A 112,829-nucleotide genomic window follows, 5' to 3' on the forward strand; every position below is an offset into this window, starting at 1 on the left:
GGGGGGGGCCCCGGCCGGTCCTGATGGCGGGCAGCAGGCGGAAGCGGATGTGCGCGGCCAGCGGCACCAGCGCGGCCACCAGCGCGGTCTTGGCCACGACCAGCAGGCCGTAGTGGCTGGTCACGATCGCGTCCGGCAGCGTCACGCCCGGCGTCAGCGCCATCGTGCCGAGCCCGGTCACCAGGCCCGACAGGCCGACCAGCAGCAGGCACAACGTCGCCAGCCGGGAGAATTTGGGCAGTGTCACCGCCAGCAGGTCGCGGTGCGGGCCCACGAAGGCGACGGTCGCGATCAGGCCGCCGGTCCAGGCGGCCGAGCCCATCACGTGGATCTCCATCGAGACCATGATCGGGTCGTGCCAGACCGAGTCGACGGCGTGACCGGTCACCGGGATGGGCAGCAGGCCGAACAGCGCCACGATCACCCGCAGCTCGGCGGGCACCTTCTCGCCGAACCGCACCGCCATCAGGCCGATCCCGGCGGCGGCGAGCGCGCACGCGGCGCTGAACAGCAGGCCCTGGCCCGTCCCGACATCCCCGACATAGTCGGCGATCATCCCGAACGTCGGCACGCTGCCCGGGTTCAGCTCCGCCGTCTGGAACACGATCGTCAGCAGGGCGCAGATCGCCCACGCCCAGGCCCCGACCACGGCCAGCGGACGCACCCGCAGCAGGATCGGCTCGGTGCGGTCGGGGGCGTCGAAGCCGAGCAGCTTCGGCAGCAGGCTCAGGCCGACCACGGCGACGGCGGCGAGGTCGAGCAGGACCCGTACGACGGGCAGGCCCACCTCGACGACCGGGCCGGGCATCGGGATGCCGGGGACGGCCTCCTGCGCGGTGAACGTGCTCGCCGCCACGGCCGCGACCACGGCGCACACACCGAACGCCCCGGCCAGCAGCTTCCCGCCGGTCCGGGGACGGGCAAGGGCAGGAGCCGCGACACTCACGACCGCACCCCCTCACCAGGGTCGGTGGTGGAGGGGGCGGCGGGCCCCGTCGGAGCTGAGGCAGCGGGTGCCGTCGGGTCCGGAGCAGCGGGTGCCGCTGGGGCCGAGGGCGGGGTGCCTGGTGTGGCGGGGGCCGGGGGTGGGGTGCGGCGGAGGGCGACGACGGTGCCGGCGGCGAGCAGCACCAGCGCCCCGACGATCCAGACGACCGCCATCCCGGCCCCGCCGTTCGCCGCCGCCTCAGCCGCCGCCCCCGAGGCCCCTGCGGCGTCCGAGGCCGCCACAGCCTCCGAGGTCGCCGCGGCGTCCGGGGTGGCCTTCGCGGGCGCCGGGGCGGCGGGGCCGGCCGAGGCCACAGTGAAGGTGAGCTTGCCGGTTACCGGGTGCCCGTCGGCCGACAGGATGCGATAGCCCACCACATACGCCCCGCCCCCCGGCAGCGCCTTGAGCTTCACCGACACCCGTTCCGCGGCCACCACCGCGTCCCCGTCGGCCCAGGAGGAGCCGTCCGCCCCGGTGACCCCGATCTGCGCGTACCCCTGCCGCACCGCCTGGTCGAAGACCAGCGTCACCCGCCCGGGCGCGGCCGTCAGCGTCGCCCCGTCCCGGGGGTCGCTGCCGACCAGCACGTTGTGCGCCTGAGCCGCGTACGGAGGTACGACCACCGCCGCGACACAGGCGAGCAGCAGGACCGTGAGTAGCCGCCTCAAAGCCGAAAGCCTTCCATCGAACACGTCAAGAACCCGTATATGGTCCCACCCAATGGGAGGAAGCCCGTTCAGCGGCGCGGCGCCGTACTACGCCCGCCACCGGCTGGATCACGGCGAGGAGGCCATCGCCCACGTGGCCGCCGTCCTGGGCAGGGACGCGACGGTGCTCGACCTCGGCTGCGGCCCCGGCACGGTGGCGATCCCGCTGGCCCCGCACGTACGCGAGGTCCTGGCCGTGGACCCGGACCCGGAGATGCTGGCGGAGGGCCGCCGCCGGGGCGCGCACCTGCCGAACGTCCGCTGGCTGTCCGGCGACTCCACCGGACTGGCCGCGCTGCCGCCGTTCGGCCACGTGGTGATGGGCCGTTCGTTCCACTGGATGGATCGCCGCGCGGTGCTGGCCGAGCTCGACCGGCTGCTCCCGCCGGACGGCGTGGTCGTGCTGCTGGGGCCGTCCCGGCAGCCGCCGGAGGAGCCGTGGGAGCCGGCGATGCGGCGGGTGCGCGCCCGCTTCGGCGTGGGGAAGCAGCCGGCCTCCGGCACCTACCAGGCGAGCGGCCTGCACCACCACGACGTCCTGGCCGCCTCGCCCTTCTCCGACCTCACCACGGCCTGCTGGGAGCGGCCCGTGACGAGCGGCCTCGACACCGTGCTCGGCCTGCAGTTCTCCTACTCCTACAGCACGCCCACCCATCTCGGCGAGCGGCTGGAGGCGTTCGTCGAGGACGCGCGGAGAGAGCTGCTCGCCGACAACCCCTCAGGCGAGTGGGAGCACGTCAGGCAGACCGAGGTGGTCGTGGCGCGCCGTCCTCCCGGCCGTCCTCCCCGCGGTTGACCAGCCGGGACGCCAGCCCGGCGACCCGCACCGCGCCGCCGGGCCACAGCCGCGCCAGCCGCCAGGCGATCCGCGCCGACGCGGGCGCCGCGATGACGGCCTTGCCGCGGGCCATGCCGCGCAGGACGTCCGCGGCGAGCGCGTCGGCGGAGTAGAGCCGTCCTGGGCCGATCGCCTGACGCGCGGCCGCGCCGATCCTGGTGGCGGGCAGCCCGGGGTTGGCGTTGTCGAGCAGCGGCGTGTCCACGAAGCCGGGGCAGACCACGCACACGCGTACGCCGTGCTCGGCCGCCTCGGCCCGCAGCGCCAGCGACAGCCCGACGACGGCGTGCTTGGTGGCGGTGTACGGGAGCATCAGCGGCGCCGGCACCAGCCCCGCCATCGACGCGGTGTTGACGATGTTCCCGTGCCCCTGCCGCACCATGATCGGGTAGGCCGCCAGCACCCCGTACACGACCCCGCGCAGGTTGACGTCGATCGTCCGGTCCCAGTGCGCCCGCGTCATCTCCAGCGCGGTGCCGCCGACCGCGATGCCGGCGTTGTTGACCATGAAGTCCAGCCGCCCGCGCTCGCCGGCGACCCGCTCGACGAGCGCGGCCACGGCCTCGGCGTCGGTGACGTCCACGCGCGCGTACTCCAGCTCGCCCTTGCCCCAGCCGGCGAGGTCGGCGGGCTCGTTCAGGTCGGCGACCGTGACGGCGACGCCGCGCGCGGCGAGCGCCCGCGCCAGCGCCCGCCCGATCCCGGACGCCCCTCCGGTGACGATCGCGGTCCTCACCGGCCCGCCGCCCCTGGCTCCGCCCAGATGCCCATGGCCCGCCAGAGCCGCCGGGTGAACCGGTTGACCAGCCCCAGCTCGGCGCAGAGCTCCCGGGTCTTGCCCACCGAGTCGCGGATCTCGCGCCGCGCCTCGGGGTTGCGCAGGTAGACCTCGGCGACGACGTTCGGGGGGATGCGGAAGTGCCGGATCATCGCGCCGGGCGGCGCGAGCATGATGCGGGCCATCACGCCGAGGATCAGCGGCGCGGCGACGCCCAGCATGAACCGCCGGTACGCGGGCATGCGCGGCACCCGGTTGCGCAGGTAGTGCCGGGCGAAGGAGATGTGCCTGGCCTCCTCCGCGATGTGGATGCGCATGATCGTCTCCTCGAGCGGGTGGTGCGGCCGGTCGTCCTTGAGCACCTTGCGCTGCACGTGGTCGATGGGATCCTCCCCGCCGAGCACGAACACGAAGAACAGCTCGGTCGAGATCAGCGGGATCAACGGCGCGACCTGCGCGACTAACGACAGCGGCCGCGGCATGCCCCGGATCGGCATCCCGGTACGGTTCACGAACTCCTGGAACATCATCCCGTGATGTCCCTCTTCAATGGTCTCGTGGTAGACGTACCGGAACTCCGGCGACCCGTTCGGCAGCCGGTAGGCGTAGTTGAGCAGCCCGCGCTTGAGCAGGTTCTCGAACTGCAGGCCGATCTTCATGGCGGTGGCCACCCGCCACAGCCCGATCGCGGCGCGCGTCTCCGGGGTCCTGGCGCGGTACCAGGGGTGCCCGCCCAGCTTGTCCACCCCGGGCAGCTCCCACCGGGGGTCGGCGGGGTCCACCCGGTACTCGGGGTCGTCCCAGGGGATGTCGCGGTAGGGCTCCCAGTGCTTGTCCACCGACGCCTTGGACAGGCGGTCGATGACCGCCCGGTAGGCGGCGCGGCCGGCCACCTGCTCGTCGGCTTCCCTGGCGGTGATAGAGCTCGGTGCGCGTGTCATCGCATGCACTCCTCTCCTCGCCAAGTAATTGTACGAACTGTCCAATAACTCGGGAAGAGGGGTGTTTCACAGCTTTTCTAGGGATACGCCGAGTTCGTTCGCCGCCGTCGTACGGATCAGCGTGTTGATCCGCCGCCGCGAGAGCACCTTGGGATGCACGTTGATCTGGATGGCCAGCCCGTCGATGAGCCCGAAGATCCGCCAGGACGCCCCGTCGGGGTCGGGACAGGTGAACTCGCCCGCCGCGGCGCCGTCCTCGATGATCGCGCGCAGCAGCAGGCGGCCGTGCGTGTCGATGCGGCGGGAGATCTGCTCCAGCTCCGCGTTGCGCATCGCCTCCGCCCACGCGTCGATCCACAGGCGCCAGCCCTCCGGCTGCATGGTGGGGGCGCACACGCGCAGCAGCCGGCGCAACCGGTCGAGCGGCGCGGCCTTGGACTGCTCGATGTCCTCCAGCGTGGTCAGGTGCTGCCGGGCGGCGTACATGAAAGCCTGGGCGAACAGCCGTTCCTTGCTCTCGAAGTGGTAGAAGAGCAGGGCCTGGCTGACCCCCGCCGCGCGGGCGATGTCGACGGTCCTGGTGTGGCCGAAGCCCTGTTCCGCGATCACCTCGCAGGCGGTCTTCAGGAGATCCTCACGCCGTAATCGGCTGAAACCAGATGTCACAACGGGTAACTCTTTTCAATGCTGACTATCTTCATGATCATGGTATCGGCCGGTCCTCGCCCGTAGTCGATCAGGGCCGGAAACCATCCCTTACCCGCTCGCCTGGGCCTTCACCCCCAGGTACGCCGCGTCGGCAGAGCAATGCTCTATGCGTCCCGCGTTCGCCTGATTAGAGTAAGTGAGCACTGATACCGAGGAGTCGAAGTGAACCTTGCTGACTACCGGCGTGCAGCCAGGGCCTGGCTGGAGGAGAACGCTCCGCACGGCGATCCGCCCGGGACGGACGCCATCTCCAGGGCCAAGGAGTTCATGGCCAAGCTCTACGACGCCGGCTACTCCGGCATCACCTGGCCCGCGCAATGGGGCGGCCAGGGGTTGACGCAGGCGGAGGAGCGCGCCTTCGCCGCCGAGGCCCGCGACTACACCCTGCCCACCTACGTCTTCTCGATCGGCCTCGGGATGACCGGCCCGACCCTCGTCGACCGGGGCACCGACGCCCAGCGCGAACGGTTCGTCCGCCCGCTCCTGCGCGGCGAGGAGATCTGGTGCCAGCTCTTCTCCGAGCCGGGCGCGGGCAGCGACGTCGCCAGCCTGCAGACCAAGGCCGAGCGCGACGGCGACCACTGGGTGGTCAACGGCCAGAAGGTGTGGACCTCGGTGGCCCACCACGCCGACTGGGGGCTGCTGCTGGCCCGCACCGACGTGGAGGTGCCCAAGCACAAGGGCCTCACCATGTTCGTGGTGGACATGCACCACCCGGGCGTGACCGTACGCCCGCTGAAGGACATGTCCGGCCGGTCCAACTTCAACGAGATCTACTTCGACAACGTGATCATCCCCGACGAGCACCGCGTCGGCGAGGTCAACGACGGCTGGAGCGTGGCCGTCACGACGCTGCTGCACGAGCGGCTGTCGATCTCCGCGGGCGTCGGCATGGGCGGCTCGAAGGACCACCCGGCCTCCGTGGAGGCGCTGCGCAAGGTCCTCGACACGAGCGACCCGCTGGTCCGCGACCAGCTCGTCGAGCTGCACATCCGCAGCCGCGCGCTGGCCCTGTTCAACCAGCGCCTGTCCCAGGAGACCAAGGCCGGCATCTTCCCCGGCGCGCGGGGGAGCGGCGCCAAGCTGCTGCTGGCCGAGCTCACGATGTTCCAGGCGGACCTCGCCACCCAGCTCGTCGGGCCGGAGACGGCGCTGGCCGACCACCCGCTCGCCCAGGCCCTGTCCATCGCGCCCGGCATGGCGCTCGGCGGCGGCACCAACGAGATCATGCGCAACATCGTGGGCGACCGCGTGCTCGGGCTGCCGCCGGAGCCGCGGGTGGACAAGAACGTGCCGTTCAAGGACCTGAAGGTGGGGACGCAGGCGTGAAGCTCGTACTCGGCGAAGAGCAGCGGCAGCTCCAGGAGTCCGTCAGGTCCTTCCTGGGGTCGGCCGCGCCGCTGCGCAAGGCCCGCGAGGGCTACGACCCGCAGGTCTACGCCCGGCTGAACGGCGAGCTGGGCCTGTCCGGCCTGATCATCCCCGAGGAGTACGGCGGCGCCGGCGCCGGCCTCACCGAGCTGTCGGTCGCGCTGGAGGAGACCGGCGCCGCGCTGCTGCCGGGACCGTTCCTCGCCACCGCGTTCGCCGCGATCGCCCTGACCGCGACGCCCGACAAGGAGCTGCTGTCCGGCATCGCCGACGGCCGCCTCGCCGCCACCCTGGGCCTGCCCGCCGGCGACGCGCTCACCTGCGACGGCACGTCCGTCAGCGGGCGGCTCGCGCAGGTGCTGAGCGGCATAGAGGCCGACGTGCTGGTCACGCCCGCGACCGCGGCCGACGGCGGCGCGGTCATGGTCGCCGTCGAGCTGACCGCCCCCGGAGTCACCAGGACCGCCCTCGACGCCCTCGACCTCACGCGCGGCCAGGCCGAGATCGTCCTCGACGGTGCGCCCTGCCGGGTGCTCGGCCCCCGCAGGGACGACGGCGTCATGGACCGGGTGTGCGTCGCGCTCGCCGCCGAGCAGCTCGGCGTCATGCGGGCCGCGCTCGACGCCATCGTCGCCTACGCCAAGATCCGCGTCGCCTTCGGCCGCTACATCGGCTCCTACCAGGGGGTCAAGCACAAGCTCGCCGACATGCACAACAAGCTCGAACAGGCCGAGTCCATCGTCAGGTACGCCGCCTGGGCCGCCGACGAGGCCCCGGACGAGCTGCCGGAGGCCGCCGCGCTCGCCCAGGCGTACATCGGCCGCGCCTGCTTCGAGGTCGCCCGCGACCACCTGTTGCTGCACGGCGGAATCGGATACACCTGGGAGCACGACGCTCACCTGTTCTACAAGCGGGCCAAGACCGACGAGGTGCTGCTCGGCCCGCCCCGGATCCACCGTGCCCGACTCGCGGAGCTCCTGGAGCTGTGATGGACTTCGACAAGACTCCCGGTTTCTACGCCATCGCCGCCGCACACCCCGACCGCCTGGCCATCATCGACACCGACGGCGCCCGCACCACCTACGGCGAGCTGCTCACCCGCGTCAACCAGGTCTCGCACGGCCTGCGCGCCCGCGGGCTCGGCGTCGGCGACGTGGTGGCGGGCGTGCTGCCCAACGGCATCGACGCGGTCGTCATGCTCATGGCCACCGGCCAGCTCGGCCTCTACTACGTGCCGATCAACTGGCACCTGACCGAGGCCGAGGTGGCGTACATCCTGCGCGACTGCGACGCCAAGGTCGTCGTCACCGGCCCCGACCACCAGGTGCCCGGCGCCGAGGTCGGCACGGCCGGGCTCGCCGCGGGGCAGCCGGGCGACGCGCCCGCCGACCGGACCAGCGGTGCGGTCATGTGGTACACCTCCGGCACCACCGGCTTCCCGAAGGGCGTCCAGCGGTCGCTGCCGGGCGCCGAGCCGGAGGCGATCGTGCCGCTGTACGCGTGGTTCTTCGGCGAGGTCGTGGACCTCAGGCCGGGCGACGAGACCCACCTCGTGACCTCGCCGATGTACCACTCCGCGCCGTGCGCGCACACCCAGTTCGCGCTGCACTTCGGGCACACCGTGGTGATCACCCCGCGGTTCGACCCGGAGAACATCCTGGAGCTGGTCCAGCGATACCGGGTGACCAACGCGATGATGGTGCCGACGATGTTCCACCGGATGCTCCAGCTCCCGGAGGACGTACGCGCCAAGTACGACGTCTCCAGCCTGCGCCAGGTCATCCACACCGCGGCGGCCTGCCCGGTCGCGGTCAAGCAGCAGATCATGGACTGGTGGGGGCCGGTGCTCTACGAGTACTACGGCTCCACCGAGTCCACGATCGCCTTCGCCGTCAAGCCGCACGACTGGCTGGCGCGGCCCGGGACGGTGGGCCGGCCGGCGCCCACGTTCGAGGCGAAGATCCTCGACGAGGACGGCGAGGAGCTGCCGCCCGGCGAGCCCGGCATGATCTACGTGAAGTCCACGATGGGCCGCTTCGAGTACCGCAAGGACCCGGCGAAGACCGCCGCCAGCATGCGCGGCGAGTGGTACACACCGGGCGACATCGGCTATCTCGACGAGGACGGCTTCCTGTTCCTGTGCGACCGGCGCACCGACCTCATCGTCTCCGGCGGGGTGAACATCTACCCGGCCGAGATCGAGGCCGCGCTCCTGGAGCACCCGGCCGTGGCGGACGTGGCCGTCATCGGCGTGCCCGACGAGGAGTGGGGGCACAACGTGGTCGCGCTCGTCCAGCCGGCCGAGGGCGTCGAGGCGGGTCCCGAGCTGACCGCCGAGCTGCTGGAGCACTGCGGGCCGCGCATCGCCAGGTTCAAGCACCCGAAGGTCGTCGAGTACCGCGAGCTGCTGCCGCGCACCCCCACGGGCAAGCTGTCGCGTTCGAAGGTGCGTGCCGAGTACCTGGACGGAACGGCATAGGCACTACTCCGGGCCCGGCCGCCCGCCGGGCCCGGACCGGCCGCCGGCCGCGCGGCGGTAGCGCTCCGCCAGCCGCCCCACGGCCTCGGCCAGCTCCGGCGGGTCGAGCACCTCGAAGTCCTCGCGGATGAACCCGACCCAGACCGCCAGCCCTTCGAGGTCGTCGCCGCCGACCTCCACCAGGCAGCTCGCCTCGTCGCGCGGGCGCGCCTCCATGCCCAGCCTCGCGAGGTAGCCGAGCCGCCCGGCCGGGGCGTGCACGAGCAGCGTCGCCCGGTGGCGCACCATCGCCGTGGTGACGCCGTGCTCCACGTAGGCCGCCACGTCGCCGTCCGCCGGCAGCTCGCGCGGGACGAACCGGGGGCCGCCGGGGGTGCGCGGCCGGATCCGGTCCACCCGGAACGTACGCCAGTCGCGCCGCTCGACGTCGTACGCCACCAGGTACCAGCGGCCCCGCCGGTGCACCAGCCGATGCGGCTCGACGTCACGCACGGTGTCGTCGCCGTCGTGACCGGTGTAGTCGAAGCGCAGGCGCTCGTGGTCGCGGGCCGCGTTCGCGATCGTGGTCAGCAGCTCGGGCGGCACGGCGGGCGCGCCGGGAATCCGGTACGCGGCCTGCACGGTGTAGGAGTTGAGCGCCTGCACCCGGCGGCGCAGCCGCGCCGGCAGCACCTGCTCCAGCTTGGCCAGCGCGCGCACCGACGTCTCCTCGATGCCCTCGACGCCGCCGCCCGCCGCCCGGCCGAGCCCGACGGCCACCGCCACGGCCTCCTCGTCGTCGAGCAGCAGCGGCGGCAGCGCGGCGCCCGCGCCGAGCCGGTAGCCGCCCGCGACGCCCGGCGTGGCGTGCACCGGGTAGCCGAGCGCGCGCAGCCGCTCCACGTCGTTGCGGATGGTCCGGGTCGAGACCCCGAGCCGGGAGGCCAGCTCGGGGCCGGACCACTCGCGGTGCGCCTGGAGGAGCGAGAGCAGCTTGAGCAGGCGGGCGGAGGTTTCCAGCATGACGCCCAGTCTGCCCGCTCTCGCGGAAGGAACCGTTCCTTGTTCAGAACAGCTTCTGCGCCTGCTGCACGACGGTCAGCACGGTCAGCGTGCCGAAGAACGCGACCGACCAGACCAGCGCCCCCAGCCGGTACGACCGCACCCTGATCTCCCTGGGCAGGGCCCGCCGGTTGAGCACGATCAGCAGGATCGAGTACACGAACATCATCACGGCCGCGAAGCTCGCCGAGAACACCAGCAGGATCAGCGGCTGGTCGAAGCCCAGCAGCAGGATCACGACGCCGACCAGCACCAGCGCCCACACGGTCAGGAAGTAGACCCGGTTGACCGACACCGGCCGGTCGCGCAGGTAGACGGTCTTGATCGTGTCGGAGGCGAGCCGCGAGGTGTAGTCGACGATGCCCATCGCCGAGGCGAACAGCGCCAGCGCGCCGATCACCCAGAACAGCACGCCGAACCACGCGCCGACGGCCTCCTGCAGCGCCCGGCCCTCCACCTCCAGGAAACCGATGCTGTTCTGCAGCCCCTCCCGGCCGAAGACGGTCGAGTACGCCAGCATCGACATCAGGGCGATCGTCACGAACGACACCAGGGCGAACGTCCACGCCTGCTCGACGTTGGCGAAGCGCCACCACCGCCGCCAGCGGGCCAGGTTGCCCTCGGTCGGGGCGAACTGGTAGCCCGTCGTGGGCGCCGCCTCCTCCTGGCCGGTGACCGGGCTGACCAGGCGGGGGACGTACAGGCCCATGCCGAAGCCCTTGTCGCGGATCCAGTTGCTCTGGCACAGGTTCTGGCCGCCGCCCGCGCCCGCGTACGCGATGGCGCCCATGAGCACCGCGAACTCCAGCTCGGGCACCGGGAACCCGGCGTTCACGGTCATGCCCTTGCCCAGCTCGACCCAGCTGTCGGCGGTGATGGCGAACAGCACCGCCACCACGATCAGCGTCACGACCAGGGCGATCTTGAGGAAGATCACCCGTTCGAGCAGCGTGTAGATCACCGGTGCCAGGGTCAGGCCGAGCGCGATCAGCAGCAGCATGCCGATCGCGATCCACCGGACGCTGCCCGCACCCGTCCCGGTGAGGTACGTGACCATGGTGGCCGAGCTGGTCACCCAGCCCGGCCACAGGTTGGAGCAGAGCGTCATGAGGACGAAGACCAGGCCCCAGTGCCGCCACATGCGGCTGAAGCCGGTGAGCGCGGTCTCGCCGGTGGCGAGCGTGTAGCGCTCGATCTCCATGTTGATGAACCACTGCGTGATGATGCCGATCGCCGCGCCCCAGACGAAGATCAATCCGACTTGGGAGGCGATGTACGGCCAGAGGATGAACTCGCCCGACGCCAGGCCGACGCCCGCGCCCACCAGGCCGGGGCCGATGACGCGCCAGGTGGATCGGGGAGGTTCGGGCAGGTCGCGGACGGTGACGGGGGGTAGGACTCGCGCAGGAACGGTGGGGGTGAATTCCGCCATGCGGATCTCCTTGCTCGGCGTGCCTCACCGATCACCTTACAAAGACCGCCAACGGGGGTGAAGTGGTCAGTGAACCCACACTTCGTACTCGCCCCGATCGGTGAACCCGATGACCTCGCCGCCCGCGCCCATGAGCCCGCCGAGCGCCGTGCGCACCGCCGCACGCCACTCCGCGGCCGTGCCGGGGTCGGTGCGGCGCAGCTCCTCGACGTCGGGCGGGGTGCTGACGAGCACCACCTCGCCGCCCGCGAGGTGGAAGACCGGGCGGCCGTCCTCGCAGGCCAGGAGCGCGCGCGGCGGCTCGTCCACGGCGGGCGCGTCCGCCGCGGCCCGGCGGTCCTGGTCCACCTGCCACACCGCGAGCAGCCGGTCGGAGGCGTCGCCCTCGTTGATCGCGTCGGCCATCGTCCCGTAGAAGTCCTCCAGGTACTCCTCCGGGCGGGCGCCCAGCTTGACCAGGTTGAAGCGGGCGTTGCGGCGGACCAGCGGGTCGAAGGTCCAGGTGATCCGCCGCAGCCCGCGCTTCCTGCACCAGTCGCGCTGGTGGAGCTTCAGCGCGTAGCCGACGCCGCGGCCCGCCGCCGCGCCCGTGACGTGCGAGTGCAGCGTGCGGTCGGCCGCCAGGAACCCGACGGACGCGCCGACCAGCGTGCCGCCCTCGTAGGCCCCCGCCACGTAGCCGCCGCCGTGCGCGAAGCCGATCATCAGCTCCAGCGGGACGGGCACGTTGCGCGGCTCAGGATGCCAGATGTCGTCGAACAGCCGGTTGACCTGCTGGAACTCGTCGATCTCCGACAGCTCCCTGATCACGACGCCGGCCCTGGCCGCCGCCTGCTCGCTCGCGGGTGTCATGTTCTCAGCTCAGCAGTTCGCCGAAGAGCCGGTGCACGTTGCCGCCGATGATCTTCTCGACGTCCTTCTCCGGCAGGCCGCGGGCGAGCAGCCCTTCGGTGACCAGCGGCAGGCCCTCGGGTCCCGCCAGGCCGGGGACCGTCGCCTTCGGGTCCACGCCGCGGTCGTTCTCGCCCTCGCAGAACGGCGGCAGCAGGTCGTCGTAGACCTCCTTGACGAAGTCGGGGCCGAGGCCGACGTGGTCGACGCCGGCCACCCCGGCGATGTGCTCGATGTGGTCGAGCAGGCGGTCGAGCGTGTAGCCGGCCGGCTGCTCGGCCAGGAAGGGGGCGAAGAAGTTGACGCAGATCACGCCCCCGGTCGCGGCCACCCCGCGCAGTTGCTCGTCGGTGAGGTTGCGGTGGTGGTCGCGCAGCGCGCGGGCCGCGGAGTGGGTGGCCATGACCGGCCTGGTGGCCAGCTCCAGGACGTGCGCGACGCCCGAGGCGCCGAGGTGGGAGACGTCGAAGATGATGCCGAGCCGCTCCATCTCCGCGAGGACGGCGACGCCGTGCGAGGTCAGGCCGCTGCCGGTGGCGTCCTCGGCGCTGCCGTCGGCCAGCGGAGTGCGGCCGAAGTGCGCGATGGACGCCACCCGTACGCCCAGCCGGTGCATCGTCGGGATCAGCTCGACGCTGGCGTCCAGGCCCGGCATGCTCTCCAGCGCCAGCACCAGCGCGATCCTGCCCGACTCCAGCGCCGCGTCGATCTCGCGGGCGTCGCGGCAGAGCGCGACCCGGTCGGCATTGCCCTCGGCGATCACGTGGGCGCACTCGATCATCCGCAGGGTCTGCCGCAAGGCGCCCTCGGGGCGGTACTGGTCGTCGATGAAGACCGGCAGGACCTGGAGGTCGACGCCGCCCGCCGTGAGCTGCGGCAGCCAGCGCTCGCGGAAGAACGACGACCACACGTGCGGCGGGCGGGCGGAGACGGCCATCAGGAGGTCGTTGTGCGTGTCGGCGACGACGGCGCGCTGGTGCAAGGGGTGAAGCGTCATGCTCGGACGTTACCGTGCCGGGACCGGCCGGTAGGCGCGGCCCGGCGCCTTGCCCGTGAGCCTGCGGTAGAGCGTCGTCGGGCCCGGCCAGTTGTTGGTGACGCGGCCTTCGGTCGTTTTGTACCAGCTCTGGCAGCCGCCGCCCCACACCATGCGGTCCATGGCGGCGTCGAGCTGCCGGGTCCAGGCCGCCATCACCTCGGGGCGCACCTCGATCGGGCCCTGCTCGGCCAGCCGGGGCAGGCAGGCCATGATGTGGGCGACCTGGCATTCGAGCATGAAGATGATCGAGTTGTGGCCGAGGTTGGTGTTGGGGCCGTACAGCAGGAACATGTTGGGGAACTCCGGCACCGAGATGCCGAGATAGGCCTCCGCACCGTTGGCCCACCGCTCGCTCAGTGAGCGGCCGGAACGGCCGGTGATCTCCATCGGGGTCAGGAACTCCGTGCTCCTGAACCCGGTCGCGTAGACGATCGTGTCGACCTCGCGCAGCCCCTCGGTGGTCTCGACGCCGCGCGGGCCGATGCGGACGATCTTGTCGGTGATCACGTCCACGTTGTCCCTGGTGAGGGCGGGGTAGAAGCGGCTGTCGATGACCACGCGCTTGCAGCCGGGCGGGTAGTCGGGGATGAGCTTGGCGCGCAGCTCCGGCTCCGGCACCTGCTCGTACAGGTGGCCGAGCGCCCGCTTGCGCAGCAGGCCGGTGCTCCAGCCCTGGGCCAGCGCGGGGTAGAGGGTGGCCTCGGCGTACCGGTAGATCCACTCGCGGTAGGCCCGCTGCAGGCCGGGGACGTAGTGGAGGGCGAGCTTGGTCAGCGGGCCGAACGTGGCGTCCGGCTTCGGGATCACCCAGTTGGGGGTGCGCTGGAAGACGTGCAGCCGCGCGGCCCGCTCGGCGACGGGCGGGATGAGCTGGGCCGCCGACGAGCCGGTGCCGATCACGGCGACCTGCCTGCCGGTGAGGTCGTGGTCGTGGTTCCAGCGGGCGGAGTGGAAGGAGACGCCCGCGAAGTCCGACACTCCGGGGATGTCGGGGAGGTGGGGGCGGTTGAGCTGGCCGACGCTCACCACCATGACGTCGAACGCCTCCGTCCGCTCGTCCCCGTCCGGCCCGGCGGCGGTGATCTGCCACTGACGGCCGTCGAACGCCGCGCTCCTGACCTCGTTGCGGAACCTGATTTTTCGCCGTACGTCGTATTTGTCGGCGCAGTGCTGCAGATATCCGAGGATTTCCGGCTGGTCCGGGTAACGACGGGTCCAGCTCGCGTACTTCTCGAAGGAGTAGGAATACAGGTGGGACGGGATGTCGCAGCCCGCCCCCGGATAACTGTTGTCGCGCCAGGTCCCGCCGAGGTCGTCCGCCTTCTCGAAGATCGTGTACGCGCGGATGCCGGCCCTTTCCAGCCGGATCGCCATGCACAGTCCGCCGAAGCCGGCTCCGATGATCGCGACGCTTGGTGCCATGCCACCCTCCGCCTGTCAGTGTCCACTTACATTACGCCGAACGTCGTTTCGCCGCGACCCTCCCGGAGGCCGATAGTCTTCGCAGGTGGCTGCTGTGACGTTGACGGACGTGATCGGAGTGCTCGAGGCGGCCTACCCGCCCGCCCGGGCCGAGTCGTGGGACGCCGTGGGGCTGGTGTGCGGCGACCCCGATCAGGAGGTGCGGCGGGTGCTGCTCGCCGTCGACCCCGTCGCGGCCGTGGCCGAGGAGGCCCTGGAGTGGGGCGCCGACCTCATCGTCGTCCACCACCCCCTCTACCTGCGCGGCACCACGAGCGTGGCCGCCACCACGCCCAAGGGTCGGCTGATCCACACCCTGATCAGACGCGGCGTCGCCCTCTACACCGCCCACACCAACGCCGACGTCGCCAACCCCGGCGTCTCCGACGCGCTGGCCCGCGCCGTCGGCCTGACCGGCGACCTGGTGCCGCTGCGGCCCTTCCCCGACGACCCGTGGCGCGGCCTCGGCCGCATCGGCGAGCTGTCCGAGCCGACGACGCTGGGCGAGTTCGCGGCGCGGGCGGCCCAGGGGCTGCCCCGCACGGCCTGGGGCATCAGGGTGGCGGGCGAGCTCTCCCGGCCGGTGCGCCGGGTCGCGGTCAGCGGGGGAGCGGGCGACTCCCTGCTCGGCGCCGCCGCCGAGGCCGGCGTCGACGTGTTCCTGACCGCCGACCTGCGCCACCATCCGGCCAGCGAGTTCGTCGAGTCGGGCGGCCCCGCGCTCATCGACGCCGCGCACTGGGCGACCGAGTGGCCGTGGCTGGACAGCGCGGCGTCCATCCTGCACGCCAGTGGCGTTACCGTTGAGACGCGTGTCTCCGCCACGGTCACCGATGCTTGGACAAGAGGATATTGATCATGAAAGCTGCGCCTGACGCCCAGAAGAGATTGCTCGACCTGGCAGAGCTCGACTCCGTGGCGGACCGGCTGGCCCATCGCCGCCGCACCCTGCCCGAGCTGGCCGAGATCGACGAGAGCTCCAAGCAGTACGCCCGGCTCGCCACCCAGGTCATCGAGGCCGAGACCGAGGCCGGCGACCTCGCCCGCGAGCAGACCAAGGCAGAGAGCGACGTCGACGCCGTACGCACTCGCGCCGACCGCGACCAGAAGCGCCTCGACTCCGGTGCCGTGACCTCCCCGCGCGACCTGGCGAGCCTGCAGTCCGAGATCGCCTCGCTGCACAGGCGGCAGGGCGACCTGGAGGAGGTCGTGCTGGAGATCATGGAGCGGCGCGAGGCCGCCGACAGCAAGGTGCGCGACCTGGTGGCCAAGCGCGACGAGACCGCCGCCGCGCGGTCGGCCGCCGAGGACCGCCGCGACGCCGCGCTGAAAGAGATCGACAAGGAGGCGGCCGACGTCCAGGGCCGCCGCACCGGCGTCGCCGCCGAGATCCCCGCCGACCTGCTCAAGCTCTACGAGAAGCTCAGGGAGCAGTACGGCGTCGGCGCGGCCATGCTCCGCCACGGGCGCTGCCAGGGCTGCAAGGTCGCCCTGTCCATCGCCGAGATGAACCGCATCAAGGCCGCACCCCACGACGAGGTGCTCCGGTGCGAGGAGTGCCGGCGGATCCTCGTCCGCACCCCAGAGTCCGGCCTGTGAGTCACTACGTCATCGAGGCCGACGGCGGCTCGCGCGGCAACCCCGGCCCGGCCGGCTACGGCGCGGTCGTCAAGGACGCGGCGAGCGGCCAGGTGCTCGCCGAAGCCGCCGAGGCGATCGGCGTCACCACCAACAACGTGGCCGAATACCGCGGGCTCATCGCCGGGCTCCAGGCCGTGCTGCGGGTGGGCGGCGAGGGCGCGGCCGTCGCCGTCAGGATGGACTCCAAGCTGGTCGTCGAGCAGATGGCCGGCCGCTGGAAGATCAAGAACGAAGGGCTGCGGCCGCTCGCCTCCGAGGCGGGGGCGCTGGTGCGGCGGCTGCGGGTCACGGAGTGGACCTGGATCCCGCGCGAGCGCAACAAGCACGCCGACCGCCTGGCCAACGAGGCCATGGACGCCGCCGCCCAGGGGCTGCGCTGGAAGGCCGGCGGCACAAGCGACAGCGACGAACCGGGATTGCCCCCTTCGCCTTCGCCTTCGCCTTCGCAAACCGATCTCCTGGACGTCAGCAGCATCTCCGCCCCAGCCCGCGGCTCGTCGGACCTCTCCGCGCCTACCGCCTCCGTGGCCGCCGCCCAGCAGCGCACCCGGGCCGCCGGGAAGAAGGTGGAGACGGGCACTGGATGGCGTCCCCCCACCCGCGTCGCCACATCCCTGCTCCTCCTCCGCCACGGCGAGACCGAGCTCTCCCTCGAACGCCGCTTCTCCGGCCTCGGCGACCCCGAGCTCACGCCCAACGGCCTGGCCCAGGCGGAGGCCGCCGCCGTACGCCTGTCGCGGGAGCCGTACCGGCCCGACGTGATCGTCTCCTCCCCGCTGAAGCGCGCCCGCCAGACCGCCGCCGCCGTCGCCGCCCGCACCGGCCTCGACGTCGAGGTGGACGACGAGCTGAGGGAGGCCGACTTCGGCGAGTGGGAGGGACACACCTTCACGGAAATCCAGCGCCGCTGGCCCATCGAGCTGACCGCCTGGCTCGCCGACCCGGAGGCCGCCCCGCCCGGCGGCGAGAGCTTCGCCGTGGCCGCGCGCCGCGTGCAGGCGGCGGGGGAACGCCTGGTGGAGCGGTACGAGGGCAAGACCGTCCTCGCCGTCTCCCACGTCACCCCCATCAAGATGCTCCTGCGCCTGGCACTCATGGCCCCGCTGGAGTCTCTCTACCGCATGCACCTCGACCTGGCCTGCCTGAGCCTGATCGAGTACTACGCCGACGGCCCCGCCGTCGTGAAGTCCTTCAACGACACCGCCCACCTGCGCTGACCTGACGCTCACGCGGAGCTGCGCCGGAGCTGGGGCGGAGCTGTGGCCGTGCCGGGGTCCGCCAAGGCCCCGGCACGGCCGCCTGCGCATCGCCCCCCTCAGGCGATGACCTGCCCATTCCATCGGAGCGATCTTGCGGCTGAGTTGAGAACGGCTTGAAACTGATAGCCTTTGCGAGACGAGTCGGCCGGGCGACCGCGTCGGGCTCCCAGCGGGCCCGCCGAGGAAGGTCCGGGCTCCACAGGGCAGGGTGGTCGGTAACACCGACCCGGGGTGACCCGCGGGACAGTGCCACAGAAAGCAAACCGCCTCCCGCACGCCGGGAGGTAAGGGTGAAAGGGTGGTGTAAGAGACCACCAGCGCCCACGGCGACGTGGGCGGCTAGGTAAACCCCACCCGGAGCAAGGTCAAGAAGGAACGCTTCTCGGAGCGTTCCGCGCGCGACGTTCGAGGGCTGCCCGCCCGAGCCGCGCGGGTAGACCGCTCGAGGCCGCCGGCAACGACGGCCCTAGATGGATGGTCGCCCCTTCAAGTGAAGGACAGAACCCGGCCTACAGGCCGACTCGTCACCCTCCGCCCCTGTGACCAGGGGCGACCGTAACGCCAGACGATGTCGGTCGGGATGGTTAGGGTGCCCGGCATGACGATCGAGAACCCGCCGTACCGGCTCCTCCTCGCCCCTGCCGAGAAGCCGATCCGCGAGCACGTGACCAAGCTCGGCGGTGCGCCGGTGTGGGTGAACGAGCCCCAGTGGCCGCTTTCCCGGCGCCTGGAGCGGCCGATGATGTTCATCGGCCAGTTTCGTCTCCCGGGCCCGGAGCTGCGGATGGCATACCTGTTCATGACCGACGACGACATCGACTGTACGTACGAGAGCGAGGCGGGGGAGAACGCGCTGATCGTGCAGCCCGGCCGGGTGCCACCGTTCGTCGAGGTGCGCGCTGATGCTTACGGCTCGGCCATCTGCGAATACGCTGCCGAGGTCGATGTCGCCAACCCCGGCGAGCTCCACGACGTCTACGACAGCCGCATCGGCGGGCTCCCGACGTGGCTGCAGTTCGAGGAACACCCTCCCGGCGCGTGGGACTTCCTGTTCCAACTCGACTCGGTCGGTCCCCTGCGCAACGACGTCAATTTCGGCGACGCAGGGGTGGGCTACGGCTTCCTCAGCCCGGACGAGCAGGAAGGCCGCTTCTTATGGCAGTGCTGCTAGTGCTGTGGCCGGAAACGATCACCGGGTTGGCGCGTAGGACGCTCCTGCCAGTTGGATGGTGCTGATCACGTTCGATCGGCACTCGGGGGGCCCGGTGACGCAACCCGTCAAGGTCCGCAGGCTGCACAACTGCAGGACGTCCATCACGGCAATGAGATGTCTGGATCTCGCCTCTACATTCTGCCCGCTTGGTCATTCCGGAGTGGGGAGATCGGCTTGTGGGCCGAGCGGGGGGTCGTTGGCCAGGTCGAATGCGGCGGCGAGGATGGTGAGGACCTGAATCATGGCCTGAGGTGCCAACTCGTACGCGCCGCGCCGCCGCTGCGTAATCAGTTTGGCGCTCTGCAGCGCGCGCAGGTGGTGATAGAGCTGGCCACTCGTGGTCTGCTCACCGTCTCCGCCGAGGGACCCTTGGAGGTCGGTGGTGGTGCACCGGCCCTGTCGTACGAGCGCGGCGAGCAGCGCCAGCCGAGGCTGGCTGCCCAGGGACTCCAGGATGTCGGCCACCGGTGCCCAATCCGCCGACAACAACTCGGCGAGAGAATGCTGCCTGTCCCAGAGACTCTCGCCGCCGGCCAGCCGTGCGGCTCCGACGTAGCCCACCGTCCCGAGTTTGTCTTCCTCCTTCGCCTGGCGAAGCATGCTTGTGGCTGCAGTGGTGAGGGGCGGCGACTCCAGAGGGCGTCGCGGCGGGTCAAGGGTGTCGACCCGGCCCTCCAGCTGAGCGATCCGGCGCTCGAGTTCGGCGAATTTGTCCTCGCTCATCACACTCTCCTACGCTTCTCCGTATTTACGAGATAGCGTAGATAGCTCACGTGGGCATGGCAAGGCCTTGGCGAGAAGGTGCTCCGGTCCGTTGCTCATATGCCGGATCAAGCCGCCAGGCTCAGCTAGTGCTGTGACCGGAAACGATCACTGGGTTAGGTAACAGGTTTCAGGCTGCGGGAGCCAGGGGGCGGCCGCCCCAGCGGATGCCTTTCTCGCTTCGGACGCGGGCGCGTTCGCGGCGCGCCGACAGGTTGTCCAGGACCACGTAGGTCAGAGCGCCCTCAGAGCGGGCGCACGGATGTGGCTTCAGGGCGGCCCGGGTGCGACCGATGCCCTATTCGGCGATGGTTGATGCCCCACAGCAGGTCATCGCCGACGAGGCCGGCCCAATCTCGTTGAAGCGGTGAAGCGCATTGCGCACGGTGTCTTCATCGGCCTGCACCAGGCGCGCGATGACCGGGACTGTGTTGCCGCCGGCCGAGGCCGGCAGGATCATCGCACGCCGATGGCGCACCGTGCTCATCGTGCCGCGCCGCACGATGCGCTGCAGCTTTTGGCCTTCTTGGTCAGTGAGCCCGCGGACCTTGACCGGTTGCGTCACCTTCCGAGTGCCGATCGAACCCGGTGATCGTTTCCGGTCACAGCACTAGCGCTCACCCGGACCTGGCCTGGCATCCCGCTGTCACCGCTCTGACCAGGTCCGTTCTCTACTACGGTGGAACACCGTGGAGATGAACCGGGTCGCCGTCGTCGGATCCGGCGGAAGCGGCAAATCCTATGTCGCCCGCGAACTCGGCTCTCTGCTCGATGCGCCGGTCACGCACCTTGACGTGGTCTATTACGACGATGAGTGGAACCCGCTGCCGCCCGAGAAGTTCGAGGCGGTCCAGCGGGAGCTGGTCGCGGCACCGCGCTGGGTGATCGACAGCAACTACAACTCCTCGCTGCACGTCCGGCTGGAAGTGTGCGACACCGTGGTGATGATGGACGTGCCCACCCGGGTCGCCCTGTGGGGGATTCTCTTCCGCCAGCTCCAGCATGGCGCCGGCCAGCACACCTCCGGCGTCTACAACCGCATCCACTGGGGCGTGATCACCTACGTGGCCACCTACCGGCGACGCATGCGTCCCAAGGTGCTGGCGAAGATCCACGAACTCGCCGCAGGCAAGCCGGTGGTGTTCCTGACCAGCCGCGCCGAGACACGCCGCTGGCTGGAGCAGGTGGCTGCAGACCGCCCTGAGAGGAGTAGGTGACGGTAGAGCCGGGCGGCTTCTGCGCGCCAGGAAGGGACCATTCTCTCCACGCGGGGGCGTCAGCTTCACACCTCTACCTGGACGCCCGCCCCTGTGGGCCGTCGTACGGCCTGGCGAGAGCTTGACGCCAATCTTCGCGGATCTCCTCCGCGCGCCGCCGAGCTTGCTCGGGCGAGCGAAATTCCTCAACCGGGTACGGCACACCTTCCGCCTTATGGAGGCGAGGGGAGAGAGTGTACCGGTTGAGGTAGTAATGGATCGAGAAAGCCTTAACGCTTCCCATCATCCCGTATTCGAGTCCAGTGGCGTTGCCCGGACACCAGACTATGGCGGGAACGACCACTCGCATGCTGGACCTCTTGTTCTGCGATTTGGCTACACCGACAGCAGAATCCGATGCTATTTCCCAATGATCGCCGCGCTTGGCTTGCAGATCTTCGATGGTCCCGTGGGGGCGGGATTGCGTCATCATTCGCCGGTGCACCCTGCGTGCTGTGCGATCACTAGCGCTGCCTGATCGGGGAGGTACGCGGGGACGACCGCGATCCAGTCACGGGGTATGTCTGCGGCTGGCGCCGCCATGCGCGCCAGCTCGACCAGGTAACTACCGGAGCGCTCTCCAATGGAGACCGTCGCGACTCTTCGCCCGGCGTCCGCGTAGACGAGCAGCGCTGGCGGATACCGGCGTTTCTCGGCGCTCGATTCAGGTTGCCTTTCGCAGTCGATAGCAATCCGGGTAATCAGCTCAGCATGCAGATCGACTGTTTTCGCCAGGTGCTTCAGAACGCCGTCCAGCGCGGCACGTTGCCGGTCGGCTTCCGCCTCTGTGACGGGCTCGCCTAGTTCTAGTCCTTCGAGCTGTGCGGATGGGTTTCGAGAGTGCATGACCACAAGGTAGAAAGGCCGAGGTAAAGCTGTCTGTGGCACTTTCGGCGGGCCGCGCCGTGAAGTGCCACACGCCTAGGGTTCCAGACCCACCGCGTCCGCCAATTTCCGCATTTCCGGTGTCAGCGTGCGACGGCGGCCGACGATGGTCCGGAGCATGTCCTGGGCGTAACGCTGATTCGGCAGCCATGTGGGCGCTTCGCCTGCAAGCTGCGACAGGATATCTAGGGCTTTGTCGTACTCGCGTAGCATGATATGAGCGTTGGCCACGTCCAAAAAATGCCGGTTTCGGTTGTCGCTGGTGGGTCTCAACTCTGGAGGTACCTCGCGTGCGAGCCGTAGGGCCCGCTCTGGCTGATGCTCGATAATGGCGTTCTCCACCCGCTTCATCTGAACCGTGGCGGGTCCGAACGTCGTGAAGTATTCGTGGTAAGAGCTGTGTTCCCGTCCCATGCGAACCGCGCCCGACAGGGCCAACCGCATCATGTCGTCCGCCTCGTCCGGCCGGTTGTCTCGAATGGCTGCCGCACTGCCGCGCAGCAGCAGCCATCCCCAGGCGGAGAGTTCCGTGCTGGTCGCTCGTGACATGCGCGGCTCGATCTCGTCCGCCCAGTCAACGGCGCGCGAACGCGCTTCATCAAGGCGGCGCTGGCGCAGGAGGAGCCAGCACAAGGTGATGACGGCGGACGCGGCCTCTATGCGGTCGCCAGTCTCGATCGCGTCCGCTACGGCGCCTTCCAGGGCGAGCTCGGCCACGTCGAACACTCGGGTCTGGGTAGCCAGGGAGCCGACCAGTTGCAGGACCCTGGCGCGGATGGCCAGGGTTTCCGGCCCGCCGTGCTCTACGAGGGTTCGTGCTTCCTTGACCAGGACGGGCAGGATCGTGGTCAGCTCGGCGTATGCGTCGTCGTGGTAGAGCCGTACGGCGCTTGCGATGGCGGACCGCAAGCCGTCTGGGGTCGGCACGTCTTCCACGTCAGCCAGGGCCGCGCCCTGTAGCGCTTGCCGTAGCGGCGCGAGGCGATCCCCATCCCCGCTCTGCTGTTCGGTCTCCGACACGGGGCCGAGTAGCGCAGTAGTGGTGACGTCCAGCGCTGTGGCCCAGGCTCGAATGGTCTCGATGCGTACGCCCTTGCGTTCGCCTTGCTCCACCTTCCGGATCAGGGACAGGGCGACACCGGACCGCGCGGCCAGCTCGCGCTGGCTGAGGCCGCGCAGCTTCCGGTAGGACTGCAAGCGCTCTCCGAGCATGTTTCCATCTTGAGGCCAAACCGCTGCCCCTGCCGTAGGTACGGCCGTACGGCTGAACGTGAACAGCCCGGCGGGCGCCACCGTCTGCGGCCTGGCCGCCCGCATAATTGGCTCGCCGCATCAGCGGGAATGCCGATGTAATCCTGTCATGCGCATTGCCTCGGAAACCGTCGCTGACGGCATACGCGAACAACTCTTCACTGTCGGAGACATCCCTGGGGTGCTTTGGACGCCCGCCGAGGGCTCCGGTCCCCGTCCGCTGGTCTTGATCGGGCACGGCGGCGGCCAGCACAAAAAGGGATGGGAGGTCGTTTCCCGGGCCTTCCCCTACGTCACCTCCTGCGGCTTCGCTGTCGCCGCGATCGATGCTCCAGGCACCGGCGACAGGCCGGAGCACCCGCAGATCCAGCGGCTCGTCGCGCTCATACAGGAACAAGAGGCCGCGGGCGAGCCCTTCAGGTCCGGCCCGGAGTGGCCCGCCCTCAACGAAGCCGTGGCGGCGCAGCTCATCCCTGACTGGCAGATCACCCTGGACGCGCTCCAGAAACTGGACTCCGTCGGCGACAACCAGCCCGTCGGGTACTACGGCCTGTCCCAGGCCGGTGAGATGGGCATTCGCCTGGTCGCGGCCGAACCTCGGATCACCGCTGCCGTCCTCGGCCTCATCGGAAGCGATTGGCTCACCGACACCGCGGCGCGGATCACGATCCCGGTCGAGTTCGTGCTGCAGTGGGACGACGAAGGCAATCCGCGCGACTCGGTGATGAAGCTGTTCGACGCGCTCGGCTCCGCCGAGAAGACCCTGCACGCCAACCCCGGCAGCCACTTTCGAGTCCCGTCCTTCGAAATCGACAGCTCGATCCGATTCTTCGCTCGGCACCTGGGTAGCCCTGGGACCGCGAGCAGTTCCTGACACCATCGAGGCGCCAAGCCGACTTGTGGTCCGTCGACAGTGCCATGTGCACTTCCGCCACCAGCCGCAGTCACGCCTAAGGCGGACCCGATCACGCCCACCCGATGATCGAGTTCCGGTCACAGCACTAGATTGCTCTGCATGGTCGCCGAGGGATCTTCGGAAGCCGCTTCCGCGCGGGTCCGGCTCATGGAGCGGATCCAGGCGATCACGCCCTGGGATCGGATGGAGGAGGAGCAGGCGGCCGGCGCGCTGGCCTGGATCGCCGGCGGGGCGCCGCTGTATCGGACCAGGAAGCCCGATGTTCCCGATCCGCACCTGGTGAGCTACTTCGTGGCGCTCAATCCGAACGAGGAGTTGCTGCTGGTGGCGCACCGGAAGGCCGGGCTGTGGTTGCCCAGCGGCGGGCATGTGGAGCCGGAGGAGGATCCCTGGGCCACCGTCGTCCGGGAGTGCCAGGAGGAGTTGCACACGGCGGCGGTTCCGAGTGCTGTCAGTGGTGATCGGCCGTTCTTCGTCAGCTCGGCGCGGACGCGGGGTGAGGGGGCGCACACTGACGTCTCGCTCTGGTACGTCCTCGACGTCGACACCGTCACCACCTACGACCGGCGGGAGTTCTCCGCGATCAGGTGGGTAACGCCGCGGCGGCTGCTCGACGAGCCCGGCGAGCACCTTGATCCCCACATGCACCGGTTCGCCGGGAAACTCATGGAACGGCTGGGCCGATGACGACCAGGAACTCTCATTGCTCCTTCTGCGGTGCGGCTTTCGCGGGCGGGCAGCCGTGGCCGCGCACCTGTGCCGCGTGTGGGAACACCAGTTATCTCAATCCGCTGCCCGTCGCCGTGCTGGTGCTGCCGGTGGAGGGCGGGCGGGTGCTGGTGGTGCGGCGGGCGGTCGAGCCGCGGCGCGGGGAGCTGGCGCTGCCGGGTGGCTTCATCGACCTGGGGGAGTCGTGGCAGGAGGCGGCCGTGCGGGAGCTGCGCGAGGAGACCGGGGTGGTCGTGGATGCGGGGGAGGTGCGGCTGTTCGACGTGATCAGTGCGCCCGACGGGACGCTGCTGGTGTTCGGGGTCGGGCCGCGGGTGGCCGCCGACGCGCTTCCGCCGGTGGTGGCGACCGAGGAGACGTCGGAGTGGCTGCTGATCGACGGGCCGCGGGAGCTGGCGTTCTCGCTGCACACGCGGGTGGTGGCGGCGTACTTCAGCGGGGAGGGCGCCGCCTCCAGCGGCAGCGGCGAGGGCGCCGCCTCCAGCCGCGGGGCGGGCGCCCCCACCAGTAGCGGGGAGGGCGCCGCCTCCAGCAGCTGAGAGGGCGCCGCCTTCGACCGAGAGGGCGCCCGGCGCCCGCGGCCCTGAGTCGAGCAGCCGGCAGGGGGTTCAGGCGCGGCGGGGCAGCCGGTACGTCAGGTGCGTGACGAGGGCCGTGCCCCACGGCTCGCCGGCCGGTTCGAGGTCGAGGTTCTCCATCCCGGCGAGCAGCCGTTCGCCCCGCCCCAGGAAGACGGGCGCGACGTGCAGGCGCAGCTCGTCGATCAGCCCCGCCGCCAGATACTGGTTGACCGTGTGCGCCCCGCCCGCGATGGCGACCGAGCGCCCACCCGCCGCCTCCCGCGCCCGCTCCAGAGCCGCCTCGATGCCGTCGGTGACGAAGAAGAACGTCGTCCCGCCCTTCATCGTCAGCGGCTCGCGCGGGTGGTGGGTGAGGACGAAGACCGGCGCGTGGTACGGAGGCTCCTCACCCCACCAGCCGGTCCAGCCGAGGTCCCACGCCCCGCGCCCGGGGCTGAACATGTTGCGGCCCATGATGAACGCCCCCGCGTCCGTGATGCTCGCCATGACCTCGGCGTGCGCCTCCGGCTCGTCGACCATCCAGCGGGTCAGCCGCCCGTCCTCGCCCTCGCCGAACGGGTTGCGCAGGCTCTGGTTCGGGCCGGCCGTGAAGCCGTCCAGTGACATCGCCATGTCGCAGGTGACCTTGCTCATCTCGCATTCTCCTTCGTGGTGGGGTGGTTCTCACGAAGGAGTCGGAGCAGGGAGCGGGTTCTCTACATGCCGGCCGAGAAAAATTTCAGGCGTGCGAGGGGCGGAGACGCCGCAGGTCTCCGCCCCTCCGGCCCCTGGGAGTGAGGACCGGCTCCACAAGCGGGACACTAGCCCGCCGGACGCTCCCGGTCTGTGGAGGATTACGCAGAACGGGCCGCCCAGGCGGCGAGGATCGCCTCCTCCTTCTCCGGCGCGATGCCGTGCGTGCTCCTCTTGCCGAAGTTGCGCTCCTGCTCCGGGATCTCCCGCAGCCACGCCCACGTGTCGCGTACGGTCTCGGCCACCGGGCGGATCCGCAGCCCCGCGGCCTGAGCCCGGTCGGTCGGGACGGTCCAGAAATGCGTGTTCTCGGGCGACGGCGGGCCGGGCCAGAGCGGCAGCTCCACGAACGCCCCGGCGCCCTGCTCGATCAGGAACTCGCTGTCCACCCACACGAACTCGGCGTCGGACCCGGTGGCGTCCTTGCACGCCTGCAGCCACTCCCCGTAGGTGGTCTGGCCCACCGGCCCGGTCACCACGAACCGGCCGTTGCCGCCGCGCTCGGCCTGGTCGAGCGTGAAGATCGCCAGGTCGCGGGCGTCCACGAACTGCAGCGGCTCGTCCGGCTCGCCCGGCGCCAGCACCTTGCCGCCGCGCGCGATCCTGGTGAGCCACCACGGCAGCCGGGCGACGTCTTCGTACGGCCCCAGGATGATGCCCGGCTGCACGATCAGCACGTCGCCGTCGAAGCCCTGCTCGACCGCCCGCTCGCAGCCCGCCTTCAGCACGCCGTAGTTGCCGTCCTCGGGGCCGGCGTCGGGCGCGCACGGCCAGAGCTCGGCGTCGTCGCCGGCGGGCTCGGCGGGGAACCCGGCGAGCGCCGAGATCGTCGAGATGAACGCGTAGGTGCCCGCGTGCCCGGTCAGCGCCCGCGCCGACGCGCCCACCACGCGGGGGACATAGCCGGAGGTATCGACCACGTAGTCCCACTTGCGGCCTTCGGCCAGCCGCTCCAGGTCGGCCGGCGACTCGCGGTCGCCGCGCACGGCCTCCACCCCGGGCACGTCGGCGCCGCTGCGCCCCCTGTTGAACGTCGTGACCTCATGGCCCCGGGCCAGCGCCTCCTCCACGACGGCACGCCCCAGGAACCCCGAACCACCTATGACAAGAACCTTCATGCGCCCCATTCTTCGCCCGCGAGCACCCCGCCATCGGACATCTTCACCGAGGGCGTAGCCCGCAGCGGCGGCACCAGGTGCACCCGGGCCATCGCGATGTCGAAGAACAACCCCACCAGCTCCAGCTTCCCGGCCCTGACCTGCTCGTCGACCTTCCGGTACGTCCGCAGGTTCTCCAGCTGCTGCTGCACGTTGACCCGGCACAGCACGTCCAGCGCCCCGGAGTGCAGCCGGTCGCCCTCCGTCTCGATGAACCTGGCCAGACTGTGATGGCCGTGCCGCAGCCAGCGCCGCAGCCCCGGCAGACTGCCCGCCCGTACGCCCGCGCTCAGCACCCCGGCCATCGCGCCGCACCCCGAGTGGCCGCACACGGTGATCGTGTGCACGCCCAGCACCTGGGTCGCGTACTCGATGGCGGCCACCACCGAGTCGTCGGGCGGCTCGGCGCCGCGGCGCGGCACCAGGTTGCCGATGTTGCGTACGGTGAACAGGTCGCCGGGGCCGCTCGCGGTGATCAGGCTGGGCACGATCCGGGAGTCGGCGCACGTGATGAACAGGTGCGACGGCTGCTGCCTGCGGGCCAGCTCGGTGAAGAGCGGGCGCACCAGCGGGGCCGTGCGCCGGTGGTACTCGTGCGCCCCCGCCGTGAGCTGGCAGTCCACCTGGACGGATCCGCCGTTCGAGACCACGGTGCGCCTGCCGGGGCCGCGGCGCCGCTGGTCCCACGGGAGCCACCAGCGGTCCGGCGCCACCGGCAGCGACTTCTTCGTCGGGCGGCTCCGTGCGCCGCTCGCCGTCAGCGCGTACCACTCGTCGTGCAGCTCGTCGATGTCGACCGTGCCGCCCGTCCGCTCGTGGTCCAGCCGCCAGGAGTGCAACGCCTCGAAGGCGGCGTTGTCCATGAAGTCGATGTTGAGGTCGAGGTCGACCGGCGTGCCCGAGGCGATCGTCCGCAGCTCGCGGGTCAGCCGCGGCACCCCGAGGAACGTCAGTGACCCCGACACCGTCACGTGCAGCCGGCCGTCCCTGCCGTCGCGCTTGAGCACCGTCACCCAGGTCAGCCGGCGCAGCGCGAGCAGCGCGGCCAGCCCGAGCCCGGCCAGTACGCCCTCGGCCAGGCCCAGCAGGATCACGGTGACCATGGTCACGACGTATACGGGGACCTCGCCGTGGCCGTGCACCTTCCTGATGTGGCCGAGGTTCACCATCTGCACGCCGATGAACACCAGCAGCGCCGCCAGCGCCTCCATCGGGATCAGCGCGATCGACCAGCCGAACCCGAGCGCGAACACCAGCACCCACACCCCGTGCAGGATGGTCGAGCAGCGGGTACGCGCCCCCGCCACCACGTTCGCGGTGCTGCGCACGATCACCCCGGCCACCGGCAGGCCGCCGAGCGCGCCCGACACCATGTTGGCGACGCCCTGCCCGGTCAGCTCCTGGTCGAGATCGGCGCGCCGGCCGCCGTGCCGGCCGTCCACGGCCACGCAGCACAGCAGCGACTCGCAGCCGGCCAGCAGCGCCACCAGCAGCACCGCGGCCACCACCAGGTGCCAGTCGCCCTGCGGCAGCACGGGGAAGGCCCACTCGACGCCGCTGCCGGACAGGTCGACGCGGGTGACGTTCCAGTCGAACATCCACGCCGTCGCCGCCGCGGCCAGCAGCGCGGCCAGCGGCGCGGGGACGGCCCTGACCCGCCTGGGCAGCCGCGTCCACAGCGCGAGCACCCCGATCGTCACCAGGCCCACCATGACCTTGTGGCCGTGCACGTCGGCGAGCTGGCCGGGAAGCTGGATCAGGTTCGCCACCGCCGACTGCTGCGGCGAGCCGCCCAGCACCACGTGGAGCTGGGACAGCGCGATGATCACCCCCACCGCCGCCAGCATGCCGTGGATGACGGCCGGCGAGACCGCGAGCGCCGCCCTGGCCGCCTTGAGCATGCCCAGCACGAGCTGCACCGCGCCGGCCAGCAGCGTGATCATGCAGGTGGCGCGCCAGCCGTACGTCTGCACCAGGTCCACGACCACCAGCGACAGTCCCGCCGCCGGCCCGCTCACCTGCACCGACGAGCCGCCCAGCGCGCCCGCGACCACGCCGCCCACCACGGCGGCGATCAGTCCGGACGCGAGCGGGGCCCCCGAGGCCAGCGCGATGCCGAGGGAGAGGGGCACCGCCACGAGGGAGACCACCAGCGAGGCAGGCACGTCATGACGGAGGGTGTTCAGCAGGCGACCCTGCGTGTCGCGGAACATGCAGGAAACCCTAGTCCGCGGGCTTCCGCGCTTTGGCTGCGCTTCGCGTGGGTTTTACCGAGTAATGAGGACGGCCGGCGGCCCGGTGAGATGCGCCGCGCGAGGGCGGCGCTCAACAAATGTGTCCTTCAGCGGGATGCCGGCCGGTGTCTCAGCGGTAGTAGTCGTGCGGGTAGTCCTGCTCGCGGCGCCTGCGGCCGCCGGGGGTGGCGTCGGCGGCGTTGGGGGCCGCCTGAGGGGCGGCCGGCTGCGGCTGGGCGCCGTAGCCGGGCCACGGGGCCTGTGCGCCGCCCGCGGCGGGCGGCTCGGGCCAGGCGGTGGCGGGCAGGCTGGTGATGTCGCCGGTCTCGTACGCGGGGTACGCGGACGGCGGCGAGGCCGGCGTCGGGGTCGACAGCACGTCCGGGTAGGAGCCGGACGCCGAGACCGCGCGGTTCGGCACCGTCGGGGTGCCCGCGGCGGGGGTCGGCCCGGTCACCGGGTCGGAGTCGTCGGCCACCGCCCAGCCGGGACGCACCTCGTAGGAGGCGGGGTAGGACGAGCGGGACGCGGGCTGCTCGAACGCCGGCCAGGAGCTCGCCGGGCCGGGGTAGGAGGCGGCGGCCGGAGCCGCGTCGTCGAGGATGTCGGCCACCGGCCCCGCGGGCCAGGAGCCGGACGAGGTCGGCGCGGGCGTCGTCCACGTGGTGTCGAGGGCGTCGGCCGGGGCGCCGGTGTAGGCGGCGGGGAACGGGTCGCTCGTCGGCGCGCCGTGGATGGGCGCCGGGTGCGCGATCGGGAACGAACCGCTGGAGGTGGGCGAGGCGGCAGGGAACGAGCCGCTGGTGGTGGGCGTGGCGGCCGGGAACGAGCCGCTGGTGGTGGCGCTGTTGGAGGAGATGGCCGGGTAGGAGCCGCTGCTCGTGGCGGCGGGACCGGCGGTGGCCGGGGTCGCGGCAGGGGTCGCGGCAGGGGCCGGGGCGGCCGGGCTCGCGGCGGCGGGGCTCGCCGCGGCGCGGGAGCGGGAGCGGGAGGAGCGCGAGGAGCGGGGCGCCGGGGACGGCTCGGGCCGGGCGGCGGGCACCGGCTGCGCGCCCGCGCCGAGGATGCTCATCACGTCGGGCGTCGGGGCGGCGAAGGTCACGGTGCGCTGCTCGGCGAGCTCGGCCTGGGAGGGAGTGCGCCGGCCGGGCTCGACGAGATCGGCGAGGTTGGCGGCAGCGGCGGCCGGGGCCGGGCGCTGCGGCAGAGGGGCCTGGATGGTGGTCGCGTCGGGGTCGACGCTCGCGGCCACGGGGCGCGGCTTGGCCTTGCGCTCGGCGCGCCGCTCGCTAGGACGGTCGCCGGGACGTTCCGTGGAGCGGTCCTGGCGGCCGGGGCGCTCGGCGGCGCGCTGCGGCTGCCGCTCGGCGGGACGCTCACCGGGGCGTTCGGCGGGCCGCTCGGCGGGACGCTCGGAGGCGGGCTCGCCGGGGCGGCTGGCGGCCTTCCTGGCCGCCACGGTGCCGCCCGCGCCGAAGCCGCCCTGCTCGGCGTCGCTGCGGATGTTGGCCCAGAACTCCTCGTCGTCCTCGTCGTTGACGGGGTTGCCCCACTCGTCCACGCCGCGTTTGCCGCGCTGGCCCGTACGGACCGGCTTGGGCTGCTTGGGCGCGTCTATGGGGCTGAAGTCGGGGCTGAAGTTCGCCATCCGCGGCTCGTGGGACGCGAACTCGTCCGTGGAGCGCGCATGGGTCTTCTCCTCCTTCTCGGCCATCTCCTTCAGCCGTTCAGGAGGCAACGAGCTCTCTCGCCGACTCATCGAACGCATGCCCAGTGCCACGACGACGAGCACGAGGAGCACGATAGCGACCAAGCTCACGACGACCGCTGTCATTGCACCACCCTCAAAGCCATGGCCTCCCTCTGGCATCGGTGAGATCGCGCGGCCATCGACGCGATCTGCCCCCTTTGATCACCAATGCCTAACGATTGGATCTGATTGTGTCGGACCACTATGAGCGTTGTCACACCCTACGTGAAGAATTGGTACACCCTATTACCAGGGGTGTTCGCCCTATCACTCGATGTCGACCGCCGTCAGTCTGCCGCGGGCGATGGTCTGGTCCGCAATGCTCTTGAGAATCTCGGGGAGGGTGCTCCCCGCTGCCGGATCGACCTTGCCGTTCAGCGTGTAGACCGTGAAGCGGTAGCTCCCCGGGGTCCTGCATGGGGGGTCGTAACCCGTTTTCCCGCTGGTCACCTTCGCCTGACCGCTGCCCTCCGGCGGGTCTTCGGCGGCGTTGGGGCCCAGCTCGGTCGTGGTCGCCGGGATGTTGTAGAGCACCCAGTGCACGGCCGCGTCCGAGGAGGTGTGCGAGTCGACCACGATCGCGATCGACTTGGCCTCCGACAGCGGCTGACTCGACCAGCGCAGCGGCGGGCTGCCCTGACCGCCCTGGCAGGAGTATTCGCGCGGCAGCGGTTTGCCGTCGCGCAGCTCCGGGCTAGAGACGTTGATCTCCGCGATGTCCTTGGCCTGTGATCTGCCGATGAGACTGCCGCAACCCGTCAGCGCGAACGCAGCGGCCACAGCCGTCACAGTGACGGTGATGCGTCGCAGACGCGTTGCCGTGTTACACAGCCCCATGCCGGACGATGCTACGCGGCTCTCGGCGATGCGCAGACCGTTTCTCGATGGTCCGCGCCCGGTAAAGGAACCGAAACCAGCCGGAATCGCGGGATCCGCGTAGTGAAGTTCGCCACACCCGCCCCACTGGTCGCAACCCCCTGCCGGTATCGCGACATGGCCGCAAGCGGCCGGCGGCCGGCGGGTGAAGGGCAGAGGGCCGGCGGGTGAAGGGTCGGGGGACGGCGGCTGCCACGTTGCGTGGGGGCGATCGCGCTCCGGGTGCGGCCTGGCGCTGGCCCTGGGCCTGGCTGGCACGAACGTGGCGCCGCCGACGTGGCCAGGCACGACAGCCTGCGGCCGGGCCGCCATCGAGCATGGCACCGGCGGCGCGGACCGGCAGGCGGACACGCCGCGCGGAACGTCGATCTTTACCGGCCCGGCGGCGTGCCTCGCCTTCCGTCCTAAGCTGGCCTTGTGACCTCTCAAGGCCCGCTACGCGACCCCGCCAACCGCGTCTCGCCCAAGGCCGTACGCCTGTGGCTGCTGCAGTCACTGGTGGCGTTCGTCCTCATGCTGGGAGGCTCGCTGCTGGTGGCGCGGCTGGTCGGCGGATGGGGGTGGCTGCCCGACTGGCTCTCCGAGCACTCCTGGCTGCTGCCCGTCGCGGTCGTGGCGCTGGGGCTGCCGTTCCTGGCGGCCGAGCCGTTCGTACGCTACGCCGTGCACCGCTGGGAGCTCTCAGGCGACGTCGTCTACGCCAGGTCGGGGTTCCTGACCCGGGAGTGGGTCTTCGTGCCCGTGAGCCGCATCCAGACCGTCGACAAGGGGCAGGGGTGGTTCGAGCGGATGCTCGGGCTGGCCACTTTGGAGATCCGCACCGCGTCGCACGCCGGGTCGTCCACGATCCAGGGGCTGGAGTACGGGGTGGCGGCGGGGCTGGCGGAACAGCTCGCGCGGCGGGCCGAGGTGCTGAGGGACGACGCGACATGACCGAACCCCGTCCTTATCAGAGCGAGTTCGGGCCGGGGGAGCCGGGTCCGCCAGGTCCGCCTCCCGGTGGTCATCCGGTTGCGCCGCCGCCTCAAGGACCGTACCCACCGGCTCAGGGGCCGTACCCGCCGCCGATGCCTGTCTCCGTGCCGTTGCGGTTGAGCCCGAAGGTGCTGCTCATCGACCCGGTGCGGATGCTGCCCTCCCTTCTCCTTCCCCTGGTGGGCGTGCTGTTCGTGGGAGGGTTCTCGCCCAGGTCGTACATCTGGGCCGCCCTCGGCGTCGTCGGTACGGTGGTCTTCGCGGTCATCCGGTGGGCGACGTTCACGTACGAGCTCGTGGGCGACCGCCTGGAGACCAAGCGCGCGCTCATCAGCCGGTCGGTCCGTACGATCCCGCTGGAGCGGATCCGCGGCGTCGACGTCTCCACGCCTCCCATGCACCGGCTGCTGGGCCTGGCCGTTCTCAAGATCGACACCGGGGCGAGCGGCAGGAACGAGGAGGCCGGGCTCGACGGGGTGACGCTCACCGAGGCCGAACGCCTCAAGACCGTCCTGCTGCGCCGCACCGCGCCCGCACAACCCGCGCCTGCCGGCCCTGTGGTCCCCGCGCACGCCGTCGCCGGGCGCACCGAGCGGGAGATCGTCAGGGTGCCGAAGCGGTGGCTGCTGTACGGTCCGCTGTCCGGGGCCTACCTGCTCACGCCGTTCGCGTTCGCGGGCGGCGCGATCGGGCTGGCGTTCCAGTGGGGCGACGACCTGGGCGTGGGCCGCGACGTCGCCTGGCACGCGGGGGAGTGGCTGTGGGAGCGCCCCTACCTGCTGCTGGCCGTGGCGGTGCTGCTCGTCCTGCTGATGCCGGTGCTCGGCGGGGTCATGTACGCCGTTTTCAACTGGGACTTCGTGCTCAAGCGGCGCGACGGCTACCTGGTGGCCGAGCGCGGGCTGGTCAACCGGCGGAGCGTGTCGCTGGAGTCCGAACGGGTGCGCGGCTACGAGATCGTGGACGGGCTGGCCGAGCGGTGGGCGGGCGTCGTACGCGCCTGGGCCATCGTGACCGGCCTCGGCGACTCGCGGACGCGCGGCCAGCTGCTCCCCGACGTGCCACGGCCGGTCGCGTACGCGGTCACCGGCGAGGCCGTCGGGCCGTACGACGCCGCCCTGCGCGCCCACCCGCCGGTGGCCCGCAACCGCCGCCTCTTCCGCGCGATCTTCCCTTGGGCGGTCCTGGCCCTGCTGAGCGCCGTGGCGGCGGCGGCCACCGGGATCACGCTGGGGTGGATCGTGGCCGTGGTCGCGCTGCTGCTCGCCGGCGCGGGCATCCCCCTGGGGCTCGACCGGTACGCGTCACTGGGGCACGGCTACGACGGGGCGCGGCTCAGCGTACGGTCGGGGTCGCTGCGCCGGTCCCAGGCCGTGATCGAACGGCGGGCCGTGGTGGGGTGGCGGCTGCGGCAGACCTGGTTCCAGCGGCGCGCCGGGGTGCTCACCCTGATCGCCGGGGTGGGGGCCGGCACGGGCGGCTACGAGGCGATCGACGTCTCGGAGGCGCAGGGGGTGGCTTTTCCGGCGGAGGTGACGCCGGAATGGCTCACTCCGTTCCTCGGCGGCGCTGAGCACTCCTGACGCGCTCCCCGGCCTGGAGGGGCCGGGGAGTCGACCAGCGCCGTGCTGGGGCGCTGTCCTGGTGTTCCTTCGCCGGTCAGTCCTGGCGGCGGGCGCCGAACATGATCTCGTCCCAGGTCGGGACGGAGGCGCGGCGGCCCCGGGAGCCCTTGCGCGCCTGCCGGGCGGCGGGCGCGGGCGGCGGGGACGGAACCGGCACCGGCGGCTCCTCCTTGGCGTCCTTGCCCCCCGGCCGGGCGGCCGGGACCTTGGGCTCGGCGCCGGGGGCGGGCTTCGGCTTGGGCGCCGGAGGCTTGGCCTCTTCCTTGACCGCCTCCTCCTTGACCGCCTCCTGCTCGGCCTCGGGCTGCTGAGGCTTCGACTGCTCGTCCGCCTTCGGCTGCTCGGGCTTGGGCTGCTCGGCTGCGGGGGCGGCGTCCTCCACGACCGGCTGCTCGACAGCGGGAGCCTCGGCGTTGGGAGCGGGCCGTGTGGTGGCCTGCTGCTCTGCGGCTGCGGGCTCGGCAGTGGCGGGCTCGGCGGCTGCGGACTCCGCGACGGCGGGCTCGGCAGTGGCGGACTCAGCGACGGCGGACTCAGCGACGGCGGGCTCGGCGGTAGCGGGCTCGGCAGTGGCGGACTCAGCGACGGCGGACTCAGCGACGGCGGGCTCGGCGGTAGCGGGCTCGGCAGTGGTGGGCTCAGCCACGGCGGCCTCTGCGTGGGCAGGTCCTACGGTGGCGGGCTCGGCGGTGTCGGACTGCTGGGCGGGTCCTGCGGTGGCAGTAGCGGCTGCCGTACCAGCGGTGGGCTCGGTGGTTGAAGGCTCCGTGGCGGCGGGCTCGGTAACGGCAGGTGAATCGGCGACGGCGGTTTCGGCAGCCGCGGCCGGCTCGGCGGTGGCGGGCTTGTCGGGCTCCGCGTTCTCCGTGCTCGGCTCTGTCTCCGCAGCCGGGGCTTCCGGCGCGACGGGCGCGGCCTGGCTCGGCGCGTCCTCGGGCTTGCTGGCGTCGCTGGTCGTCGGCTGAACGGGCGCAGCGGCGGCGCCGGTGCTCGCCTCGACGGCAGGCGAGGTCGTCGCGGACGTGGTGCCGGCGTCGGTGGGCGAGGTTTCGGCGGCCGGCGTCGCCGCGTCGACGGTGGCCGTCCCACTGGTGGCCTCGACGGCGGGAGCGGTCGGCTCGACGGTGGCAGCGGCGTCCGACGATGGCTCGGCGGAGGAGTCCGCTGTGACGCTCGCGTCGGTGGCCGGCTGCGCTTGGGCGGCCGTATCCGCAGAGGCGGGCCCTTGCGCGGTGGTGGGCGCCTCCGCAGTGGCGGCGGCATCGGTGGTGGTGGAGGGCTCGTCGGACGGGGCCACCTGAGCCGCAGGGGTCACCTGCGCGGACGCTGCCGGGGCGGCGGGCGTGGACTCCTCGCTCGGCTGGGCCGCCTCGCTCGACGCCGCGTCACCGGGCGTCGCCACGCTGGCAGACGTCGGCTCGGTGGCTGACGGCTGCTCGGTGGTGGACCGTCCCTCGCCGGCGGAAGGTTCTGTGGTGGCGGAAGGGGTCGGGTCGGCGCCTGGAGCCGTGGGGGCAGACGGAGACGCCTGCCAGGTCGGCTCGGCGGGTGCGGCCTCCTGGACCGGCGACGGGGTCACCTGACCAGGTGTGACGCTCTCGGCGAAGGGCGGCGTCGGCTGCGGGGTGGTGCCGGTCTCGGCGGCCGGAGGCTCGTGGGTGGCCGGGGCGTCCGGCGTGGAGGCGCGGGCGGAGGGGGCGTAGATGGTGTCGTTGTCGCGGTCGGCTGGGCGGCCCGAGCTGAAGTCGGGCAGCCACGGCGAAGTCCCGCCACGGCGGGACGAGGTGTCGCCGGGGCGGGCGTGGCCGTGCTCGCGGGACGGCGAGTCGGGCCGCAGCGGGTCGCGGGCCGCCGGGGACTGGTCGCGGGTGGCGTCGTCGGTCGGCTGACGGAAGGCGGACTCGCGAGAAGGGGAGTCAGCGCGGTAGGCCGATTCGCGGGACGGCCGGTCAGCGGGGTAGGCGGACTCGCGGGAGGGCGGGTCTGCGAGGTAGGCCGACTCGCGAGAAGACGAGTCACCGCGGTAAGCAGACTCGCGGGACGGTGGGTCAGCAGGGTAGGCCGACTCGTGAGAAGACGAGTCACCGCGGTAAGCAGACTCGCGGGACGGCGGATCAGCACGGTAGGCCGACTCGCGGGAAGGCGGGTCAGCGCGGTAGGCCGACTCGCGGGAGGAGGTCCCGGTGTCGGCGGGGCGGGAGAGGCCGGGGTCGGTGGAGCGCGGGGGCGGGTTGTAGCCGACGGCGGGCTCCTCCGGCTCGCGCCGCACCACCGAAGGGAACGGCAGCGCGTCGGAGGCGAGCGGCGGCACCGGCTGCAGCTTGGCCACGCGCGGCGCGAACGGCGTCACCGTGGTGTCCTCCACCACGGCCGGCTCCGGGTCGAAGTCGGCCGACGACAGCCGGACGGCCTCGTCGTCGTGCGGCGTCACGTGGCGCTTGCGCGGGTCGAACAGCCACTCGGCGTGGCGCGTGTGACCGTTCCAGACGTAGCCGAGCTTGACCCGCCACAGGCCGTCGTCGCGCTTGGCGGAGTCCCAGTCGATCTCGTCCGTGGGGACGCCGCGCCTGGTCAGCCGCTCGGCGACCAGGTCGCCGAGCGTGGGGCCCGGGGCGGACTCGCCCGGCATGCGTACGGCGACGCGCTGCGCCTGCTGGGCCACGTATTCCCGCTCCTGCAGGACGGGCCCCTCGAACCAGCGCACCCGCTCGACGGGGATCCCGGCGGTCGCCGCGATCTCCTCGGCGGTCTCCCCGGCGCGGATGCGAGCCTGGATCTCCTTGGGACGCAACGGACTCTCCACTTCGATCTCGTACTGGCCGAGACGGGAGAAATTGCCGCGGACGGCAGCACGGAGCCGGTCGTCCACGGGAAGAGTGAAGCGGGTTCCCCGTCCGGCCGTGGCCAGTACGAGATAGGTGCCGTCCTCACTCACCGCGACGAGTCGGAGCTCCTGCATGCGAGTCCCTTCGTCAGCGTCGCCATTCTTCCCCCGGACCCTTGAGTCTCTCGCGTGTGCCGGTTGCCTGCCAGCACCGTACCCGGCATGTCCGAACATCGCCTTCCTGGGATAGCCAAGGGGCGATGTGACGCCGGTCACATTCGTCGAATCCATCCCTCTAGAGCCTGCCGCTATGCATGAGGAGGTTAAGGGCCCTCGACGGGTTCTGGCGAATCGCGTCTCGGGCAAAGGCGCAGTTGAGCAGAGACGCGAGGATCGCCGGGTTCGCGTCGGGAGTGCGTTCCAGGAGCCGCGCGGCGGCCGCCGCGAGGTGCGGCACGGCCCCCGTGTACGCGGCCCCGCCCGGCCCGATCCGGCACCCGTCGGCGTCGGCGGCCCCCACGACGAACACGCCGGCGCCCACCAGGGAGCGCACGGCCTCGCCGAGAGCGGGTGAGCCCGCGCCGTCCACGGGCAGCGCGGCGACGGACGGTCCCCGGGCGTGTCTGCGGATCCACTCCAGCCCTGCCAGCACGTCGGCCAGCGAGCCGGGCCCGCCGCAGCCGAGCGCCCTGATCGAGGTGATGCCGGCCCCCGGCGCGGCGGCGTGCGTCCGGCCGGCGACCTGGGTGCCGTGGCCGGTGCAGTCGCGGCCGGTGCCCCCGGTGGCGTCGTAGGCCCGCCACGCCCGGTCGCCGAACTCGGCGCGTCCGGTGTCGACACCGCTGTCCACCAGGTAGATCGTGGTTCCGGCCCCGGTCGCGGGCCCGGTGAGAGGGTGGGCGGGACGCCGTACGGGCATAGGGTGGATCTGCCGGTCGGGCTCGACGGCGCGCACTCGGGGGTCGGAGCGCAGCGACGCCAGCTCGGCGGCGGTGAGATACGTGGCGAAGCCGGGCAGCGCCGCCGTGTAGTAGCGCCGCACCCGCCAGCGCACCTCGCCCACGAGGTCGCGGGCGGCGGCCCGGCCGCGCGCGACGACGATGTAGGGCCGGGTGGGCTCGGTGACGGCGGGGCGCGCGGTGAGGCCGGAGGCGGGCGTCATGGCCAGGGGTACGGCGGTCGCGGCGGCCGTCGCCGCGGCCGCGGCCAGATACACGGAGGGCAGGCCGTATCGTCGGGGCACGAGCCACGAGGGTGCCTGTCACCCATGTCACAGCAACATCGGGACACGCCGTCTCGTCTATTCACGGGACAGGTCTTTACCGAGCGCATGATGAGAGAGGACTGATCCGGGGGATGGGCGGCGGACAGCGGAACTTCGAGCTGAGTGTGCCGCAGATCCTGGGGAGCGCCCTGGCGGCGGTGACGGCCGCCGTGGCCGCCTCCTTCCTGGGCGTGGCCGGCACGGTGATCGGCGCGGCGGTCATGAGCATCGGGAGCACCGTGGGCACCGCCGTCTACACGCACTACCTGAAGCGGACGGGGGAGCGGGTGCGGCTGCGGGCCGGTTCTCCAGGCCGCGAGGAGGAGGCGTCAGGTTCCGGCGCGGGCGGGGACACGCTGGTGATGCCCGTCGTCGAGGCCGGGGAGCCGCCGAGGAGGCTGCCGTGGGGACGGGTGGCGCTGGCCGCGGGGCTGGTGTTCGCGGTCAGCATGGGCGGCATCCTCGTCTACCAGGCGGCCGCCCATCAGACGGTGCACGAGCAGGTCACCGGCGGGACGACGCGGCACAAGCCTGCGACCTCCGACCGCCGGACGCCGTCGGGGCCCGCCGTGCGGGCGAGCGTTCCCGCCGTGCCCGTCGCCACGCCGGAGGCCGATGTCACGCGCACGCCGGCCCCGACGCCGAGCGCCACGCCGACCGTGACGACCACGGTCACCGCCACGCCCACGGCCCCGCCCGCTCCCACCGCCACCGCCGGCCAGGAGCCGGCCGAGCCGCAGCAGAGCGCCACCGCTCCGCCCGAGCCGGAGCCCACCGCGGTCGACGAGGCTCCCGAGCCGGACCACCCGGAGGCCGAGGCTCAGCCGAGCACCTGGTCCAGGTAGGCGTTGCCGAACAGGCGGCCGGGGTCGAGCCGGTCGCGCAGCGCGGTGAAGTCGGCGAAACGGGGATAGACCTTGGCGAGGTAGGCCGCGTCGCGCGTGTGCAGCTTGCCCCAGTGCGGCCGGCCGTCCAGCCGCGTCATGATCTCCTCGACGCCCTCGAAGTACGCCGGGTTCGGGGTGGGCCGGTAGATGTGGCAGGCGATGTACGCCGACGCCCGCCCGTACGCCGTGGACAGCCAGGCGTCGCTCGGCGGCGTCACCCGCACCTCCACCGGGAACGTGATCTTCCAGTCCATGCGCTCGACCAGGTCGCGGGTCTCGCGCAGCGCCTGCGCCAGCCGCTCGCGCGGCACCGCGTACTCCATCTCCAGGAAGCGCACGTCGCGCCGGGCCGTGAAGACCCTGTACGAGGCGTCCACCGACTCGGAGTGCCCGAGGGCCGCCGCGCTGACGGCGTTGATGCGCGGGATCAGCCCGGGGACGCGGGCGCCGAGCGCGCAGGCGGCCCCGAACACGGTGTTCTCCAGCAGGACGTCGTCCATCCAGTGCCGCGCGGCGCTGCGCGGCCGGGCCGGTCCGGGATGCCGGTTGTTGGTCTTGACCAGGCAGGCGTCGGTGTGCGGCAGCCAGAAGAAGTCGAGGTGCTCGTTGCCGGCGGTCAGCTCGTCGAGCGAGGCGAGGATGTCGCTGAGCGCCATTTTGCGCCGCCGGTTGTGCAGCAGGAACGCGGGCTCCACCCGGAGGGTGACCGAGGTCAGCACGCCGAGCGCGCCGAGCCCCACCCTGGCCGCGTCGAACAGCTCGTCCCCGGGGGCGGCGCTCGCCACCGTGCCGTCGGCGAGCACCAGCTCCAGCCCGGCCACCTGGTCGGCGAGGCCGCCGCTGTCGCGGCCGGTCCCGTGCGTGCCGGTCTGGATGGCGCCGGCGACGGTCTGCTCGGTGATGTCGCCCATGTTGGCGAGGGCGAGGCCGCGCCGGTGGAGCAGCTCGTTGAGCTCGCGCAGCGGGGTGCCGGCGAGGACGGTGACGCGGTCCTCGTCCCAGGAGACGACGCCGGTCAGCGCGTGGGGCCGCAGCATGACGCCGTCGGTGAGCGCCACGCCGGTGAAGGAGTGCCCGGTGCCGACCATGCGGACGCGCCGCCCGGAGGCGGCGGCGTCGCGCACGGCCCGTACGACGTCCGCGACGGAGGCCGGTGCCCGGACCTCGGCGGGCTCGCCGGTCTGGTTCCCCGCCCAGTTCGTGAAGACCATTGAGCAGCACCTCCGCGAGCGGGCAGGAGCCCGGGCACCTCCGACGTCAAACGTGAACGATACTCAGTTCTCCCAGCCCGCGGGAAGCGGGAAGACGTCGCCCGCCTCCAGGCCCTCGTTCTTGATGACGTCGGAGACCGTCACCAGGTGGTAGCCCTTGGCCTGCAGGCTCTTGACGATGGACGGCATGGCGTCGACGGTCTGCTTCACCCAGTCGTGCATGAGGATGATGCCGTTGGGCTTGGCAACCTCAAGGGTCTTCTTCTTGATCGCCTCGACGTTCTTGCTGGCCCAGTCCTCCGAACCCGCGGTCCAGAGGATGATCGGCATGCCGTACTCGTCCGCGATGTCGGAGACCTGAAGGTCCGCCAGCCCGTACGGGGGCCGCAGCAGCTTCGGCTCCACGCCCGCCGCCTTCTTGACGGCGTCCTGGGTCTTCTGGATCTCGTTCCTGATGGCCCCAGGTTCGAGCTTGGTGAAGTCAGGGTGGCTGTAGCTGTGGTTGCCGAGCTCGTGCCCCTCGGCGACCATGCGCTTGACGTACTGGGGGCGGCTCTTGGCGTACTGGCCCTCAAGGAAGAACGTCGCCTTGGCGTCGTACTTCTTCAGCGTGTCCAGCAGCGTGCCCGCGTACTTCCCTGGGCCGTCGTCGAAGGTCAGCGCGATGCACTTGACCTTCGCGCAGTCCACCGGAGCGGACTTCTCGGCCGGTTTGGCGGCGGCCTGCGCGGGCGCAGAGGCCACGGTGACGCAGACCGCCGCGATGGTCAGAAGTGAGGTGAGTTGTCGGGACATCAGAAAAGCTTCCATTTGTGATGGATGTTGCGAGGGATGTCCCGACGGTAGCGGATCAGCCTTCGGCGGGTGAAGCTGCCTCGGGAAGTCTCAGCAAACCCGAACCTCCGATCCCGACGACGAGCGCGAGCACGGCGGCGCCCGGCGCGACGACGTACGCGGCGGACGCGCCGGCGGCCTCGGTGAGGTGCCCGCCCGCCCAGGCCCCGATCGCCACGCCGATGCCGAGCGCCGTGGAGATCCACGCCATGCCCTCGGTGAGCAGCGCCGGCGGCGCCAGCCGTTCGACCAGCGAGAAGCCGGTGATGAGGGTCGGCGAGATGGCGAAGCCGGCCAGGAAGAGCGCGGCGGCCATGACCCACGCGTTCCCGATGAACGAGATCGGCAGCAGCCCCAGCGCGAACACCATCAGCGCCCGCACGAACCGCCCCCGCAGCGAGATCTTCCAGTGCCGTGACCCGAACCACAGCCCCGAGACCATCGACCCGCCCGCGAACGAGGCCAGCAGCAGCCCCGCGGCCCCCTTGACCCCCTGCTCCTCGGCGAAGGCCACCGTGATCAGGTCCACGGAGCCGAACACCGCGCCCATCGCCACGTAGACGCACGACAGCAGCGCGATGCCGGGGATCAGGATGGGCGTGCCGCCCGCCGCGCGGACCTCGGACACCGGAGGCTGGGTGCGCCGCTGCGCGGCCAGCGTCAGGCAGCCGGACAGCATGAAGACCAGCGCGACCACCAGCCCCATGTACGGGTTGAACCGCGTGGCCAGCAGCGTGACCAGCGCGGGCCCGGTGACGAAGACCACCTCGTCCACGACGGACTCGAAGGCGAAGGCCGTGTGCAGCCGCGGCGAGCCGCCGTGGATGGCCGACCAGCGGGCCCGTACGAGCGAGCCCACCGACAGCGAGGTGCCGCCGACGACCAGACCGGACAGGTACAGGGTCCACTCGGGCAGCCCGAGGAACGCGCAGACCATGAGCGTGGTCAGCGCGAGCGCGTTGAGCACGGCGAACGGCGGGATGACGCGGCTCTGGCCGAACCGGTCCATCAGCCGTCCCGACATGGGCGCGCCGATGGCGAAGGCGAGGTTGCTGGCGGCGGCGACGCCGCCCGCGGTGGCGTACGAGCCGGTGACGCCGGAGATGAGTAAGACGACGCCGATCCCCAGCATGGACATCGGCATCCGGCCGGCGAACCCGGCCAGCACGAACGCCTTGATGCCAGGCCCGTCGAACAGCCCCCGGTAAGGCCCGACCACCCCGTTTCCCCCTTACTTGCGCCCGCCAACCTTTGCGCACCCGATGTCCGGATTGCAAATGATTTCCCCGTCGGCTGGGCTAACGTGTCCCGCGTGTCCGGTCTTCCCTCCTTCCGTGCGGTCATGCTCATGGTCATCGCGGTGGTCGTGGCCACCGTGGCGACCGGCGGCGTCATCGTCCTGCTGGACGGTGACCTGGTCAGCGGCACGCGGAAGCCATCCGCCGAGCCCGCCCGCTCACCCACGGCGGCGCCCCGCCTCGACCAGCTCGTGCCGACCACCGAGCCCGCGGGGGAGCGGCGGGAGTTCGGCGAGGGCGGACCCGGCGTGACCGTCACCCCGCCGCGGGTGCTCGCCGTCGCCGGGTCGGAGGTGCCCAAGGAGACCAGGCTCAGGCTGGGCGCGCTGAAGAACGTGGAGAAGGTGGTCGTCGTGGACGCGGGCCGCGTCAAGCTCACCGGCACGCCGCTCAACCTGCTGGCCGTGGACCCGGCCCACTTCCGCTCCTGGACGCCGCAGGCCGTCGCCGACCAGCCCGCCGTGTGGAGCGCCCTGACCAGGGGCGAGCTGGTCGCGGAGTCGGACGCGGCCCGCAGGTACGGCATGGTGCCCGGCGCGTACTACCAGGTGGACGGCGGACCCAAGCTGCGCCTGGCGGCCTCGGCGCCGCTCGGGCTCACCGGCGTGGACGGCCTGGTCGGCGTGGACCTCGGCCGCTCGCTGGGCTTCGCGCCCGGCGTGGCGGTGCTGCTGCACGGCAAGCCCGGCAGGATCAGCGCGGCCGGGGTGCGCAAGCTGCTCGGCAAGGGCGTCCAGGTCGCCCTGCTGGACGCCGCCGCCCGCGTGCGGAAGCAGCGGCCGACGGCGGCCGCCCAGCAGACCCCGCAGAACGTCAGCGTCGGCCGTCCCGGCAGCTACCTGGAGCTCTACCGGCTCGCCGCGACCCGCTGCCCCGGCCTGTCATGGACGGTGCTGGCCGCGATCGGGCAGGTCGAGAGCGGGCACGGCCGCAACAACGGCCCGTCGAGCGCGGGCGCGCTCGGGCCGATGCAGTTCATGCCCGCGACGTGGAAGCACTACGGCGTGGACGGCGACGGCGACGGCAAGGCCGACATCTGGAGCCCGTACGACGCCGTGCCGAGCGCGGCCGGCTACCTGTGCGCCAACGGCGCGGGCAAGGGCGGCGAGAAGCTGCGCAAGGCGATCTGGTTCTACAACCACTCGTGGGACTACGTGAACAAGGTCATGGGGATCGCCGAGGCGTACGCCAGGACCTATGCCTAGGACCGGTGCCGGCGGGGCGCCGGGCAGCAGGTGAGCGGGCAGGGCACCGGCTCGGGCTCGGCCATCAGCTCGCGCACCATCCCCACGAAGCGCGGGTGCGTGCCCACGGTGGCCGCCCGCTCCAGCGGCAGGCCGCGCTCGGTGGCGACGTCCCTGGCCTCGGTGTCGAGGTCGTAGACGACCTCCATGTGGTCGGAGACGAACCCGATCGGCACCAGCACGACCGCCGGAGCGTCCGTCTTGTGCAGGAAGTCGCAGACGTCCGGCTCCAGCCACGGCACCTGCGGCGGGCCGCTGCGCGACTGCCACACGAGGTCCCACGGCTGGTCGCGGCCGAGCGCCTGGTTGACCAGCTCGGCGCTGCGGCGGATCTGGGCCTCGTACAGGCCGCCGTTCGGACCGGCGGTCTCGGCCATGGAGACCGGGATGCTGTGGGCGGTGAACACCAGGCGGGCGTCGTCGCGGCCGAGCCGCTCCAGCGCCTCGCGGGTGTGGTCGGCCATGGCGGCCACGAAGCCGGGGTGGTCGCCGAAGTGCCGCATCTTGATCAGCTCGGGGCCGCCCTCGATCGAGATGCGGCTGATGTCCTCGTAGTACTGGCGGCAGCTGGAGTAGCCGGCGAAGGCGGAGGTGGCGAGGACGGCCGCCTTGCGCACGCCGTCGTCCTTCATCTGCCGGACGGTGTCCTCGCCGAACGGGTGCCAGTTGCGGTTGCCCCAGTAGACGGGCACGTCGAGGACCGGGCGCAGCGCCTCCAGGAGCTCGCGGTTCTGCCGGTTGATCGGGCTGACCCCGCCGAAGCCCTGGTAGTGCTCGGCGACCTCCAGCAGCCGTTCGCGCGGCACGCCGCGCCCTCGGACCACGTTCTCCAGGAACGGCATCACGTCGTCGGGGCCCTCCGGGCCGCCGAACGACAGGAGCAGCAGAGCGTCGTAATCAGCCACGTGAACCAGCCTATTCGCGAGCGCCGGTGGTCCTCTCGCGAGGTAGGTTCGGTCGAGTGAGCGCATTTACTGACATACGCGACTATGTGGCCATCCCCCGGGTTCTCTCGGTCCAGCTCTCGCCCGACGGCTCCCGGCTCGTCTCCACCGTCCAGTCACTCAACCCCGACGGGAAGTCGTACGGCACCGCGCTCTGGGAGATCCCCCTGGACGGCCGGGGCGAGCCCTTCCGCCTGACCCGCTCGGCCAAGGGCGAGTCGGCCGCCGTGTTCACCGACGCCGGCGACGTCCTGTTCACCTCCGCCCGCCCCGACCCCACCGTGAAGGACGCCGGTGAGGAGGTCCCGGCGCTGTGGCTGCTGCCGCGCGCGGGCGGCGAGGCCCGCCAGGTCGCCACCAGGCCGGGCGGGATCGGCGGGGTGCGCACCGCCGGCGACGTGGTCGTCTTCGTCTCCGACGTGCTGGACGGCGAGGAGGCCGGCGACGAGGAGCGGCGCAGGGCCCGCAAGGACGCGGGGATCAGCGCGATCCTGCACGAGAGCGCGGCGGTCCGCTACTGGGACCACGACCTCGGCCCCGGCCGCCCCCGGCTGTTCGCCGCCAGGCTCGGCGCCGACCGGCTGGAGGACGTGCGCGAGCTCACCCCCGACGCGGGGAACGCGCTGCGCAACGCCGCCTTCGAGCTGACGCCCGACGGCACGCGCGTGGTCACCACCTGGCGGGTGGAGCTGCCGCGCGGCGAGGTCCGTACGGACCTGGTGGTCATCGACGTGGCCACCGGCGAGCGGCGCACGCTGCTCACCGAGGAGGGCCAGGACTTCGAGGGCCCGCTCGCGATCTCCCCTGACGGCGCCCGCGTCGCCTGCTCGCGCGGCCGGTTCACCTCCATGGACGTCTCGGCCAGGAGCGAGCTGTGGATCGCCGACCTCGCCACCGGCGAGGGCCGGGCGTACGCGCCCGACCTGTTCCCCTCCGGCGTCGCCTGGGGGCCCGACTCCGCCTCCGTCTACGTCGTGGCCGACCACCAGGGCCGCCGCCCGGTCTTCCACGTGCCGCTCGACGGCGAGGTCCGCAGGGTCACCGGTGACGACGCCGCGTACGCGCAGCCGGACGTCACCGCCGACGGCCGTTTCCTGTACGTCCTGCGCAGCGCCGTCAACCTGGCCCCCGGCCCGGCCAGGATCGAGCTCGCCACCGGCGAGATCACCGACCTGCCCTCGCCCGCGCCCCGCCCCGAGGTGCGCGGCACGCTCACCGAGATCACCGCCACCGCCGACGACGGCGAGACCATCCGCGGCTGGCTCGTGCTGCCCGAGGGCGCCTCCGCCGACGACCCCGCGCCGTTCCTGCTGTGGATCCACGGCGGCCCGCTGGGGTCCTGGAACGACTGGCAGTGGCGCTGGCAGTCCTGGATCATGGCCGAGCACGGTTACGCCGTGTTGCTCCCCGACCCGTGCATGTCCACGGGTTACGGTCAGCACATGATCGATCGAGGCTGGGGCAACTGGGGCCCGCGCACCCAGGCCGACCTCGACGCGATCGTGGACGTCGCCCTGGCCAGGGACGACATCGACAGCGAGCGCATCGCCGCCATGGGCGGCTCGTTCGGCGGCTACATGGCCAACTGGCTGGCCGGGCACACCGACCGCTACCGCGCCATCGTCACCCACGCCTCGCTGTGGAACCTCGACCAGTTCGCCGGCACCACCGACGCCGCCCACTACTGGCAGCGCGAGTTCGGCGCGCCCGGCTCCGAGCGCTACGACCTGCTGTCGCCGCACCTCTCGCTCGACAAGATCACCACCCCGATGCTCGTCATCCACGGCGACAAGGACTACCGGGTGCCGATCGGCGAGGGGCTGCGCCTGTGGTGGGACCTGCGCCGCAGCGAGGTCGACGCCAAGTTCCTGTACTTCCCCGACGAGAACCACTGGATTCTCAAGCCGGGCAACACCGTCGCCTGGTACGAGACCGTCCTCGCCTTCCTCGCCCAGCACGTGCTCGGCGAGGAGTGGAAGCGCCCGGAGTCGGTGGCCTGATGACCGACTTCCTGACGCTCGCCGAGGACATCGCCCGCGAGGCCGGCGACATGCTGCTGGCCAAGCGGCCCACGATGTCCGCGGAGATCGAGACCAAGTCCAGCCCCACCGACGTGGTCACCGCCCTGGACAAGGCGTCGGAGCTGCTCATCCGCGAGCGCATCGAGGCCGCCCGCCCGGGTGACCGCATCCTCGGCGAGGAGGGCGGAGAGGCGCCGGGCGAGTCGGACGTGCGCTGGATCGTCGACCCGATCGACGGCACCGTCAACTTCCTGTACGGCCTGCCCGACTGGGCGGTGTCGATCGCCGTCGAGGTCGGCGGCCGGGTGGTGGCCGGCGTGGTCAACGTGCCGACGCGCGGAGAGGTCTTCACGGCCGCGCTGGGCGAGGGCGCCTGGCTCGGCGGCGCGCGGCTGCGCTGCAACACCGGGGTGCCGCTGCCGCAGGCGCTGGTCGCGACCGGGTTCGGCTACTCCCAGGCCGGCCGGGCCGTGCAGGGCGAGGTGGTGGCGAAGGTGCTGCCGCGGGTGCGCGACATCAGGCGGGGCGGCTCGTGCGCCATCGACCTGTGCTCGCTCGCCGCGGGCCGGGTGGACGCCTACTACGAGCGGGGCATCAACCCCTGGGACTACGGCGCCGCCGGTCTGGTGGCGACCGAGTCGGGCGCGCGGCTCGCCGGGCTCAACGGCCGGCCGGTGAGCCCGGACTTCGCGATCTGCGCGGCTCCCGGGCTGTTCGAGGAGCTGCACGACCTGCTCGCGCCGCTGGACCCCGAGCGCGGCGCCTGACCTGCGGAAACAGCTGAACGCGCGGACGGCCGGAGCCGAAGCTCCGGCCGTCCGTCTACGGTCTGTCAGCCGGGCAGGGCGATGCCGTGGTCGTCCGCCAGCCGGCGGAGGTCCTCGATCTCGGCGGTGAGCGTGTCGGCGAGGTATTCGTCGCCGGCGCTGCGGGCCTCCCGGAGGCCCCTGTAAGCCTGGTCGAGGCGGTGTTCGATCGTGGTGGTGAACTCGCCCATCTCACCTACTCTCTAGGGGTTCGTGCCGCGTAGGGCGATGTACGCCCATTGCAGGTCGATGTCCTGGCAAAGGGTGTCCCGCAGGCATACCCCGCGGCGTCCCCCTCCGAAACATGAATTTCTCGGCGGTCCGCCTCACCTGTGGGTGGCCAACGCCTGAACATGCCTTACCGTGCGCTTATCGCCCCTGAGGGGACAATGAGGGGCCGGAGACGGAGAGAGGTGTTCCAGCGTGCGAGTGCTGGTGGTGGAGGACGAGCGGGTGCTCGCCGACGCGATCGCGACGGGCCTGCGCCGCGAGGCCATGGCCGTCGACGTCGCCTACGACGGCGGCGGCGCCCTCGAACGGACCTCCTACATCGACTACGACGTGATCGTCCTGGACCGGGACCTCCCGGTGGTGCACGGCGACGAGGTGTGCCGCCGGCTCGTGGAGCAGCGCTCCGCCTCGCGCATCCTCATGCTGACCGCCTCGGGCGACGTCGACGACAAGGTGGAGGGGCTCGGCCTCGGCGCCGACGACTACCTCGCCAAGCCGTTCGTCTTCATCGAGCTGGTCGCGCGGGTGCGCGCGCTCGGCCGCCGCTCCGCGCCCGCCCTGCCGCCCGTGCTGGAGCGGTCCGGGATCCGGCTCGACCCGGGCAAGCGCCTGGTGGAGCGCGACGGCAGGGAGGTCGTGCTGACCAAGAAGGAGTTCGCGGTCCTTGAGGAGCTGATGCGCGCCGAGGGCGCCGTCGTCAGCCAGGAGGACCTGCTGGACAAGGCATGGGACGAGAACATCGATCCCTTCACCAACGTGGTCCGGGTGACCATGATGACGCTGCGGAAGAAGCTGGGCGAGCCTCAGGTGATCGAGACTGTGCCCGGGGTTGGGTACAAACTGTGACTGAAGGGCCGAAGCACCAGGCGGAGCCGACGCATCCCATGATCAGCCCGCACTCGGCACACAAGGCGACGCGGGTCCAGGAGGCCCCGCCGCCGCCGAGCGGCCCGCCGGCCTGGGACGGCCCGCCCCCTCCTGAATACCCTCCCGTCCAGCGCACGACGATGGAGTGGATGCGGGCGCTCCCCGGCAAGGTGAGCATCCGCTGGCGGCTGACGCTCACCTACGGCGCGCTCGTCTTCGTGGCCTCGGCGGTGCTGCTGTTCTCGGTCTACTCGATCGTCGCGCGCGCCATCGACACGAACTGGCCCGCGCTGAGCTGGTGGAACGCCCGCGACGAGCTGATCTGGCGCCAGTCCAGGCAGGACGCGGTCGCGGCGGCACAGGACGCCCTGCTGCGCAGCAGCGTGATGGCGCTGGTCGGGGTGGGCATCCTGTCGCTCATCATCGGCTACTTCGTGGCCGACCGGGCGCTGCGGCCGGTGGCCAGGATGACGGCCACCGCCCGCCGGCTCTCCGAGAGCACGCTGGCCCACCAGCGCATCGCCCTGGAGGGCCCCAACGACGAGCTGAAGGAGCTGGCCGACACCTTCGACGCCATGCTCGCCCGGCTCAATGTGGCCTTCGACACCCAGCGCAGATTCGTGGCGAACGCCTCTCACGAATTGCGCACTCCTCTCACCATCAACCGGACGGTCCTGGAGATCGCCCTGTCGGATCCCGAGGCTTCGGAAGACCTCAAAGCGCTCGGGCGCACGCTTCTGGAAGTGAACGCGCGTAACGAGAAGCTCATCGAGGGACTGCTGTTGCTGGCGCGCAGCGAACGCGAACTCGCGGTGCGCAAACCGCTCGACGTACGGGACATCGCCGAGACCGCCGTGGAACAGCTCACGCCCTTCGCCGAGGAACACGGCGTAACCGTGAGCACCGAACTGGTCAGCGCGCCTACCGTCGGCGATCCCGTGCTCCTGGAGCGTTGCGTGAGCAACCTGGTGGAGAACGCGGTGAAGTACAACATTCCCCAAAACGGAAAAGTATGGGTCCGGGCGGGAATGGTGGACGACGCCGTCGTTGTTCAGGTGGCCAACACGGGACAACACGTCCCGGCGTACGAGGTGAACAGCCTGTTCGAGCCGTTCAGGAGGCTCCACGCCGACCGCGTGGACTCGGCCAAGGGAGCGGGTCTCGGGCTGTCCATCGTCCGTGCGGTGATGCAGGCTCACGGCGGAAATGTGGCCGCCGTGCCGCGAGACGGCGGAGGGCTCGTGGTGACCATTCGACTGCCGAAGGGCTGACGTGTGATGCTCCGGGACGTTCGTCCGCGTGTTGATGCACGGGGGGCGTCTCGTTCGCGCCGCACATGTGGTTGGATGTGCCGTCGAACACGGTGGAGCATGACGCCAAGGCTGTGGGTTTCGCCATATTTGGCTAACCATTGCCGTCGGCAGCACGCCCTGGCGTGTCGGGAGGTTCGTGGTCCGTTCCCCCGGGGTACCGATGGGAAATCTCCCCGGCGGAACGGGCACAAGACGGGCCTCCCGGACGTTAGAAGACGCGCGACCGAGCGCGCCGACATATTGATGAGGGGGATGGAGTAAGCACAATGGCTACCGACTACGACAGCCCGCGCAAGACAGACGACGACCTGGGGGAGGACAGCCTCCAAGAGCTCCAGGCGCGGCGCACCGACAAGTCGTCCGGCAGCATCGACATCGACGAGACCGACCTCGCCGAGTCGCTGGAGCTGCCCGGCGCCGACCTGTCGAACGAAGAACTCTCCCTGCGGGTCATCCCTCGCCAGGCCGACGAGTTCACCTGCTCGCGGTGCTTCCTGGTGCATCACCGCAGCCAGCTGGCCTCGGAGAAGAACGGTCAGCAGGTCTGCCGGGAGTGCGCCGCCTGATCGCCGTGCCTCAGGGTACGAGAGCGGGACATCGAGCCGACGAACCCTGAAGGTCACGACCATGAGGACGGAGGCATCGCGTGGCCGTACCAGAGAAAGACCGTCGAGCAGGAGACGAGATCGCCGACCCCGAGAAGGAGGTCGGCGAGCTCGTGGGCCAGCTCACCGAGCCCGGTGAGCTGGAGCCGGCCGAGCGGCGCAGGCTGCTCGGCCGACTCGCCAAGGCGTTGTCCGCGGGCGCCAAGAAGGCCAAGGAGTCCGGCGCGGGGCGCGGGCGCTGGCTGGCCGACGTGTTCCTCAACGTCGCGCCGCGCATCCCCATCCGCGACCTGCACACCCTCTCCGAGCACCACCACGGCCTGACCGGCGAGCAACTGGCCGACGACCTGATCCGCACCGCCCAGAAGGCCACGATGACGGTCGGCGCCATCGGCGGAGCGCTCGCCGCGGCCCAGTTCGCCGCACCGCCCCTCCTTCTGTCCGCGCCCGCGCAGCTCGTCGCCGAGACGATCGTCGTGGCCGCCATCGAGGTCAAACTGCTGGCCGAGCTGCACGAGGTCTACGGCGTGCGGGTGCACGGCACCGGCGCCCAGCGCGCGATCGCCTTCACGGCCGCCTGGGCCAAACAACGCGGGATCGACCCCCTCGCCCCCGCGTCCGTGTCGCTCGCCCTCGGCGCCGCCACCAAGACCGCCCTGCGCAACCGCCTCATGCGGACGCTGGGCCGGCACCTCACGACGTTCGGCCCGTTCCTCACCGGGGCCGTCGCGGGCGGCGCGCTCAACCGGATCGCGACGAAGAAGCTGGGCGAGGCCATCCGCGAGGACCTGCGCGGCAAGCTGCCGAGCGGCCCGAGCCGGGGCGAGCTGCCCACCTGACCCCCTTCCATCCCCCTTTCAGGCCCTCCTCAGGCCCTCGAACGTCATCCTCACCAGCGCGTCGGCCACGTCCGCGGCCGGCGCGTCGCGCTCGGGGCGGTGCCACTCGGCGATCGAGCCCACCGCCCCGAACAGCAGCCGCGTCACCAGCGCCGGGTCCAGGCCGGGGCGGATGGCGCCCTCCGCCGCCGCCTCCTCCACCAGGCGGCCGGCGAACGCCTCCAGCTCCGCGCGCCGCGCCAGCGCCGCCCGCTCGGTGGCGCTGTTGCCGCGCACCCGCAGCAGCAGCGTCACGTACGGCAGCCGCTCGGTCAGCACGCGCACGCTCTGCCTGACCACCCACTCCAGCCGGTCGACGGCCGGGCCACGGGTCGCGCGCTCGTCGGCGGCCAGCTCGGACAGCCCGTCGAGGGCCCGGTCGAGCGCCCGCGCGAGAAGCTGCTCCTTGCCGGGGACGTGGTGATAGATCGCCGACTTGGTGACGCCGAGCGCCCGCGCGAGGTCCTCCATGCTGGTGCCGTCGTAGCCGCGCTCGTTGAAGACGGCCACGGCGGCCGACAGGACGGACTCGGGGTCGTGCCCGCGCCGGCGGGGCCGGGCGGACCTGTCTGAAGAAGGGGAGACGTCCAAGGCCACGGAGGGGTCTTCCTTGTTTAACTGACCGAATGTTCGGTAAACACTTCACCGTCCGGCGGATTTCTGTCAAGAGGGTGAGCAAACATGTACGAACAGCACCGTGACACCCTGGAGCAGGCGCGGGCCGCCATCGCCGGGCGCGGCCACTGGAGCGCCTACCCCGAGTCGCCGAGCCCCCGCGTCCATGGCGAGGGGGCGGCCGAGCGGGGCAGGGCGGCGTTCGAGTCCTACCTGGGCAAGCCGTTCCCGCTGGAGCAGGCGGGCGGCACCGGGTCGTGGATCGGCGCGGAGCGCTCGCCGTACGGGATCGACCTCGGGGTCACCTACCCCGAGCCCATCGCCGAGGAGCTGATCGCGGCGGCCTCGGCCGCCCTGCCCGCCTGGCGCGACGCCGGACCGGAGGCCCGCGCCCTCGTCTGCGCCGAGATCATCCAGCGGCTCCACCGGCGCAGCTTCGAGATCGCGCACGCGGTGCAGCACACCAGCGGGCAGCCGTTCGTCATGGCGTTCCAGGCCGGCGGGCCGCACGCGCAGGACCGCGCGCTGGAGGCGGTCGCCTACGGGCTGGAGGCCATGACCTCCTCGGCGGCGAGCGCCCGCTGGGAGAAACCGGCCAAGGGCGAGCCGCTGGTCATGACCAAGCGCTTCACCGTCGTGCCCCGGGGCGTGGCCGTGGTGATCGGCTGCAACACCTTCCCCACCTGGAACGCCTACCCGGCGCTGTTCGCCTCGCTCGTCACCGGCAACCCGGTGATCGTCAAGCCGCATCCCCGGGCGATCCTGCCGCTCGCGATCACCGTGCTGGTGGCGCGCGAGGTGCTGGCCGAGGCCGGGTTCGACCCCGCGCTGGTGTCGCTGGCCGCCGAGGAGGGGCAGGGGCTGGCCACCACCCTCGCCACCCACCCCCGCGTGCGGATCGTGGACTTCACCGGCTCCACCGAGTTCGGAGACTGGCTGGAGCGCAACGCCCGCCAGGCGCTCGTGCACACCGAGAAGGCCGGGGTCAACGCCGTCGTCGTGGACTCGACCGACTCGTGGCGCGGGATGCTCGCCAACCTCGCGTTCTCGCTGTCGCTCTACAGCGGGCAGATGTGCACCGCGCCGCAGAACCTCTTCGTCCCGGCCGCCGGCGTCGAGACCGACGAGGGGCACAAGAGCTTCGAGGAGGTCGCGGAAGGGCTGGCCGCCGCCGTCGGCCGGCTGCTGGGCGACGACGCGCGGGCGGTCGAGCTGACCGGCGCGATCGTCAACCCCGACGTGCTCGCCCGCGTCGAGGGGGCGGCCGAGCTGGGCGAGGTGGTGCTGGAGCCGCGGGCGATCCGGCATCCGACGTTCCCCGACGCGGTGGTGCGCACGCCCGCGATCGTCCGGGTGCACGCCTCGGCCGACGACGTCTACGGGCGCGAGCACTTCGGGCCCGTGTCGTTCCTCATCCCCACCGGCTCCACGGGGGAGAGCCTCGACCTGCTGCGGCGCACGGTGAAGGCCCGGGGCGCGCTCACCGCCTCCGTCTACTCCACCTCGCCGCGCGTGCTCGACGACGCCGAGCGGGCCGCGCTGGACGCGGGGGTCAACCTGTCGTGCAACCTGACGGACGGCGTGTACGTCAACCAGTCGGCCGCCTTCAGCGACTACCACGGCACCGGCGCCAACCCGGCCGCCACCGCCTCGCTCACCGACCCCGGCTACGTCGCGAGCCGCTTCCACGTCGTCCAGTCCCGCCACCCCGTACGCGAGGTCTGAGACGGGCTCCGGTCATGGGCGACGACGCGCAGGTCATCGTGGTCGGGGCCGGGCCCGTGGGGCTGACGGCGGCGCTGCTGCTGGCCCGGTGGGGCATCGGCGCACTGGTGCTGGACCGGCGGCCGGGGCGGGAGGCGGCCGGGTCGCGCTCGATCTGCCAGCAGCGCGACGTGCTCGACATCTGGGCCGCCGCCGGTGCGGGGCGGATCGCCGAGGAGGGCGTGACCTGGACGACGGCCCGCACCTACTACCGCGACCGCGAGCTGCTGTCGTGCTCGTTCGACCGGGACGGGCCGCTGCCGCCGTTCGTGAACCTCTCGCAGGCCCGCACCGAGCAGATCCTGGACGAGGCCGCCGCCGCGCAGCCGCTCGTCGAGGTGCGCTGGAACCACGAGGTCACCGGGTTGACGCAGGACTCCTGCGGCGTCACCGTGCACTGCGGGCAGCGGCGGCTGCGGGCGCCGTACGCGCTGCTGTGCGCCGGGGGGCGGGCCGAGCCGCTGCGGCGGGCGCTCGGCGTGCGCTTCCGCGGCGAGACGTTCGGCGACCAGTTCCTGATCTGCGACGTCAGGACCGACCTGCCGGGCTGGGAGGACGAGCGGCGCTTCTACTTCGACCCCGTCTGGAACCCCGGCCGGCAGGTGCTCATCCATCCGTGCCCCGGCGGGACGTTCAGGATCGACTGGCAGATCGCGCCCGACCACGTCCCGACGCGGGAGGACATCGCGCGGAAGATCCGGTGGATCGTCGGCGAGCGGCCGTACGAGCTGCTGTGGCACAGCACCTACCGCTTCCACCACCGGCTGGCCGACCGCATGCGCGCCGGGCGGGTGCTGCTGGCGGGCGACTGCGCGCATCTGCTGGCCCCGTTCGGGGCGCGCGGCCTCAACTCCGGCGTCCCGGACGCCGAGAACGCGGCCTGGAAGCTGGCGTTCGCGCTCAACGGGTGGGCCGGGCCGGAGCTGCTGGAGTCGTACCACGCCGAGCGGCGCGCGGCGGCGCGCGAGAACCTGGAGGTGACCGGCGCCACCATGCGCTTCCTCGCGCCGAGGAGCGTCGAGGAGCGGGTGCGCAGGCGGGCGGTGCTGGAGGGCGGGCCGGTGGACCAGGTGGACTCCGGCCGCTTCGCCGAGCCCTTCTGGTACGTCGACTCGCCCCTCACCACCCCGGAGCCGTCCCGCCCGTTCGCGGGCCGTCCGCCGAGGGGCATGGCCTGCCCGCCGGCGCCGGGCGTGATCCTGCCGGACGCGGTTCTGCCGGGCGGGCGATTGCGTGAGAGCTGCCGGGATGGTTTCCTCGTACTGCTGGGTGAAATGTGTGATTCGAGTTTGTTTGCGCAGGTCTTGGGCAAGGTCACTACGGCGCCGCTCGCCGTACGCGGGCTCGCGGAGATGGACGGAACCGGCTCGCTCGCTGAGAGGCTCGGCGCAGGGCCGGATGAGGCATGGCTCATCAGGCCGGATGCGCACATCGCCGCCATCATCCCTCATGCGGGTCCGGAGTCGGTGGCGGTCGCCGTGAGCCGCGCTCTCGGCGGTTCTACCGAAACTTGACCCCACAAGAGGAGGGACTGCGTGACTGGCCGGAGTTCGTTTCTGATCGTCGCCAACCGGTTGCCGGTGGACAGGACGATCGATCCCGACGGAACGGCCTCGTGGCGCAGGAGCCCCGGCGGGCTCGTCACCGCGATCGCGCCGGTGATGCAGCGCCGTCACGGAGCCTGGGCCGGGTGGCACGGGGCACCGGACGAGAAACTGGAGCCGTTCGAGCAGGACGGCATGAACCTGATCCCCGTGGCCCTGTCGGCGGAGGAGGTGGAGCTCTACTACGAGGGCTTCTCCAACGCCACCCTGTGGCCGCTCTACCACGACGCCGTCGCGCCGCCGGTGTACCACCGCTCGATGTGGGACGCCTACCGGGCGGTCAACGAGCGGTTCGCGGTCGCCGCCGCCGAGATCGCCGAGGAGGGCGCGGTCGTCTGGGTGCAGGACTACCAGCTCCAGCTCGTGCCCTCCATGCTGCGCAAGCTCCGGCCCGACCTGCGGATCGGGTTCTTCCTGCACATCCCGTTCCCGCCGGTCGAGCTGTTCTGGCGGCTGCCGTGGCGCAAGGACCTCGTGGAGGGGCTGCTCGGCGCCGACCTGGTCGGCTTCCAGCTCCCCGGCGGGGCCTCCAACTTCCGGCGGCTGTGCCGCAGGCTGCTCGGGCTGCCGTACAAGGGGAACGAGATCTTCCTCGACGACCGCGTCGTGCGCACCCAGGCGTTCCCGATCTCGGTGGACTTCGGGCAGCTCGACTCGCTGGTGCGCGAGCCGCACATCGTGGCGCGGGCCAAGGAGATCAGGTCCGAGCTGGGCGAGCCCGAGCACGTGCTGCTCGGCGTGGACCGGCTCGACTACACCAAGGGCATCGGCCAGCGCCTGGAGGGCTTCGGCGAGCTGCTGAAGGACGGGCGGCTGCGCACCGGCGAGGCGGTGTTCGTGCAGATCGCCACCCCGAGCCGCGAACGGGTGGACGAATACCGCCGGCTGCGCGACGACATCGAGCTGCAGGTCGGGCGGATCAACGGCGAGCACGCCACGCTCGGCTACCAGCCGGTGTGGTATTTCCACCAGTCGTACAACCAGGAGGAGCTCGCCGCGCTCTACCTGGCCGCCGACGTCATGGTGGTCACCCCGCTGCGCGACGGCATGAACCTGGTGGCCAAGGAGTACATCTCCTGCCACCACGACCTCAACGGGGCGCTCGTGCTGAGCGAGTTCGCCGGGGCCGCCGACGAGCTGCGCCAGGCCTATCTGGTCAATCCGTACGACGTGGAGGACGTCAAGCGTCAGATGCTGGCCGCGATGCGGGCCACGCCGCACGAGCTGGCCCGGCGGATGCGTACGATGCGCCGCCGGGTCGCCACCTACGACGTGGACCGCTGGGCGAGTGAGTTCCTCACTGCCCTGGAGTCACCTGCCTCAGAGCCCGCCACGCGTCATAGCGCTTCCTGGCGGTCCGGTTGACCACGATCTGCGCCACGGACATGCCGACGCCCATGAGGACCGCGTAGCCGATCGCCTCGGCCAGAGTGACCTCCGGCGCATCGGTGTCGACGGGCGGCTCCTTGCCGGTCGCCTTCACCCACACGAAGGTGAGCAGCTTGCGGGCCGCCCAACCCGTGGCGAGCCCCACCAGGCCGCCGATGATCCGCCAGGCAACGTCCGGCTTGTCATCCGCCATGCCGATCTCCTTCCCCATATGTAACGAACACTAGTCTGTACCGCTCGCGGTGGCCGCGAAGCCGTACCATAAGGTGGCATGACTGAACAGCGGCTACGCCATGCCTCCATGCCCGAGAAACCCTCTCTCGACGGCCTGGAGCAGGTATGGGTAGCCCGCTGGGAGGCCGACGGCACCTACCGCTTCGACCGGTCCAAGCCGCGCGAGCAGGTCTACTCCATCGACACGCCGCCGCCGACCGTGTCCGGCTCCCTGCACGTCGGTCACGTCTTCTCCTTCACCCACACCGACATCATGGCCCGCTACCAGCGGATGACCGGCAAAGAGGTCTTCTACCCGATCGGCTGGGACGACAACGGCCTGCCCACGGAGCGGCGGGTCCAGCACGTCTACGGCGTGCGCTGCGACCCTTCGCTGCCCTACGACCCGGAGTTCGTTCCACCGGAGAAGCCGGGCAAACGTGAGATCCCGATCTCCCGGCGCAACTTCGTGGAGCTGTGCCACGAGCTGACCGCCGTCGACGAGCGGGCGTTCGAGGAGGTGTGGCGGCGGGTCGGCCTGTCGGTCGACTGGTCGCTGCTCTACACGACGATCAGCGACGAGGCGCGGGCGGTCTCGCAGCGGGCGTTCCTGCGCAACCTGCGGCGCGGTGAGGCCTACCTCGCCGAGGCGCCGACGCTCTGGGACGTCACCTTCCGCACCGCCGTGGCCCAGGCCGAGCTGGAGGACCGCGAGCACCCCGGCGCGTTCCACCGCGTCTCCTTCTACGGCGAGCAGGGGCCGGTCTGGATCGAGACGACCAGGCCGGAGCTGATCCCGGCGTGCGTGGCGCTGGTCGCCCACCCCGACGACGAGCGCTACCGCGCGCTGGTCGGCACCACCGTGCTGACGCCGCTGTTCGGGGTCGAGGTGCCGGTGCTCGCCCACCACCTGGCCGAGCCGGACAAGGGCTCGGGCATCGCGATGATCTGCACCTTCGGCGACATCACCGACGTCACCTGGTGGCGGGAGCTGCGCCTGCCCACCCGGCCGATCATCGGCTGGGACGGGCGGCTGCTGCCCGAGCCGCCCGAGGGCGTGGACGCGGAGCCGTACAAAGAGCTGGCCGGCAAGACCGTGCACAGCGCCCGCGAGCGCATCGTGGAGCTGCTGCGCGCCTCCGGCGACCTCGACGGCGAGCCCCGGCCGGTCAGCCGCACGGTGAAGTTCTACGAGCGCGGCGACAAGCCGCTGGAGATCGTCACCACCCGCCAGTGGTACATCCGCAACGGCGGCCGTGACGAGGAGCTGCGTGAGCGGCTGCTGCGGCGCGGCGGCGAGCTGCGCTGGCACCCGCCGCACATGAAGGTGCGCTACGACAACTGGGTCGAAGGGCTCACCGGCGACTGGCTGATCTCCCGCCAGCGCTTCTTCGGCGTGCCCTTCCCGGTCTGGTACCCACTCGACGAGGCCGGGCAGCCGGTCCACGACGCGCCCATCCTGCCCGCCGAGGACACCCTGCCGGTCGACCCGTCCAGCGACGTGCCGCCCGGTTACAGCGAGGAGCAGCGCGGCGTGCCCGGCGGGTTCATGGCCGACCCCGACGTCATGGACACCTGGGCGACCTCGTCGCTGACGCCGCAGATCGCCGGGCGCTGGGAGCGCGACGACGACCTGTTCCGGCGGGTCTACCCGGCCGACCTGCGGCCCCAGTCGCACGAGATCATCCGCACCTGGCTGTTCTCGACGGTGGCCCGCTCCCACCTGGAGTCCGACCGGCTGCCGTGGAGCGACGTCGCGATCTCGGGGTGGATCCTCGACCCCGACCGCAAGAAGATGTCGAAGTCCAAGGGCAACGTGGTCACCCCGCTCGACCTGCTGGAGCAGCACGGCTCCGACGCGGTGCGCTACTGGGCGGCCGGCGGGCGCTACGGCGTCGACTTCGCCTTCGAGCCGGGGCAGCTCAAGATCGGCCGGCGGCTCGCCATCAAGATCCTCAACGCCTCCCGGTTCGTGCTCGGCCTGGCCGGCGACGGCGGCGGCGAAGCGAGCGAGCCGCTCGACCGGTCCATGCTGGCGGCGCTGGCGGGCGTGGTGCGCGAGGCCACCGAGGCGTTCGACGCCTACGAGCACAGCCGGGCGCTGGAAACCGTGGAGCGCTTCTTCTGGGCGTTCTGCGACGACTACCTGGAGCTGGTCAAGGCCCGCGCGTACGAGGAGGGCGGGCCGGGCGCGGCCTCGGCGCACGCGGCGCTGCGGCAGGCGCTCGACGTGCTGCTGCGGCTGTTCGCGCCGTTCCTGCCGTTCGTGACCGAGGAGGTCTGGTCGTGGTGGCGGGAGGGCTCGGTGCACCGCGCGCCGTGGCCCGTCCCCGAGCCCGGCGACGGCAACCCGGCGGTGCTGGCCGTGGCCTCCGAGGTGCTCGGGCGGGTGCGCAAGGCCAAGTCCGAGGCCAAGCTGTCGATGCGGGCCGAGGTGGCGCGGCTCACCGTGACCGGGCCCGAGGCGGAGCTGGTGCGGCAGGCGCAGGACGACCTGTGCGCGGCAGGCAACGTCGAGGAGTTCGTGCTCGGCTCCGGTGAGGAGCTCGCCGTCGAGGTCCACCTGGGCTGACTTCCGCTCGTGGCAGGGGGCTTCCGCCTCCTGCCACGACCGGTCAGTAGTCGCACACCCCCGTGGGGAAGATCTGCTCCAGCCGCGCCCGCTCCTGCGGCGTGGGCCGCCACGAGCCGTACACCCCGCGGGCGATCGCCCGGCCGACCGGCTGGAGGCGGCACTTGTAGACGCCGCCCGCGAGCGGGCCGCCCGCCACCGTGCGGGAGGTCCCGTAGAGCGGGAAGAGCCGGGTGCACGCGCCCGGCGGGCGGCGGTCCAGCACGCCGTCCCACACGTGCGGGCCGGCCGCGAGCTGGGTGCCGTCGGTGGCGAAGCAGCGGTCCACGGCGAGCGGCGGCCGGTTGCCCGCGACGCCGCGCCCCGGCCGCGCCCGGAGGTTGGCCATCCACTCGTCCATCACCCGCAGCGCCTCGGGCGTCTGGTCGAACTTGGGGCCGTCGGGGCGCGCGTCGGTGAACCAGATGACCTGGTTGCCTGCGCTGCCGTCGTGGTCGAGCATGCGCCGGCGCGAGGCGAACGACTGGTGCGCGTTGTGCATGTCGAGCTGGTCCTCCAGGTACGGCCGCCAGTCGATGACCGGGATGTCGATGTCGCCGCGGAAGACCAGGCCGCTGCGCTCGACGTTCCTGATCGCGACCGGGTCGCCGGTGCGCCGGGGGGCCGGGTCGCCGAGGTTCATGTTGCGGGCGCTCCACGGGTCGAGGTCGCCGGGGCAGGCGGTCCGTACGAACGGGCAGCCCTCCTGCACCATGTCGTCCGCCTCCTTCCACGAGCCGGCCTTGGCGTTGACGTCCAGGAACTCCGCCGGGGTGACGACGCCGTCCACCAGCGCCTTCAGCCCGTACTGGACGCCGACGTTGTCCCAGGTGGAGCGGGCGTGGCCGCGCTCGTCCACGCCGTAGACCTCGCGCAGGTCGTCCCAGTGCGTCCACCTGACGGTGTCCTTGACGCCCGGCGGGTCCATCAGCGCCCATTCCGGGTCGTTGTTGGACGTCCACAGCGGGTTCATGGTGAGCGGGGTGAGGCCGCGCCAGCCGTTGACGCACTCGTCCGAGCCCGGCCTGCCGGTGTACGGGTTGGCCACCGTGTCACTGGCGTTCATGCCGATGAGCGCCGTGCGGTCGTCCCAGCGGGCCCAGCGCGGGTTGTGGTCCATGTAGCGTTCGAGCAGCTCGCAGTCGCCCACGTGGATGGTCTGGGTGACCATGTCCGGATAGGAATACTGCGGGATCGCGGCGTCGATCACCCGGTTGCCGTAGTTCTGGCCGTAGATGTACTGCTGGATCGCCCCGCCCGAGCCGCCGACGCCGACCGTGTAGAGCGGCGGTCCGTGGCGCTCGATGAAGCGCTCCTTGACCATGAGGGCCGTCTCGCCGCCCAGGATCAGGTTGTAGTGGGTCGAGGTGCGGGTGCCCGAGGAGTGGAGGATCGCATAGCCCTTGCCGAGCCCGTACGGGTCCAGCGCGCCGCCGCCGAGCGTGCCCTGGTCGTGGCCGATCGCCACGCCGCCGTCGAAGCGGTAGATCGCCCGGCCGTTCCAGCCGTCCTCCAGCATCGCGATCGAGTAGAGGAAGCGGTTGATGACGCCGCGCTCGCGCCGTACCACGAAGTCGACCGTGCGGCCGTCCAGCAGGGTGGTCGTCGCCAGGTCGGCGGGCCGCTCGGCGGGCATCGGCTTGTACGTGCCGTCCGTCGAGCGGTAGAGCCGGTCCGTCACGACCGGCGCGAAGCAGTCCCTGCTCCAGCCGCCCGTGGTCCGCATGCCCTGGCCGTCCTGGTTGTCGGCGACCGGCGGGCCGAGGCCGGCGCGCTCGGTCTTGCACAGGAACGGGTACTGGTGCGGGCCCGAGAAGATCGGGCCGCCGATCGGGTGGTCGCGGACCGTCAGCGTACGGCGGAGCGGCCCGGCCACGGCCGTGACGGTGTTCCGGCCGACGGCCAGGCCAGTCACCAGGCCGGTCAGTCCGTCGCGGGTCTCGGTGAACGCGCCGGTCACGTCCTCGCCGTTGCGGAGGACCCTGACCTTGGCGCCCTTCGGGTGGCGCACCCTGACCAGGGCGTCACCGCCGCTCACCTGGTCGGGACGGCTGGAGAGCACCTCCAGCTCCAGTGCGCCGTGCGCGGCGGCCCGCGCGGGCGCGGGCGCGACGGCGAGGGGCGCGAGCAGAGCCAGGGTGAGAATCGCCACGGCCTTCATGCCCATGACGGTGACACGCGCCCCGGCGGTTGCCCAGGCCCGATCTTTGCGATCCGCCCGCGCGGCCGATCCGGAGGCGCATGGGGCGCGCACTCGCCGCCCGGACGTGACAGTCTTGAACACGTGCTTCCCGACCGCCCCACCAAGCTCGTGCCGCCCACGCTGGCCAAGATGGCCGCCTGGTGCGTGTGCCTGATCCTCGTCGGCGTGGTCGTCTACTTCTTCGCGTTGATCATCGCCAGGCTCACGTTCGTGGCCCTGCCGGTGGCCGTCGCGCTGCTGCTGACCGCGCTGCTCTATCCGCTCACCAACAGCCTGCGCCAGGCCGGCATGCGGCCGATCTACGCCACGTGGGTCACCATGCTGGTCGCGCTGGCCGTGCTGGCCGGCACCGGCTGGCTGGTCGGCGCGCGGGCCAGCGAGGAGTTCCCCAACCTGGTCGAGCAGGTCCAGGCGACCGCGAGAGACGTCCAGGAGTGGCTGATCACCGGCCCGCTGCACCTGCAGCAGGCGCAGATCACCGCCTACGTCGACGAGGTCGCCACCATGGTCAACACCCAGCGGCAGGCGATCACGACGACCGTCCTGAGCGCGGGGGCGGTGGCCTTCGAGGTGCTGGCGTCCATCGTGCTGCTGCTGTTCGTGACGTTCTTCCTGCTGAAGGACGGCGACCGCATCTGGTCATGGGTGCTCAAGGGCTTCGGCGGCGTCGCGCCCCGGGTCGACCGGGCCGGGCGGGCCGCGTGGACCACGCTCTCCCACTACGTGCAGGGCACGGTCGCCGTGGCCGCCGTGCACGGCGTGATCATGGGCATCGTGCTGGCCGGCATGGGCGTGCCGCTCTGGGCGCCGCTCGCGGTGCTGATCTTCTTCGCCAGCTTCATCCCGATCGTCGGCATCTTCTTCGCCGGCACCGTGGCCACGCTGGTCACGCTCGGCGCCAAGGGCCTCGTGCTCGCGCTGGTCTTCCTCGGCATCCTCATCGTCGAGCAGCAACTGGAGAACCACGTCCTGCAGCCGCTGATCGTCGGCCGGGCGCTCAACTTCCACCCGCTCGCGATCATCCTGGTGCTGGCCATCGGCGGCATCCTGGCGGGCATCGCGGGGGCCGCGGTGGCGGTGCCGGTCGCGGCCGTCATCTACCGGGCGCTGCCCGAGCTGCGGCACCAGCAGCCGGCCCTGCCGCCACCCCCATCAGCGCACGAACAGGGCGAACCGGCCAGCGAGCCAGGCCCCGACCGGGCCGCCGCTCCCGAGGCGGACGAGCGGAGCGCGGACACCGAGTAACCTCGTCACCCGTGACCCGTTCCTCCCTGACCACCCCGCCGCCCGGCGCCGTGGCGCCCGCGGCGCCGCCTGGAGCCCCGCGGCCCGGCGCCGCCCTCGGCTCCCACTACGGCCGCTGCTTCGGCTGCGGCACCGAGCACCCCACCGGCCTGCACCTCAAGGCCAGGACTCCCGACGGCGCCACCGTCGAGGCCGAGTTCACGGTGGGCGAGGCGCACCAGGGCGCGCCCGGGCTGGCGCACGGCGGCGTGCTGGCCGCCGCCATGGACGAGGTCATAGGAATGTCGGTCTACCTGTTCCACAAGCCGTATGTCACGGGACGGCTGGAGACCGACTACCTTCAGCCCGTTCCCGTGGGCACGACACTCCACCTGCGTGCATGGTGCAACGGCATCGCGGGGCGGAAGGCGTACCTTGAGGCTGAGGGGCGCATCGGCGCCCCAGACGGGCCGGTCGCCGTCCGGGCGGCGGCGCTGTTCATCGAGGTGAGCATGGAGCACTTCGCCGCGCACGGCGATCTGGCCGCCATCGCCGCCGAACACCAGGACTTCGAGGTGAATCCGTGAGCAAGGTGGAGGTTCTGATCCAGCGGCTCGACGCCGAGCTGCCGCCGCCCTCCTACGCCCATCCGGGCGACGCGGGGGCCGACCTCTACGCGGCCGAGGACGTCGAGCTGGCGCCGGGCGAGCGGGCCGTGGTCGGCACGGGGGTGGCGATCGCCCTGCCCGACGGCTACGCGGCCTTCGTGCACCCGCGCTCCGGCCTCGCGGCCCGGCACGGCGTCACCCTGGTCAACGCGCCCGGCACGGTCGACGCCGGCTACCGCGGCGAGATCAGGGTCACGCTGATCAACACCGACGCCAAGGAGCCGTTCCGGCTCCGGCGCGGCGACCGGGTGGCCCAGCTGGTGATCCAGCGGGTCGAGCGCGCCGCCTTCTACGAGGTCGAGCGGTTGCCCGGCTCGGTGCGCGGCGCCAACGGATTCGGTTCGACGGGGCGCTGACGGCCCCTTTCAGCAGCACTATCAGGGAGAGTGAGGAACGTGTTCCGACGTCGTCGTCGTGAGCAGCCGGATGCGGTGGCCGAGCAGGAGCAGGCCGCCCCCACGCGCGAGTCCGGTCCGTGGGACGCCGACGAGCCCCACCCGGACAGCGAACGCATCGACCTCGGCGGCCTCCGGCTGCCGCACAACCCCGACTTCGAGGTGCGCCTGGCCTCGGTCGGCGACCAGCACGTCGGCGTGGTCGTCATCAGCGGGGAGGACACGCTGCAGCTCCAGGCGCTGGCCGCGCCGCGCAGCTCCGGTCTGTGGGACGAGGTCAAGACCAAGATCCGCGCGCAGGCGAAGGACCTGGAGGAGCGCGAGGGCCCGTTCGGCACCGAGCTGGCCGGCGAGCTCAGGGTCGACGGCGCCAGTCGCCCGGCCCGCTACCTCGGCATCGACGGGCCGCGCTGGTTCCTGCTCGCGGTGATCTCCGGGCCCGGCGCGTACGACGAGGCCGTCGCCGGCGCGTTCGTCGACTTCGTCAAGGACGTCGTCGTGGTGCGCGGCGACGAGCCGATGGCCCGTGAGGAGCCCATCCCGCTGCGCCGGCCCAACGAGCAGGGGAGCGGCGACCAGGCGGACGAGCGCCCCGGGCTCAACCCGTTCAAGCGGGGGCCGGAGATCAGTGAGATTCGCTGAGAGCTGACATCACGTAGGCTGAGTCATCATGAGTACGGCAGAGCCCGCGAAACGCGGGGGATTGCGTGGGTTCTTCGCACGACTGGCATCTCCCCAGTCGGAGATCGAGGCCCAGGAACTACGGGAGGACGCCGACGAGGTCGGCGCGACCCCGATCGTGTCGTGCGGCGGGCGCAGGCGCTTCTGCGTGGCCGGTACGCTACGTACCGTGACGTTGCGTCCGAGGGGCGGCGCCCCCGCGCTGGAGGCCGAGCTCTACGACGGGTCCGACGTGATCGACCTGGTCTGGCTCGGCCGCCGCAAGATCGCCGGCATCGAGCCGGGCCGCACGGTCAAGGCCGAGGGGCTGGTCAGCATGCAGGACGGCCGCAAGGTGATGTTCAATCCGCGATACGAGCTCCGGCCAGGGAGTTGATCAGGTGAGTGCTGAGGCGCAAGAGGTCGCCCACGACACGGTGGAAGCGGCGGTGCGAGCGCAGCTCGCCAAGGCGTTCGGCGGCGTGCGCGGCATCATCGAGGCGGCGGTCCCGACGATCGCCTTCACGGTGTGCTGGCTCGTCACCGAGGAGCTGAAGACGTCGCTCATCGTCAGCATCGCGCTGGCGGTGCTGCTGCTGGTGGCCAGGGTCGTGCAGCGGTCCACGCCGCAGTTCGTCATCAACAGCCTGATCGGCATCGCGATCGGGGCGTTCTTCGCCAGCCGCACCGGCGACGCGAAGGACTACTTCCTGCCCGGCATCCTGTGGAACGCCGGCTACATGGTGGGCATGCTCGTCTCCATCGTCGCCCGGTGGCCGGTGGTGGGCTTCCTCATCGGGTCGGTCACCGGCGATCCCACCGCCTGGCACAAGGACCCCGGCATCGTCCGGCTCTGCACCCGGCTCACCTGGCTGCTCATGCTGCCGTGCGCGGTGCGGGTGGCGGTGCAGGGGCCGGTCTACCTGTTCGGCGGTGGCGACGAGGCGGTGGCGGCGCTCGGCCTCGCCAAGATCATCATGGGGTGGCCGCTCCAGGTCGCGGCGCTGGCCGCGATGCTCTGGGTGCTCGGCCGCGGCCGCACCCCCATCAAGCCCCCGGCCGCGGCCTGACCCGCCTGCTCGGTCAGGCGGGCAGCAGCAGGCCCACGCACTCCACGTGGTGGGTCATCGGGAAGGCGTCGAACGCCCGCAGGTCCGACAGCACGTAGCCGCGCTCGGCCAGCCACTTGAGGTCGCGGGCGAAGGTGGCCGGGTCGCAGGACACATAGACGATGCGCGTGGCCTCCAGGGCGGCGACGCGCTCCACCACCTCGCGGCCGAGGCCCGCCCGCGGCGGGTCCACCACGACGAGGTCGGCGCGCTCGATCTGGAAGCGGTCGAGGGCCTCCTCCACCCGCCCGCGCTCCACCCGGGCCTGCGGCAGGTCGCGGAGGTTGGCGCGGGCGTCGCGGACGGCCGCGGCCTCGGACTCCAGTCCGAACACGGCGCCCTCGGGCCCCACCGCCTCGGCCAGGCCCGCCGCGAACAGGCCCACCCCGCAGTAGAGGTCGAGCGCCCACTCGCCGGGCTCCGGCGCCGCGTACGCCAGCACCGCGTCCAGCAGGGTCTCCGCCGCGCCCGGATGCACCTGCCAGAAGCCGCTGCCCATCACCCGGAAGCCGCGCTCGCCCACCTGCTCGTGCAGCACCCCTGAGCCGCGCCGCGGCTCGGTGCGGCCCTTGCCCTGGTCGAGCAGGATCGAGGCGGGCGCGTCGAGGTCGGGCACGGTCACGCTGCGCCGCGGCCGGGGCCTGACGACCACGGCCCGCTCGCCGCCGGAGGACGCGATCACCTCGACCCCGGCCGCCCCCGGCCAGGTGTGGGTCTCCGCGGCGACGGCCTCCACCTCGGGATGGGCGATCAGGCAGGCGTCGACCGGCTCGATGTCGTGCGAGCGGTGCCGGCGGAAGCCCAGCTCGCCGCCGGGCAGCGCGGCGAACTGCACGCGGGTGCGCCAGCCGAGGCCGTCTTCGGCGCCCGGCACCTCCTCGACCACGACCTCACGCTCGATGCCCGCCAGCCGCTGGAGCTGCTCGGCCACCACCTGCGCCTTGAGCCGCCGCTGGGCGTGCAGCGTGGCGTGCTGCCAGTCGCAGCCGCCGCAGCGGCCCGGCCCCGCGTAGGGGCAGGGCGGGACCACGCGGTCGGGCGAGGGCTCCAGGATCTTCACCGCGTCGGCGCGCAGGAACTTGGCGCTCTCCTCGGTGACCTCGGCGACCACCCGCTCGCCCGGCAGCGCGTGCCGGACGAACACCACCCGTCCTTCGTGCCGCGCCACACACCAGCCGCCGTGCGCGACCGGACCCACCGTCAGCTCCAGAGTTGCCTGTTCCACATGCCACACCCTATGCCCTGACCTGGCCCACTACCCTCGGAATTGATCCACTACTGTTGGTCGTCGTGGACACGGCGCGGGTGGTACGGCGGTGGCCTGGCTTCGGGGGAGTCCTGCTGGGCACCCTGTTCGCCTGCGCCTCGCTGACGCCTTCGCTGCTGCCGCGCACCTGGATGTACCAAGGGGTGATGGCCGCGGTCACCGCCCTGATCGGCTACGCGGTCGGCGCCACGATCGGCGCGCTCGGCCGCGCGCTGATCGCCTACCGCCCGTCCGAGCGCGGGCGCCGCCTCGCCTGGCAGGCCCTGATCGGCGGTTGCGCGGCCCTGAGCGTGGTGGCGCTCTGGTACAGCCACGACTGGCAGCGCGACCTGCGCGCGCTCATGGGCGTGGACACCCGCATCACCTGGTTTCCGCCGCTCATCCTGGCCGTGGCGGTGGTGCTGTTCGCGCTGGGGCTGCTGCTCGCCCGGCTGGTACGCCTCGGCGGACGCAAGCTCATCGGCTGGCTCGGCCGGTTCGTGCCGATCTACGTGGGGCAGGCGATCGGCGTGGTGCTCGTCGCCGTCCTCGTCGCGGTGTTCGCCGACGACGTGCTGTTCTCGGCGTTCGTCGCCCGGGTGAGCGACGTGTCCTCGGTCGCCAACCAGGGCACCGATCCGGGCGTACGGCGGCCCGCGACGAGCCTCGTGTCCGGCGGCCCCGGCTCGCTCGTCCCGTGGGACACGCTGGGCAAGGAGGGGCGCACCTTCGTCGCCACCGCCCCCAGCCCCGCCCGCCTCACCGCCTTCTCCGGCCATCCGGCCACCGACCCCATCCGCGTGTACGTCGGCCTCGAAGCCGCCCCCACCCCGGAGGCCCAGGCGGCCCTGGCCGTGCGCGAGCTGGAACGCACCGGGGCCTTCCGGCGGCCGGTGCTCGCCGTGCTCGGCACCACGGGCACCGGATGGGTGGACCCGAGCATCCCAGCCGCCCTGGAGCACATGTACGACGGCCGCTCGGCCACGGTCGCCGTGCAGTACTCGTACCTGCCGAGCTGGGTGTCGTTCATGGTGGACAGGGGGCGGGCGGCCAGGGCGGGGCGGGCGCTGTTCGAGGCGGTGCGGGCCCGCTGGGCCGAGCTGCCCGCGGACGACCGGCCGAAGCTGGTGCTGGCGGGGGAGAGCCTCGGCTCGTACGCGCTGGAGAACGCCTTCCGCGACCTCGACGACCTGGCGGCCCGCACCGACGGCGCGGTCTTCGTCGGCCCGCCCAACGCCAACCCCATCTGGCACCGCGTCACCACCGGCAGGGAGCCGGGCAGCCCGGTGTGGCGGCCGGTGTACGAGGGGGGCCGCACCGTCCGCTTCGCCCAGACGCCCGGCGACCTCGACCTCCCGCCCGGCCCCTGGGCCCGGCCGCGCGTGGTCTACCTGCAGAACGCCTCCGACCCCGTCGTCTGGTGGACGCCCGCGCTGATCCTGCGCCGGCCCGCCTGGCTGGAGGGCGAGCGGGGGCCCGGCGTTAACCCGGAGATGAACTGGTTCCCGCTGGTGACGTTCTGGCAGGTGCTGGTGGACATGACCTCGGCGCTGTCGGTGCCGCCCGGCCACGGGCACCGCTACAACGCCAACGTCGTGGACGCCTGGGCGGCCGTGGCGGCGCCGCCCGACTGGGACGCGGCGGACAACGTACGGCTGCGGGCGCTGCTCAGCTCGTCGTGATCTCGTCGTCCTTGACCTGCCCGGGGCGGCGCACCGCGCCCGGCGCGAACGGCTCCCGCCGGCCCGTCAGCCGGTCGGAGGAGTGGAGCTGCCAGGGCACGCTGGTCACCATGATGCCCGGCTTGAACAGCAGCCGCGCCTTCAGCCGCAGCGCGCTCTGGTTGTGCAGCAGGTGCTCCCACCAGTGGCCGACGACGTACTCGGGGATGAAGACCGTCACGACGTCGCGCGGCGAGCGCCGCCGCAGCGACTTGACGTAGTCGAGGACCGGCTGGGTGATCTCCCGGTAGGGCGAGTCGAGCATCTTCAGCGGCACCGGGATGCCCCGGCGCTCCCACTCCTCCTGGAGCTGGCGGGCCTCCTCGCCCTCCACGCCCACGGTGACGGCCTCCAGGGTGGACGGCCGGGTGGCGCGGGCGTAGGCCAGCGCCCGCATCGTCGGCTTGTGGATCTTCGAGACGAGCACGACCGCGTGGTTGCGGGCGGGCAGCATGGCCGGCTCGTAGTCCTCGTCGAGCTCCAGCTCGGCCGCCACGTTGTCGTAGTGGCGCCGGATGCCCTTCATCATGAGGAACAGGATCGGCATCGCGATCACCACGATCCACGCCCCGACCATGAACTTCGTCAGCAGCACGACGATGAGCACCAGCCCGGTCATGACCGCGCCGAAGAAGTTGATCACCCGGGAGCGGTGCATCTGGTGGCGGAGCTTGAGGTCCCGCTCGGTCCGCAGGTGGCGGGTCCAGTGGATGACCATGCCGGTCTGGCTGAGCGTGAACGAGACGAAGACGCCGACGATGTAGAGGTTGAGCAGGCGGCTGACGTCGGCGTTGAACCCCCACAGCAGCAGGCACGCGCCCGCCGCCAGGAGGATGATGCCGTTGGAGAAGGCCAGGCGGTCGCCCCGGGTGTGGAGCTGGCGCGGCAGGTAGCGGTCCTGGGCCAGGATCGAGCCCAGCACCGGGAAGCCGTTGAAGGCCGTGTTGGCCGCCAGGAACAGGATGAGCGCGGTCACCGCCGAGATCAGCACGAACATCAGCGACCCGCCGCCGAACACCGCGTCCGCCACCTGCGAGATGATCGGCTGCTGGTAGTAGCCGGGGCCGACCGGCGTGCCGTCCTGCCGGATCAGGTCCTCGGCCACCACGGACGGCTCGGCCACCTTCACGCCCGAGGCCAGGCCGAGCGCGATGATGCCGCCGAACATCGTGATGGCCACGAGGCCCATCATGAGCAGCGTCGTGGCCGCGTTCTTGCTCTTGGGCTTGCGGAAGGCGGGCACGCCGTTGCTGATGGCCTCGACGCCGGTGAGGGCCGCGCAACCGGTGGAGAACGCCCGCAGGACGAGGAAGGCCGCGGCGAAGGCCGTCAGATTGGTCTGCTCGGGGCGTACGGTGAAGCCCGCGCTCGGGGCGTGCAGCTCGTCGCCGAGCACCAGCAGCCGGAACCCGCCCACGATGATCAGCCCCAGCACGCCGATCATGAACGCGTACGTGGGGATGGCGAAGGCGACCCCGGACTCGCGGATGCCGCGCAGGTTGATCACGGTGAGCAGGACGACGATGGCGATGGCGACGGCCGGCTTGTGCTGGCCCACGATCGGGATGGTGGCGCCCACGTAGTCGACGCCGTTGGCGACGGAGACCGCGACGGTCAGCACGTAGTCGACCAGCAGCGCGCTGGCCACCGTGAGCCCGGCGTTCTTGCCCAGGTTGGTGGTCGCCACCTCGTAGTCGCCGCCCCCGCTGGGATAGGCGTGCACGTTCTGCCGGTAGGAGGCGACCACTGTGAGCATCACCACGACGACGGCGGCGGCGATCCACGGGCTGTAGGCGTAGAAGGAGACGCCGGCCAGCGACAGGATGACCAAAATCTCCTGCGGCGCGTAGGCCACGGAGGAGAGCGCGTCACTGGCGAAGACCGGCAGGGCGACGCGTTTGGGGAGCAATTGCTCGTGGAGCTGCCCGCTGCGCAGGGCGCGCCCCACGAGCAAGCGTTTGACAAGATCCGTTACCTTCGCCACGTAACGAGATGCTAGCCCCAGACGTACGGCCTAAACGAGGCACTCCCCCCTAGCGCCATACTGGAGGCTGAGCAACCGCCGGCCGCGAACATGCGGGGGAACATGCATATTGTGATCATGGGGTGTGGCCGTGTGGGATCGACCCTCGCGCACATCCTCGAGGACAACGGTCATTCCGTCGCCATCATCGACCGCGACCCCCAGGCGTTCCGGCGGCTGCGGGCCGGGTTCCGGGGCCGCCGGGTGACCGGGGTCGGCTTCGATCGCGACGTGCTCACCGACGCCGGCGTCGAGTCGGCGGCGGCGTTCGTGGCCGTCTCCAGCGGCGACAACTCCAACATCATCTCCGCGCGGGTGGCCCGCGAGACGTTCGGCGTCGACAACGTCGTGGCGCGCATCTACGACCCCCGCCGGGCCGAGGTCTACCAGCGCCTCGGCATCCCCACGGTGGCCACCGTCCGCTGGACCGCCGACCAGATCATGCGCCGCATCCTGCCGGAGGGCGCCGAGCCGCTGTGGCGCGACCCCACGGGCACCGTCGTGCTCGCCGAGGTGGCGGTCAACCCCTCCTGGATCGGCACCCGCGTCATCGACGTGGAGAAGCGCGTCGGCGCCCGCGCCGCGTTCGTCAACCGCATGGGCGAGGCCCTCACCGTCACCAAGGACCTGGTGGTGCAGGAGGGCGACGTGCTGCACGTCATCGCCGCCGAGAACGACATGGACCGGATCAACAAGGCGCTCGCCGGGGCGCCGGAAGAGGATGACTGATGCGCGTCGCCATCGCCGGAGCGGGCGCGGTCGGGCGTTCCATCGCCGCGGAGCTGCTGGAGAACGGCCACGAGGTCCTGCTCATCGACGTCGACCCCCGCGCCATCAAGATCGACAGCGTGCCGCGGGCCGAATGGCTGCTCGCCGACGCCTGCGAGATCGCCTCACTCGACGAGGCCGGGCTCAACAACTGCAACGTCGTGGTCGCCTCCTCCGGCGACGACAAGGTCAACCTCGTGGTGTCGCTGCTGGCCAAGACCGAGTACGGCGTGCCGCGCGTGGTGGCCCGCATCAACCACCCCAACAACGAGTGGCTGTTCAACGAGTCGTGGGGCGTCGACGTCGCCGTCTCCACCCCGCGCCTGCTGAGCGCCCTGGTCGAGGAGGCGGTGAGCGTCGGCGACCTGGTGCGGCTCATGACGTTCCGCCAGGGCCAGGCCAACCTCGTCGAGCTCACCCTGGCCGAGGACGCCCCCGTCGTCGGCCAGCGGGCCGGCGCGGTGCCGTGGCCGAACGACTCCGCGCTGGTCGCGATCCTGCGCGAGGGGCGGGTGCTGGTGCCGTCGGCGGACGACCCGCTGGAGGCGGGCGACGAGCTGCTCTTCGTGGCCAACCAGGAGGTCGAGCAGGAGCTGGCTCACCTGCTCTCCCAGCACTGACCCCCGCTCCTGGCGAGCCGGGGTCAGAGCCAGCCCATGCGCTGGGCCGTACGGATGGCCTCCAGCCGGTTCTGGGCATTGAGCTTGGTCATCGCGCTCGACAGGTAGTTGCGCACGGTGCCCTCGGTCAGGTGCAGCTCGCCCGCGATCCTGGAGATCGTCGCGCCGTCGCCGGCCAGCCGCAGCGCGTCGCGCTCGCGGTCGGTCAGCGGGCTGTCGCCGGCCGCCATGGCCGCCGCGGCCAGCTCGGCGTCGAGGTAGCGCCCGCCGCCCTGGACCTTGCGGATCGCCATGGCGAGCTCCTCGGCGGATGCGTCCTTGCCGAGGAAGCCGCCCACGCCCGCGGCCATGGCCCGGCGCAGGTAGCCGGGCCGGCCCAGGCTGGTCAGTATGACGATCTTGCAATGGGCGCTGATCTGCTCGGCCGCACTCAGGCCGTCCATGCCGGGCATCTCGATGTCCAGGACGGCCACGTCGGGCCGGTGCTCGGACACGGCGGCGACGACCTCGTCACCCCGGCCGACCTGGGCGATCACCTGAATGCCCTCCTCCAGGTCCAGCAGGGCCGCGATGGCGCCGCGGACGAGGTGCTCGTCGTCGGCGAGCAGCACGCGGATGGTCATGGTCTCTCCCCACGTCTCACGCGGGCACCGCCGCCCGCAGCAGGTAACGGCCCTCGGGCGTGGGCGCCGCCTCCAGGCTGCCGCCCGCCGCGCGCACCCGTTCGGCCAGTCCGGCCAGGCCGTTGGGCGCGTGTGGGCCCACCGGGCCGCTCACCCCGTCGTTGGACATCTCCAGCACGCCGTCCTCGATCCTGATCTCGCAGCGCTCGGCCCGGCTGTGCTTGAGCACGTTGGTGGTGCCCTCGCGGACGACCGTGGCCAGCAGCGTGCGGCTCTCGGGGGACAGCGCCGCCGTGTCGGCGCGTACGGCGCAGCGCACGCCCGCGGCCTCCAGCACGGCCCGTACGCTGGCGAGGACCTCGTCGAGGTCGACGGCGCGGTAGTTCTGGACGACCGCGCGCACCTCGCGCAGCGAGCGCCGGGCCAGGTCCCGCACCTCGAACATCTCGGCCGCGGCCGCCTCCGGATCGACGCGCAGCCGCTCCTCGGCGTGCCCGGCGCGGGCGGCCACGTCGGTGAGGCTCTGGCCGAGCAGGTCGTTGAGGTCACGGGCGAAGCGCAGCCGCTCCTCCGACACCGCGAGCCTGGCCAGCGCCTCCTCGCCCTCGTGCGCCTCGTGGGCCAGCCGCCACAGCCGCAGGTTCGCCCACGTCGCGACGACCGCGAGCACCGTCAGGAACGTCATCACCAGCACCAGCGCCAGCATGTCCGCGAGCCTCGCCCCGGACAGCACCCCGATCAGGGCGAGGATCACGATCGAGCCGGTCGAGACGACGGCGATCGTGCGCCTGCGGACGAACGGCGTCAGCGCCCCCAGCCAGGGCGGCAGCGCCCACACCACGGCCACGACGGCCAGCAGCAGCGCGAGCGCCCCGGTCACGGCCAGCAGCTTCGTGGGCCGCGGCCCGCCGCGCACCGCCACCCGGAACGGCCGCGTGCACAGCGCGGTGAAGATCACCAGCAGGACGGCGGCGCCGCCCGCCACGGCGGCGGGCAGGCCCATCTGCCACTGGACGTAGAGCGTGTAGAGGCCGATCAGGCCGAGCAGCGTCACGATGTCGGTGGAGTAGACGATCACCCAGCGGACCTTGTCGAGCTTGGTCGCGCCGCGCACCCGCCGCAACGGCCCCACCCGCCGCCCGTCCCCGACGGCCGCACCCGCCTCCGGGGTCACCGGGCCGGGCTGCGGGTCTGCCGGGCCGGCCTTTGAAGTCGGTGTCATGCCGGCACCGTCTCCCGCGCCGGCAGCTCGCCCACGACCGGCACGGTCGCGCGCAGCAGGAACTCGCCCGTCGCCGTGGGCGCGGCCGAGAGGGTGCCGCCCGCGGCGACCAGCCGCTCGGCCAGCCCGCGCAGGCCGCTGCCCGGCGGCGGCGCCGCGCCCCGCGCCACCCCGTCGTTGCGCATCTCCAGCAGGCCGCCGTCGATCGTGATGGCGCAGCGCGTGGCCCTGCTGTGCTTGAGCACGTTGGTGCCGCCCTCGCGCACCACCCACGCGAGCAGCGCCCGCGCGGCCGGTCCGAGCCCGTCGGCGCGTACGTGGACGACGCAGCGCGTGCCGGACGCCTCCAGCGCCGCCCGCACCCCGGCCACCTCCTGGTCGAGGTCGAGGTGCTGGTAGCCGTGCACCGCCTGCTGGACCTCGGCCAGCGAGTCGCCGGCCAGCTCACGGACCTCGGTCATCTCCGTCAGCGCCCGCCCGGCGTCCTTGGTGGCGAGCTTGGCGGCCAGCTCGCTCTTGAGCGTGATCACCGCCAGGCTGTGGCCGAGCAGGTCGTGCAGGTCGCGGGCGAAGCGCAGCCGTTCCTCGGCGACCGCGAGCCGGGCCCGCGCCTCGCGGGCGTTGGAGGCGTCCCTGATGATCCACCAGAGCCAGCGCCACAGGAGCATGGCCGGGATCATGAAGGCGAAGTTGATCGACAGGCTGATCAGGACGCCGAGCCAGCTCTGCCCGTGCACGAGCGCGCCGTGGACGGTGAGCAGCCCGGCAACCGCCGCCGACAGGCAGGCGATCGCCCGGGGCGACAGGTAGAGTGCGGCCGCGGCCAGCCACAGCGTGCCCACCTCGATCCACGGCGAGGAGTTGTCGTAAGCGGGCGGGCGCAGCAGCGTCGCGGTCAGCGCGAACACCCCCGCGAGCGCCAGCCTCCAGGTGGGGCGCGGCCGGTGGTCGAAGGCCTCCCTGAGAAGGACGGGGAACAGCGCGCACAGCCCGAGCTGACAGGTGACGGTGACCGCGGCGTGGAGGGGCGAGATCACGCCCGCCATGCTCCGGCCGACGGTGAACGCCACGGTGATGACGGCGATCATCGCCACGACGCCGTCCATCCAGTAGATCAGGATCTTCCTGGCCGTCTCAGGACGAGCCGCCATCGCCCCCTCCCCACTCGCCTGGACATGTTGACGGTAAGGGAATCCTATAGTCAGGGTACGGATCCGCGCAGAACGGTCGCAGCCCCCTCTTCGGGATCGGCCCCGCGCAGGGACAGCCAGGCGAGATCGTGGCGTACGGCGTAATCGGAGAGGGTGCGGGCGTCCTGCTCGCTCAGCTCGGACCCGTCGGCGAGCACCAGCGTCAGCGCGACGCGCCGCCAGGCGTCCTCCTCGTCCGGCAGCGACTGGGCGCGGGCGATCTGCGCCTCGGCCAGCCGTACGGCGGCGGCGAGCCGGGACAGCCGGCCGGAGGGGGCCGTGCGCGGCTCCAGCCCGGCCAGCAGGTTGACGGTGCCGACCTCGGCCCCGGCCCGGTGGGCGGCCCGCAGCGCCGCCACGCAGGACGCCCCCAGCCCGGACGCCGTGAGCGGCGCGGTGAAGCTGACCTGGAGCTCCCGCTCCTGCTGGAGGACCCGGAGCGCGCGGGCCCGGCGCGCCGCCGTCGCGGCGCTCTCGCCCTCGGCGGGCAGCTCGAAGTCGACGGCGGAGACGTCGAAGGCGCCCACCACCCGCCGGTAGGCCGCGGCGAGCGCGCGCGGCTCGGTGCAGCGGGCGGCCGGGTCGGCGCCGCCCGCGCCCGCGCCCCCGCTCCCGTCTCCGTCCCCGCTCCCGCCGCCGAACGACGTCGCGGCGTCGCCGCCGAGCGCCCTGAGCCGCCCGATCCGGTTGGCCACCTGGTTGACGCCGGGGTCGATGAGTATGCCGCCCGCGCTCGCCCAGGCGGGGGAGCAGCCGTCGGCGCCGCCCGCGACGAGGTGGCCGAGCAGGTAGTGGAGCACGCCGGTGCGCAGGGCCGTGGCCGGCAGGTCGAACGCGGGGTCGGCGGCGGTGTCGACGTACCCCACGAAGCCGGGACCCACGGTGGCGGGCCCCACGAGGCCGGGCCGCATGAAGCCGGGCGGCGGCGCCTCGGCCACCGCGGCCGAGAGCGCGGGCGTGTGCAGGCCGAGGGGCGCGGCACGGGAGGCGGGCGGCGCGGGCGGCGGGGACGTGGCGACGGCGCTCGCGGGCGGCAGCAGCCGGACCGCCACGACGGTGGCGGCCACGAGCGCGAGCCCGGCGAGAACGGCGAGAGGACGGGGGAGCAGGCCCGGCTCCCTCTGGTGCCGCGGCATAGAGCACTCCCCGTGTTCGATCGGCTACCTAGGGCGCTGGGTTGAACGCTAGCAAGCCGGGCGACGCGACGTGACCCCTTTCCGGTTCGCGTCCGTTGTGCGCTGATAATGGCTGACATGAAGCTGCGGATCTTTACTGAGCCCCAGCAGGGCGCCACCTATGACGACCTGCTCACCGTCGCCCAGACCGCCGAGCGGCTGGGCTTCGACGCGTTCTTCCGGTCCGACCATTATCAGCGCATCGGCGCGGGCGACCCCGGCGTCGGCTCGACCGACGCGTGGGTCACGCTGGCGGGTCTGGCGAGGGAGACCTCGGCCATCAGGCTGGGCACGCTGGTGTCGCCGGCCACGTTCCGGCTGCCCGGGCCGCTGGCGATCAGCGTGGCCCAGGTCGACCAGATGAGCGGCGGCCGGGTGGAGCTGGGCCTCGGCACCGGGTGGTTCGACGCCGAGCACACCTCGTACGGCATCCCGTTCCCGCCCGCCGGCGAGCGCTTCGGCCGTTTCGAGGAGCAGTTGGAGATCATCACCGGTCTGTGGACGGCGGAGAAGATCTACTCCTTCGAAGGCAGCTACTACCGGCTGGCCGACTCGCCCGCGCTGCCCAAGCCGGCGCAGCGGCCCCGGCCGCCGATCATCATCGGCGGGGTCGGCGCCAAGCGCACGCCGCGCCTCGCGGCGACGTACGCCGACGAGTACAACGTCCCGTTCCGCTCGCTGTCCGACACCGGGGCGGCGTACGACCGGGTGCGCCGGGCGTGCGAGGAGACCGGGCGCGAGGTCGTGCTGTCGGCCGCGCAGACCACGGTGGTCGGCGCGGACCGGGCGGAGATCGAGCGGCGCGCGGCGGCCATCGGCGAGGACGCGGACAAGCTGCGCGAGAACGGCCTGTGCGGCACGCCGGCCGAGGTCGTCGAGCGGATCGGGCAGTTCGGCGCGCTCGGCGCCGAGCGGTTCTACCTGCAGGTCCTCGACCTCGGCGACCTGGAGCACCTGGAGCTGATCGCGGCCGAGGTGCTGCCGCACGTGTAGGTAAACGGATGGCGGGTTTTCGCGGCGTTCCTGCACACTTGGGAGGGTGCTGCTGACGATCACGAACACCGCGAGGCCCGCCACCGACCTGGGTTTCCTCCTGCACAAGCATCCCGAGCGCGTGCAGGAGTTCCGCCAGTCGTCCGGCACGGCCACCGTGTTCTACCCGGAGGCGGGCGAGGAGCGCTGCACGGCGGCGCTGCTGCTGGAGATCGACCCGGTCGCGCTGGCCAGGGCGCGCGGCAAGGGCTCGCCCGACTTCAGCCTGTCGCAGTACGTCAACGACCGCCCCTACGCGGCCTCCTCACTGCTCGCGGTGGCGCTCGGCGAGGTGTTCCGCACCGCGCGGGCGGGTCGGTGCGCGGCCCGGCCCGAGCTGCCGGGCAGGGCGCTGCCGCTGGAGCTGACGCTGCCCGCGCTGCCCTGCCGTGGCGGGCCCGACCTGGCCCGGCGGCTGTTCGAGCCGCTGGGGTGGGAGGTCGAGGCGCGGGTGCTGCCGCTCGACGAGGGTTTCCCCGAGTGGGGTGAGTCCCGTTATGTCCGTCTCGCGCTGCGCGGCACGGTGCGGGTCGCCGACGCGCTCAACCACCTGTACGTGCTGCTGCCGGTGCTCGACGACGGCAAGCACTACTGGATCGCCCCCGACGAGGTGGACAAGCTGATCCGGGCGGGGGAGGGCTGGCTGCGCGGGCATCCGGAGCGGGGCCTGATCACCCGCCGCTACCTGGGACGGCGCTGGTCGCTGGCGCGTACGGCGCTGACCCGGCTCGCCGAGCTGGGCGACGAGACCGAGGAGCACCTGGAGCCGGCGCTCGCCGAGGACGCCCCGCCCGAGGCGACCGCCGCCGACGAGGCCGCCGCCGCCGAGGCCGAGGCGAGCGAGACCGAGGCCACGGTAGCCGGGGAGGCGCCGGCCGCGGGGGCCGGCGAGGTCGGCGAGCCGGGTGCGGCCGGCGGCGAGAAGGCCGGGGAGCCGGAGGTCAAGGGCGGGTCGCTGAGTGTGCGGCGGCGGGAGGCGGTGCTGGGCAAGCTGACCGAGCTCGGCGCCGCCAGCGTCATCGACCTGGGCTGTGGCCAGGGAGAGCTGGTCGGCGCGCTGCTGTCGCGCCCGGCGTTCGCGCGGGTCGCCGGCATGGACGTCTCCCCGCTGGCCCTCACCATCGCCGCCCGCCGCCTGCGCCTCGACCGCATGCCCGAGGCCAAGCGGGCCCGCCTCACCCTCTTCCAGGGCGCGCTCACCTACACCGACAAGCGCCTGTCCGGCTACGACGCCGCCGTGCTCATGGAGGTGATCGAGCACGTGGACCCGCCCCGCCTGGCGGCGCTGGAGCGCGTCGTGTTCGGCCACGCCCGCCCCCGGCACGTCGTCGTCACCACGCCCAACGTCGAGTACAACGTCCGCTACGAGTTCCTGACCGGCCTGCGCCACCCCGACCACCGCTTCGAGTGGACCCGCGCCGAGTTCGCCGCCTGGGCAAGCCGGGTGGCGGCCGAGCACGGCTACGCGGTGGCGTTCGAGCCGGTCGGCGACGACGACCCGGAGGTCGGCCCGCCGACCCAGATGGGAGTGTTCACCCGTGATCAGCGTTCCTGAGCTGTCGCTCGTGGTGCTCGTCGGGGTCTCCGGCAGCGGCAAGTCGACGTTCGCGCGCCGGCACTTCAAGCCGACGCAGGTGATCTCCTCCGACTTCTGCCGCGGCCTGGTCGCCGACGACGAGAACGACCAGGCGGCCACCCCGGCGGCGTTCGACCTGCTGCACCACATCGTGGGCGTGCGGCTGGCCCGCGGGCTGCTCACCGTCGTGGACGCCACCAACGTCCAGCAGGCCGCCCGCGAGAGCCTCGTCGCGCTGGCCAGGAGGCACCACGTGCTGGCCGACGCTATTGTCCTGGACGTGCCCGAGCAGGTGGCCATCGCGCGCAACGCCGCCCGCCCCGACCGCGACTTCGGCCCCGGCGTGGTGATCCGCCAGCGCAAGGACCTGCGCCGCTCGATGGGCAGGATCGCCCGCGAGGGGTTCAGGAAGGTGCACGTGCTGCGCGGCCCCGAGGAGATCGACGCGGCGGTCATCGGCTACGAGAAGGCGTGGTCCGACCTCACCCACCTCACCGGGCCGTTCGACGTCATAGGCGACGTGCACGGCTGCCGGGCCGAGCTGGAGGCGCTGCTGGCCCGGCTGGGCTGGCAGGGCGTACGGCATCCCGAGGGCCGTACGGCGGTGTTCGTCGGCGACCTCGTGGACCGCGGCCCGGACACACCGGGCGTGCTGCGCCTGGTCATGGACATGGTCGAGGCCGGCACGGCGATCTGCGTGGCCGGCAACCACGAGCACAAGCTGGTGCGCGCGCTCGACGGCCGCAAGGTCAGGATCGCCCACGGCCTGCAGGAGTCGCTGGACCAGCTCGCCGCGCAGCCGCCGGAGTTCGTGGCGCGGGCGAAGGCGTTCATGGACGGCCTGCTCAGCCACTACCGGCTGGACGGCGGCCGGCTCGTGGTCGCGCACGCCGGGCTGAAGGAGTCCTACCACGGGCGGGCCTCCAAGCGGGTGCGCGAGTTCGCCCTGTACGGCGAGACGACCGGCGAGACCGACGAGTACGGCCTGCCCGTCCGCCTGCCGTGGGCCGAGGACTACCGCGGCCGCGCCATGGTCGTCTACGGGCACACGCCCACGACGCGGCCCGAGTGGGTCAACAACACGATCTGCCTCGACACCGGCTGCGTCTTCGGCGGCCACCTGACCGCGCTGCGCTACCCGGAGCGGGAGCTCGTCCAGGTCCCGGCGGAGAAGGTGTGGTACGAGCCGGTCAAGCCGCTCGGCACCGGACTCGGCCGCGACCCCGGCACCCTGGACATCGGCGACGTGACCGGCACCCGGCACGTCGAGACCCGGCACGGCGGCCGGATCAAGATCGGCGAGGCGAACGCGGCCGCCGCACTGGAGGTCATGAGCCGTTTCGCGGTCGATCCGCGCTGGCTGGTCTACCTGCCGCCGACGATGGCGCCGCCGGAGACCTCCCGCCTGGACGGTTACCTGGAGCACCCGCACGAGGCGTTCGAGGAGCTGGCCGCGGCCGGCGTGCGCGAGGTCGTGTGCGAGGAGAAGCACATGGGCTCGCGGGCGGTGGCGGTGCTGGCGCGTACGCCGGAGGCCGCCGAGGCCCGTTTCGGCGTGCGCGACGGCACGTGCGGCGCGGTCTACACCCGGACCGGGCGGCCGTTCTTCGCCGACACCGGCCCGCTGACCGAGCGGCTGCGGGCGGCCTGCGCGCCGCTGTGGGACGAGCTCGGCTCCGACTGGGTGGTGCTCGACTGCGAGCTGCTGCCCTGGTCGGCGAAGGCGGGCGAGCTGATCAGACGCCAGTACGCCTCGGTGGGCGCGGCCGCCCGCGCGGCCCTGCCGGAGGCGGTCGCGGCGCTGGAAGCGGCGGCCGGGCGCGGACTGGATGTGGGCGAGCTGTTGATCCGCACCCGGCGCCGCTCCTCCAACGCTGCCCTGTTCCGCGATGCGTATGCGCGCTACTGCTGGCCGGTGGACGGCCTGGAGGGGGTCAAAGTGGCCCCGTTCCAGATCCTGGCCTGCGAGGGGCGGGCCACGGCGCTGGAGCCGCACGCCTGGCACCTGGCCACGCTCGGCGGGCTGGACGCGCCGCTGATCGCCCCGACCCGGCACGTGTTCGCCGACCTCGGCTCGCCCGCGTCGCGGGCGGCGGCCACCGAGTGGTGGGAGTCGCTGACGGCGGCCGGCGGCGAGGGCATGGTGGTCAAGCCCGCGGTCCACACGCCGGGCCGGGTGCAGCCGGGGATCAAGGTGCGCGGGCGCGAGTACCTGCGGATCATCTACGGCCCCGACTACACCGAGTCGCTGGACGTGCTGCGCAGGCGTTTCCTCGGCAAGAAGCGCTCGCTCGCCCTCCGCGAGCACGCGCTCGGCCTGGAGGCGCTGTCGCGGCTGGCGGACGGCGAGGCGGCCTGGCGGGTGCACGAGCCGGTCTTCGCGGTGCTGGCGCTGGAGTCCGAGCCGGTGGACCCACGCCTCTAAAGGTTGGGTAAGGGGTCCGCTAGGTCCCTGACGTGCGGGTATGCCCCGGTGACGGGGAAAGGACCTGCATGGCCACTCAGCACACGCATCAGGAGCATCTGAGCTACGTCGTGTTCATCACGGCGGCCGCCGCCATCGGCGGGTTCCTGTTCGGCTATGACAGCTCCGTCATCAACGGCGCGGTCGTCGGGATCCAGCGGCACTTCCAGGTGGGTCCTGTGCAGACGGGCGTCGTGGTGGCGATCGCGCTGCTGGGCTCCGCCGTCGGCGCCTGGTTCGGCGGCAACCTGGCCGACCGGTGGGGCCGTACGCGGTCGATGCAGGTGGCGGCGCTGCTGTTCGCGGTCAGCTCGATCGGGCAGATGCTGCCGTTCGCCATCTGGGACCTCGCGTTGTGGCGGGTGATCGCGGGCTTCGCCATCGGCATGGCGTCGGTGCTCGGGCCGGCGTACATCGCCGAGGTCGCGCCGCCCGCCTACCGGGGGCGGCTCGGCTCGTTCCAGCAGCTCGCCATCGTGCTCGGCATCGCCGTCTCGCAGCTCGTCAACTACGTGATCGCGCGGCTGGCGGGCGGCGCGGTCAACAACCACCTGTGGGTGCTGCAGGCGTGGCAGTGGATGCTGGGCGCGTGCGCGGTCCCGGCGCTGCTCTACCTGATGTTCGCGCTGGTCATCCCCGAGTCGCCGCGCTACCTGATCATGGCGGGCAAGTCGCGGCGGGCGCGGGAGGTGCTGGCCGAGGTCGAGGGCGAGGACACCGACCTCGACGCGCGCATCGCCGAGATCCAGCACGTGGTGCGCACCCAGCGGGTGCCGGGGCTGCGCGACCTGCGCGGGCCCGCGCTCGGGCTGCTGCCGATCGTGTGGGCCGGCATCGTCCTGTCGGCCTTCCAGCAGCTCGTCGGCATCAACGTGATCTTCTACTACTCGTCGGTGCTGTGGCAGTCGGTGGGCATCAACCAGAGCGACTCGCTGCTGATCAGCTTCTCCAGCTCGATCATCAACATCATCGGCACCTTCATCGCGATCTCGCTCGTGGACAGGATCGGGCGGCGTCCGCTGCTGCTGATCGGCTCGGCCGGCATGGCGCTCTCGCTGGCCACGGCGGCGTGGGCGTTCAGCGCCCCCCGGGTGAACAGGGGCGGCGTGGTCGCGCTGCCCGATCCGCAGGGGCCGATCGCGCTCGTGGCGGCCAACCTGTTCGTGCTGTTCTTCGCCCTGTCCTGGGGTGTGGTGGTCTGGGTGCTGCTGGGGGAGATGTTCCCCAACCGGATCCGGGCCGCCGCGCTCGGCGTCGCCGCCGCGGCGCAGTGGCTGGCCAACTGGGCGGTCACGGTGTCGTTCCCGGCGCTCGCGGCCTGGAACCTGCCGCTCACCTATGCGGCGTACGCGGTCTTCGCGGCGCTGTCGTTCGTCTTCGTGCTCCGGCGGATCAAGGAGACGAAGGGCCGCAAGCTGGAGGAGATGGGCTAGCCCCGTTTCCGTACGTGCCGCCAGCACGTGCTGCGCGGGCGCCCACCGCTGTGTGGCGGGATGTCAGCGGCGGGTCAGGCGCTCGTAGCAGTCGTAGTTGCGCTGGGCCGCGATCTTGCCGTCGCGGAACTCGAGGAATGTCCCGATGTGCGCCCGCAGGGTGTGGCCGGCCGGCAGGTCGCCCAGCGGTACGGCGAGTGTGCCGGTCCAGAGCACCTCGAGGGCGACCTGGTCGCCGGCCGCGACCGCGTTCAGCACCTGGAAGCGCTGCTCTTTGATGGTCGAGCGGCCGCGTTCGGCCGCCGCGCGCAGACCGCCGAGGTCGCGTACGGCCCCGTCGGGGAAGAGCGCATTGGGCAGCTCGCGCTGCACGACGTCCTCGTGGAAGTACGGCTCGGGACTCTCGCCTCGGGACACCGCCTCGTGGTAACGAACGGCGAGGTCCACGTTGGCGTGCTGCTGGAGGTCGGTCATGTTCACAACCATAGTTGTACAACCAAGGTTGTCAACTGCAGAATGTCTTCATGCAGCCTGTACAACCCGGCGACCTGGACACCGGGACGCTCGCCCTCTTCGTCGGATTCGCGGCCGCCTCCGTCGTGCAGGAGAGCCTGGCGGAGCAGGGCTTCTCCGGCCTGCGGTTCGCACACGGATACGTCTTCCAGCATCTCGTCGGCGACGCCGGTCCCACAGTGGGCGACCTGGCCCCGAAGCTGGGCGTGACGCAGCAGGCGGCATCCAAGACCGTGGCCGAGCTCGAACGCCTCGGCTACGTGGAGCGCCTGGCTGACCCGCGCGACGCCCGCATCCGCCGCGTGCACCTGACCGGGCGAGGCCGCGAGGCGGTGGCGATCGCCCGGCGGGCCCGCGAGGCGCTGGAGTCGCGGCTGGCCGAACGCGGCGGGAAGCGGCGGTTGGAGGAGTGCCGCGCGCTGCTCGCGGACCTGCTGGACGAGCTGGGCGGGGCGCCGGCCGTACGCCATCGCGAGGTCCGGCCGCCCCGCTAGCCCTCTTTGTGAGGGATCTTCAACGGCTTGCCTCTTCCGGGGATCGCCGTCCTGCGGCGCCGTTGACGGGCGCGCGGCCGGTCACCGTAAATTTCGGGCTAAGGTGTGGCGTGCTCGACGACGTCCTCGGTCCCTCGCTCGACGTGGTGTTCTGCGGCATCAACCCCGGCCTCATGTCCGCCGCCACCGGTCACCACTTCGCCCGGCCCGGCAACCGGTTCTGGCCCGCGCTGCACCTGTCCGGGTTCACGCCCCGCCTGCTCGCGCCCGCCGAGCAGCACCTGCTGCCCGAGTACGGGCTCGGCATCACCAACCTCGCCCCCCGCGCCAGCGCCAAGGCGTCGGAGCTGACGCGGGAGGAGCTGGTCGAGGGCGGGGCCGCGCTGGCGGCGAAGGTGGCCGGGCTGGCGCCCAAGGCGCTCGCGGTGCTGGGCGTGTCGGCCTACCGCACCGCCTTCCTGCGGCCCAAGGCGCGGATCGGGCCGCAGGAGGAGACGGTGGGCGGGGCCAGGGTGTGGGTGCTGCCCAACCCGAGCGGGCTCAACGCCCACTGGACCCTGGCCGGGATCGCGGACGAGATGCGCCGCCTGCGATCCTCACTCGCCCAGTCCTAGCGGGCGGCGAAGTCCTGCGTCCAGTAGACCGTGCCCTGGGGGCTCCTGGCGACGCCGACCCCGATGAGGTTGTAGCGGCAGTTCAGGATGTTGGCCCTGTGTCCGGAGCTGTTCATCCACGACTGCATGACGGAGGCGGGCGAGGTCTGGCCCTTGGCGATGTTCTCGGCCCAGGCGGAGCCTCCGGTGAAGCCGGCCGCGCGGATGCGGTCCATGAAGCTCCGGCCGTCCTTCGAGTCGTGGTCGAAGTAGTTCTGCTTCGCCATGTCGGCGGAGTGGCCGAAGGCCGCGGCGCGTAGTTGCGCGTTGTGCGTCAGGGCGCCGCAGCCGGCCTTGGCGCGCTCGGCGTTGACCAGCCTGACGACCTCGTTCTCCTCCGCGGTGCCCACGGCGCCGCCGGTCGGGCCGGTCGTCGGGCCGGTCGTCGGGCCGGTCGTCGGGGAGGTCGAGGTGGTCGGCCTGCTGGTCGGCGTCGCGGTGGGCGAGCCGCTGGGGGAGCTCGTGGGCGTCGGGGTGGGGGTGGCCGAGCCCGGGTCGCAGGTGAGCCGGACCGCCCGCGACTTGACCGGGCGGCCGCGGTAGTCGGTGGCGGTCGCGTAGTACGTGCCGGGCCGGCAGTCCACGGCCAGGCTGACGCGGCCGTTCCTGGTGGCGCCGCTCTTGATGACCGGGTCCTTGCCGGGGACGGCCCGCAGGATGCGGACGCGTACGAGCGAAGGGGAGAAGCAGCCGCGGCGGGCGGCCGACGAGACGATCTTCAGGGCGTTCCCGCTGAGCCTGGGCTTGGTGACGGTCACCCGGCAGGCCGCCTGCGATGCGGTCGCGGCCTCGGCCGCGGTGATCGGCGCGCACAGGGCGGCGACGCTCGCCAGGCCGGCAAGGACCCCAAGGGGTCTACGCATAGGGGGGTTCCTCCAGTTGCGATGGACGCTGGATCGCAAGGCATTCTGGCGGGGCCGCAACCCATTTGTCTCCCATTTCGCAACATTTCTGTGATGTCGCAGGTAAACCAAAGCGTCTCCTGGTGCGTCAGAGGCGGCATTCGCCCCCCTCGGCATGTGGTGGGCGCTTCCGCTCCCTGCCCCCTTCCGGCCGCCCGAAATCCGGTCACCGAACCGGTTAGGTGACCGTTGAGAGCGCTCCCGGCGCTGATGTCTCGAAACCGTCACGGCTATTGACGCGAGCGACACCAGGAATTTACGTTCGCGGTACTTATCCGGTTCAGCAACCCCCAGCGCTCATGGCGGCGACAGCCTGGGAGCGCTCCCACAGGTACGTGCTCGTAGGAACCTTCGCGCCCCCACGCGAAGGAAGGAGAGAAGCGATGCGTCACCGGCCCAGGAAGATCATCCCGCTCCTCGCGGCGGTCCTGCTCGCCGCCACGGCCTGCAGCGGCGGCCCCTCCACCCCGACCGGCCCCGCCCCCAGCCAGGGCCAGAGCCAGGGAGCGCCGGCCAACGCCGACCCGAACCAGCTCCCGCGCGGCGAGACCCTCTACACCACCGGCACCCAGTGGGGCCCGCCGGCCAACTTCAACCCGATCAGGGAGTGGGACTCGGCCGTCGGCACCAAGGGCCTGGTATACGAGTCGCTGTTCCACTACGACACCACCGCCGCCAAGCTCACCCCCTGGCTGGCCGAGAGCGGCTCGTGGACGGACGACACCACCTACGAGATCAAGCTGCGCCCCGGCATCAAGTGGTCCGACGGACAGCCGTTCACGGCCAAGGACGTCGTCTTCTCCTTCGAGCTCGGCAAGATGGAGACGATCCCGTACCACAACCTGTGGAACTGGCTGCAGAAGGCGGAGGCGGTCGACGACCGGACCGCGCGCTTCACCTTCTCCACGGCCAACTACCAGGAGTGGGACTTCATGCTCTACACGCGCACGATGGTCCCCGAGCACATCTGGAAGGACCGCTCCGAGAAGGAGGTCCTGGACGGGATCAACGAGAACCCGGTCGGCACGGGCGCGTACAAGTTCCTGAGCAAGGACCAGGACCGCGTGACCCTGCAGCGCCGCGACGACTGGTGGGGCAAGACCGCGCTCAACATGGAGCCCAAGCCCCGCTACATCGTCGACATCGCCACCCCGAGCAACGAGGTCGCGATGGGCCTGCTGCTGCAGAAGGGCCTCGACCTCAGCAACAACTTCCTGCCCGGCGTGGCCAACCTGGTCAAGGGCAACTTCGGGCTGACCACCTTCTACAACGAGCCGCCGTACATGCTGTCGGCCAACACCGCCTGGCTGGTGCCCAACACCACGAAGAAGCCGATGGACGACCCCGCCTTCCGCAAGGCCCTCGCCTCCTCGATCGACGTCAAGAAGATCGTCGAAGGCGTCTACGGCAACCTCGTCAAGGCCGCCAGCCCGACCGGCCTGCTGCCGCAGTGGGACAAGTACGTCGACCAGGACGTGGTCGCGAAGTCCGGCTTCACCTTCGACGCCGCCAAGGCCAAGAAGCTGCTGGCCGACGCCGGCTACAAGGACGGCGACGGCGACGGTTACGTCGAGAACAAGGACGGCTCCAAGATCAGCCTGTCCCTCATCGTCCCGTCCGGCTGGACCGACTGGATGGAGTCGGCCCGCTCGATCGCCGCCAGCGCCAAGGCCGCCGGCATCCAGGTCACGCCCGACTTCCCCGACTTCAACGCCCTGGTGGAGAAGCGCACCAAGGGTGACTTCGACCTGGTGATCAACAACGAGCGGCAGCTGTCGAACTCGCCGTACACGTACTACGAGTACCTGTTCCAGCTGCCGATCCAGAAGCAGCAGAACACGGTGAACTTCGGCCGCTACGAGAACAAGAAGGCCTGGGACCTCGTCCAGCAGCTCGACCAGGTCAAGACCGACGACACCGCCGGCATGCAGAAGATCATCTCCCAGCTCCAGCAGATCCACCTGGACGACCTGCCGGTGATCCCGCTCTGGTACAACGGCCTCTGGGCGCAGTCCAGCACCTCGGTGTGGAAGAACTGGCCGGCCGCGGCCGGGAGCGCGCCGAAGACCCCCGCCGTGATGTGGCGCAACTGGCTGGAGCTGGGCGGGTTCGAGACCCTCACCCAGATCCAGCCCGCCGCCTCCTAGCCGGACCCTCGAAGCCCCCGCTCCCCGGTGCACGGGGAGCGGGGCCCTCACGGAGACAGATCACGTGCGTCGATATTTCGGCAGGAAACTGCTCATCTACGGGCTGACGTTCTTCGTCGCCGTCACGGTCAACTGGATGATCCCGCGCTTCATGCCCGGCGACCCGGTCGCCAGCATGGTCGCGCGGGCCAACGTCACCAAGCCCGAGGCCGTCGAGGCGATGCGGGCCTACTACAACAACCTCTTCGGCCTGGACCAGCCGCTGCTCACCCAGTACGCCAACTTCTGGGGCGCGCTGCTGCGCGGCGACTTCGGCACCAGCATCTGGCTGTTCCCGACCCCGGTGAGCCAGGTGATCGGCGGCGCGGTGCCGTACACGCTGGCGCTGGTCGTCCCGTCGGTGCTGCTGAGCTGGGTCGTCGGCAACCAGTTCGGCGCGTACGCGGCCCGCCGCAAGCTGCTCGACAACACCGTCCTGCCGGTCGGCTACGTGCTGACGGCGATGCCGTACATGTGGCTGGCGGTGCTGCTGGCCTGGTCGCTCGGCGTGATCGCCGGGCTGTTCCCGGTGGCCGGCGGCTACAGCTTCTCCATGCGCCCCAACCTGTCGTGGACGTTCTTCCTCGACCTGCTGCACCACTGGACGCTGCCATTCCTGTCGCTGTTCCTGGTGGCGCTGGGCGGCTGGGCGATCGGCATGCGGAACATGATCATCTACGAGCTGGAGTCGGACTACTCGACCTACCTGTCGGCGCTCGGCGCGCCCGCCCGGCTCATCCGCAGGTACGCCTTCCGCAACGCCGTCCTGCCCCAGATCACCGGCCTGGCCCTGCAGCTCGGCGTGCTCGTGGCCGGCGCGCTGGTCACCGAGATCGTCTTCGCCTACCCGGGCCTCGGCAGCCTCATTCTCAAGGCCATCCAGAACAAGGACTTCTTCCTCCTCCAGGGCGCGTTCCTGTTCATCGTGCTCGGCGTGCTGATCGCCAACTTCATCATCGACATCGTCTACGTCGTGGTCGATCCTCGGACCAGGGCGGGAATGGCGGGTGCGCAGGCATGACGACGATCCAGGAAGCCGTGCCGCGCGAGCGGGCCGCGGTCCGGCGCGAGGCGCTCTACTTCGCGGTGCGCAACGGCAAGCTCATGACCGGCCTGACGATCGTCCTGGCGCTGCTGCTGCTGGGACTGATCGGGCCGCTGTTCGTGGCCGCCGCGCCCAACGAGTACAGCGTCCAGGCGATGAGCCCGCCCACCGGCGAGCACTGGTTCGGCACCACCACCTTCGGCCAGGACATCTTCGCCCAGTTCGTCCACGGCCTGCGCGCCACCTTCGCCGTCGGCGTGGTCGGCGGCGGCATCGCCGCGGTCATCGGGATGGTCGTCGGCTTCGTGGCCGGCTACGTCGGCGGCCTGGTGGACGAGGTGCTCAACATGCTGACCAACATCATCCTGGTCATCCCCAGCCTGGCCGTGCTGCTGATCGTCAACGCCTACCTGGGCATCCGCAGCGTGGCCGTGCAGGGCCTGTTCATCGGGCTGACGCAGTGGCCGTGGGCGGCGCGGGCGATCCGGGCGCAGACGTTCTCGCTGCGCACCCGCGAGTTCGTGGACCTGGCCAGGATGAGCGGGTCGGGCACCGGGCGCATCATCGCCAGGGAGATCGCCCCGAACATGAGCTCCTACCTGTTCATGACGTTCATCCTGCTGTTCGGCGGCTCGGTGCTCATCGCCTCCTCGCTGGACTTCATCGGCCTCGGCCCCACCGAGGGCGTCTCGCTGGGCCTGATGCTGCAGAACGCCAACCAGTGGAGCGCGCTCCAGCTCGGCATGTGGTGGTGGTTCGTGCCGCCCGGCGCCGCCATCACCGCCATCGTCGGCGCCCTGTACGTCGCCAACGTCGGCCTCGACGAGGTCTTCAACCCGAAGTTGAGGGAGACATGAGTCTTCAGGTCAGCGAGCTGAGGGTCCACTACCGGACGCTCAGGGGCGACGTGCGCGCGCTCGACGGCATGTCCTTCGAGCTCGGCGACGGCGAGATCCTCGGCCTGGTCGGCGAGTCCGGCTGCGGCAAGAGCACCCTGGGCAAGTCCCTCATCCGCATGGACGGCCGCATGCGGCACGTCGGCGGCCGGGTCGTGCTCGACGGGCGCGAGCTGCCGATCGCCGACGACCGGGCGATGAACGGCTTCCGCTTCAAGGAGGTCTCCCTCATCCCGCAGTACGCGATGAGCGCGCTCAACCCCACCCGCAAGATCCGCAAGATGGTGGGCGAGCTGCTGCGCTCGCGCGGCGTCACGCTCGACGCCGCCGAGCTGGAGCGGCGCATGGACCAGGTCGGGCTGCCGCGCGAGGTGCTCGACCGCTACCCGATCGAGCTGTCCGGCGGCATGAAGCAGCGCATGGTCATGGTCATCTCCACGCTGCTCGACCCGTCGCTGCTCATCGCCGACGAGGTCACCTCCGCGCTCGACGTCTCCACCCAGAAGGCCGTCGCCCGCGCGCTGCTCGGCTTCCGCGACAGCGGCTACGTCAAGAGCATGATCTTCGTCACCCACGACATCGCGCTCACCCACCACATCGCCGACACGATCATGGTCATGTACGCGGGCCGCCTCGCCGAGAAGGCCCCCGCCGACGCGCTCGTCAAGGCGCCCAGGCACCCGTACACCAGGCTGCTCATCGACGCGCTGCCCGAGGTCGGCGTCCGCTACGCCGAACGGCGGCTGGAGGGCATCGCCGGCAGCCCGCCGTCGCTGCTCGACCCGCCCGCCGGCTGCCGTTTCCGCGCCCGCTGCCCGCTCGCCGGGGACGAGTGCGCCGAGGATCCGCCCGTGGCCGAGGTCGCGCCCGGCCACCACGTCGCCTGCTGGAAGGCCTGATGCTGAGACTCGACCATGTCACCAAGGTGTTCAGGATCGGCGCCTTCGGCGGCCGTACCGTCACCGCCGTCAGGGACGTCAGCTTCGACGTCGCGCCCGGCGAGGTCGTCTCCCTCATCGGGGAGAGCGGCAGCGGCAAGAGCACGCTCGGCCGCCTGATCCTCGGGCTCAGCAAGGCCACCAGCGGCACGATCACCTTCGACGGGCGGCCGGCGCGGGCGGGCAAGGACTACTACCGCGACGTCCAGGGGATCTTCCAGGACCCGTTCAGCTCGTTCAACCCGGTGTTCAAGGCCGACCGGGTGTTCGCGATGATCAAGGAGTCGTACCATCCGGGCGTGCCCGAGGGGGAGTGGGCCGAGCGGGTCCGCGCGGCGCTGCGCGACGTGCGGCTCAACCCCGACCAGGTGCTCGGCAAGTTCCCCCACCAGCTCAGCGGCGGCCAGCTCCAGCGCCTGCTCATCGCCCGCGCGCTGCTGCTGGAGATCCGCCTGCTGGTGGCCGACGAGATCACCAGCATGCTCGACGCCTCCACCCGCATCGACGTGCTCAACCTGCTGGCCGAGCTGAAGACACGCGGCCTCGGCGTGCTCTACATCACGCACGACCTGTCGCTCGGCAACTACCTGGCCGAGCGGACGATCGTGCTGCGCGAGGGCGCGGTCGTGGAGATGGGCCCGACCGGCGAGGTCTTCGGCGACCCGCTCCATGCCTACACGCGCGAGCTGCTGTCGGCGGTGCCGCGCCTGCACGAGGATTGGGCCGACGCCGAGGACACGGGCACCTGCCTCTACCACGAGCGCGGGGGCTCCGGCGGCCTGCTGGAGGCCGCTCCGGGCCACTTCGTCGCGTGCGCCCGGTCGAAGACCTGTTAAGGAGATCTCCTTGAACCACCGTCCGCTGCACGACGGCTGGACCCTGTCGTCGCGGGACGCCGCGGATCTCATCACCGGGGTCCCGGCCACCGTGCCCGGCTGCGTGCACACCGATCTGCTCGCCGCCGGGCTCATCGACGACCCCTATCTCGACGACAACGAGCGGCGGCTGGCCTGGATCGGCCGCAGGGACTGGACCTACCGCACCACGTTCGCCTGGTCGCCGGACGAGCACGAGCGTACGGACCTCGTGTGCCGCGGGCTCGACACGGTCGCCGAGATCACGCTCAACGGGGTGCGCGTGGGCGGCACTGCCAACCAGCACCGCTCCTACCGGTTCCCCGTCCGCCACCTGCTGCGCCACGGGGCCAACGAGCTGACGGTCACCTTCCGCTCCGCCTACGCCTACGCGGAGGAGCAGCGGGCGGCGCTCGGGGAGCGGCCGGGCGCCTACGACGAGCCGTACGCGTTCATCCGCAAGATGGCCTGCAATTTCGGCTGGGACTGGGGCCCCACGCTGGTCACGGCCGGCATCTGGCGGCCGATCGGGCTGGAGAGCTGGAGCGGCGCCCGGCTGGCCGAGGTGCGCCCTCTGGCCGACGCCGACGGGACGGTGCGGGTGCACGTCCGGGTCGAGCGCACCGCCGAAGGGCCGCTCACGCTGTCGGCCGAGGTCGCCGGGGTCACCGCCGAGCGGCGCATCGACGGCCGCTCGGCCGTGCTCGCGCTCAAGGTGCCCCGCCCCGACCTGTGGTGGCCGCGCGGCCACGGCGACCAGCCGCTCTACGACCTGACGGTACGGCTCGGCGAGGACGAGTGGCACGGCAGGATCGGCTTCCGCTCGGTGGAGCTGGAACGGGAGGCGTTCCGGTTCAAGATCAACGGCAGCCCCGTCTACGTCAGGGGCGTCAACTGGATCCCCGACGACTGCTTCCCGTCCCGCGTGACGAGGGAGCGGCTGGCCGAGCGGTTCGGGCAGGCCCTCGACGCCGGCGTCAACCTGCTGCGGGTCTGGGGCGGCGGCCTGTACGAGAGCGACGACTTCTACGACCTCGCCGACGAGCTCGGCCTCATGGTCTGGCAGGACTTCCCGTTCGCCTGCTCCGCCTACCCCGAGGAGGAGCCGTTCCGGTCCGAGGTCGCCGCCGAGGCCCGCGAGAACGTCACCCGCCTGGCCCCGCACCCCAGCCTGGTGCTGTGGTGCGGCAACAACGAGAACCTGGAGGGCCACGCCGACTGGGGCTGGCGCGACAAGCTCCAGGGGCGCAGCTGGGGCGCGGGCTTCTACCACGACCTGCTGCCCGGCATCATGGCCGAGCTGGACCCGACGCGGCCGTACTGGCCGGGCAGCCCCTACTCGGGCGCGCCCGGCCTGCCGCCGAACGACCCCGCCCGCGGCACCGTCCACATCTGGGACGTCTGGAACCGCGAGGACTACACCCGGTACGCCGCCTACCGGCCGCGTTTCGTCGCCGAGTTCGGCTTCCAGGGGCCGCCTACGTACGCGACCCTGCGCAGGGCCTCCTCCGACGAGCCGCTGAGCCCGCGCTCCTCCCACCAGAAGGCCGTGGACGGCCAGGAGAAGCTGCTGCGCGGGCTCGGCGGGCACCTGCCGCGGCCGGGCACGTTCGACGAGTGGCACTACCTGACCCAGCTCAACCAGGCGCGGGCGGTGGCGTTCGGCGTGGAGCGCTTCCGCGCGCTCATGCCGCACACCATGGGCACGATCGTCTGGCAGCTCAACGACTGCTGGCCGGTGACGTCGTGGGCGGCGGTGGACGGCGACGGGCGGCGCAAGCCGCTCTGGCACGCGCTGCGCCGCGCCTACGCCGACCGGCTGATCACGATGCTCGACGGCGAGCTGGCCGTGGTCAACGACGCCCCGCAGGCGTGGTCGGGCGAGCTGGAGCTGGTCCGGCGCCGGCTGACCGGCGAGCCGCTGGCCAAGGAGGTCGTCGCCGTGCACGTGGCGCCGCGCGCGGTGACCAGGGTGGCGCTGCCGCCGTCGGTGGCCGCGGCCGACGACCCGGCGCGCGAGCTGCTGTCGGCCCGGCTCGGCTCGGTCCGCCTGGTGCGTTTCTACGCCGAGGACCCGGCCGTCGCGTTCCCCCCGGCGGTCTGGGACGCCGACGCCGCGCCCGCGCAGGACGGCTACCGGGTGACCGTCACCGCCCGCACCGTGCTGCGCGAGCTGGCGCTCTTCCCCGACCGGCTGGACCCGGCCGCGGGCGTGGACGACCAGCTCGTCACGCTGCTGCCCGGCGAGAGCGCGGTCTTCCACGTCACCACGGCGAAGGCGCTGGACGCCGCCGCGCTGACCGGCTTCCCGGTGCTGCGGTGCGTCAACGAGCCGGGCGGCGCGCTGTTCAGACCCTGAACTCCTCGGTGCGGTGCCCGTAGCCGGGCCCCGCGGCCCGCATCGCGTCGGTGACGGCGGGCGGCGGCAGCGGCGCGATCTCGCGCTCGTGGAAGGCGAGCACGTCCTCGCCGGCGGCGAAGAGCGCGCGCACCGCCGCCAGGCAGGGGCCCACGACGCGGGCGTCGGTGATCCGGCGGCCGCCGCGGCAGCCGCCGTACTCGTCGTAGAGCACCTCGTACATGAGGGACGGGCCGAAGACGACCAGCTCCGGCAGCGGGTCGAGGTGCGCGACCCGCGCGGCCGGCAGCACCCGGCACGGCGATCCCGCGCGCGCCCGCACGGCCAGCACGTGCATCTCCCACTGCAGGTACGCCGTGACGGGGAACTCCGCCACCCGCACCCGCCTGACCGGCACCCGGCTCATGAAGTAGCGGCGCAGCGGGCCCGCCATCTCCGCGACCAGGGCGAGGGAGCCCGCCCAGTCGCCGTCCATCATGGCCCGCCAGCTCGCGACGTCCGGCTCGTAGAAGGTCTGCGCCCGCTCCAGCTTCCACATCGGCTCGGCGGTCACGGCGTGGTCGCGGTCGAAGGCGGCGTGATAACCCTCCGCGTCGAGGACCAGGGCGTCGGCGTGCGCCACGGCGGCGAACGGGTTGCCCACGAGGTCCTGGGCCGGATCATGGCCCGGGTGGTCGACCGTGTTCGACGCGCCGTGCTCGGTCATGCGGCTCCCTCCGTCGGCTGAAAACCCGCCCAGATCATCAATGGCGTCCCTGACAGGGTCAAGGCCCAAAAACGATCCGCGCGGGCTCGCTCAGCCGCGGTGGTGGGCGCGCCGGCGGACCAAGCTGAAGAGCATGGCCACCAGCCACACGCCGAACAGCACCTTGAGGACGCCGAAGCCGCCCACCGCGAAACCGACGATCACGAGCACGAAGAGCAGCCCGACGAACGGGTGCGGCCCGTGGTGCCGGTGGTGACGTGCCGGGCCGTGCTTCCACTGGTGGCGCATCTCCCTGCGGGCCTGGCGCATGTCGTGGTGCATCTGGTGCATCTGGTGGCGATGGGCGCGCATCGCCTCGTGCCAGTCGCCGCCCATGCCGGGAAGCGGGGGAGGCTCCAGGAATCCCGGCACCCGGGAGCGGGCCGCGGGCTGGGAGCCGGGCAGGTCGGCCGTGACCCGGGCGAGGTCACGGGCGGTCTTGGCGGCCAGCGCGTGGTCCAGCCGCTCGTCGAGTTCTTCGCGGGTCAGGCGGCCCTCGGCGAAGTGCTCGCGCAGGGCGGCCATCGTCTGCTCGCGCTCGGCGTCGCCGATGCGGAGGTCGTTCGGGTCCATGCCTGGCTCCTCGCTCCGTGGGCCTCGCAGGGTCACTCGTCGCCCGGGTCGCCGTCGGCCAGAATCTGGTAGAGCTTGCGCCGGGTCTCCACCAAAGTCTTACGCGCTTCGCGGATTTGTGCGTCGTTCCCGGTCTGGAGAATCTGCATCATCGCGAAGGCCGACTGGCGGCCGATCTGCCACAGCTCGGTGACGTTGTCGTCGACGTCGGGGCGCATCTCGTCCCACGGGGTGCGGACCTCGTCGGGGTGCGCCTCGATGTAGGCGCGGCCCTCGTCGGTGAGACGGAAGCTCTTGCGGCCCTCGCTCTCCTCGGAGATCACCAGGCCCTCGTCGGTGAGCTGCTGGAGCGCCGGGTAGACAGCGCCGGGGCTGGGCTTCCAGCCGCCCTCGCTGCGCTCGGCGATCTCCTGGATGATCTGGTAGCCGTTGCGCGGCTCCTCTGCGAGCAGGGCCAGGATGGCGGCGCGGACGTCGCCGCGCTTGGCCTTGCGGCCCCGGCCGCCCCAGCCGCGGTGGCCGCCGAACGGCCCGCCGGGCCCGAACGGTCCGCCGCCGCCGAACGGCCCGCCGCCGAACGGGCCACCCGGCCCGAACGGCCCACCGGGTCCGAACGGCCCGCCGGGCCCGCCTCTCCTGCCGCGCTCCCGGTGCTCGTGCCGGTGCTCGTGCCTGCGGTGCCGGTGACCGCCCATCTCCTCGAAGGCGTCGGACATGGCCCTGAACGCCTCGCGGGCGGCCCGCTTGTAGTCGTGCGCGCCGGGCCAGGGGCCGGGCGCTGCCTGTGCGGAACTCATAGGTTTCCCCCTATATCGTGATTCGCTCTCGATGCATCAACGATATATCGCTACTGTGTCGACAGCAAGCCCCCTGTCAACGTGAGCCAGATCACGAAAAAGTTGCGAAATCGGGGAACAGGATCGGGGATGGAGCCGTTGAACAGAGCAGACGAGGTCGTTCCGCGTCGGCAGGGCTGGGGGGTGCTGTCGCCGTGGAGACGACCTCGTCTGCGTTTCCGGAACCTTCCCACGCCTCACGCCTCACGCCTCACGCCTCACGCCTCACGCCTCACGCCTCACGCCCGGGATCGGGGGACGCTGCGCGTTCGGGATTGGTGGCGCTGCGCGCCAGGGGGTTGCGAGGGAGCGCCGTCGCCTGGACTGAGGAGCGCAGGGAGCGAAGCGACCGGAGCGACGAGGGAAGGCGACGGGTCTAAGCGACCGAGCCGCCCGCGCGAAGCGCGGGCAAGAAGCAGGTACAGTCCCGATCATGATGGGGCACACGCACGCGATGACCGGGGCCATCGCCTGGCTGGGGCTGGCGCCACCACTGGCCGCCCTGCCGCTGCTGACCGAATCCTCCCGCTTCATCGAAACCGGCATCATGGTCGGCGCGCTCGGACCCGCCGAGCTGATCGCCGGCGCCATCATCTGCGCGGGCGCGGCGATGCTGCCCGACCTCGACCATCCCAGCGCCACGATCGCCCAGACCTTCGGGCCGGTCACCTGGTTGCTGAGCAAGGGCGTGTCCTGGCTGGCCGGCGGCCACCGGGGGGCCACCCATTCGCTGGCCTTCGCGGTCGCGCTCGGGTTAGGCACGCACTGGCTGGCCAACACCTATCCCATCGGCCGCGACATCATGGTCGTGCTGCTCATCGGCCTCGCGCTGCGCGCGATCGGCGTCGGCATCCCGGGCAACAAGCTGGGCTCGGCGATGGTCAACATCGGCATGACCGCCGGGCTCTACGCCGTCTTCCTCTCCCTCGGCGTGGGCTACGCCTGGCTCGGCCTCGCGGTCGGCGTCGGCTGTCTGATCCATGTCGTCGGCGACTGCATGACCGAGCGCGGCTGCCCGGTGTTATGGCCGCTCGGGGTGAAGTTCGTGCTGCCGTGGAAGATCGGCATCAAGACCGGCAAGAAGTTCGAGCAGAAGATCCTGGCCCCGCTCCTGTCGGTGGCGATCATCGGCCTGCTCTTCTGGCGCCTCGCGCCGGTTTAACTTGATGTCGAGATATCCTAGTAATATCTTGACGTCGAGACATCCGCCTCCGGCCGTGGAGTTAGGCGTACCTAACGTACGAGTGGTTCCGGCTGTGCGGCAGGATTTGAGTGAACACCGGTCTGATGAGGAGGCGAATCACCGTGTCCGCGAACAGCTTCGGCGCCCGTGACACGCTGCGCGTCGGCGACGCGTCATATGAGATTTTCCGGCTGGATGCCGTCGAGGGCGCCGCACGCCTCCCGTACAGCCTGAAGATCCTCCTGGAGAACCTCCTGCGCACGGAGGACGGCGCGAACATCACCGCCGACCACATCCGCGCGCTGGGCTCCTGGGACCCCAACGCCGCGCCCAGTGTCGAGATCCAGTTCACCCCGGCGCGCGTCATCATGCAGGACTTCACCGGCGTGCCCTGCGTCGTCGACCTCGCCACCATGCGCGAGGCCGTCCGCGACCTCGGCGGCGACCCGGCCCGCATCAACCCGCTCGCCCCGGCCGAGATGGTCATCGACCACTCCGTGATCGTCGACTACTTCGGCCACCCCGACGCCTTCCAGCGCAACGTCGAGCGCGAGTACGAGCGCAACCGCGAGCGCTACCAGTTCCTGCGCTGGGGCCAGACCGCCTTCGACGAGTTCAAGGTCGTCCCGCCCGGCACCGGCATCGTCCACCAGGTCAACATCGAGCACCTGGCCAGGGTCGTCATGATCCGCGACGGCAAGGCCTACCCCGACACCTGCGTCGGCACCGACTCCCACACCACGATGGAGAACGGCATCGGCGTGCTCGGCTGGGGCGTCGGCGGCATCGAGGCCGAGGCCGCGATGCTCGGCCAGCCGATCTCCATGCTCATCCCGCGCGTGGTCGGCTTCAAGCTCAACGGCAAGCTGCCCGCCGGCGCCACCGCCACCGACCTGGTGCTGACCATCACCGAGATGCTGCGCAAGCACGGCGTGGTCGGCAAGTTCGTCGAGTTCTACGGCGAGGGCGTCTCCTCGGTGCCGCTGGCCGACCGGGCCACCATCGGCAACATGAGCCCCGAGTTCGGCTCCACCTGCGCGATCTTCCCGATCGACGGCCAGACCGTCGACTACCTGCGCCTGACCGGCCGCACCGAGGAGCAGATCGCCCTCGTCGAGTCCTACGCCAAGGCCCAGGGCCTGTGGCTCGACCCGTCGGCGCCCGAGCCGGTGTTCTCCGAATACATCGAGCTCGACCTCGGCACGGTCGTCCCGTCCATCGCCGGGCCCAAGCGCCCGCAGGACCGCATCGCGCTGTCCGACGCGAAGCACGCCTGGCGCCGCGACGTCGAGAACTACGTGAGCGACGGCGTGGACGAGGCCAACGAGGAGAGCTTCCCGGCCTCCGACGCGCCCGCCTCCAACGCCACCGCCAACGGCGGCCGGCCGCACAAGCCGGTGCCCGTCACGCTGGCCGACGGCACGTCGTTCGAGATCGACCACGGCATCGTCTCGATCGCCGCGATCACCTCGTGCACCAACACCTCCAACCCGTACGTCATGCTCGGCGCGGCCCTGCTCGCCCGCAACGCCGTCGACAAGGGCCTCACCCGCAAGCCGTGGGTCAAGACCTCGCTCGCGCCGGGCTCCCAGGTCGTCACCGGCTACTTCGAGCGCTCGGGCCTCCAGCCCTACCTCGACAAGATCGGCTTCAACCTGGTCGGCTACGGCTGCACCACCTGCATCGGCAACTCGGGGCCGCTGCTGCCGGAGATCTCCGAGGCCATCCAGGCCAACGACCTCGCGGTCACCGCCGTGCTGTCCGGCAACCGCAACTTCGAGGGCCGGATCAACCCCGACGTCAAGATGAACTACCTGGCCTCGCCGCCGCTCGTGGTGGCGTACGCGCTGGCCGGCACCATGGACCTCGACCTCGACACCGAGCCGCTCGGCGTCGGCAGCGACGGGCAGCCGGTCTACCTGCGCGACATCTGGCCCTCCCCGGAGGAGGTCGCCGAGGTCGTCCACTCCTCGATCGGCCGCGAGATGTTCGAGCGCGACTACGCCGACGTCTTCAAGGGCGACGACCACTGGCGCTCGCTGCCGATCCCGACCGGCGACACCTTCGAGTGGGACCCCGACTCCACCTACGTCCGCAAGGCCCCCTACTTCGACGGCATGCCGGAGAAGCCGGAGCCCGTGACGGACATCAGCGGCGCCCGCGTCCTGGTCAAGGTCGGCGACTCGGTCACCACCGACCACATCTCGCCGGCCGGTTCGATCAAGGTCGGCACCCCGGCCGCGCAATACCTGCAGGCCAACGGGGTCGAGGTCAAGGACTTCAACTCCTACGGCTCGCGGCGCGGCAACCACGAGGTGATGATCCGCGGCACGTTCGCCAACATCCGCCTGCGCAACCAGATCGCGCTGGGCACCGAGGGCGGCTACACCCGCGACTTCACCCAGCCCGACGCCCCGGTGTCGTTCATCTACGACGCCTCGGTCAACTACGCCGCCGCGGGCACGCCGCTGGTGGTGCTGGCCGGCAAGGAATACGGCTCCGGCTCCTCGCGCGACTGGGCGGCCAAGGGCACGGCGCTGCTGGGCGTCCGCGCAGTCATCGCCGAGTCCTACGAGCGCATCCACCGCTCCAACCTCATCGGCATGGGCGTGCTGCCGCTGCAGTTCCCGGAGGGCGCCACGGCGGCGTCGCTGGGCCTGACCGGCGAGGAGACGTTCGACATCACCGGCGTCGAGGAGCTCAACAAGGGCGGCATCCCGCAGACCGTGCACGTCAAGGCCGGCGACGTCGAGTTCGACGCGGTCGTCCGCATCGACACGCCGGGCGAGGCCGACTACTACCGGCACGGTGGCATCATGCAGTACGTCCTGCGCTCGCTGCTGGCCAAGTGATCTTCCTGGTCGCCGCCCGGTCATGAGCCGGGCGGGGGCCGGGGGTTGGGGCGTGATCCTCACGCGCCCCGCATCGGGGGAACCACCCGAACCGACGAGGCCGTCCGGCGGAACACCCTCCGCCGGGCGGCCTTCGCCGTTCCCTCCTTCGCCGTTCCCCCTTAGCCGTTCCCCGCTTACGCGACGCGCCCGGCCGGCGCGGACCAGGTGTCGCAGGCGGCGGGGGAGAGCGACTGGCGGCCGCGCTCCAGCCAGCGGGCCCGGTTGACGCCCTTGCCGTGGCTGCGGACGCCGTCGAAGTCGTCGCCGCTTGCCCTGGCGGTCTCCACCAGGGCCGCCCAGTCCTGCCCGGTGCGCCCCAGCGAGCCCTGCACGCTGCCCAGGAACACTCCCGCGAGGCAGTCGGCCTGCAACTCGTAGCGGCGCCGCGCCGCGCTCTCACGCGTCTTGGGGAGGCCGACGCCCATGAGGCGCTGCACGTGGTGGCCGTACTCGTGGGCGGCGACCTTGAGCGGATAGAGGTCCGTACGGTTCTCGATCCAGGGCCCGGTGAGCGGGAAGACGAGCGTGCGCCGCTCCACGCAGTAGAACGCCGCCGCCTGCGCGGGCCAGTCCCCGCCGCAGATCCGGTCGGCGGGCTCGTCGAAGTACCGCACCACGGGCCTCGCGAACGTCCGCCCCGCCTTCGCGAAGTACGCCCGCCACGACGTGTTGAGGCACGTGACGACGGTCTGGAGGTATTCCCGGGTCCGCGGGATCCCCCCGGAGCTGATCGCCGTCTCCGGGCACGAGATGACCGGCAGTCTGCCCGCCTTCTCCCGGAACGGATCCTGGACGGCGGCCCCGGCCGGGGCGGGCGGCAGGGAGACCGCCAGGACCGCGGCGAGGACAAGGGCGCGCTTGATCGGGGGGAACCGCACGAGCGGCAGCTTAGCCAACGACCAGGTGTGGCACGATGGGCAACGCCACCCGGCGAAGTTTGGTTTCGCCGGGCGGCATTCTCACAACATCCGCAGCAGCACAGTGATCGCCTGGGCAACGACCTCCTCGGGCGCATGCCCCACGAGGAAGTCGAACCGGTCGGGGGAAATGGCCCGCACCTGCTCGATCATTGCCCAGCTCTGCTTGGCCAGTCCGGTGTCGCCAGGATCCAGCCGGATGTGCGTGGGATATTCGCGCTCTCGTGACGTCAGCGGAGCCACCAGGACCAGGCCGAGTCTGGACCGGTTGAAACTGTCGTTGCTGAGAATCATCGCGGGTCGGTCGAACCCCTGCTCGCGCCCTGCCGGCTGTCTGTCGTAGCGAGTGAACCAGATCTCACCTTGGGTGAGTTTCATTCTTCTCCTCGGGAATCGTGATCAGGCCCTCCCATTCGGACGCGATGCGACGGGTGCGCGGCGCCGAGCCGAGAATCATCTCGCGCTCGGTCAGGTAGTCGGTCCATCCCTCCGGGTTCTCGCGTTGGACCTGCTCGACCCGTTCGTTGACCTCCTGCCAGAACTGCTTGTGTTCGTAATCCGCGATGGCGTCGTTGAGCACCTCGGTCATGCTCCGGCCCTCCTGTCGGGCGATTCGAGCTAGTCGATCTCTTGTCTTGACGCTGACGCGTATCGTCGTGGCTTTGGGCTTCATCGTCATACTCCGCAGGCTACGTCGGCGTCTAAGGAACACTACACGAGCGCGGTCATGTTCAGTGGTTGAACGGCAACTCTGCGTAAAGATGGTTGACTCTCCTGCGTGACTGATACGGCATTGGTGCTGATCCTTGGTGGTTCAGCAGTTTTCATCGGCGCGATCGTGCAGGGCAGCGTCGGGTTCGGCCTGGGGTTGGTGGCGGCTCCCGTGCTCACCCTGCTCGATCCCGACCTGATGCCCGGCGCCATCCAGGTCGTCAACGCGACGTTGCCGCTGTTCACGCTGGCCGTCGAGTGGCGCAGGGTGGATTGGCGGGGGCTGGGCTTCGCGGTGCTCGGCAGGGTGCCGGGGAGCGTCCTGGGTGCGTTCATCATTGTCTACGTTTCCGTATACACCCGTGGCCTCCTCGTGGCGGCCATGGTGCTCGTCGCGGTGGCGTTGACCGCGAGGGCGCTGAGCGTGCCGCGCAACGGCGTGACCATCACCTCGGCGGGCTTCGTCTCGGGCGTGACCGGGACCGCCACGGGCATCGGGGGGCCGCCCATCGCGCTGGTCTACCAGACCGCCAAGGGGCCCCAGATCCGCTCCACGCTCGCCGTGTTCTTCTTCCTGAGCGCGGTGCAGTCGCTGGCCATCCTGGCGATCGTGGGGGAACTGCCCGGGCGGGCCCTGTCGGCGGGCGCGACCCTGATCGTCCCCATGGTGCTGGGATTCCTGGTGTCCAAGCCGCTGCGCCGCTACCTCGACGGCGGCAAGGCGCGGACGGCCGTGCTCGTCGTGGCCGCGGTGTCGGCCGCCGGGCTCATCGCGCAGAACGTGATCACGCAGGTCCTGTCCGCTTGAGCGGCGCCCCCGGCCGCGGTGCCGGGAGCCAAGGCTCACATGGTGGATCCAGGCCCGCCGCGCAGGCGTCGCACGAGGTCGTCGGCGGCCTCCGGCCATTGCGGGTGGTCGAATGTGAAGCCCGCTTCGAGCAGGCGACCGGGGACGACGCGGCGACTTTTCAACAGGAGTTCGGTATCCGAGCGCAGCGCGAACGCGCCGAGCTCGGCCATCCACTTCGTTGCGGGCAGGCCCACCGGAACACCCCACGCGGCGCGCAGCACGCGCATGAACGTATGTTGCGGTAAAGGGGCAGGAGCGGCGAGGTTCACCGGCCCGGCGAGGTCGTCCCGGTCGGCCAGGAACTCGACGGCGCGGACGAAGTCGCGGTCATGGATCCAGGACACGTATTGCGCACCGCCGGCGACCGGGCCGCCAAGTCCAAGGCGCACGAGCCGCAGCAAGACCTCGAAGACGCCGCCACGGTCGGGGCTCATCACCATGGCGGCGCGCATGCTGACCTTGCGCGTGTGGGGGGTTTCGGCTTGTTCCTGCGCCCGCTCCCACGCTTTCGCGATCTCAACGCTGTAGGCCCAGTAGCCTGGCACGCCCGGTTCGGCGCCGCCCAGCACGCCGGTCACCTCGTCGTTGGGGGCGTCGAAGCGGTGGGCGTAAACGGTGGCAGTGCTCATCTGAAGCCAGACCTTGGGAGGCCGTACGGCGGCCGCGACGGCCTCGCCCACCACCCGGGTGGAATGCACCCGCGAATCCATCATGGCCCGCAGATTGTCAGGCGTGTAGCGACAGTTGACGCTGCGTCCGGCCAGGTTGATCACTACGTCGCTGCCGTCGATCTCCTTCGCCCATGGGCCGAGTGTCTCGGCATCCCAGCGGACGTCGCGATCGTGCACCGGCCGCCTGGTCAGGATCACGACGTCATGGCCCGCAGCGGTCAGTGCGCGACTCAGGATGGTGCCTACCTGCCCGGTCCCCCCAGGTATCACGATCTTCATCCGGCTTCCCCCAAGGTGAGTAGGGCCAGCCTAGCGCGGCTGGCTGAACACGTTCAAAAGCGGCTCATGCCGCCACAGGAGAACCATCAGGCCCATGACACACCGCACTCCCAGATCTGCCGGCCTCGACGTCCAGGAGTCCGGGAGGTTGAGCCTGCGTTTCTGGATTGTTACCGGAAACAACAAACTCCCGGCCCCGACCCTCTTCCAAAGCAGGCCGTCCCGGAATACGTTGCCGCAAACAACATTCATCCGGGCCCCTCCGGAAGAAAGGACCCTGCACCATGCGCAAGGGGATCCTCAGCCTGACCGCCGCGGCAGCCGCGCTCGCCCTCGGTCTCACCGCCTGCGGGGGCGACGGCGGTCAGACCAGCACGTCGACCACCTCCGAGTCGGCCACGGCGGCGGCCAAGGCCGGCAAGATCGGCGTCATCCTGCCGGACAGCAAGTCCTCGGCCCGGTGGGAGACGGCGGACCGCAAGTACCTCGAAGAGGCGTTCAAGGCCGCCGGCGTCGAGTACGACATCCAGAACGCCCAGAACGACAAGACGGCGTTCCAGACCATCGCCGACCAGATGATCACGAACGGCGCCACCGTTCTCATGATCGTCAACCTGGACAGCGGCAGCGGCAAGGCCGTGATCGAGAAGGCCAAGTCGCAGGGCGTCGCCGTGATCGACTACGACCGGCTCACGCTCGGCGGCGGCGCCGCCTACTACGTCAGCTTCGACAACACCAAGGTCGGCACCCTCCAGGGTGAGGGCCTGTCGAAGTGCCTGACGGACAAGAAGGCGGACAAGCCGATCGTCGCCTACCTCAACGGCTCTCCCACTGACAACAACGCCACGCTGTTCAAGCAGGGCTACGACGGTGTGCTCAAGCCGAAGTTCGACTCCGGCGACTACGTCAAGGGCCCCGAGGAGTCGGTGCCCGAGTGGGACAACACCAAGGCCGGCACGCTCTTCGAGCAGATGCTGACCGAGCAGCCGAAGATCGCCGGCGTCCTGGCCGCCAACGACGGTCTCGGCAACGCCGCCATCACCATCCTGAAGAAGAACGGCCTCAACGGGAAGGTCCCGGTCACCGGCCAGGACGCGACCGTCCAGGGCCTGCAGAACATCCTCGCCGGCGACCAGTGCATGACCGTCTACAAGGCGGTCAAGAAGGAGGCCGACGCCGGGGCCAAGCTGGCGGTGGCGCTGGCCAAGGGCGAGAAGCCCACGGCGAGCTCCAGCGTCAAGGACCCGGAGAGCGGGCAGGACGTCCCCGCCGAGCTCATGGAGCCGCAGGCCATCTACCTCGACAACGTCAAGGACGTGGTGGCCGACGGTTACGTGACCAAGGAGGAACTGTGCACCGGTGACTTCGCCGCGAAGTGCACCGAGGCCGGAATTCAGTAGAACCGAGAGGGGTACGGCCCGCGTCACCGGCGCGGGGCCGTACCCTCCCCTCTAGGGAGCCCCATGACCCCCCTCCTTGAAGTGCGCGGGATCGACAAGAGCTTCGGTCCGGTCAAAGTCCTGCACAACGTCGAGTTCTCCGCCTACCCCGGCGAGGTCACCGCACTGGTCGGCGACAACGGGGCGGGCAAGTCCACCCTGGTCAAGTGCATCGGCGGCATCTATCCGATCGACGGCGGCACGATCTCCTTCGACGGCAAGCCGGTGCAGATCCACACCCCGCGCGACGCCGGCGAGCTGGGCATCGAGATCGTCTACCAGGACCTGGCCCTGTGCGACAACCTGGACATCGTCCAGAACATGTTCCTCGGCCGGGAGCGCAAGAGCGGGCTCCTGCTCGACGAGGACTCCATGGAGGAGCTCGCCGAGAAGACCCTCAGCAGCCTGTCCGTGCGCACCGTGAAGTCCATCAGGCAGCAGGTCTCCAGCCTGTCCGGCGGGCAGCGGCAGACCGTCGCCATCGCCAAGGCCGTGCTGTGGAACAGCAAGGTCGTCATCCTCGACGAGCCCACCGCCGCCCTGGGCGTGGCCCAGACCGCGCAGGTGCTCGAACTGGTCCGCAGGCTGGCCGACACCGGCCTCGCCGTCGTCCTCATCTCGCACAACATGAACGACGTGTTCGCCGTCTCCGACCGGATCGCGGCGCTCTACCTCGGCAGGATGGCCGCCCAGGTCAAGACCTCCGACGTGACGCACGCGCAGGTCGTCGAACTGATCACCGCCGGCCGCAGCGGGGAACTCGGTCTCAAGAACGGGGTCACCCCATGAGCAAGGTCAAGGAACTGCCCGGCGAGGCCATCGTCGCCGCGACGCAGGCCCCGTCCATCGGCAACAGCTTCCGCGCGTACGTCCAGCGGGTGCGCGGCGGCGACATGGGGTCACTGCCCGCCGTCCTCGGCCTGGTAGTGCTCTGCGCGGTGTTCGCGATCGCCCGCCCCTCGTTCGTCACCGCGATCAACTTCGCCAACCTCTTCACCCAGGGCGCCGCGATCACGCTCATCGCGATGGGCCTGGTGTTCGTGCTGCTGCTCGGCGAGATCGACCTGTCCGCCGGGTACGCGAGCGGCGTCTGCGCGGCCGTGCTCGCCGTCACCCTCGCCAGCCTGGGCCTGCCCTGGTACGTGTGCGCGCTGGCCGCCATCCTCACCGGCGTGGTCATCGGCGTCGTGCTCGGCGCGCTGGTGGCCAAGGTCGGCATCCCGTCGTTCGTGGTGACGCTGGCCGCCTTCCTCGCCTTCCAGGGCCTGGTCCTGGTGCTGGTCAAGGAGGGCACGAACATCTCGGTCCGCGACCCGGTGATCCTCGCCATCGCGAACAAGAACCTGGAGCCGTGGCTCGGCTGGGCGCTCTACGCCGTCTGCGTGGGCGCCTTCGCGGCCATCCAGCTCGTCCGGGCCGCCCGGCGCACCAAGCGCGGCCTCACCGCCGACCCGCTGTCGCTCATCGCCTTCCGCGTGGGGGCGCTGGCGGTGCTGGCCGGCGCCGCGGTGTTCGTGCTCAACCTGGAGCGCAGCCGCAACCCGGCGCTGGTCTCGCTCACCGGCGTGCCGATCGTGGTGCCGGTCATCCTGGTGCTGCTGGTCGTGTGGACGGTCATCCTGCGCCGCACGTCGTTCGGCCGCCACCTGTACGCGGTCGGCGGCAACACCGAGGCCGCCCGCCGGGCCGGCATCCCGGTCGACCGGCTCAAGATCAGCGCGTTCGTGATCTGCTCGGCGATGGCCGCCGTCGGCGGCATCGTGGCCGCCTCCCGCGCCAGCTCCGTCGACCCCAACACGGGCGGCAGCTCGGTCCTGCTGTACGCGGTCGGCGCCGCGGTCATCGGCGGCACGAGCCTGTTCGGCGGCAAGGGCCGGGTGCTCGACGCCGTGCTCGGCGGCGCCGTGGTGGCCGTCATCGAGAACGGCATGGGCCTCATGGGCTACGGAGCCAGCGTCAAGTATCTGGTCACCGGGTGCGTGCTGCTCCTCGCCGCGGGCGTCGACGCCCTGGCGCGCAGGCGGGCGGCTGCCGCTGGTCTAAGGTGATCAGCGACCCGCAGCCTCTCAAGGAACCCCAGATCATGCGTGCCGGCCCCTCGCAGGAGGACATCAGGCGCCACAACCTCGGCGCGCTCCTTCGCCACGTCCACCTGGGCGGGCCGACCTCGCGTGCCGAGCTCACCGCCAAGATGGGGCTCAACCGCAGCACGATCATGGCGCTGACCTCCGACCTCACGGCTGCGGGGCTCGTACGCGAGGAGCTGCCCCGCGAGACCGGCCGGGCCGGCCGCCCCTCGCTGGTGGTCCGGCCGGAGTCGTCGCGGGTCTACGTGTTCGCCTTCGACGTGGGGCCCGACCGGCTCGCGGTCGCGCGCGTGGGGCTGGGCGGGGTCATACTCGACCGGCGCGAGGCCGTACGCCGCCGTGAGGTGTTCGAGCTGGACGAGCTGACCGGCGCGCTCGCCGGCTTCGCCCGGCAGATGCGCCGCAAGACCAGGGCCGACACCGTCTGCGTGGGCGCGGCGGCGGCCGTGTCCGGCGGCGTGCGCAAGGCCGACGGCGTGGTCACCTTCGGCCCCAACCTCAAGGCGGAGGAGGTGCCGTTCGGCGAGGAGCTGGGCCGCAAGCTCGGCCTGGGCCTGCCGGTCAGCGTCGGCAACGACGCCAACCTGGGCGCGCTCGCCGAGCACAGCCGCGGCGTCGGCGTCGCCGTCAGGGACCTCATCTACCTGCACGGCGACGTGGGCATCGGCGGCGGCATCATCGCCGGCGGCCAGTTGCTCGGCGGCCACGACGGCTACGGCGGCGAGGTCGGCCACATGGTCGTCAACCCGGGCGGCCGGGCCTGCGGCTGCGGCTCGCACGGCTGCCTGGAGGCCGAGGTGGGGGAGCGCGCCCTGCTGGAGGCGGCCGGCCGCTTCGGCGCCGGGCAGCAGGGCCGCGACGCGGTCCGGGCCGTGGTCGAGGCGGCCGACCGCGGCGACATCGTCGCCCAGGAGGCGCTGAGCCGCACCGGCGAATGGCTCGGCCTCGGCGTCGCCAACCTCGTCAACATCTTCAACCCCGAGATGGTGATCTTCGGCGGCATGCTGCGTGAGGTCTATCTCGGCTCGGCCGCGCAGGTGCGCACGCAGCTCACCCTGCACGCCATGGCCGCGCAGCGCGAGCAGGTGCGGCTGCGCACCTCCGCGCTCGGCGACTCCGCCACCCTGGTCGGCGCGGCGGAACTGGCCTTCGCGCACGTGCTCGCCGACCCCCTGGAGGTCCTGGCCCGCGCGAACGGCTAGCCGGCCGGGTCAGCCCACTTTCGCCCGCGCCGCCGTCCAGGTGTTGCAGAAGCCGGTGGCCCCGCCCTTGTAGCCGCGGTCCTGCCAGAACGCCAGGTTGCGCGGCTTGCCGTGCACCTCGCTCTCCTCCGCCTGCCGTACCGCGTCGAGCCAGTCGTCCCACGCGATGCCCGGCCCGATCGACTTCAGCGCGGCGCTGTAGAAGACGCCCGCGTAGCACTCGGCCTGCATCTCCAGCCGGTGGCTCAGCACCGTGCGGGCCCGCTCCGAGGCCGGCAGGTACAGCGCCTCGTGCGCCTTCAGCACCCCGGTGAGCTGCTGGACGTGGTGGCCCCACTCGTGGGCGACCGAGTGGGCGACGTTCATCCTGAACGGGTCGCGCAGGTCGTGCCGGGTGATGCGGATGACGATCGCCCGCTGCTCCGGGCAGTAGTGCGCGCCCGCGCCCGAGACGCGCCCGCAGACCGAGTCCGCGCCGGAGGTGATCGTCACCTCGGGCGAGCTGTAGGGCAGCCCGGCCGCCGCGAACCGCTCCGCCCAGAAGCGGTCCGCGCACGCCGCCATGGCGCGGTGGAAGGCGCGCAGCGAGCCCGCCGACCCCGCCTTGATCGCCGGCACCGCGCATCTCATGCGTGGCAGGTCTCCGCCCATGACGTGGGACAGCGACTCCTGCCCGGTGCGCGGCGCGGCCGACGCGGGCTCACCCGCGATCACGGACACGGTGATGAACACCGCCACCGGCACGAGAACAGTGCGCACGATGGCGGATCATAGATCAATATGTCCTCTTTTGTTAGGACACCTTGGACTTAGGGGCCTTCCACGTGTTGCAGGCGCTCGCCGACTCCTTGGCGAAGCCGCGCTCCAGCCAGTAACCGACGTTGGCGCCGGCCCCGTGCGTCTCCTCGCCGAAGTCCTTCAGGCCGAAGAGCGACAGGAAGGAGCCGCTGCCGTTGTTCCTGACGAAGTAGTACCAGTCGTCGTGGGAGCGGCCCAGCGAGTGCCACACGTCGCCGATGAACGCCGCGCCCAGGCACTCCGCCTGCAGCTCGTAGCGGCGGCTCTCGTCGAGCATGCGCCGGGCGTTCTTGCCGTTGTACTCCGTGCCGGCGTCGAGCATGCCGGTGAGCTGCTGGACGTGGTGGCCGTACTCGTGCGCGAGCACCGCCATGAGCGCCAGGTTGTCCGGATGACGCAGCAGGCCGGGGGAGACCAAGTAAGTGATCTTGTTGTTGCGCGGGCAGTAGACGGCCTGCGCGCCCGCTGGGTAGCCGCCACAGCCCGTCTTCGCACGGGGCTTGGCGATGACCTGGAGCGACGGCTTGCTGAACGCGGAGCCGGCCTTCCTGATCTTCGGCGCCCAGGCCTCGTTGAGACAGTCGAGCACCCCGGTGAGGTACTTCTTGACGTCCTGCAGGTCGCCGGGCGCGGCCTGCTCCTCCTTGCACGTCCCGAGGTCGAGCTCGCCGGTCTTGTAGACCGGGTTGGCGGTCAGCGCCGGCTTGAACGCCGGAGCGGCCTCCGCGTGAGCCGTGCCGCCTAACAGCACGCTGGTCAGGACGCCCGCCAGGAGCGCCGATCGAGGGATACGCATGGGACGGCACCCTAGTGAAGAGGGAGCCCCAGGTAAAGAACGATCAGGTGACGTTGCGGGCCGCCGAGGCCCAGGTGTTGCAGGCGGCGGGAGTGCCCCGGTTGAAGCCCCGGGTCATCCACGCGGCCTGCGTCGGCCCCTTGCCGTGGTCGTTCTGCGGCCAGCCCTTCGCGCCGTTCTTGCGGAACCAGTCCACGGTGTACGACCAGTCCGCGTCCGTCACCAGCGAGGTGCCCTTCATCGTGCTCATGAAGATCGCCGAGAAGCACTCGGCCTGGAGCTCGGACCGGCGCGACAGCAGCAGCCGGCCGGCCTTGCCCGCGCTCGACCGCGCCGTCCAGTAGTAGCTCCAGATGCCGGAGATCTGCTGCACGTGGTGGCCGTACTCGTGGGCGATCAGCCGGGTGATGCCGAGCGGGAACGGGTTGCGGAGCTGGTCGCGGCTGATCATCAGGTACATGGTGCGGTCGGTGGAGCAGTAGACCCCGTCCGCGCCGGCGTTCCAGGCCCCGCACGGCGTGCGCACCTTGCCGGTGATGATGCGCAGCTTCGGCTTGCTGAAGGGCATGTCCGCCTTGGCGAACTGGGCGGCCCACGCCTTGTTCAGGCACGCCGTCACCCGCAGCAGGAAGCGCCGGTAGGCCGTCATGCTGCCGGCGGGCAGCTCTCCCGGCGAGCAGTTCACGTCCGTCAGCCGGCCGGTCCGATACAGCGGGCTGTCCGTGGCGAGGCGCCTGCCGGGCAGCGGCACCTTCTTGGTCTCGGCGCCGTTGACGGGAGGGGAGACGATCTGCTGCGCCTCGTTCACGGGCCTGGCCGAGGTCGTGGCGGAGTCGGCGAGTACGAACACCAGACCGGCCGCGGCGAGCACCAGCGCCAGCAGGGCAGCAACGATCGCCACGATCTTGCCAGTTTGTGCGGAGTTCATAGGTACCGAAAGACTAGGTCAAGATCGGACATATGTGGGTGGAATTGACTCGATGGAGTCAGTGAGGCCTCGGCGAACTAGACTCAGGGCGTCGGCTGACAAAAGCAGAGGGGAGTCGAATCCGTGAGCGGGTTGCTGGGTTCGATCGCAGGACCGCAAGACGTCAAACGGCTCGCCGCCGAGGAGCTGCCGCGGCTCGCGGGGGAGATCCGTGACCTGCTGGTCGACTCGTGCGCCCGGTTCGGCGGCCACCTCGGCCCCAACCTCGGCGTGGTGGAGCTCACCATCGCGCTGCACCGCGTGTTCGACTCCCCGCGCGACCCCATCATCTGGGACACCGGCCACCAGTCCTACGTGCACAAGGTGCTCACCGGCAGGGCCGGCGGCTTCGACGCGCTCAAGCAGGAGGGCGGCCTGTCCGGCTATCCGAGCCAGGCCGAGTCCGAGCACGACTTCGTCGAGAACTCCCACGCCTCCACCGCGCTGTCCTACGCCGACGGCCTGGCCAAGGCGTTCAAGCTGCGCGGCGAGCGCGACCGCACGGCGGTCGCGGTGATCGGCGACGGCGCGCTGACCGGCGGCATGGCCTGGGAGGCGCTCAACAACATCGCCGCCGTCAAAGACCTGCCGGTCGTCATCGTGGTCAACGACAACGGCCGCTCCTACTCCCCGACGATCGGCGGCCTCGCCTCCCACCTGTCCTCGCTGCGGGTCAACCGCCGCTACGAGGACTTCCTCGGCTACGTCAAGGACAAGATCGGGAACGTTCCCGTGCTCTACGACGCCCTGCACGGCGTGAAGAAGGGCGTCAAGGACGTCCTCGCGCCGCAGGCCATGTTCGAGGACCTCGGGCTCAAATACGTCGGTCCCATCGACGGCCACGACGAGCAGGCCATGGAGGCGGCCCTGCGCAAGGCGCGCGGCTTCCGCGGGCCGGTCATCGTGCACGCGCTCACCCAGAAGGGCCGCGGCTACAGCCCCGCCGAGAACCACGACGAGGACCAGTTCCACTCCCCGGGCGCCTTCGACCGGGCCACCGGCGCGGAGAAGCCCAAGGGCCGCATCTGGACCAACGTCTTCAGCGAGGAGCTGGTCCGGCTCGGCAAAGAGCGCGAGGACCTCGTCGCCATCACCGCCGCGATGCTCCACCCGACCGGGCTCAACGCCTTCGCCGAGCACTTCCCCGAGCGCATCTACGACGTCGGCATCGCCGAGCAGCACGCGCTGACCAGCGCCGCCGGGCTCGCCCTCGGCGGCCTGCACCCGGTCGTGGCCGTCTACGCCACGTTCCTCAACCGGGCCTTCGACCAGCTCCTCATGGACGTCGCGCTGCACCGCCTGCCGGTCACCGTCGTGCTCGACCGGGCGGGCGTCACCGGCGACGACGGCGCCAGCCACAACGGCATGTGGGACCTGTCCATCCTCCAGGTCGTGCCCGGCCTGCGCGTCGCGGTGCCGCGCGACGGCGACCGCCTGGCCGAGCTGCTGCGCGAGGCCGTCGAGGTCACCGAGGGCCCCACCGTGCTGCGCTTCCCCAAGGGCCCGGTGGCCGAGCCCGTCGAGGCGGTCGGCAAGCTCGGCGAGATGGACGTGCTGCTGACCCCGGCGGCGGAGCCCGACGTGCTGCTGGTCGGCGTGGGCCCGATGGCCCAGGTCTGCCTCGACGCCGCCAGGCTGCTCGACGCGCAGGGCATCGCGGCCACCGTCGTGGACCCGCGCTGGGTCAAGCCGCTGGACGAGGCGCTGGCGCCGGCCGCCGCCGTGCACAAGCTGGTCGCCGTCGTCGAGG

101 protein-coding genes, 1 other RNA gene and 1 pseudogene (1 of these 103 running past the window's edge) are annotated in these 112,829 nt (G+C 71.5%); 56 read left to right on the forward strand and 47 right to left on the reverse strand.

What is annotated here, in order from left to right; translation table 11 throughout:
• Together ACBR40_RS16905 and ACBR40_RS16910 are read right to left on the reverse strand one after the other, a co-directional pair.
• The coding region (locus tag ACBR40_RS16905) for a CopD family protein (protein ID WP_371249335.1) at positions 1 to 946 on the reverse strand (946 nt) is incomplete at its 3' end.
• Positions 943 to 1,656 (reverse strand): copper resistance protein CopC, encoded by a 714-nt coding sequence (locus tag ACBR40_RS16910; RefSeq protein WP_371249336.1) that lies wholly within the window; start codon positions 1,654 to 1,656, stop codon positions 943 to 945. The genes ACBR40_RS16910 and ACBR40_RS16905, both read right to left, overlap by 4 nt.
• Positions 1,657 to 1,708: 52 nt before the next feature.
• Here ACBR40_RS16910 and ACBR40_RS16915 point away from each other — a divergent pair, with 52 nt between their 5' ends.
• Complete coding sequence (locus tag ACBR40_RS16915) at positions 1,709 to 2,491, forward strand: class I SAM-dependent methyltransferase (RefSeq protein ID WP_371249337.1); 783 nt, start codon at positions 1,709 to 1,711, stop codon at positions 2,489 to 2,491.
• Here the strand turns inward: ACBR40_RS16915 and ACBR40_RS16920 are convergent.
• The 3 genes from ACBR40_RS16920 to ACBR40_RS16930 form a co-directional block, all read right to left on the reverse strand.
• Positions 2,433 to 3,269: an SDR family NAD(P)-dependent oxidoreductase gene (locus ACBR40_RS16920; protein ID WP_371249338.1), complete on the reverse strand. Its 837-nt coding sequence runs from the start codon at positions 3,267 to 3,269 to the stop codon at positions 2,433 to 2,435. The two genes, ACBR40_RS16915 and ACBR40_RS16920, sit on opposite strands and share 59 nt — an antisense overlap.
• Positions 3,266 to 4,252 carry a diiron oxygenase gene (locus ACBR40_RS16925; RefSeq protein WP_344212477.1) on the reverse strand — a complete coding sequence of 329 codons (987 nt, stop codon included), beginning with the start codon at positions 4,250 to 4,252 and terminating at the stop codon, positions 3,266 to 3,268. Before ACBR40_RS16925 ends, ACBR40_RS16920 begins: the two co-directional genes overlap by 4 nt.
• A gap of 66 nt (positions 4,253 to 4,318) precedes the next feature.
• Complete coding sequence (locus tag ACBR40_RS16930; protein WP_344212475.1) at positions 4,319 to 4,918, reverse strand: TetR family transcriptional regulator C-terminal domain-containing protein; 600 nt, start codon at positions 4,916 to 4,918, stop codon at positions 4,319 to 4,321.
• Between the two features lie 204 nt (positions 4,919 to 5,122).
• On the opposite strand from ACBR40_RS16930, the gene ACBR40_RS16935 reads away from it, so the two are divergent.
• The 3 genes from ACBR40_RS16935 to ACBR40_RS16945 are packed head-to-tail and all read left to right on the forward strand — an operon-like array spanning position 5,123 to position 8,810.
• Complete coding sequence (locus tag ACBR40_RS16935) at positions 5,123 to 6,289, forward strand: acyl-CoA dehydrogenase family protein (RefSeq protein ID WP_344212473.1); 1,167 nt, start codon at positions 5,123 to 5,125, stop codon at positions 6,287 to 6,289.
• Positions 6,286 to 7,320, forward strand: coding sequence for an acyl-CoA dehydrogenase family protein (locus ACBR40_RS16940; protein ID WP_371249339.1), 1,035 nt, complete (start codon positions 6,286 to 6,288; stop codon positions 7,318 to 7,320). The genes ACBR40_RS16935 and ACBR40_RS16940 overlap by 4 nt, the downstream gene beginning before the upstream one ends.
• Positions 7,320 to 8,810: an AMP-binding protein gene (locus ACBR40_RS16945; RefSeq protein ID WP_371249340.1), complete on the forward strand. Its 1,491-nt coding sequence runs from the start codon at positions 7,320 to 7,322 to the stop codon at positions 8,808 to 8,810. Before ACBR40_RS16940 ends, ACBR40_RS16945 begins: the two co-directional genes overlap by 1 nt.
• A gap of 3 nt (positions 8,811 to 8,813) precedes the next feature.
• Here ACBR40_RS16945 and ACBR40_RS16950 read toward each other — a convergent pair whose 3' ends face one another.
• The 5 genes from ACBR40_RS16950 to ACBR40_RS16970 form a co-directional block, all read right to left on the reverse strand.
• A complete protein-coding gene (locus ACBR40_RS16950) occupies positions 8,814 to 9,812 on the reverse strand; it encodes a helix-turn-helix transcriptional regulator (RefSeq protein WP_371249341.1) in 999 nt (332 codons plus the stop codon).
• Positions 9,813 to 9,855: 43 nt separating this feature from the next.
• Positions 9,856 to 11,283, reverse strand: a complete 1,428-nt coding sequence (locus ACBR40_RS16955; RefSeq protein WP_344212465.1) for an Nramp family divalent metal transporter — start codon at positions 11,281 to 11,283, stop codon at positions 9,856 to 9,858.
• 66 nt (positions 11,284 to 11,349) lie between these two features.
• Entirely contained in the window at positions 11,350 to 12,135 is a 786-nt protein-coding gene (locus ACBR40_RS16960) for a GNAT family N-acetyltransferase (protein WP_371249342.1), read from the reverse strand.
• Between the two features lie 4 nt (positions 12,136 to 12,139).
• Positions 12,140 to 13,171 carry a membrane dipeptidase gene (locus ACBR40_RS16965; RefSeq protein WP_364444139.1) on the reverse strand — a complete coding sequence of 344 codons (1,032 nt, stop codon included), beginning with the start codon at positions 13,169 to 13,171 and terminating at the stop codon, positions 12,140 to 12,142.
• A gap of 9 nt (positions 13,172 to 13,180) precedes the next feature.
• The gene (locus ACBR40_RS16970) at positions 13,181 to 14,635 is read right to left on the reverse strand and encodes a flavin-containing monooxygenase (protein ID WP_371249343.1); all 1,455 of its coding nucleotides are present in this window, start codon (positions 14,633 to 14,635) and stop codon (positions 13,181 to 13,183) included.
• A 94-nt stretch (positions 14,636 to 14,729) separates the two neighbouring features.
• Here ACBR40_RS16970 and ACBR40_RS16975 point away from each other — a divergent pair, with 94 nt between their 5' ends.
• The 5 genes from ACBR40_RS16975 (at position 14,730) to ACBR40_RS16995 (ending at position 18,745) form a co-directional block, all read left to right on the forward strand.
• Positions 14,730 to 15,530, forward strand: a complete 801-nt coding sequence (locus ACBR40_RS16975) for a Nif3-like dinuclear metal center hexameric protein (RefSeq protein WP_371249344.1) — start codon at positions 14,730 to 14,732, stop codon at positions 15,528 to 15,530.
• Between the two features lie 2 nt (positions 15,531 to 15,532).
• Complete coding sequence (locus ACBR40_RS16980; RefSeq protein WP_371249345.1) at positions 15,533 to 16,273, forward strand: zinc ribbon domain-containing protein; 741 nt, start codon at positions 15,533 to 15,535, stop codon at positions 16,271 to 16,273.
• Positions 16,270 to 17,532 carry a bifunctional RNase H/acid phosphatase gene (locus ACBR40_RS16985; protein WP_371249346.1) on the forward strand — a complete coding sequence of 421 codons (1,263 nt, stop codon included), beginning with the start codon at positions 16,270 to 16,272 and terminating at the stop codon, positions 17,530 to 17,532. Before ACBR40_RS16980 ends, ACBR40_RS16985 begins: the two co-directional genes overlap by 4 nt.
• A 179-nt stretch (positions 17,533 to 17,711) precedes the next feature.
• Positions 17,712 to 18,102, forward strand: an RNA gene (gene rnpB, locus ACBR40_RS16990) — RNase P RNA component class A.
• 70 nt (positions 18,103 to 18,172) lie between these two features.
• Positions 18,173 to 18,745: a hypothetical protein gene (locus ACBR40_RS16995; protein WP_371249347.1), complete on the forward strand. Its 573-nt coding sequence runs from the start codon at positions 18,173 to 18,175 to the stop codon at positions 18,743 to 18,745.
• 192 nt (positions 18,746 to 18,937) lie between these two features.
• On the opposite strand, the gene ACBR40_RS17000 is transcribed toward ACBR40_RS16995, so the two are convergent.
• Together ACBR40_RS17000 and ACBR40_RS17005 are read right to left on the reverse strand one after the other, a co-directional pair.
• The gene (locus tag ACBR40_RS17000) at positions 18,938 to 19,510 is read right to left on the reverse strand and encodes an ArsR/SmtB family transcription factor (protein ID WP_371249348.1); all 573 of its coding nucleotides are present in this window, start codon (positions 19,508 to 19,510) and stop codon (positions 18,938 to 18,940) included.
• 388 nt (positions 19,511 to 19,898) lie between these two features.
• Positions 19,899 to 20,114, reverse strand: a pseudogene (locus ACBR40_RS17005) (helix-turn-helix domain-containing protein); the annotation flags it as partial.
• A gap of 130 nt (positions 20,115 to 20,244) precedes the next feature.
• On the opposite strand from ACBR40_RS17005, the gene ACBR40_RS17010 reads away from it, so the two are divergent.
• Entirely contained in the window at positions 20,245 to 20,766 is a 522-nt protein-coding gene (locus ACBR40_RS17010) for a topology modulation protein (RefSeq protein WP_371249619.1), read from the forward strand.
• Between the two features lie 468 nt (positions 20,767 to 21,234).
• Here the strand turns inward: ACBR40_RS17010 and ACBR40_RS17015 are convergent, their stop codons facing one another.
• Together ACBR40_RS17015 and ACBR40_RS17020 are read right to left on the reverse strand one after the other, a co-directional pair.
• A complete protein-coding gene (locus ACBR40_RS17015; RefSeq protein WP_371249349.1) occupies positions 21,235 to 21,651 on the reverse strand; it encodes a hypothetical protein in 417 nt (138 codons plus the stop codon).
• 75 nt (positions 21,652 to 21,726) lie between these two features.
• Positions 21,727 to 22,902, reverse strand: a complete 1,176-nt coding sequence (locus ACBR40_RS17020; protein WP_371249350.1) for a helix-turn-helix domain-containing protein — start codon at positions 22,900 to 22,902, stop codon at positions 21,727 to 21,729.
• Between the two features lie 148 nt (positions 22,903 to 23,050).
• Here ACBR40_RS17020 and ACBR40_RS17025 point away from each other — a divergent pair, with 148 nt between their 5' ends.
• The 3 genes from ACBR40_RS17025 (at position 23,051) to ACBR40_RS17035 (ending at position 25,125) form a co-directional block, all read left to right on the forward strand.
• Entirely contained in the window at positions 23,051 to 23,815 is a 765-nt protein-coding gene (locus ACBR40_RS17025; RefSeq protein ID WP_371249351.1) for an alpha/beta hydrolase, read from the forward strand.
• 141 nt (positions 23,816 to 23,956) lie between these two features.
• Complete coding sequence (locus ACBR40_RS17030; RefSeq protein ID WP_371249352.1) at positions 23,957 to 24,544, forward strand: NUDIX domain-containing protein; 588 nt, start codon at positions 23,957 to 23,959, stop codon at positions 24,542 to 24,544.
• Between the two features lie 116 nt (positions 24,545 to 24,660).
• Positions 24,661 to 25,125 (forward strand): NUDIX domain-containing protein, encoded by a 465-nt coding sequence (locus ACBR40_RS17035; protein ID WP_371249353.1) that lies wholly within the window; start codon positions 24,661 to 24,663, stop codon positions 25,123 to 25,125.
• A 69-nt stretch (positions 25,126 to 25,194) separates the two neighbouring features.
• Here ACBR40_RS17035 and ACBR40_RS17040 read toward each other — a convergent pair whose 3' ends face one another.
• The 5 genes from ACBR40_RS17040 to ACBR40_RS17060 form a co-directional block, all read right to left on the reverse strand.
• Positions 25,195 to 25,800: a dihydrofolate reductase family protein gene (locus ACBR40_RS17040; protein ID WP_344212433.1), complete on the reverse strand. Its 606-nt coding sequence runs from the start codon at positions 25,798 to 25,800 to the stop codon at positions 25,195 to 25,197.
• 200 nt (positions 25,801 to 26,000) lie between these two features.
• Positions 26,001 to 27,017, reverse strand: a complete 1,017-nt coding sequence (locus ACBR40_RS17045; protein WP_344212431.1) for an NAD-dependent epimerase/dehydratase family protein — start codon at positions 27,015 to 27,017, stop codon at positions 26,001 to 26,003.
• Positions 27,014 to 29,269, reverse strand: coding sequence for a SulP family inorganic anion transporter (locus tag ACBR40_RS17050; RefSeq protein ID WP_371249354.1), 2,256 nt, complete (start codon positions 29,267 to 29,269; stop codon positions 27,014 to 27,016). Before ACBR40_RS17050 ends, ACBR40_RS17045 begins: the two co-directional genes overlap by 4 nt.
• A 151-nt stretch (positions 29,270 to 29,420) precedes the next feature.
• A complete protein-coding gene (locus tag ACBR40_RS17055) occupies positions 29,421 to 31,109 on the reverse strand; it encodes a hypothetical protein (RefSeq protein WP_371249355.1) in 1,689 nt (562 codons plus the stop codon).
• A 198-nt stretch (positions 31,110 to 31,307) separates the two neighbouring features.
• Positions 31,308 to 31,820, reverse strand: coding sequence for a YbhB/YbcL family Raf kinase inhibitor-like protein (locus tag ACBR40_RS17060; protein WP_371249356.1), 513 nt, complete (start codon positions 31,818 to 31,820; stop codon positions 31,308 to 31,310).
• Positions 31,821 to 32,333: 513 nt separating this feature from the next.
• Here ACBR40_RS17060 and ACBR40_RS17065 point away from each other — a divergent pair.
• Complete coding sequence (locus tag ACBR40_RS17065) at positions 32,334 to 32,849, forward strand: PH domain-containing protein (protein ID WP_371249357.1); 516 nt, start codon at positions 32,334 to 32,336, stop codon at positions 32,847 to 32,849.
• A 134-nt stretch (positions 32,850 to 32,983) separates the two neighbouring features.
• On the forward strand, positions 32,984 to 34,474 hold the full coding sequence (locus tag ACBR40_RS17070) for a PH domain-containing protein (RefSeq protein WP_371249358.1): 1,491 nt from the start codon (positions 32,984 to 32,986) through the stop codon (positions 34,472 to 34,474).
• Positions 34,475 to 34,550: 76 nt separating this feature from the next.
• Here ACBR40_RS17070 and sepH read toward each other — a convergent pair whose 3' ends face one another.
• Together sepH and ACBR40_RS17080 are read right to left on the reverse strand one after the other, a co-directional pair.
• Entirely contained in the window at positions 34,551 to 37,475 is a 2,925-nt protein-coding gene (gene sepH / locus ACBR40_RS17075) for a septation protein SepH (protein WP_371249359.1), read from the reverse strand.
• A gap of 160 nt (positions 37,476 to 37,635) precedes the next feature.
• Complete coding sequence (locus tag ACBR40_RS17080; RefSeq protein ID WP_371249360.1) at positions 37,636 to 38,583, reverse strand: S8 family serine peptidase; 948 nt, start codon at positions 38,581 to 38,583, stop codon at positions 37,636 to 37,638.
• Positions 38,584 to 38,696: 113 nt separating this feature from the next.
• Here ACBR40_RS17080 and ACBR40_RS17085 point away from each other — a divergent pair, with 113 nt between their 5' ends.
• Positions 38,697 to 39,449, forward strand: a complete 753-nt coding sequence (locus ACBR40_RS17085) for a hypothetical protein (protein ID WP_371249361.1) — start codon at positions 38,697 to 38,699, stop codon at positions 39,447 to 39,449.
• Here ACBR40_RS17085 and ACBR40_RS17090 read toward each other — a convergent pair.
• The 3 genes from ACBR40_RS17090 to ACBR40_RS17100 form a co-directional block, all read right to left on the reverse strand.
• The gene (locus ACBR40_RS17090; protein ID WP_371249362.1) at positions 39,425 to 40,702 is read right to left on the reverse strand and encodes a D-arabinono-1,4-lactone oxidase; all 1,278 of its coding nucleotides are present in this window, start codon (positions 40,700 to 40,702) and stop codon (positions 39,425 to 39,427) included. The genes ACBR40_RS17085 and ACBR40_RS17090 overlap by 25 nt on opposite strands.
• A 63-nt stretch (positions 40,703 to 40,765) precedes the next feature.
• Positions 40,766 to 41,497 (reverse strand): polysaccharide deacetylase family protein, encoded by a 732-nt coding sequence (locus ACBR40_RS17095; RefSeq protein WP_344212412.1) that lies wholly within the window; start codon positions 41,495 to 41,497, stop codon positions 40,766 to 40,768.
• Positions 41,498 to 41,552: 55 nt separating this feature from the next.
• Positions 41,553 to 42,755, reverse strand: a complete 1,203-nt coding sequence (locus tag ACBR40_RS17100) for an MFS transporter (protein WP_344212410.1) — start codon at positions 42,753 to 42,755, stop codon at positions 41,553 to 41,555.
• A gap of 93 nt (positions 42,756 to 42,848) precedes the next feature.
• On the opposite strand from ACBR40_RS17100, the gene ACBR40_RS17105 reads away from it, so the two are divergent.
• Complete coding sequence (locus ACBR40_RS17105) at positions 42,849 to 44,039, forward strand: lytic murein transglycosylase (protein ID WP_344212408.1); 1,191 nt, start codon at positions 42,849 to 42,851, stop codon at positions 44,037 to 44,039.
• Here the strand turns inward: ACBR40_RS17105 and ACBR40_RS17110 are convergent.
• On the reverse strand, positions 44,036 to 44,983 hold the full coding sequence (locus tag ACBR40_RS17110) for a ferrochelatase (RefSeq protein WP_371249363.1): 948 nt from the start codon (positions 44,981 to 44,983) through the stop codon (positions 44,036 to 44,038). The genes ACBR40_RS17105 and ACBR40_RS17110 overlap by 4 nt on opposite strands.
• A 56-nt stretch (positions 44,984 to 45,039) precedes the next feature.
• Here ACBR40_RS17110 and ACBR40_RS17115 point away from each other — a divergent pair, with 56 nt between their 5' ends.
• Positions 45,040 to 47,022, forward strand: coding sequence for a prolyl oligopeptidase family serine peptidase (locus ACBR40_RS17115; protein WP_371249364.1), 1,983 nt, complete (start codon positions 45,040 to 45,042; stop codon positions 47,020 to 47,022).
• Positions 47,022 to 47,810 carry an inositol monophosphatase family protein gene (locus ACBR40_RS17120; protein ID WP_364444207.1) on the forward strand — a complete coding sequence of 263 codons (789 nt, stop codon included), beginning with the start codon at positions 47,022 to 47,024 and terminating at the stop codon, positions 47,808 to 47,810. The genes ACBR40_RS17115 and ACBR40_RS17120 overlap by 1 nt, the downstream gene beginning before the upstream one ends.
• Positions 47,811 to 47,875: 65 nt before the next feature.
• Here ACBR40_RS17120 and ACBR40_RS17125 read toward each other — a convergent pair whose 3' ends face one another.
• Complete coding sequence (locus ACBR40_RS17125; protein ID WP_329573795.1) at positions 47,876 to 48,040, reverse strand: hypothetical protein; 165 nt, start codon at positions 48,038 to 48,040, stop codon at positions 47,876 to 47,878.
• 232 nt (positions 48,041 to 48,272) lie between these two features.
• Between ACBR40_RS17125 and ACBR40_RS17130 the strand changes: the two genes are divergently transcribed.
• The 4 genes from ACBR40_RS17130 (at position 48,273) to ACBR40_RS17145 (ending at position 51,704) form a co-directional block, all read left to right on the forward strand.
• Positions 48,273 to 48,926, forward strand: coding sequence for a response regulator transcription factor (locus ACBR40_RS17130; protein WP_091081992.1), 654 nt, complete (start codon positions 48,273 to 48,275; stop codon positions 48,924 to 48,926).
• Between the two features lie 38 nt (positions 48,927 to 48,964).
• On the forward strand, positions 48,965 to 50,218 hold the full coding sequence (locus ACBR40_RS17135; RefSeq protein WP_371249620.1) for a sensor histidine kinase: 1,254 nt from the start codon (positions 48,965 to 48,967) through the stop codon (positions 50,216 to 50,218).
• Between the two features lie 308 nt (positions 50,219 to 50,526).
• Complete coding sequence (locus ACBR40_RS17140) at positions 50,527 to 50,826, forward strand: DUF4193 domain-containing protein (protein WP_020542847.1); 300 nt, start codon at positions 50,527 to 50,529, stop codon at positions 50,824 to 50,826.
• A gap of 80 nt (positions 50,827 to 50,906) precedes the next feature.
• The gene (locus ACBR40_RS17145) at positions 50,907 to 51,704 is read left to right on the forward strand and encodes a hypothetical protein (protein WP_344212396.1); all 798 of its coding nucleotides are present in this window, start codon (positions 50,907 to 50,909) and stop codon (positions 51,702 to 51,704) included.
• Positions 51,705 to 51,722: 18 nt separating this feature from the next.
• Here ACBR40_RS17145 and ACBR40_RS17150 read toward each other — a convergent pair whose 3' ends face one another.
• A complete protein-coding gene (locus tag ACBR40_RS17150) occupies positions 51,723 to 52,340 on the reverse strand; it encodes a TetR/AcrR family transcriptional regulator (protein ID WP_344212394.1) in 618 nt (205 codons plus the stop codon).
• An 84-nt stretch (positions 52,341 to 52,424) separates the two neighbouring features.
• On the opposite strand from ACBR40_RS17150, the gene paaN reads away from it, so the two are divergent.
• Genes paaN through ACBR40_RS17165 form a run of 3 tightly spaced genes read left to right on the forward strand, consistent with a single transcriptional unit; the run spans position 52,425 to position 57,091 of the window.
• Positions 52,425 to 54,083 carry a phenylacetic acid degradation protein PaaN gene (gene paaN, locus ACBR40_RS17155; protein ID WP_371249365.1) on the forward strand — a complete coding sequence of 553 codons (1,659 nt, stop codon included), beginning with the start codon at positions 52,425 to 52,427 and terminating at the stop codon, positions 54,081 to 54,083.
• A 14-nt stretch (positions 54,084 to 54,097) separates the two neighbouring features.
• Positions 54,098 to 55,636: an FAD-dependent monooxygenase gene (locus tag ACBR40_RS17160; protein WP_371249366.1), complete on the forward strand. Its 1,539-nt coding sequence runs from the start codon at positions 54,098 to 54,100 to the stop codon at positions 55,634 to 55,636.
• Between the two features lie 21 nt (positions 55,637 to 55,657).
• On the forward strand, positions 55,658 to 57,091 hold the full coding sequence (locus ACBR40_RS17165; RefSeq protein WP_344212388.1) for a trehalose-6-phosphate synthase: 1,434 nt from the start codon (positions 55,658 to 55,660) through the stop codon (positions 57,089 to 57,091).
• Here ACBR40_RS17165 and ACBR40_RS17170 read toward each other — a convergent pair.
• Positions 57,024 to 57,308, reverse strand: coding sequence for a DUF4235 domain-containing protein (locus ACBR40_RS17170; protein WP_344212386.1), 285 nt, complete (start codon positions 57,306 to 57,308; stop codon positions 57,024 to 57,026). The two genes, ACBR40_RS17165 and ACBR40_RS17170, sit on opposite strands and share 68 nt — an antisense overlap.
• Before the next feature lie 78 nt (positions 57,309 to 57,386).
• Here ACBR40_RS17170 and valS point away from each other — a divergent pair, with 78 nt between their 5' ends.
• On the forward strand, positions 57,387 to 59,900 hold the full coding sequence (gene valS / locus ACBR40_RS17175) for a valine--tRNA ligase (RefSeq protein ID WP_371249367.1): 2,514 nt from the start codon (positions 57,387 to 57,389) through the stop codon (positions 59,898 to 59,900).
• A gap of 43 nt (positions 59,901 to 59,943) precedes the next feature.
• On the opposite strand, the gene ACBR40_RS17180 is transcribed toward valS, so the two are convergent.
• Positions 59,944 to 62,100, reverse strand: coding sequence for a DUF6351 family protein (locus tag ACBR40_RS17180; RefSeq protein WP_371249368.1), 2,157 nt, complete (start codon positions 62,098 to 62,100; stop codon positions 59,944 to 59,946).
• Between the two features lie 123 nt (positions 62,101 to 62,223).
• On the opposite strand from ACBR40_RS17180, the gene ACBR40_RS17185 reads away from it, so the two are divergent.
• The 6 genes from ACBR40_RS17185 to ACBR40_RS17210 are packed head-to-tail and all read left to right on the forward strand — an operon-like array spanning position 62,224 to position 66,159.
• Positions 62,224 to 63,387 (forward strand): AI-2E family transporter, encoded by a 1,164-nt coding sequence (locus ACBR40_RS17185; protein ID WP_371249369.1) that lies wholly within the window; start codon positions 62,224 to 62,226, stop codon positions 63,385 to 63,387.
• 11 nt (positions 63,388 to 63,398) lie between these two features.
• Positions 63,399 to 63,953: a PaaI family thioesterase gene (locus tag ACBR40_RS17190; protein WP_364444240.1), complete on the forward strand. Its 555-nt coding sequence runs from the start codon at positions 63,399 to 63,401 to the stop codon at positions 63,951 to 63,953.
• On the forward strand, positions 63,950 to 64,390 hold the full coding sequence (gene dut, locus ACBR40_RS17195) for a dUTP diphosphatase (protein ID WP_344212377.1): 441 nt from the start codon (positions 63,950 to 63,952) through the stop codon (positions 64,388 to 64,390). Before ACBR40_RS17190 ends, dut begins: the two co-directional genes overlap by 4 nt.
• Before the next feature lie 39 nt (positions 64,391 to 64,429).
• Complete coding sequence (locus ACBR40_RS17200) at positions 64,430 to 65,071, forward strand: DUF3710 domain-containing protein (RefSeq protein WP_344212375.1); 642 nt, start codon at positions 64,430 to 64,432, stop codon at positions 65,069 to 65,071.
• A 28-nt stretch (positions 65,072 to 65,099) separates the two neighbouring features.
• On the forward strand, positions 65,100 to 65,486 hold the full coding sequence (locus ACBR40_RS17205) for an OB-fold nucleic acid binding domain-containing protein (RefSeq protein ID WP_026214276.1): 387 nt from the start codon (positions 65,100 to 65,102) through the stop codon (positions 65,484 to 65,486).
• Positions 65,487 to 65,490: 4 nt separating this feature from the next.
• Positions 65,491 to 66,159 carry a DUF3159 domain-containing protein gene (locus ACBR40_RS17210; protein WP_344212373.1) on the forward strand — a complete coding sequence of 223 codons (669 nt, stop codon included), beginning with the start codon at positions 65,491 to 65,493 and terminating at the stop codon, positions 66,157 to 66,159.
• Between the two features lie 13 nt (positions 66,160 to 66,172).
• Here ACBR40_RS17210 and ACBR40_RS17215 read toward each other — a convergent pair whose 3' ends face one another.
• On the reverse strand, positions 66,173 to 67,423 hold the full coding sequence (locus tag ACBR40_RS17215; protein ID WP_371249370.1) for a class I SAM-dependent RNA methyltransferase: 1,251 nt from the start codon (positions 67,421 to 67,423) through the stop codon (positions 66,173 to 66,175).
• Between the two features lie 65 nt (positions 67,424 to 67,488).
• Here ACBR40_RS17215 and ACBR40_RS17220 point away from each other — a divergent pair, with 65 nt between their 5' ends.
• Entirely contained in the window at positions 67,489 to 69,126 is a 1,638-nt protein-coding gene (locus ACBR40_RS17220; RefSeq protein ID WP_371249371.1) for an alpha/beta hydrolase, read from the forward strand.
• On the opposite strand, the gene ACBR40_RS17225 is transcribed toward ACBR40_RS17220, so the two are convergent.
• Positions 69,113 to 71,149 (reverse strand): APC family permease, encoded by a 2,037-nt coding sequence (locus tag ACBR40_RS17225; RefSeq protein ID WP_371249372.1) that lies wholly within the window; start codon positions 71,147 to 71,149, stop codon positions 69,113 to 69,115. The two genes, ACBR40_RS17220 and ACBR40_RS17225, sit on opposite strands and share 14 nt — an antisense overlap.
• Positions 71,150 to 71,251: 102 nt before the next feature.
• On the opposite strand from ACBR40_RS17225, the gene ACBR40_RS17230 reads away from it, so the two are divergent.
• On the forward strand, positions 71,252 to 71,917 hold the full coding sequence (locus tag ACBR40_RS17230; protein ID WP_344212365.1) for a TrkA family potassium uptake protein: 666 nt from the start codon (positions 71,252 to 71,254) through the stop codon (positions 71,915 to 71,917).
• Positions 71,917 to 72,576, forward strand: coding sequence for a TrkA family potassium uptake protein (locus ACBR40_RS17235; protein WP_344212363.1), 660 nt, complete (start codon positions 71,917 to 71,919; stop codon positions 72,574 to 72,576). Before ACBR40_RS17230 ends, ACBR40_RS17235 begins: the two co-directional genes overlap by 1 nt.
• Positions 72,577 to 72,599: 23 nt before the next feature.
• Here ACBR40_RS17235 and ACBR40_RS17240 read toward each other — a convergent pair whose 3' ends face one another.
• From ACBR40_RS17240 to ACBR40_RS17255, 4 genes are read right to left on the reverse strand one after another with little or no spacing between them, the layout of a single operon-like run.
• On the reverse strand, positions 72,600 to 73,199 hold the full coding sequence (locus ACBR40_RS17240) for a response regulator transcription factor (RefSeq protein ID WP_344212361.1): 600 nt from the start codon (positions 73,197 to 73,199) through the stop codon (positions 72,600 to 72,602).
• Positions 73,200 to 73,215: 16 nt separating this feature from the next.
• Positions 73,216 to 74,421, reverse strand: coding sequence for a sensor histidine kinase (locus tag ACBR40_RS17245; RefSeq protein ID WP_371249373.1), 1,206 nt, complete (start codon positions 74,419 to 74,421; stop codon positions 73,216 to 73,218).
• Entirely contained in the window at positions 74,418 to 75,572 is a 1,155-nt protein-coding gene (locus ACBR40_RS17250; protein ID WP_371249374.1) for a sensor histidine kinase, read from the reverse strand. The genes ACBR40_RS17245 and ACBR40_RS17250 overlap by 4 nt, the downstream gene beginning before the upstream one ends.
• A 50-nt stretch (positions 75,573 to 75,622) precedes the next feature.
• The gene (locus ACBR40_RS17255) at positions 75,623 to 76,747 is read right to left on the reverse strand and encodes a hypothetical protein (RefSeq protein WP_371249375.1); all 1,125 of its coding nucleotides are present in this window, start codon (positions 76,745 to 76,747) and stop codon (positions 75,623 to 75,625) included.
• A 117-nt stretch (positions 76,748 to 76,864) separates the two neighbouring features.
• Between ACBR40_RS17255 and ACBR40_RS17260 the strand changes: the two genes are divergently transcribed.
• From ACBR40_RS17260 to ACBR40_RS17275, 4 genes are all read left to right on the forward strand, one after another.
• On the forward strand, positions 76,865 to 77,779 hold the full coding sequence (locus ACBR40_RS17260) for an LLM class F420-dependent oxidoreductase (protein ID WP_371249376.1): 915 nt from the start codon (positions 76,865 to 76,867) through the stop codon (positions 77,777 to 77,779).
• A gap of 46 nt (positions 77,780 to 77,825) precedes the next feature.
• Positions 77,826 to 79,373, forward strand: coding sequence for a 3' terminal RNA ribose 2'-O-methyltransferase Hen1 (locus ACBR40_RS17265; RefSeq protein WP_344212353.1), 1,548 nt, complete (start codon positions 77,826 to 77,828; stop codon positions 79,371 to 79,373).
• Positions 79,357 to 81,819 (forward strand): polynucleotide kinase-phosphatase, encoded by a 2,463-nt coding sequence (locus ACBR40_RS17270; RefSeq protein WP_371249377.1) that lies wholly within the window; start codon positions 79,357 to 79,359, stop codon positions 81,817 to 81,819. Before ACBR40_RS17265 ends, ACBR40_RS17270 begins: the two co-directional genes overlap by 17 nt.
• A gap of 68 nt (positions 81,820 to 81,887) precedes the next feature.
• Positions 81,888 to 83,291: a sugar porter family MFS transporter gene (locus tag ACBR40_RS17275; protein ID WP_344212351.1), complete on the forward strand. Its 1,404-nt coding sequence runs from the start codon at positions 81,888 to 81,890 to the stop codon at positions 83,289 to 83,291.
• A gap of 63 nt (positions 83,292 to 83,354) precedes the next feature.
• Here the strand turns inward: ACBR40_RS17275 and ACBR40_RS17280 are convergent, their stop codons facing one another.
• Complete coding sequence (locus tag ACBR40_RS17280) at positions 83,355 to 83,765, reverse strand: nuclear transport factor 2 family protein (RefSeq protein WP_344212350.1); 411 nt, start codon at positions 83,763 to 83,765, stop codon at positions 83,355 to 83,357.
• Between the two features lie 50 nt (positions 83,766 to 83,815).
• Between ACBR40_RS17280 and ACBR40_RS17285 the strand changes: the two genes are divergently transcribed.
• Together ACBR40_RS17285 and mug are read left to right on the forward strand one after the other, a co-directional pair.
• Positions 83,816 to 84,298 carry a MarR family winged helix-turn-helix transcriptional regulator gene (locus ACBR40_RS17285; RefSeq protein WP_371249378.1) on the forward strand — a complete coding sequence of 161 codons (483 nt, stop codon included), beginning with the start codon at positions 83,816 to 83,818 and terminating at the stop codon, positions 84,296 to 84,298.
• 110 nt (positions 84,299 to 84,408) lie between these two features.
• Positions 84,409 to 84,912 carry a G/U mismatch-specific DNA glycosylase gene (gene mug, locus ACBR40_RS17290; protein ID WP_344212348.1) on the forward strand — a complete coding sequence of 168 codons (504 nt, stop codon included), beginning with the start codon at positions 84,409 to 84,411 and terminating at the stop codon, positions 84,910 to 84,912.
• On the opposite strand, the gene ACBR40_RS17295 is transcribed toward mug, so the two are convergent.
• Positions 84,909 to 85,814: a CAP domain-containing protein gene (locus tag ACBR40_RS17295; protein WP_371249379.1), complete on the reverse strand. Its 906-nt coding sequence runs from the start codon at positions 85,812 to 85,814 to the stop codon at positions 84,909 to 84,911. The two genes, mug and ACBR40_RS17295, sit on opposite strands and share 4 nt — an antisense overlap.
• A gap of 422 nt (positions 85,815 to 86,236) precedes the next feature.
• Here ACBR40_RS17295 and ACBR40_RS17300 point away from each other — a divergent pair, with 422 nt between their 5' ends.
• The 6 genes from ACBR40_RS17300 (at position 86,237) to ACBR40_RS17325 (ending at position 94,131) form a co-directional block, all read left to right on the forward strand.
• Positions 86,237 to 88,000 carry an ABC transporter substrate-binding protein gene (locus tag ACBR40_RS17300; RefSeq protein ID WP_344212344.1) on the forward strand — a complete coding sequence of 588 codons (1,764 nt, stop codon included), beginning with the start codon at positions 86,237 to 86,239 and terminating at the stop codon, positions 87,998 to 88,000.
• A gap of 64 nt (positions 88,001 to 88,064) precedes the next feature.
• Positions 88,065 to 89,060 carry an ABC transporter permease gene (locus ACBR40_RS17305; protein WP_329573855.1) on the forward strand — a complete coding sequence of 332 codons (996 nt, stop codon included), beginning with the start codon at positions 88,065 to 88,067 and terminating at the stop codon, positions 89,058 to 89,060.
• A complete protein-coding gene (locus ACBR40_RS17310; protein WP_344212341.1) occupies positions 89,057 to 89,941 on the forward strand; it encodes an ABC transporter permease in 885 nt (294 codons plus the stop codon). The genes ACBR40_RS17305 and ACBR40_RS17310 overlap by 4 nt, the downstream gene beginning before the upstream one ends.
• A complete protein-coding gene (locus ACBR40_RS17315) occupies positions 89,938 to 90,879 on the forward strand; it encodes an ABC transporter ATP-binding protein (RefSeq protein ID WP_371249380.1) in 942 nt (313 codons plus the stop codon). The genes ACBR40_RS17310 and ACBR40_RS17315 overlap by 4 nt, the downstream gene beginning before the upstream one ends.
• The gene (locus tag ACBR40_RS17320) at positions 90,879 to 91,754 is read left to right on the forward strand and encodes an ABC transporter ATP-binding protein (protein ID WP_371249381.1); all 876 of its coding nucleotides are present in this window, start codon (positions 90,879 to 90,881) and stop codon (positions 91,752 to 91,754) included. Before ACBR40_RS17315 ends, ACBR40_RS17320 begins: the two co-directional genes overlap by 1 nt.
• 10 nt (positions 91,755 to 91,764) lie before the next feature.
• A complete protein-coding gene (locus ACBR40_RS17325) occupies positions 91,765 to 94,131 on the forward strand; it encodes a glycoside hydrolase family 2 TIM barrel-domain containing protein (protein WP_371249382.1) in 2,367 nt (788 codons plus the stop codon).
• On the opposite strand, the gene ACBR40_RS17330 is transcribed toward ACBR40_RS17325, so the two are convergent.
• From ACBR40_RS17330 to ACBR40_RS17340, 3 genes are all read right to left on the reverse strand, one after another.
• Complete coding sequence (locus tag ACBR40_RS17330) at positions 94,121 to 94,837, reverse strand: DUF6879 family protein (protein ID WP_371249383.1); 717 nt, start codon at positions 94,835 to 94,837, stop codon at positions 94,121 to 94,123. The genes ACBR40_RS17325 and ACBR40_RS17330 overlap by 11 nt on opposite strands.
• A 90-nt stretch (positions 94,838 to 94,927) precedes the next feature.
• Positions 94,928 to 95,449, reverse strand: coding sequence for a DUF1707 domain-containing protein (locus ACBR40_RS17335; protein WP_371249384.1), 522 nt, complete (start codon positions 95,447 to 95,449; stop codon positions 94,928 to 94,930).
• A 32-nt stretch (positions 95,450 to 95,481) separates the two neighbouring features.
• A complete protein-coding gene (locus ACBR40_RS17340; protein WP_371249385.1) occupies positions 95,482 to 96,246 on the reverse strand; it encodes a PadR family transcriptional regulator in 765 nt (254 codons plus the stop codon).
• 472 nt (positions 96,247 to 96,718) lie between these two features.
• Here ACBR40_RS17340 and ACBR40_RS17345 point away from each other — a divergent pair, with 472 nt between their 5' ends.
• On the forward strand, positions 96,719 to 97,447 hold the full coding sequence (locus ACBR40_RS17345) for a metal-dependent hydrolase (protein ID WP_344212327.1): 729 nt from the start codon (positions 96,719 to 96,721) through the stop codon (positions 97,445 to 97,447).
• Positions 97,448 to 97,590: 143 nt separating this feature from the next.
• Positions 97,591 to 100,320 (forward strand): aconitate hydratase AcnA, encoded by a 2,730-nt coding sequence (gene acnA, locus ACBR40_RS17350; protein WP_371249386.1) that lies wholly within the window; start codon positions 97,591 to 97,593, stop codon positions 100,318 to 100,320.
• A 176-nt stretch (positions 100,321 to 100,496) separates the two neighbouring features.
• Here acnA and ACBR40_RS17355 read toward each other — a convergent pair whose 3' ends face one another.
• The 3 genes from ACBR40_RS17355 to ACBR40_RS17365 form a co-directional block, all read right to left on the reverse strand.
• Positions 100,497 to 101,240: a neutral zinc metallopeptidase gene (locus ACBR40_RS17355; RefSeq protein ID WP_371249387.1), complete on the reverse strand. Its 744-nt coding sequence runs from the start codon at positions 101,238 to 101,240 to the stop codon at positions 100,497 to 100,499.
• A gap of 81 nt (positions 101,241 to 101,321) precedes the next feature.
• Positions 101,322 to 101,657 carry a type II toxin-antitoxin system PemK/MazF family toxin gene (locus ACBR40_RS17360; RefSeq protein ID WP_371249388.1) on the reverse strand — a complete coding sequence of 112 codons (336 nt, stop codon included), beginning with the start codon at positions 101,655 to 101,657 and terminating at the stop codon, positions 101,322 to 101,324.
• Positions 101,638 to 101,958 carry a CopG family ribbon-helix-helix protein gene (locus tag ACBR40_RS17365; protein ID WP_371249389.1) on the reverse strand — a complete coding sequence of 107 codons (321 nt, stop codon included), beginning with the start codon at positions 101,956 to 101,958 and terminating at the stop codon, positions 101,638 to 101,640. The genes ACBR40_RS17360 and ACBR40_RS17365 overlap by 20 nt, the downstream gene beginning before the upstream one ends.
• A gap of 99 nt (positions 101,959 to 102,057) precedes the next feature.
• Here ACBR40_RS17365 and ACBR40_RS17370 point away from each other — a divergent pair, with 99 nt between their 5' ends.
• Entirely contained in the window at positions 102,058 to 102,798 is a 741-nt protein-coding gene (locus ACBR40_RS17370) for a sulfite exporter TauE/SafE family protein (protein WP_371249390.1), read from the forward strand.
• Positions 102,799 to 102,833: 35 nt separating this feature from the next.
• Here the strand turns inward: ACBR40_RS17370 and ACBR40_RS17375 are convergent, their stop codons facing one another.
• Positions 102,834 to 103,790, reverse strand: coding sequence for a TIGR01777 family oxidoreductase (locus ACBR40_RS17375; protein ID WP_371249391.1), 957 nt, complete (start codon positions 103,788 to 103,790; stop codon positions 102,834 to 102,836).
• A gap of 284 nt (positions 103,791 to 104,074) precedes the next feature.
• Between ACBR40_RS17375 and ACBR40_RS17380 the strand changes: the two genes are divergently transcribed.
• From ACBR40_RS17380 to ACBR40_RS17395, 4 genes are all read left to right on the forward strand, one after another.
• Positions 104,075 to 105,190, forward strand: coding sequence for a substrate-binding domain-containing protein (locus ACBR40_RS17380; protein ID WP_344212314.1), 1,116 nt, complete (start codon positions 104,075 to 104,077; stop codon positions 105,188 to 105,190).
• A gap of 63 nt (positions 105,191 to 105,253) precedes the next feature.
• Positions 105,254 to 106,018, forward strand: coding sequence for an ATP-binding cassette domain-containing protein (locus ACBR40_RS17385; RefSeq protein WP_344212312.1), 765 nt, complete (start codon positions 105,254 to 105,256; stop codon positions 106,016 to 106,018).
• The gene (locus ACBR40_RS17390) at positions 106,015 to 107,277 is read left to right on the forward strand and encodes an ABC transporter permease (RefSeq protein WP_364444317.1); all 1,263 of its coding nucleotides are present in this window, start codon (positions 106,015 to 106,017) and stop codon (positions 107,275 to 107,277) included. Before ACBR40_RS17385 ends, ACBR40_RS17390 begins: the two co-directional genes overlap by 4 nt.
• 35 nt (positions 107,278 to 107,312) lie before the next feature.
• Positions 107,313 to 108,518 carry an ROK family transcriptional regulator gene (locus ACBR40_RS17395; RefSeq protein ID WP_344212309.1) on the forward strand — a complete coding sequence of 402 codons (1,206 nt, stop codon included), beginning with the start codon at positions 107,313 to 107,315 and terminating at the stop codon, positions 108,516 to 108,518.
• Positions 108,519 to 108,527: 9 nt separating this feature from the next.
• On the opposite strand, the gene ACBR40_RS17400 is transcribed toward ACBR40_RS17395, so the two are convergent.
• From ACBR40_RS17400 to ACBR40_RS17410, 3 genes are read right to left on the reverse strand one after another with little or no spacing between them, the layout of a single operon-like run.
• Positions 108,528 to 109,277: a neutral zinc metallopeptidase gene (locus ACBR40_RS17400; protein WP_344212307.1), complete on the reverse strand. Its 750-nt coding sequence runs from the start codon at positions 109,275 to 109,277 to the stop codon at positions 108,528 to 108,530.
• Positions 109,278 to 109,311: 34 nt separating this feature from the next.
• Positions 109,312 to 110,112, reverse strand: a complete 801-nt coding sequence (locus ACBR40_RS17405; protein WP_371249392.1) for a neutral zinc metallopeptidase — start codon at positions 110,110 to 110,112, stop codon at positions 109,312 to 109,314.
• Between the two features lie 43 nt (positions 110,113 to 110,155).
• On the reverse strand, positions 110,156 to 111,013 hold the full coding sequence (locus tag ACBR40_RS17410; protein WP_344212303.1) for a neutral zinc metallopeptidase: 858 nt from the start codon (positions 111,011 to 111,013) through the stop codon (positions 110,156 to 110,158).
• A 159-nt stretch (positions 111,014 to 111,172) separates the two neighbouring features.
• Between ACBR40_RS17410 and dxs the strand changes: the two genes are divergently transcribed.
• On the forward strand, positions 111,173 to 112,829 hold the 5' portion of the coding sequence (gene dxs / locus ACBR40_RS17415; RefSeq protein ID WP_344212817.1) for a 1-deoxy-D-xylulose-5-phosphate synthase. The gene runs 227 nt beyond the window's last position; only the first 1,657 of its 1,884 coding nucleotides appear in the window; it begins with the start codon at positions 111,173 to 111,175; its stop codon lies beyond the right edge, outside the window.

This window comes from Nonomuraea sp. AD125B (assembly GCF_041402765.1).
Taxonomy (GTDB): domain Bacteria; phylum Actinomycetota; class Actinomycetes; order Streptosporangiales; family Streptosporangiaceae; genus Nonomuraea; species Nonomuraea bangladeshensis.

What these genes read in the sequence shown, in the direction of transcription:
- ACBR40_RS16915 (WP_371249337.1), top strand. Translation starts at nt 1,709, where the DNA reads ATGGGAGGAAGCCCGTTCAGCGGCGCGGCGCCGTACTACGCCCGCCAC.
- ACBR40_RS16925 (WP_344212477.1), bottom strand. Translation starts at nt 4,252, where the DNA reads ATGACACGCGCACCGAGCTCTATCACCGCCAGGGAAGCCGACGAGCAG.
- ACBR40_RS16945 (WP_371249340.1), top strand. Translation starts at nt 7,320, where the DNA reads ATGGACTTCGACAAGACTCCCGGTTTCTACGCCATCGCCGCCGCACAC.
- ACBR40_RS16950 (WP_371249341.1), bottom strand. Translation starts at nt 9,812, where the DNA reads ATGCTGGAAACCTCCGCCCGCCTGCTCAAGCTGCTCTCGCTCCTCCAG.
- ACBR40_RS16955 (WP_344212465.1), bottom strand. Translation starts at nt 11,283, where the DNA reads ATGGCGGAATTCACCCCCACCGTTCCTGCGCGAGTCCTACCCCCCGTC.
- ACBR40_RS16960 (WP_371249342.1), bottom strand. Translation starts at nt 12,135, where the DNA reads ATGACACCCGCGAGCGAGCAGGCGGCGGCCAGGGCCGGCGTCGTGATC.
- ACBR40_RS16965 (WP_364444139.1), bottom strand. Translation starts at nt 13,171, where the DNA reads ATGACGCTTCACCCCTTGCACCAGCGCGCCGTCGTCGCCGACACGCAC.
- ACBR40_RS16970 (WP_371249343.1), bottom strand. Translation starts at nt 14,635, where the DNA reads ATGGCACCAAGCGTCGCGATCATCGGAGCCGGCTTCGGCGGACTGTGC.
- ACBR40_RS16980 (WP_371249345.1), top strand. Translation starts at nt 15,533, where the DNA reads ATGAAAGCTGCGCCTGACGCCCAGAAGAGATTGCTCGACCTGGCAGAG.
- ACBR40_RS16995 (WP_371249347.1), top strand. Translation starts at nt 18,173, where the DNA reads ATGACGATCGAGAACCCGCCGTACCGGCTCCTCCTCGCCCCTGCCGAG.
- ACBR40_RS17000 (WP_371249348.1), bottom strand. Translation starts at nt 19,510, where the DNA reads ATGAGCGAGGACAAATTCGCCGAACTCGAGCGCCGGATCGCTCAGCTG.
- ACBR40_RS17010 (WP_371249619.1), top strand. Translation starts at nt 20,245, where the DNA reads ATGAACCGGGTCGCCGTCGTCGGATCCGGCGGAAGCGGCAAATCCTAT.
- ACBR40_RS17015 (WP_371249349.1), bottom strand. Translation starts at nt 21,651, where the DNA reads ATGCACTCTCGAAACCCATCCGCACAGCTCGAAGGACTAGAACTAGGC.
- ACBR40_RS17020 (WP_371249350.1), bottom strand. Translation starts at nt 22,902, where the DNA reads ATGCTCGGAGAGCGCTTGCAGTCCTACCGGAAGCTGCGCGGCCTCAGC.
- ACBR40_RS17025 (WP_371249351.1), top strand. Translation starts at nt 23,051, where the DNA reads ATGCGCATTGCCTCGGAAACCGTCGCTGACGGCATACGCGAACAACTC.
- ACBR40_RS17030 (WP_371249352.1), top strand. Translation starts at nt 23,957, where the DNA reads ATGGTCGCCGAGGGATCTTCGGAAGCCGCTTCCGCGCGGGTCCGGCTC.
- ACBR40_RS17040 (WP_344212433.1), bottom strand. Translation starts at nt 25,800, where the DNA reads ATGAGCAAGGTCACCTGCGACATGGCGATGTCACTGGACGGCTTCACG.
- ACBR40_RS17045 (WP_344212431.1), bottom strand. Translation starts at nt 27,017, where the DNA reads ATGAAGGTTCTTGTCATAGGTGGTTCGGGGTTCCTGGGGCGTGCCGTC.
- ACBR40_RS17050 (WP_371249354.1), bottom strand. Translation starts at nt 29,269, where the DNA reads ATGTTCCGCGACACGCAGGGTCGCCTGCTGAACACCCTCCGTCATGAC.
- ACBR40_RS17070 (WP_371249358.1), top strand. Translation starts at nt 32,984, where the DNA reads ATGCCTGTCTCCGTGCCGTTGCGGTTGAGCCCGAAGGTGCTGCTCATC.
- sepH (WP_371249359.1), bottom strand. Translation starts at nt 37,475, where the DNA reads ATGCAGGAGCTCCGACTCGTCGCGGTGAGTGAGGACGGCACCTATCTC.
- ACBR40_RS17085 (WP_371249361.1), top strand. Translation starts at nt 38,697, where the DNA reads ATGGGCGGCGGACAGCGGAACTTCGAGCTGAGTGTGCCGCAGATCCTG.
- ACBR40_RS17090 (WP_371249362.1), bottom strand. Translation starts at nt 40,702, where the DNA reads ATGGTCTTCACGAACTGGGCGGGGAACCAGACCGGCGAGCCCGCCGAG.
- ACBR40_RS17095 (WP_344212412.1), bottom strand. Translation starts at nt 41,497, where the DNA reads ATGTCCCGACAACTCACCTCACTTCTGACCATCGCGGCGGTCTGCGTC.
- ACBR40_RS17120 (WP_364444207.1), top strand. Translation starts at nt 47,022, where the DNA reads ATGACCGACTTCCTGACGCTCGCCGAGGACATCGCCCGCGAGGCCGGC.
- ACBR40_RS17125 (WP_329573795.1), bottom strand. Translation starts at nt 48,040, where the DNA reads ATGGGCGAGTTCACCACCACGATCGAACACCGCCTCGACCAGGCTTAC.
- ACBR40_RS17135 (WP_371249620.1), top strand. Translation starts at nt 48,965, where the DNA reads ATGATCAGCCCGCACTCGGCACACAAGGCGACGCGGGTCCAGGAGGCC.
- ACBR40_RS17140 (WP_020542847.1), top strand. Translation starts at nt 50,527, where the DNA reads ATGGCTACCGACTACGACAGCCCGCGCAAGACAGACGACGACCTGGGG.
- paaN (WP_371249365.1), top strand. Translation starts at nt 52,425, where the DNA reads ATGTACGAACAGCACCGTGACACCCTGGAGCAGGCGCGGGCCGCCATC.
- ACBR40_RS17160 (WP_371249366.1), top strand. Translation starts at nt 54,098, where the DNA reads ATGGGCGACGACGCGCAGGTCATCGTGGTCGGGGCCGGGCCCGTGGGG.
- ACBR40_RS17170 (WP_344212386.1), bottom strand. Translation starts at nt 57,308, where the DNA reads ATGGCGGATGACAAGCCGGACGTTGCCTGGCGGATCATCGGCGGCCTG.
- valS (WP_371249367.1), top strand. Translation starts at nt 57,387, where the DNA reads ATGACTGAACAGCGGCTACGCCATGCCTCCATGCCCGAGAAACCCTCT.
- ACBR40_RS17180 (WP_371249368.1), bottom strand. Translation starts at nt 62,100, where the DNA reads ATGAAGGCCGTGGCGATTCTCACCCTGGCTCTGCTCGCGCCCCTCGCC.
- ACBR40_RS17205 (WP_026214276.1), top strand. Translation starts at nt 65,100, where the DNA reads ATGAGTACGGCAGAGCCCGCGAAACGCGGGGGATTGCGTGGGTTCTTC.
- ACBR40_RS17230 (WP_344212365.1), top strand. Translation starts at nt 71,252, where the DNA reads ATGCATATTGTGATCATGGGGTGTGGCCGTGTGGGATCGACCCTCGCG.
- ACBR40_RS17235 (WP_344212363.1), top strand. Translation starts at nt 71,917, where the DNA reads ATGCGCGTCGCCATCGCCGGAGCGGGCGCGGTCGGGCGTTCCATCGCC.
- ACBR40_RS17240 (WP_344212361.1), bottom strand. Translation starts at nt 73,199, where the DNA reads ATGACCATCCGCGTGCTGCTCGCCGACGACGAGCACCTCGTCCGCGGC.
- ACBR40_RS17245 (WP_371249373.1), bottom strand. Translation starts at nt 74,421, where the DNA reads ATGACACCGACTTCAAAGGCCGGCCCGGCAGACCCGCAGCCCGGCCCG.
- ACBR40_RS17250 (WP_371249374.1), bottom strand. Translation starts at nt 75,572, where the DNA reads ATGGCGGCTCGTCCTGAGACGGCCAGGAAGATCCTGATCTACTGGATG.
- ACBR40_RS17255 (WP_371249375.1), bottom strand. Translation starts at nt 76,747, where the DNA reads ATGCCGCGGCACCAGAGGGAGCCGGGCCTGCTCCCCCGTCCTCTCGCC.
- ACBR40_RS17260 (WP_371249376.1), top strand. Translation starts at nt 76,865, where the DNA reads ATGAAGCTGCGGATCTTTACTGAGCCCCAGCAGGGCGCCACCTATGAC.
- ACBR40_RS17275 (WP_344212351.1), top strand. Translation starts at nt 81,888, where the DNA reads ATGGCCACTCAGCACACGCATCAGGAGCATCTGAGCTACGTCGTGTTC.
- ACBR40_RS17280 (WP_344212350.1), bottom strand. Translation starts at nt 83,765, where the DNA reads ATGACCGACCTCCAGCAGCACGCCAACGTGGACCTCGCCGTTCGTTAC.
- ACBR40_RS17285 (WP_371249378.1), top strand. Translation starts at nt 83,816, where the DNA reads ATGCAGCCTGTACAACCCGGCGACCTGGACACCGGGACGCTCGCCCTC.
- ACBR40_RS17295 (WP_371249379.1), bottom strand. Translation starts at nt 85,814, where the DNA reads ATGCGTAGACCCCTTGGGGTCCTTGCCGGCCTGGCGAGCGTCGCCGCC.
- ACBR40_RS17300 (WP_344212344.1), top strand. Translation starts at nt 86,237, where the DNA reads ATGCGTCACCGGCCCAGGAAGATCATCCCGCTCCTCGCGGCGGTCCTG.
- ACBR40_RS17310 (WP_344212341.1), top strand. Translation starts at nt 89,057, where the DNA reads ATGACGACGATCCAGGAAGCCGTGCCGCGCGAGCGGGCCGCGGTCCGG.
- ACBR40_RS17315 (WP_371249380.1), top strand. Translation starts at nt 89,938, where the DNA reads ATGAGTCTTCAGGTCAGCGAGCTGAGGGTCCACTACCGGACGCTCAGG.
- ACBR40_RS17320 (WP_371249381.1), top strand. Translation starts at nt 90,879, where the DNA reads ATGCTGAGACTCGACCATGTCACCAAGGTGTTCAGGATCGGCGCCTTC.
- ACBR40_RS17330 (WP_371249383.1), bottom strand. Translation starts at nt 94,837, where the DNA reads ATGACCGAGCACGGCGCGTCGAACACGGTCGACCACCCGGGCCATGAT.
- ACBR40_RS17335 (WP_371249384.1), bottom strand. Translation starts at nt 95,449, where the DNA reads ATGGACCCGAACGACCTCCGCATCGGCGACGCCGAGCGCGAGCAGACG.
- ACBR40_RS17340 (WP_371249385.1), bottom strand. Translation starts at nt 96,246, where the DNA reads ATGAGTTCCGCACAGGCAGCGCCCGGCCCCTGGCCCGGCGCGCACGAC.
- ACBR40_RS17345 (WP_344212327.1), top strand. Translation starts at nt 96,719, where the DNA reads ATGATGGGGCACACGCACGCGATGACCGGGGCCATCGCCTGGCTGGGG.
- ACBR40_RS17360 (WP_371249388.1), bottom strand. Translation starts at nt 101,657, where the DNA reads ATGAAACTCACCCAAGGTGAGATCTGGTTCACTCGCTACGACAGACAG.
- ACBR40_RS17365 (WP_371249389.1), bottom strand. Translation starts at nt 101,958, where the DNA reads ATGACGATGAAGCCCAAAGCCACGACGATACGCGTCAGCGTCAAGACA.
- ACBR40_RS17375 (WP_371249391.1), bottom strand. Translation starts at nt 103,790, where the DNA reads ATGAAGATCGTGATACCTGGGGGGACCGGGCAGGTAGGCACCATCCTG.
- ACBR40_RS17380 (WP_344212314.1), top strand. Translation starts at nt 104,075, where the DNA reads ATGCGCAAGGGGATCCTCAGCCTGACCGCCGCGGCAGCCGCGCTCGCC.
- ACBR40_RS17385 (WP_344212312.1), top strand. Translation starts at nt 105,254, where the DNA reads ATGACCCCCCTCCTTGAAGTGCGCGGGATCGACAAGAGCTTCGGTCCG.
- ACBR40_RS17390 (WP_364444317.1), top strand. Translation starts at nt 106,015, where the DNA reads ATGAGCAAGGTCAAGGAACTGCCCGGCGAGGCCATCGTCGCCGCGACG.
- ACBR40_RS17395 (WP_344212309.1), top strand. Translation starts at nt 107,313, where the DNA reads ATGCGTGCCGGCCCCTCGCAGGAGGACATCAGGCGCCACAACCTCGGC.
- ACBR40_RS17405 (WP_371249392.1), bottom strand. Translation starts at nt 110,112, where the DNA reads ATGCGTATCCCTCGATCGGCGCTCCTGGCGGGCGTCCTGACCAGCGTG.